We start from the raw sequence: 115,343 nt of genomic DNA, 5'->3' as shown, positions 1-115,343 counted from the left end.
TCTCGTCCTCGGTGTAGCCGGCGAGGCTGATCAGCTCCATGCGGTCCAGCAGCGGACCCGGGATCTGGTCCAGCATGTTGGCGGTCGCGATGAACACCACGCGCGACAGGTCGAAGGGCACGCCCAGGTAATTGTCCCGGAACGTCCCGTTCTGCTCGGGGTCGAGCACCTCCAGCATGGCGGCGGAAGGGTCGCCCTGCACGCCACGGCCCATCTTGTCGATCTCGTCCAGCATCATGACGCAGTTCCGGCTGCCTGCCTTCTTGATGGCCTGGATGATGTTGCCGGGCAGCGCGCCGATATAGGTGCGCCGGTGGCCGCGAATCTCGGCCTCGTCATGCACGCCGCCCAGGCTGACGCGCACGAAGGGACGATTCATCGCCCGGGCGATGGACTGGCCGAGCGAAGTCTTGCCGACGCCGGGCGGGCCGACGAAGCACAGGATCGGAGCCTTGCCCTGCGGGGCGAGCTTGCGCACCGCCAGATATTCGATGATCCGGCTCTTGATCTTCTCCAGGCCGAAATGATCCGCGTCCAGGATGCGGCGCGCCTCCTTGATGTCGATCGGCTTCTCCTCGGGCAGCGCCCAGGGCAGCTCGATCAGCCAGTCGAGATAGGTGCGGACCATGCCGGCTTCGCCGGCGGCTTCCGGCATGCGCTCGTAGCGGCGCAGCTCCTTCTTGGCGTGCGCCTCCGCCTCCGGGGGCATGTTGGCCTTGGCGATCGCCGCCGTCAGCTCGGTGACCTCGGCCGCCTTGCCGTCGCCTTCGCCGAGCTGGCGCTGGATGGTCGCCATCTGCTCGCGCAGGATCGCCTCGCGCTGCCGCTCGTCGAAGGAGGCCTTGGTCTGCTGGCCGATCTCCTTGCTGATGCGCAGCACCTCCAGCCGCTCGGCCAGGTGACGCGACACCTTGTCCATCCGCGCCACGAGATCGATGGTTTCCAGGATGTCCTGCTTCTCCGACGGCTTGATGTCCATGTAGGACGTCGCAAGGTCGGCAAGGGTTGCCGGCGAGGTGGTGCCCTGCAGTGCGGCGATCAGCTCCTGCGGCACTTGCGGCAGCAATTGCGCGGCCTCCAGCGCCTGGCGCTGCAGATTGAGGAAGCGCGCCTCGATCTCGGGCGAGGTGGTGGTCGGCTCCGGGATTTGCAGCACGCGGGCCGCGAGGAACGGCGTGCCCGGCAGATAGTCGAGCACGCGCATGCGCTGCACGCCCTGGCAGACCAGATGGTGGGTGTCGTCCGCACCGGTGATGTAGCGCACGATGTTGGCAGTTGTGCCGACGCGGTACAGCCCGTCGGGGCCGGGATCGTTGGTCTCGGGATCGCGCTGCAGCAGGATGCCGATCGGCCGCTGCTCGCGCACCGCCTGCTGGGCCGCGGCAATCGAGGTCGCGCGGGCGATCGTGATCGGAATGATGACATCCGGAAACAGCACGGTGTTGCGCACCGGGACGATGATCAGCGCGTCGCTCGGAATCGGCGTCGAAGTCGATGCTGGGCTTGAAATGTCTGAGGCAGCCATGTCGAAATCCTTTAGCTCGACTTTCCGAGCCGCAGGCCGACGCAACCATGCGCGGCAAAGCGGCTGATGGTGTAGCGGCCTGTCGGCAGCGCGATGCGGCGCTCGAACCGGCCCTGCGGCAGTTCGAGGCGCAGGATGCGGGCGTTGCGGAGTTCAGGGGGCAGGGTGCGGCGGCCGGAGATCACCAGCGTGCCGCCGTCGAGCGCGGCCTCGACCTCGTCGGGATCGACCCCCGGCAACGCGACCAGGATCAGGATTTCATCCTCGGTCTCGATCACGTCGGTCGGCGGTTCCCAGCTCGGCTCGGTGCTTCCCGCGCGCGGGTGCAAATTGAGGAAGCTCTGGTGCAACCGTTCGGCGCGGGCGAGCGCCTCGATCGCATCCGACAGCATCCAGTTGATCTGATCCTTGGGCCGCATGGGCACTCTCCACGTCGCATTGGGAGGCGAGGTTACCGGTCTTGCCGCCGACCGTAAACCGGCCCCTCGCGCGGTTGATCGAGGGTAAAATTGTCCGAAATCTCGCGAATTGCGGCATGGCTGCGATGCAGCTCGATGTTCTGATCGCTGCCTACAGCCAGCCGGAACGCCTGAACCGCCAGAACAGCGCGCCGCATGCGACCAGCATCAGGCCCATTACGACGAAATAGCTGTACTCCCATTCCAGCTCCGGCATGTGCTTGAAGTTCATGCCGTAGATGCCGGCGAGCGCGGTCGGGATCGCGATGATCGCGAGCCACGAGGCGAGCTTCTTGGACACCGCCGTCTCCTGGGCCTGGCCGACCAGCAGGCTGGCTTCAAATGCAAAGGCGAGCACCTCGCGCAGCGAGTCAATTCGCTCCTGGATCGTGCGCACATGGTCGGTGACGTCGCGGAACAGCGGGCGCATCGTCTCGCGCACCATGGGGAGGTTGTCGCGTTCGAGTCTGCGGCAGACCTCCACGAGCGGCCCGACCGCATTGCGCAGCCGCAGCAGGTCGCGTCGCAGCAGATAAAGCCGCTCGATCTGTGCCCGCGTCATCGCGCTCGCAAGCACCTCCGCTTCCATTGTCTCGACCTCTTCCTGGATCGTCTCGAGAGCCGGCGAGTAATTGTCGACGATGAAATCGAGGATGGCGTAGAGGATGTAGTCCTCGCCGCGGGCGAGCGCCCGCGGGCAGCTCTCGCAGCGTTCGCGCACCGGTGTGTAGGACGTCGAGGCGCCGTGGCGCACCGAGACGATGTATCCCTCGCCGACGAACAAATGCGTTTCGCCGAACGCGATGCTCTCGCCGTCGAGCTGCGCGGTGCGTGCCACGATGAACAGCGCATCGCCATATTGTTCGATCTTCGGCCGCTGATGCGCGTGATCGGCGTCTTCGATCGCGAGGTCGTGCAGCTGGAATTGCCGCTGCAGGCTGCTCAATAGCGTCATGTCGGGTTCGTGCAGGCCGATCCACACAACGTGATTTGGCTTGTTGCGCCAGCTCGCGGCCTCATCGATTGCGATATTGGCGATGCGTCGTCCCTCGACGTAGACGCTTGCCGCGATCACGCCGTCGGAGGAAACAGGCCCGGAGGTTGCGACATTTGGCGATACGAGGTTCATGGTCTCAGCCCTCGGTTATCGAACCCGCTTGACGCTACTTGTCGCCAAAAGGCTAGCACTGAATGCGCGCTGGTCAACACGCAGAGGCGTTGGGTTCCGGCTGGCGCCGGACGGCACAGGCGATCCCATCGCGGGGCTACCCGTCCTTATGCGGCTCCTATGCCGCACCGCGGCGTGCCCTCTCGAATTCCTACGGCCTTCCCCGCATCTTTTGCCGTGATGCGGTGCGCTCGCGCGCGCCGCCAAACGGGAAGGTGGCACATGACCTTGCTCCATTACCACGATGCCCGGCCGCACGGTTCGGCCGGCGCCATGTCCTTGATGCTGCGGCGGACCGTCAGGCGGATCGGCCTCGTCTTCAGGACTGTTCACCGCGCGATCGCCGCCGCCAAGATTCATCGGCTCCGCAATGAGCTGCTGCTGCATCGCGGCCACGAGGATTGGGCGCGGACCAACCTCAACGTCGGCATGCTCGGCGGTGACGCCGAGAGATATCCGCGGGCGCCGGTCGTGCTCGGCGAGAAGTGGGACTACTGAGATGCGCGCAGTTTCGTTCATCGCTGCCCTGCCGCGCCGCGCCGCAGAAGGGCTGCTCGCATTCCTCGCCTGGATCGGCGAGGAGCCGATCAGCGGCTACCGGCCCGAGGCGCATTACATGCGCGGTCCGGGACCTGCGTGGCGGGCCAAGCATCGCGGGCGTTAGAACGAGATGACTTTACCCGGAATCGGCGACGGACTCCGCTTCACCTCGCCCCGCGTGCGGGGAGAGGCGTAGGCGGCCTTCGGCCGCCGTTCTCAAGAACGCCGAAGCGAAGCTTCGGCTATGACGCATCGTCAGATGCGTTCCGGGTGAGGGGGAGCCCCCGCAAACGTAGCTATCACCGTGTAAGCGGAGACGGCCCCTCACCCCAACCCTCTCCCCGCAAGAGCGGGGAAAGGGAGCGCGGTGCCGTCGTAGTCGCTACACAGCCCAATCTCATCACGCTTTAGCAGACCAGTTCACGTCGCTTCACGTCGCGGCGCCAGATGATCGAGCAGGTTCATCGGCAGCGGGAAGACCACGGTGGAGGAGCGCTCGCCGGCAATGTCGTGCAGCGCTGCGAAGTAGCGCAGCTGCATCGCCTGCGGCTCCTGGGCGAGGATCCGGCCGGCCTCGACCAGCTTCTCGGCGGCCTGTTGCTCGCCCATCGCGTTGATCACCTTGGCGCGTCGCAGCCGCTCGGCCTCGGCCTGCTTGGCGATCGCCCGCACCATCGTCTCATTGAGATCGATATCCTTGATCTCGACCCCGGTGACCTTGATGCCCCAGACGTCGGTTTGCCTGTCGAGGGTCTCCTGGATATCGGCGTTCAACTTGTCGCGCTCCGCCAGCATCTCGTCGAGCTCGTGCTTGCCGAGCACCGAGCGCAGCGTGGTCTGCGCAAGCTGGCTGGTCGCAGCCATGTAGTCGCTGACCTTGATGATGGCGCGCTCGGGATCGACGATGCGGAAGTAGAGCACGGCGTTGACCTTGACCGAGACGTTATCGCGGGAAATCACGTCCTGTGGCGGCACCACCTGCACCACCACCCTGAGATCGACCTTCACCAGCTGCTGCACCACCGGAATCAGGATGATGAGCCCCGGACCCTTCACCCCGGTGAAGCGGCCGAGCGTGAAAATGACGCCGCGCTCGTATTCGCGCAGCACGCGCACGGCCTGGGTCAGGAATACGATGATCAGCAGCGCGATCGCCGCATAGGTGAAATAATCAAGCATCATGCTGTACCTCCTTCGCCGGGAGAGGCCGGCGCACGCCGTACCACCAGCGTCAAATCGATGATGTTGGCGACCTCGACCGTGTCTCCCGCGGTGAATGTCTCGGTGCTGCGCGCTTGCCAGCGTTCGCCGTTGGTGAAGACGTGACCTGTGGTCTCCGACCAGTCGAGCACCTCGGCCGATAGCCCGCGCATGGCTTGCGCACCGATCCGCACCGGGCCCTTGCGCGCGCGGCGCAGCGCGCCGAGCACGACGAGAATGAGCCCCGTGAACATCGCGGCGACGATGCCGATGACCGGCCATGACAGCCGGTATCCGGGCGCCTCGATCCGAAACAGCATGGCTGCTCCAAGCACGAAGGCGACAATTCCTCCGAGGCCGATCACGACGGTCGGGTTGAAGGCCTCGATTGCGAGCAGCGCGATCCCGACCAGCATCAGGGCGAAGCCGGCGTAGTTGATCGGCAGCATGTTGAGTGCGTAGAGGCCGAGCAGCAGGCAGATCGTCCCGACAACCCCCGGCGCCACGGCACCGGGCGACATGAACTCGAAGATCAGGCCATAGATGCCGACCATCAGGAGAATGAATGCGATGTTGGGGTCGGTGATGACCGCAAGCGCGCGCGCGATCCAGGTTGGATCGATGGCCTCGATCGCGGCGTCCCTGGTCGCCAGGCGTTGCGTCTTGCCGCCGGGGAGCTCGATCGTCCGGCCATCGACCTGCCTGAGCAGGTCGGCCGGGTCGCGCGCGGTGAGATCGATGACGTTGGCTTGCAGCGCGGCGTTGGCGGAGAGGGTGGCGGCATCGCGCACCGCCTTCTCGGCCCAGTCGGCATTGCGACCGCGCAATTCGGCGAGGCTGCGGATGAAGGCAACGGCATCATTCGTCGCCTTCGCGGTCATGGCATCCTTGGTTTCGGACGGATGGCCGCCGTCCTTCTGGTCCTTGCCGCCCTTGTCCGGGGTGCCGCCCGGCAGCCCCGGTATCGGGCCGCCAATCTGCACCGGCGTCGCGGCGCCGATATTGGTGCCGGGCGCCATGGCCGCGAGATGGGTCGCATAGAGGATATAGGTCCCGGCGCTCGCGGCATGGGCGCCGGATGGCGCAACGTAGCCGACCACGGGAACGGGCGAGGCCAGCACGTCGGCGATGATCTCACGCATGCTGGTGCTGAGACCGCCTGGGGTATTCAAACGCAGGATGACAATTTCGGCGCGACGCTCGGCAGCCTTGGCCAGGCCGTCCTTGACGTAGCTGGCTGCTGCCGGCCCGATGGCCCCGTCGATTGAAATGGTCAGAGCAAGACGGCTGTTGTCCGCGGCCGGACCGGGACGGATGGAGATAATCAGCGCGACCAGGACGGTCGCAACAACGAGGGCCGCCTTGAAGGTGGTGTGCACGGCAAGCACTCCCTTGCCGTGCATATGGGGCGCCGTTTCGGAACCTCAAGTTGGCGTCGTGTCACGGGCACCGTGCGCTGATCGCATTGTGCATTGCGATGGCATATGTCGGGTCGGCAAATCTCAATGCGCGGCTGCGAGGTACTCGTCGGCAAGCTCAGCCATCGCCTGCGAGACCTCGGCCTTTGCCGACCCGTTCAATTGCACGATCGGCAGCCGCGTCGCCGGCTGCATGAATCCCAGAAGCGCCAGCGCGAACTTCAATGCGGCGGGATGCTCGCGCTCCAGCAAGGTCGCAAGCGGCACCAGGCGCTGGTGCAACTCCCGCGCCTGATACAATCGTCCCTCGCGGAAATGCCTGTGAACGGCCACGTATAGATCGGGCGCGACGTTCGTCACGACCGAGATGCAGCCATCGCCACCGGTGGCGAGCCAGGCCAGCGAGGAGGCATCGTCGCCGGTCAGCATCCGGAATGTCGCCGGCAGGCGTGAGCGCAGGCGCGCCAGCCGGGCAACGTCACCGCTGCCGTCGCGTAAACCCACGAAGCGCGGCGATGCGGCGAGCTCGAGCAGCGTCTCGTCGGCAAGGCCATTGACCGTGCGCGACGGAATGTCGTGCAGGATGACAGGCAGCGTAGTGGCCGCGGCGACGGCGCGGAAATGCGCCGCCGTGCCCTGTGGCATCGGCTTGTTGTAGGCGGGCACGACCGACATGACGGCATCGGCGCCGGCCGCCTCCACGGCCCGGGCCAGCGTGACGGCATGACCGGTCGCATTTGATCCGGCGCCGGCGATGATGCGGACCCGCTTGCGCGCGACGTCGGCCGTGATGCGGACGAGCTGCGCGCGTTCCGCAGGCTCCAGCGTCGCGCTTTCACCTGCGGTCTCGCCGACCACCAGCGCGGTGGCACCCGCCGCGATCTGGCGCTCGCACAGCCGGCCGAACGCGTCCGCGTCGATCTCGCCCCGATGGTTGAAGGGGGTCGGAAGATCGGGGATGAAGCCCGACAGCCATCCGGCCAGGTCGGCTTTTGCAGCCGTTTGCCAGGTCATGGGTGGCTCATGCCACGCGGCTTGCGGGGAAGCTCGCGGTCTCGCCGCGCATGTCGAGCTCGATCTCGCGCGGCAGCTCGACGATGGTTTCGGGATGCTGTCCGTTCTCGAACAGCGCATATTTGATCGCCTGGGCGCGGCTGACGAACAGGCCGCCATAGAGGCCGTTCTGCTCCTGAGCGACCCATTGTCCCCGGCGATTGCGGCCGATGAAGACGATGGTCGAGGGCGAGCTGCACGAGGGAGGTTCGACGAGTTTCACGGTGGTGGTCCTTCTTGTTGTTTCTGACGCGTTTTCCTCACGCGAACCGGTATCCGGTTCGTTCGAACACGCTTCAGTCACGGTCACGCGATCAATGTCTGATTTGCCGGATATGAAATCGAGCGCGAAGGACGACCGACTTCATAGGAGCGGCATAGGATTTGTGGGGATGGTCTAGAGGCGCTGGACGATGCCGGTGCCGAGCGCGCACAGCGCGACATAGGCGGTCATCTCGTCCCAGTGGTTGAGGTTTGCGGCAAACGGCATTTCGCGCTTGGCGATCCCGGCAAAGGCGCAGATCACGGCCGACATCCACAACAGCGTGACGAGGCCCTTGCCGAAGCCGGCGCCGGCGAACACGGCAAAGCCGATCATGATGGCAAGCCGGAAGCCGAACCGGACCATGACCTGGACCGACTGCAGCTGCCGCGGCAGTTGTTTGGTGTCCACGGCCGCGCCGCCATCAGCCGATATTGTCGACGAACAGCGGCTCGTACAGCGCCCGCGTGTCGCGACGCACCGTCGGCACGCTGGTTCGGCTATCGGGTGCGGAGATCCGCTGCGCCTCGACGAAGGCGCTGAGGATCGCAAGCGCAAGATCGGTGTGGTGAGTCTCGATCGACTGGTCCAGCCAGTCCGGCAGCTCTCGCTCGCGCGAGAGCGCGCAATGCCACTCGCCCTCGTCATAGGCGATGCGGCGGACCTGCCATTGCGGCAGTTCCAGATCGAGCAGCGCGATCGCGGCGTCGGTCCAGGCGCCTGACTGGATCAGCCGCTCGACCCGGCGGGTCTTGCCGCTCTGTCCGACCGAGGGAAAGCGCCGGCAGGTCTGGCTGATGATGTCGGCCATGAATTCGGCTGTGACCGCATAGGCGTCGCGCAGCCGTTCGCCGAGATCGATGGAGGTGTTTTGGGAAAGCACTGACATGGCGTCATCTCGTCTTGCGCGGCCCGGGGTATTGGCCGCAAGCCAAAAATGGCCGGACCGCCATTTGAAAACGAGATGAGGCGGGGGACGGAGATATAGGGATTCCATAAAGACCAAGCTGTCGTCCTGGCGGAGGACCCATTGCCACCGAATCTGCTTGTGAGATCAGGTTGGGGCCCCAGCCATCGCAAAACTCGGCCCTGTGGTTATGGGTCCTGGCTTTCGCCGGGACGACTGCGGAGAGCGCCTGCCACCTTTATAGGATTCCTATAACGTCCTTATTCGCCACCTCTCGAAAACCTATGCCCCGGATGGCACCTCACGGCCATCCGGCGCGGAGCGCTTATACGGTCGCCCACCGCGCCTCCTCGGACGCATAGGAGTCTCTCATGATGGACATTCTCATGGCGGCGCTTGCGGTCGGCTTCTTTGCGGCCGGCATCGGCTACGCCTACGCCTGCGAACGGCTATAGGGGAGGCGGCGATGATCTTCGATTACTCGCTCGCCGGCCTCGTCTCGCTCGGCCTGCTGTTCTACCTCACTTACGCATTGCTGCGGCCCGAACGCTTCTAGGCGGCCCGCGATGTCAACGCTTTGCACAATTCTGTTAGCCGACGCGGTGCTAACCGGGCTGTTGCTCGGCTTGTTCGCGTCGATGCTGCGCTTCGCTCCCATTCGAAAGGTTTGACGCAATGACCGTCATCGGCTGGATTCAAATTATTCTGTTCTGCGCGATCGTTGCCGCGCTGGTCAAGCCGCTCGGCTGGTACATGACGCGCGTGTTCAACGGCGAGCGCACATTCCTGTCGCCCGTCCTGCGCCCGGTCGAGGCCGGCATCTATTGGATCTCCGGTGTCGATGAGAAGCGCGAGCAGCACTGGATGACCTACACGGTCGCCATGTTGTTGTTTCATGTCGGCGGCTTCCTCATCATCTACGGTCTGATGCGGCTCCAGGCCATGCTGCCATTCAATCCGGCCGGGCAGTCCGCGGTGGCCGAAGACCTGTCGTTCAACACCGCGATTTCCTTCATCACCAACACCAACTGGCAGAACTACGGCGGCGAGAGCACGCTGTCCTATCTGACCCAGATGGTCGGCCTCACGCACCAGAATTTCCTGTCGGCGGCGACCGGCATCGTGCTCGCGGTCGCGCTGATCCGCGGCTTTGCCCGCGCCTCGATGCGCACCGTCGGCAATTTCTGGGTCGATGTGACCCGCTGCACCCTTTATATCCTGCTGCCGATCTGCATCGTCTACACGCTGTTCCTGGTCTGGCAGGGCATGCCGCAGACGCTCGGGGCCTATGTCGAGGCGACCACGCTCGAAGGCGCCAAGCAGACCATCGCGGTCGGCCCGGTCGCTTCGCAGGTCGCGATCAAGATGCTCGGCACCAATGGCGGCGGCTTCTTCAATGCCAACGCCGCGCACCCCTTCGAGAACCCGACCGCGCTGTCGAACTTCGTGCAGATGCTGTCGATCTTCGTGCTTGGTGCCGCGCTGACCAACGTGTTCGGCCGCATGGTCGGCAACCAGCGCCAGGGCTGGGCGATCCTCGCCGTGATGGGCGTGCTGTTCGTTGCCGGCGTCGGCGTCTGCTATTGGGCGGAAGCCAACGGCACCTCGACCATGCATGCGCTGGGCCTGACCGGCGGCAACATGGAAGGCAAGGAGGTCCGCTTCGGCATCGTCGCGTCCTCGCTGTTCGCCGTGATCACCACGGCCGCCTCCTGCGGTGCCGTCAATGCCATGCACGACAGCTTCACCGCGCTCGGCGGCATGATCCCGCTGATCAACATGCAGCTCGGAGAGATCATCGTCGGCGGCGTCGGCGCCGGCATGTACGGCATGCTGCTGTTCGTCATCCTCGCGATCTTCGTCGCGGGCCTGATGGTCGGCCGCACGCCGGAATATGTCGGCAAGAAGATCGAGGCGCGCGAGGTCAAGATGGCGATGCTCGCCATTCTCGTCCTGCCGCTGATGATTCTCGGTTGGACCGCCGTCGGCGTGGTCTATCCGGCGGCGGTCGCCTCCATGGCGAATGCCGGGCCGCACGGCTTCACCGAAGTGCTGTACGCCTTCACCTCGGGGACGGGCAACAACGGCTCGGCCTTCGCGGGCCTCACCGGCAACACCTTCTTCTACAATCTCACGCTCGCCAGCGCGATGTTCGTCGGCCGCTTCTTCATGATCGTGCCGGCGATGGCGATCGCGGGATCGCTCGCGGCGAAGAAATCGATCCCGCCGTCGATGGGCACGTTCCCGACCACCGGAGGCCTGTTCGTCGGTCTCGTCGTCGGCGTCATCCTGATCATGGGCGGCCTGACGTTCTTCCCGGCGCTCGCCCTCGGCCCCATCGTCGAGCACCTCGCGATGAACGCCGGCAACCTGTTCTGATCCAATTGTCCGGAGTGCAACCATGGAAACCACAAGACTGCAAAAGCAGGTGACGGCGTCGACCATGTTCGACCCGAAGATCCTGGTGCCGGCGATCCGCTCGGCCTTCGTCAAGCTCGATCCCCGGCTGATGGCGAAGAACCCGGTCATGTTCGTGGTCGAGATCGTCGCTGCGCTCACCACCGTGATCTTCCTGCGCGATCTCCTGACCGGCGGGGAAAATCTCGGATTCACCTTCCAGATCATCCTCTGGCTGTGGTTCACCGTGCTGTTCGCCAACCTTGCCGAAGCAGTGGCCGAAGGCCGAGGCAAGGCGCAGGCCGAGACGCTGCGCAAGACCCGCACCGAGAGCCAGGCCAAGCTGCTCACCGGCACCGACCGGACCTATCGCATGGTGCCCGGCACCTCGCTGAAGGTCGGCGATCTCGTGCTGGTCGAGGCGGGCGACACGATCCCCTCGGACGGTGAAGTGATCGAGGGCGTCGCCTCCGTCAACGAGGCCGCCATCACCGGCGAATCGGCGCCCGTGATCCGCGAATCCGGCGGCGACCGTTCGGCGGTGACCGGCGGCACGCAAGTGCTGTCGGACTGGATCCGCGTCCGCATCACGGCAGCCCAGGGCTCGACCTTCATCGACCGCATGATCAAGCTGGTCGAGGGCGCCGAGCGGCAGAAGACGCCGAACGAGATCGCGCTCAACATCCTGCTCGCCGGTCTCACCATCATCTTCGTGTTCGCCACCGTGACGATCCCGAGCTATGCGGCCTATGCCGGCGGCTCGATCTCGGTGATCGTGCTGGTTGCGCTGTTCGTGACGCTGATCCCGACCACCATCGGCGCGCTGCTGTCGGCGATCGGCATCGCCGGCATGGACCGCCTGGTCCGCTTCAACGTGCTGGCGATGTCGGGCCGTGCGGTCGAAGCCGCCGGAGACGTCGACACGCTGTTGCTCGACAAGACCGGCACCATCACGCTCGGCAACCGGCAGGCGACCGCGTTCCGCCCCGTGCGCGGTGTGACCGAGCAGGAATTGGCCGACGCCGCCCAACTCGCCTCGCTGGCGGACGAGACGCCGGAAGGTCGCTCCATCGTCGTGCTGGCGAAGGAGAAGTACGGTATCCGCGGCCGCGACATGGCGGAGCTCGGCGCCACCTTCGTTCCGTTCACGGCGCAGACCCGCATGAGCGGTGTCGATGCCGGCGGCTCGTCGGTGCGCAAGGGTGCGGTCGATGCCATCCTCGCCTATGTCGACGGCGGCTCGCCCCGCACCGTCGCCTCGGGCAACACCGTCCGCGCGGTCGCGGCGACGATGAGCGCCGAAGCGCGCGAGATCCAGTCGATCGCCGACGAGATCTCGAAGTCCGGCGGCACGCCGCTCGCGGTGGCCAGGGACGGCCGCCTGCTCGGGATCGTCCAGCTCAAGGACATCGTCAAGGGCGGCATTCGCGAGCGCTTCGCAGAGCTGCGTCGCATGGGCATCCGCACCATCATGATCACCGGCGACAATCCGATGACGGCCGCCGCCATCGCCGCCGAGGCCGGCGTCGACGACTTCCTGGCGCAGGCAACTCCCGAGGACAAGCTCAAGCTGATCCGCGACGAGCAGGCCAAGGGCAAGCTGGTCGCCATGTGCGGCGACGGCACCAACGACGCGCCGGCGCTCGCCCAGGCCGACGTCGGTGTCGCCATGAACACCGGCACCCAGGCCGCCCGCGAGGCCGGCAACATGGTCGACCTCGACTCCAACCCGACCAAGCTCATCGAGGTGGTCGAGATCGGCAAGCAGCTGTTGATGACGCGCGGCGCGCTGACAACGTTCTCGATCGCCAACGACGTGGCCAAGTACTTCGCGATCATCCCGGCGATGTTCCTGGCGTTCTACCCCCAGCTCAACGTGCTCAACGTCATGAACCTGTCGAGCCCGCAGAGCGCCATCCTGTCGGCGATCATCTTCAACGCGTTGATCATCATTGCGCTGATCCCGCTCGCGCTGAAGGGCGTCGCCTATCGCGCGGTCGGTGCCGGTGCGTTGCTCCGGCGCAACCTCTTGATCTACGGCCTGGGCGGAATCGTCATTCCCTTCATCGGCATCAAGGCGATCGACCTCGTGGTCGCCGCCCTGGGCCTGGCTTAAGGAGCCGCAATCATGTTGAGAGAAATCCGCCCCGCCATCCTCGTGCTGGTCCTGCTGACCGCCATCACCGGCCTTGCCTATCCGCTCGCGATGACCGCGATTGCCGGCACGTTGTTTCCCGTGCAGGCGCAGGGCAGCCTCATCGAGAGGGACGGCAAGGTGATCGGCTCCGCCCTGATCGGGCAGGAATTCAAGGACGACAAGTACTTCCATGGCCGTCCCTCGGCGACGCTTGCGCCGGACCCGAATGATTCGACCAAGACGGTGTCGGCCCCCTACAACGCCGCCAATTCGGGCGGCTCCAACCTCGGCCCGACCAGCAAGGCGCTGGCCGACCGGCTCAAGGAAGATGTGGACAAGCTGAAGGCGGAGAATCCGAACGCGGCCGTGCCGGTCGACCTGGTGACGACCTCGGCCAGCGGCCTCGACCCGAACATCTCGCCGGAAGCCGCGCTGTTCCAGGTGCCGCGGGTCGCCAAGGCGCGCAGCATGTCCGAGGACGCGGTGCGCGAGCTGGTGACGCAGAACACGCAGGGCCGCTTCGCCGGCGTGATCGGCGAGCCCCGTGTTAACGTTCTTGCGCTCAACCTGGCGCTCGACGCGGCAAAGCCGAAATAGGGGAGTAGGCTGCCCCTCGCAGGATGACTATATTGCGGTATGGCCAATCAGCGCGACCCTGACAAACGACCCTCGCCGGATGCGCTGCTGGAGGCGGCGCGCCGGGAGACCGATCGATCGGGACGGCTGAAGATCTTCATCGGCGCCGCCCCCGGCGTCGGCAAAACCTACGAGATGCTCTCGAGTGCTCACGCCCGCCTCAAGGCGGGCGTCGACGTCGTGGTCGGCGTCGTCGAAACCCACGGACGGGTCGAGACCGAGACGCTGCTGAAGGGCCTCGAGGTGCTGCCGCGGAAGCGGCTAACCTATCGCGACCAGACGCTCGAGGAGATGGACCTCGACGCATTGATCGCGCGGCGGCCGCAGCTCGCGCTGGTCGACGAGCTTGCCCATACCAATGCACCGGGCAGCCGCCATCCCAAGCGCTATCTCGACGTCGAGGAGCTGCTCTCCCATGGCATCGACGTCTACACCGCCGTCAATATCCAGCACATCGAGAGCCTGAACGACGTCGTTGCCCAGATCACCCATGTCAGGGTCCGTGAGACCGTGCCGGATTCGGTCTTCGACCGCGCCGATGCGATCGAGCTGATCGACCTGACCCCGGACGATCTGATCCAGCGGCTGAAGGAGGGCAAGGTCTATGTGCCCAAGCAGGCCGAGCGGGCGCTGGAGCATTATTTCTCGCCGGGCAATCTCACCGCACTGCGTGAGCTCGCACTGCGGCGCACCGCCGAGCGGGTCGACGAGCAGCTGCTCAACCACATGCAGGCCAATGCCATTGCCGGGCCCTGGGCCGCGGGCGAGCGCATCCTTGTCTGCGTGGGCGAGGATGCACGCGCGGCCGGCCTCGTGCGCTACACCAAGCGGCTGGCCGACCGGCTGCATGCGCCATTCACCGCGATCTCGATCGAGACGCGGCGATCCCTGCAATTGTCCGACGAGGAGCGCGATCGGCTGGCCGATACGTTGCGGCTGGCGGAAGCTCTCGGCGGCGAAGCGCTGACCATTCCCGCCGTCGGCCGCCGTATCGCCGATGACGTCGTCAATTTCGCGCAAGGCAACAACGTCACCCAGATCGTGATCGGCAAGTCGACGCGCTCGCGCTGGTTCGAGATGACGCGCGGCTCCGTCGTGCACGACCTGGTACGCCGCGCCGGCAACATCACCGTCCACGTCATCGCCGGTGACGAGATGCCCGTCGGCAAGGCGGCGGTGCAGACCGCGCAGCGGCAGGAGCCGTTCAATCCGCGGCCCTATCTGATGGCGCTGCTGCTGGCGGCGCTCGGGCTCGGCGCGGCCAAGCTGATCCAGCCGTTCTTCGGCATCGAGAATGTCGACCTCGTCTTCCTCACCGCCGTGGTCGGCGCCGCCGTGCGCTATGGCCTATGGCCGTCGCTGCTGGCGACCGTCGCGGCTTCCCTGTCCTATAATTTCTTCTTCCTGCCGCCGCTCTACACCTTCACGATCACCGACCCGACCAATGTCGCCGCCTTCTTCTTCTTCATGCTGATCGCGCTCCTGGTCTCCAATGTCGCGGCGCGCGTGCGCATCCAGGCCGATACCGCCATCGGCCGGATCAGGATGACCGAGCAGCTCCATGCCTTCAGCCGCAAGCTCGCCGGCACCGCCACGCTCGACGACGTGCTGTGGGCGACCGCCTACCAGATCGCGTTGATGCTGAAGGTGCGTGTGGTGCTGCTGCTGCCGGACGAGGGCCTGCTCACGGTGAAGTCCGGCTATCCGCCCGAAGACGAGCTTGACCAGGCCGATCTTGCCGCCGCCAATTGGGCCTGGAGCAACGATCGCCCCGCCGGCCGCGGCTCGGACACGTTGCCGGGCGCAAAGCGGCTGTTCCTGCCGATGCGAACCGGGCGCGGCCCGATCGGCGTCATCGGCATCGACAACGACCGCACCGGCCCGCTGCTGACGCCGGACCAGCGCCGGCTGCTCGATGCGCTGGTCGACCAGGGCGCGCTCGCGATCGAGCGCGTGCTGCTGGTCGAGGACATGGACCGCGTCAAGCGCACGGTCGAATCCGAGCGGCTGCGCTCGGCGCTGTTGACCTCGATCTCGCATGATCTGAAGACGCCGCTCGCCTCGGTGCTCGGCTCGGCCTCGGCGCTGCGCGACCTCGGCGCCAACCTGAGCGATGCGCAGAAGCGCGACCTGCTCGCCACCGTGATTGACGAATCCGAGCGGCTCAACCGCTTCATTGCCAATCTGCTCGACATGACCAAGCTCGAATCCGGCGCCATCGTGCCCAATACGGCGCTGCACGATCTCAGCGAGATCGTGGGCAGCGCTCTGCGGCGCGCCAGCAAGATCCTGGTGCATCACCGGGTATCGCTGGAGCTCGCCGCCGATCTGCCGATGCTCCAGCTCGATGCCGTGCTGTTCGAGCAGGTGCTGTTCAATCTGCTCGACAATGCCGCAAAATATTCGCCGCCAGAGACCACGATCTCGATTCGCGGCGCGCGCGATCGCGACACCATCGCGCTGCAGATCCTCGACGAAGGCAACGGGATTCCCGCGGCCGAGCTCGAGAGCGTGTTCGACAAGTTCTATCGCGCGCAGAAAGGCGATCACGTCCGTCCCGGCACCGGGCTCGGGCTCGCCATCTCCCGCGGCTTCGTCGAGGCGATGCGCGGCACGATCTCCGCCGCCAATCGCAGCGAGCGGAGCGGCGCGGTCCTCACCATTCGCCTGCCGATCCCCGCCGACACCAACGCGCTGGACACTGCTGCATGAACGCGACTCCGATCAAGGTCCTGGTCATCGACGACGAGCCGCCGATCCGCAAATTGCTGCGGATGGGGCTGACGACGCAAGGCTACGAGATCCTGGAGGCGTCGAACGGCAAGCTGGCGCTGGAGATGCTGGGTGAGGGACCGGCGCTGATCATCCTCGATCTCGGCCTGCCCGACGTTCAGGGGCATGATCTGCTCCGCACCATGCGCGCCCGCAACGAAGGCGTGCCGATCGTGGTGCTGTCGAGCCGCGGCGACGAAGCCGGCAAGGTGCAGGCGCTCGATCTCGGCGCCGACGACTACCTGACCAAGCCGTTCGGCATGGAGGAATTGCTGGCGCGGCTGCGCGCCGCGCTGCGCCACCAGCTTCAGGTCAAGGGCGAGCGCCCTGTGTTCCGCACCGGCGATCTCTCCGTCGATCTGGTCCGTCGCATCGTCAAGGTCGGCGAGCGCGAAGTGAAGCTCTCGCCGAAGGAGTATGACCTGTTGCGCGTGCTGGTTCAGCATGCCGGCAAGGTGCTCACGCATCGCTTCCTGCTGAAGGAGCTGTGGGACGAACTGACCGACGCGCAATATCTGCGTGTCTATGTCCGCCAGCTCCGGCAGAAGATCGAAGCAGATCCGGAACGGCCGCAATACGTGCTGACGGAAACCGGGATCGGGTACCGGCTGCGCGCGGCGGACTAGGCACAAGCGCCGGACGGCTCACAACCCGCGATCTGGAACCATTGCTCGCGGCGAGGATTACTTTCCCTCACCGGGAGAGAAACCATGGCAAGGAAATATTCGCGGAAGGCATCGCGCGATGTCGAGGGCGCGATGAAGAAACGCAAGGCCGGCACGCTGCGCAGCGGCCGTTCCAAGAAGAAGGTGAAGAGCCGCAAGCAGGCAATCGCGATCGGACTGTCGAAGGCGCGCAAGAAGGGCAAGAAGGTCCCGAAGAAGGCGTCCAAGAAGACGGCGAAGAAGCGCAAGACAGCCAAGAAGCGGAAGAGCTCGAAGAAGAAGTAGGGTTAGGCTGCCTGCTTCGTAACGGCCGGGCTTGACCCGGCCATCCACGTCGTTCTGACCAAGTCGATGGATGCCCGGGCAAGCCCGGGCATGACGAGTGAAATTTGCCTCACCCCGCCTTGCGTCGCCGCGCGTTTGACCTGTGCGTTTTCTTGGCGGCGCGGCGATGCGAGGTCAGGCGGCGCGCGGTGGAGCGCGAGCGCCTTGCGCCGCTCTTGCCGCCCTTGAGGCTCTGCTGCAGGGCGTCCATCAGGCTCACCACGTTGCTTGGCTTCTCCTCGCGCTCGGCGGCCTTGATCGGCTTGCCGGCGGCCTTGCGGCGGACCAGGGCCTTCAGTGCGGACTCATACTCGTCCTTGAATTTCGACGGATCGAAATGCGCCGCCTTGGTGCGCAGGATATGGCCGGCGAGCTCGACCATGTCCTTGGTGATCTTCGGGCTCTTGATGTCGTCGAAGAACTGGTCCTCCTCGCGCAGCTCGTATGGGAAACGCAACGTGGTGCCGAGCAGGCCCTTGCCGAGCGGCTCGATCGCCATCACGTGCTCGCGGTTGGTCAGCACGATCTTGGCGAGCGCGACGCGCTCCTCGTCCTTCATGGCGTCGCGGATCACGGCGAAGGCGTCGACCGCGGCCTTGCCGTCGGGCGCGATGTAGTAGGGATGGTTGAGATAGCGCTGGTCGATCTCATCGCGCGGCACGAAGCTCTCGATGTCGATGGTGTGATTGCTCTCGATCTGGACCGCTTCGAGCTCCTCCGGCTCGATCTCGACATATTTGCCCTTGCGCAGCTCGTAGCCGCGGCCCTTCTGGTCGCTCTCGACGACGTCGCCGGTCTCGGAATCGATCATCTGCTGCTTGAGCCGGTTCCCGGTCTCGCGGTTGATCAGGTGAAACCGCGTCTTCTCGGCCGCAGTCGAGGCCGGGTAGAGCGCCACCGGACATGACACCAGCGAGAGCTTGAGCGTGCCTTTCCAGTAGGCGCGAGGAGCGGCCATGATCGCCTCCAAACAGCTTGAGTTTGGAACTTGAACGGATACCGTGGGTTTTGGTTCCTGATGGCCGCACGGAGGCGGCGGCCGTCGTTTGCGCCGAGGTTTGCCGAGGTTTGTTGTGTCGCTGAGAAACCTGTCCACCTATCGCAAGAAGCGCGACTTCGAGAAGACCAGCGAGCCGTCAGGCGACGTCAAGGTCGCACCCAGCAAGCAGCGGCGCTTCGTCATCCAGAAGCACGACGCCAGCCGCCTGCACTACGATCTGCGACTCGAATTCGACGGCGTGTTCAAGTCCTGGGCGGTGACGAAGGGACCCTCGCTCGATCCGCACGACAAGCGGCTGGCAGTCGAGGTGGAAGACCACCCGCTCGATTATGGCGATTTCGAAGGCACGATTCCGGAAGGGCAATATGGCGGCGGCACGGTGATGCTGTGGGACCGCGGCACCTGGGAATCGGATGACCCGGAAGCCGGCTTCAAGAAGGGCGATCTGAAGTTCACCCTGCACGGCGAGAAGCTGCATGGAAGCTGGGTGCTGGTGCGCATGAAGGGCGACCGCTTTGGCGGCAAGCGTACCAACTGGCTCCTGATCAAGCATCGTGACGAATATGCCGTTGACGGCAACGGCGAGGAGGTCCTCGACGAGGACCGTTCGGTCGCTTCCGGACGCTCGATGGCGCAGATCGCGGCCGGCAAGGGCCGGGCGCCCAAGCCGTTCATGCTGGCCAAGGGCAACGGCAAGGCCAAGGCGGACGCGGTTTGGCAGTCCAACCACGGCATGGCTGCGGACGCGCGCGCCAGGACCAAGGCGCCGGCGCCCAAGGACCGGCTGAAAGTGGCGCGGCAGGCGAAACCGAAGCAGGTATCGGAGATGCCCGATTTCGTCGCGCCGCAGCTCTGCGCCGCGGTGGAGTCTCCACCCAATGGCACGGGCTGGTGCCACGAGATCAAGTTCGACGGCTACAGGGTGCAGCTCCGTGTCGAGGGCGGCGAGGCGACGCTGAAGACGCGCAAGGGTCTCGACTGGACCGGCAAGTTCGCCTCGATCGTGAAGGAGGCTTCGAAGCTGCCCGACGCGCTGATCGATGGCGAGATCGTCGCGCTCGACAAGAACGGCACGCCGCATTTTTCGACGCTGCAGGCTGCGCTCTCCGACGGCAAGACGGATCGGCTGATCTTCTACGCCTTCGACCTGCTGTTCGCCGGCATCGAAGACCTGCGCCCGCTGCCGCTCGCCGAGCGCAAGACGCGGCTGAAGCAGTTGCTCGCGGCGCGCAAGGGCAAGAACCTCCTGATCCGCTATGTCGAACATTTCGAGCAGCGCGGCGAGGCGGTGCTCGAATCCGCGCGCAAGCTCGGCCTCGAGGGCATCGTCTCCAAGCGGCTCGACGGTGCCTATCGTTCCGGCCGCTCCGACGACTGGACCAAGGCAAAAATCCGCGCCGGCCACGAGGTGGTGATCGGCGGCTACAAGACCACGAACGGCAAGTTCCGCTCGCTGATGGCGGGCGTGCAGCGCGGCGATCATCTCGCCTTTGTCGGCATGGTCGGCACCGGCTTCGGCGCGGACAAGGTCAAGCGCATCATGCCTGCGCTGAAAGCCATGGCGGCCAAGAGCCCCTTCGGCGGCAAGAATGCGCCGAGGAAGACCCGCGACGTGCACTGGCTGAAGCCGGAGCTCGTCGCCGAGATCGAGTTCGCCGGCTTCACCGCCGACGGCAACATTCGCCAGGCGGCGTTCAAGGGACTGCGGCAGGACAAGCCTGCCGAGGAGGTCGAGGCGGAGCGGCCGGTTGTAACCAAAGTGGTGAAGCCGATGGCCAAGGGCGTGGCGAAGAAGGGCGCCGGGAAGGCGTCCAGCGAGGTGATGGGTGTCGTCATCTCGCACCCGGACAAGGCGCTGTGGCCTGATGCGGGCGATGGCGAGCCGGTGACCAAGCTCGACCTCGCGAACTATTTCGAGGCGGTTGGCGAATGGATGATTTCCTATCTCAAGGGCCGGCCGTGTTCGCTGATCCGCGCGCCGGACGGCATCAAGGGCGAGTGCTTCTTCCAGCGCCATGCGATGGCCGGCACATCAAAATTGCTCAAGCTTGCGAAGGTCTCCGGCGACCGCAAGCCCTACCTTCAGATTGATCGGATCGAGGGGCTCGCCGCCGTGGCGCAGATCGGCGGCGTCGAGCTGCATCCCTGGAATTGCGCGCCTTATGCCTATGACACGCCGGGTCGGCTGGTGTTCGATCTCGATCCCGCGCCCGACGTCGACTTCGCCGGCGTCGTCGAGGCGGCCAAGGAGATGCGGCAGCGCCTTTCCGACATCGGCATGGACAGCTTCTGCAAGACCACGGGCGGCAAGGGCCTGCACGTCGTGGTGCCGCTGCTCCACGGTGCGCGGACAAGGTGAGCTGGAAGGAGGCCAAGGCGTTCGCGCAGGGCGTCTGTCAGTGGATGGCCGACGACGATCCCGAACGCTACCTGATCAACATGTCGAAGAAGCTGCGCAAGGGAAAGATCTTCCTGGATTATCTGCGCAACGACCGCATGTCGACGGCAGTCGCGGTGTTGTCGCCGCGGGCGCGTCCGGGGGCGACGGTGTCGATGCCGCTGACCTGGTCGCAGCTGCGCGGTGATCTCGATCCGAAGAAATTCACGCTGCGCACTGTGCCGGCCTTGCTCGCGAAGACGAAGGCCTGGGATGGCTACGAGGACGCGGCGTCGTCGATCAAGTCGGCGATGAAGACGCTCGGCGCGCAGTAGAAACTGTTGGGCAAGCGCGCCGCTGGCTTGGTTCGTCATACCCCGCGGAAGCGGGGAATCCAGTACGCCGCGGCGTCTCGGTTCAATCGCTACCGTCTCTGGAATACTGGATCGCCCGCCTTCGCGGGCGATGACAGTCATTGATGGGGATCATCGGGCGCAGTGGCGCCGCGCGCTACAATCGTCCCATCAGCAGCAGGATCAGCAGAATGATGATGACGAGCCCGAGGCCGCCGCCGCCATAATAGCCGGTGCCGTAGAATGGCCCGCCGCCGATGCCGCTGAAGCCGCCAAGCAGGGCGATGATCAGAATGATCAGAATGATCGTGCCGATTGACATCTAGCGTCTCCTCAGCCCCGCGGGCCCGTCTCGTTTCTGCCCTTCGGGAAGGAAAACAACCCGTAACTGTGAAGGTTCCGGAGCTGGCGGTGCGATAAACCTGTGTGGTTCTTCCGTTTGCCTTGGAACAGAACTACATCAACGAAATCCACGGAGGAGTGCATCGCAATGTCGGCGCCGCTGATCGTTTCGATACCCCATAGCCTCGGCCGCGACGAGGCGATGCGCCGCTTGAAAACGGGCCTGTCGCGCGCGACGGCGAACCTGCCGGTCATGAGCGTCGAGGAGGAGCGCTGGGACGACAACCGGATGAGCTTTCGCGTCCGGGCGCTGGGGCAGGTCGCGGCCGGGCATGTCGATGTCGAGGATGCCCATGTGCGGGTCGAGGTGACGCTGCCGTGGCTGCTGCAACGGTTCGCCGAGGTCGCGCAGGCGGCGATCCGCAAGCGCGGGCAATTGCTGCTGACCAAGCGCTGACGCAGGACGTCAGGCGTGCGAGCGCGCCTGCTTGGCGGTGCGTTTCGTCCCCGCGACCCTTGTCTTGAGCACGGCAACCGGCAGATTGCCGAACAGTTCCGGGAGCTGAATCCTGGTTGCGCCATCCCTGAGCGCATATCCAGCTGCGTCGATTTCACCCTCAAAAGCTCCGGGGCGCGGCCAGCTGCGGCCGCCCTGCGTGAACGGGGCGAATGATCTTGCCACCGCAACGATGGCCGCCTCGCGGCCATGGCGTCGCGCGAAGGCAATGACGTGATCGCGGTGCGGGCCGCTGACGGCGAGCGGCACGTAGTCGCCGCTGGTGAACACATCGGCCATCTCGCTGCGGAGCCGTAGCAGATGCCGCGTCCATGCGAATTTGAGACGGCCGTCGCGCCAGTTTTGCGCCAGCGCATCCCAATCCGGCATCTCCAGTGCGGCGAGCATTCCTGCCCGTTCGGTAAAGTCGACCGGGCGGCGGTTGTCCGGATCGACCAGCGAAAGATCCCAGCTTTCGGTGCCCTGGTAGAAATCCGGCACGCCCGGCATGGTTGCCTTCAGCGTGATCTGGCTGAGCGAATTCAGCGCGCCGATCAACGCGGTCCGTTGCGCGAGCGTGTCCAGCGCTTGGAGAAATTCGGGTGAGGCCTTGCGATCGAGGATCCGCTCGATGAAGGCTTTCACGCCCGCCTCGTAAGGCTCGTGCGGATTGAGCCAGCTGGTTTCCTGCTTACCCTCGCGCGCCGCCTTCAGCGCGTACGCCTGGATGCGGGCGGCGAGCGACGCATCATCGGGATCCCAGGCACCGAGCAGGGCCTGATACAGCATGTATTCGAACGTCGCCGATGGCGCGCGCATCTCGCCGTCGAGCATCAGATGCGGCGCGTTCAACACCTTCCAGCGCGCCACCGCGCTGGTCCATTCGCCGGGGATTTCCGCAAGCGCCATGATGCGGGCGCGGGCGTCCTCGCCGCGCTTGGTGTCGTGGGTCGCGGTCGCCGTCATGCCGTGCGGCCATTCGCGGGCGCGGGCCTGCATCATGGCGTGGAAGGTCTCGGGCGCGATCGCGCTCGCCGCCGGATCGCCGCCGACCTCGTTCAGCGCAAGCAGCCGGTGGAATTGATAGAACGCGGTGTCCTCCAGCGACTTCGCCATCATCGGCCCGGTGAATTGCTGCACCTTCAGCGCGAAGCGGCGCACGCGCGTGGCGCTGTGCGGGGGACGGCCGGGCTTGAGCAGGTCCATGGTGAGGGCATCGCGCAGGAAGTCGAAGATGCCCTCGTCGGCGGCAAACCACTCCCCGCGGGCGCGCTTGATGGTCTCGCTGATCAGCGTGCGGTCATGCGCGGCTGGTCCCGAGGCGGTGAGATAGGTTCGATAGACCGGAAAGTGCAGCACGTAGAGCTCGAGAGCCTGCCGCAGACTGTCGCCGGAGAAGTCGCGGGTCGAGTAGTGTCCGCTGGCAATGCGCGCGAGCAGCCGCGTCAGCACCGTGAATTCGCTGGTGAGCAGCGTCTCCAGCACGCGCTGCTTGGCCTCGCGCAACACCGGCGTCAGGTTCGGCGACTGGTTGCTGATCTGGCGCCAGATCTCGTTGAGCGGATCGAGGCCGCGACCGTCGACCAGTGCCTGGCTGATCGTGTTCATCCATTCATAGCCGGTGGTGCCGTGAACGCCGCTGAATTTCAGCAGCTTCTCGTCCTCGCCGAGGATCTTCTCGATCACCATGTAGAACGGCCTGGCCTTCGTGCCCTGCGCGGAGCGGACCAGACGGCGCAGCCGCTGGAAATACTGCGCGGGATCGCGCAGGCCGTCGATATGGTCGAGCCGCAGGCCCTGCAGCCGGTCTTCCGCGATCAGCCGCTTGACGAGGCTATGGCTCGCCTCGAAGGTAGCAGCGTCCTCGACCCGGAGGCCGGCCAGCGTGTTGACGTCGAAGAAGCGGCGATAGTTGATGTCGCTGGAGGCGAGCCGCCAGTGCCCGAGCTTGTAGTGCTGGCGCTCCAGCAGATGATGCAGCGTCAGGGTCTGCGCCGGGCGGTCCTTGCCGGCGCGATAGACGGCAAGGCCGCGACCGATGATGTCGGCGGCGCCCGCGATCTCCTTGAGCGCCGCCTTCAGCGCCGGCGCTTCGGCGCGGTTGGGGTGACGCAGCCCCCGGTATTGCGCGGCGAGCTCGAGCATCGCGCGTCCGGTCGGGCTGTCTTCGGCGGCGGCCTCGCGGACGACGGTGCGCAGCACCTCGCCATAGCGCTCCGGCGCGATCGGCAGGCGGTGCTCGAAATACCAGGCCGAGAAGCTGCCCTCGTTCGCGTCATAGCGCAGCTCGATGTCGCCGCGCTCCAGCGCCTGGCCATAGGACGAGCCGAGGATCGGCAACAGCACGCCGCCGCGCGCACGATAGGGCAGCTGGTCCCAATCGATGTCGAAGGAGATCGCGTGCGGCGACACCGGTCCCCATTCCAGCACATCGAGCCACCACGGATTGTCGGCGAAGTGAACGCCGACATGGTTCGGCACGAAATCCAGGATCAGGCCGAGATCATGGCGCTTCAATGCATCGCTCAGCCGCGCAAAGCCCTCCTCGCCGCCGAGCTCCGGATTGAATTTGGTGTGATCGACGACGTCATAGCCGTGGGTCGAGCCCTTGCGCGCCTTCATGAAGGGCGACGCATAGACATGGCTGATGCCGAGCGCCTTCAGATAGGGCGTCACGCCGGCGGCGGCATCGAAGTCGAAATCGGCAGTGAGTTGCAGTCGGTATGTCGCGATCGGGATCGCCGGAGGCATTGTGCTATCCGATGTGCCAGCGCACCGCCCAGCCGGGGAGGTCGCTCGACAACGCGCCGCCCCAGATCGCAGTTCCCTTCGGCTCCGGTCCATCGGGGATGTCACGATCGGACAAATTGGCTGTCAGCCGCAGCGTGCCGCCGTCGCCCATCTGCCAATGCGCCGTCAGCAGGTCGCCCGCCACGATGGCGTCGCCGAAGCGGCACCCTCTGAGCCGGGGAACGATCTCCTGCCGGCGCACGGCGAGCAGGTCGCGCACCAGCGCAAGCCGCGCGCGCGCCGGATCATGGCCGATCGCCGCCCAGTCGAGCACGGCCGACCGCACGGTTTCGTCGGCAAGCGGGTCGGGAATGTCGTCGCCATATTTGGCATAGGCCCAGGCGAACTCCTTGCGCCGTCCGGCGCGGACGGCATTGGCTAGATCGCCCTTGAAATCGCAGAAGAACGGGAAGGGCGTCGTCGCGCCCCATTCCTCGCCCATGAACAGCATCGGCGTGGTCGGCGCGATCAGCGTTACCGCCAGCGCCGCCGCGACCGCCTCCGGCCTGGCAATGCTGACGAGACGATCGCCAAGCGGACGGTTGCCGATCTGGTCGTGGTTCTGCAGGAAATTGACGAAGCAGGTCGGCGACAGCATGCCGCTCGGCTCGCCGCGGGCCTTGCCGCCCCAGAACTCCGAGACTTCGCCCTGGTAGATGTAGCCGGACGACAGCGCGCGTGCGAGGTCCTGCTTCGGCGCCCGGTAGTCGCCATAATAGCCCTGGGTCTCGCCGGTCAGCAGCACGTGCCAGGCGTGATGATAGTCGTCGTTCCACTGGCCGCGGAATTTGCCGTGCGGCGGATCCTCGGCGGCATCGAGCAGGCTTGCAATGTTGTCGCCGTTCTCGAGCACGAGGTTGATGTAGCGGCCGGTCTCGGTGGCGAGCTTGCCGGCGGCGTTGCTGAAGTCATGGAGCACGGAGACTTCGCCGGCTTCGACGATGGTATTGACCGCATCGAACCGCAGGCCGTCGAAGCGATAGTCGCGCAGCCAGCTCACCACGCTGCCGATCGCAAACGCGCGCACCTCGGGCACGCGATAATCGATCGCACTGCCCCACGGCGTGTGCGCATCGGTGAAGAAGGTCGGCGCATAGCGGCCGAGGTAGTTTCCTTCCGGGCCGAAATGATTGTAGACCACGTCGAGAAACACCATCAGCCCGCGCAGATGGGCCTCGTCGATCAGCATCTTCAGGTCTTCGGGCCGGCCATAGGCGCTGTCGGGCGCATACCACAGCACGCCGTCATAGCCCCAGCCGCGGCGTCCGGCGAAATCAGCCAGCGGCATCAATTCGAGCGCGGTGATGCCGGTCGCCGCCAGATGATCGAGCTTGTCGATCATGGCGCGGTAGGTGCCCTCCGGCGTGAAGGTGCCGACATGAGTCTCGATCAGCACCGTCTCTTCCCAGGGACGGCCGCGCCATTCGCGCGCGCGCCATACGAAGGCGTCGTGATCGATCACCTCGCTCGGGCCGAACACGTCCTCGGGCTGGAAGGCCGAAGCAGGATCCGGCACGTCGATCTCGTCGTCGATGCGGAATTTGTAACGCGTGCCGGCGCCCGCGCCCGGGATCTCGGCGATATACCAGCCGGCGGCATCGCGCGTAAGCCGATGCGGTTTGTCGAGCAGGAGGTCGACGCGCTTGGCCTCCGGCGCCCAGAGCCGGAAGCGCGTGCCGTCAGGTGTCAGCTCGGCGCCGAAATGTTGTCTATTCATGTGGAGCCTGCAAATGCCAGCACCGAGCGCGGCGGTGCCCTGGTATCGGCGCCGGATGCGAACTGCTCAGCCGTTTGTTCGGCCTTGGTCGTGTTCAAGACCTGCCGCCAGCTCTTGTATTCCGCCATCCTCGGCATCCTGAACACGATCTCCTGCGGTGCGGCATTGAGCACGATAAAGATCGGCGCCTGTCCTGGTTCCATCGGCCCCAGCACATAGGCGAGGAATCGGCTCTCCGGGAATTTCCAGTCGGATTCCTTCATCTCCTCCGCTGCCGGCGTCAGCCAGAGCACGCCGTAGCTGCCGTCGGTGCGGCGGCCGTCGAGCCAGCGTTGGCAGCGGATCTGGCCGAAGCGCTGGCGCAGCGCAGTGAGGTGGCCGATGAAATCGATGGCGTCGTCGTCGGTGTCGAGGTTGTCCCAGCCGACCCAGCCGACTTCGTTGTCCTGGCAATAGGCGTTGTTGTTGCCGGATTGCGAGTTGCCGACCTCGTCGCCGGCGAGGATCAGCGGAACGCCCTGCGCCAGCATCAGGCAGGCCAGCACGTTCTTCCTGAGCTGGCGGCGCAGCGCGATGATGGCGGGATCGTCGATCGGGCCTTCATGGCCGCAATTGTTGCTGTGATTATCGTTGGAGCCGTCGCGATTGTCCTCGCCATTGGCCTCGTTGTGCTTCTCGTTGTAGCTGAAGAGGTCGGCGAGCGTGAAGCCGTCGTGGACGGTGATGTGGTTGATGCTGGCGCGCGGTCGCCGTCCGTCGTGGTTGAAGAGGTCGGACGATGCGGTCATGCGGCTGGAAATGTCGCCAATCAGGCTGCCTTCGCCGCTCCAGTAGCGGCGCATGGCGCTGCGATAGCGGTCGTTCCATTCCGACCATTGCGAGGGGAATGCGCCGACCTGGTAGCCGCCGAGGCCAAGGTCCCATGGCTCGGCGACGAGCTTGACGGTCGCCAGCACCGGGTCCTGCCGGACCGCGGTCAGGAACGAGCTGCCGCGATCGAAGCCGTTCGGCCCGCGTGCCAGCGTGGTGGCGAGGTCGAAGCGGAAGCCGTCGACGTGGCAGACCTCGACCCAGTAGCGCAGGGAATCCATCACCATCTGCAGCACGCGCGGATGGGTCAGGTTCACCGACGAGCCGCAGCCGGTGAAGTCGTCGTAATAGCGCGGGTTCTCACGGTTGAGCCAGTAGTAGGAGGCGTTGTCGATGCCGCGATAGCACAGCGTCGGGCCGAGATGGTTGCCCTCGGCAGTGTGGTTGTAGACGACGTCGAGCATCACCTCGATGCCGGCATCGTGCAGCCGCGCCACCGTGGTGCGGAAGGAATCCAGTGCATTGTCCTGGGCGTAGCGCGGCTCGGGCGCGAAGAAGGCGATGGTGTTGTAGCCCCAGTAGTTCGCCAGTTTCTTCTCGACCAGGATACGGTCATCAATCAGGCTGTGGATCGGCAGCAGCTCGACCGTGGTGACCCCGAGCTTCTTCAGGTGCTCGATCATCGCCGGCGAGGACAGGCCGCCATAGGTGCCGCGCAAATTCGGCGGCACGTCGTCGCGTTTCTGCGTCAGGCCCTTGACGTGGGCCTCGTAGATGATGGTGTCTTCCCAGGGGATGTTGGGGCGGATCTCGCGGCGGCCCCAGTTGAAGGTCTCGTCGACCACGACGGCCTTCGGCATACCCCGCGCATTGTCGCGCCGGTCGAAGGAGAGGTCCTCGCGCGGGCTCCCGGTGCGGTAGGCGAAATGCGCATCGCTCCAGACCAGCCGCCCGGCAAGCCGCTTGGCATAGGGGTCGAGCACCAGCTTGTTGGCGTTGAAGCGGTGACCTTGCTCGGGCTCGTAAGGGCCGTGCACGCGGTAGCCATAGAGCTGGCCGGGCGAAACGTCGTTGAGATAGCCGTGCCAGACATCCTCGGTCTTCTCAGGCAGTTCGATGCGCTCGAGCTCGCGGCGGCCTTGTGCGTCGAACAGGCAGAGCTCGACCTTCTGCGCGTTGGCGGAGAACAGCGCGAAATTGGTGCCTCTGCCGTCCCAGCTTGCACCGAGCCGTGCGGACGTACCCCCGGTCAGTCGCATCAATCAGCTTTCCGGTACGAGGAAGATCGCAGCCAGCGGCGGAATGGTCAGGCTCAGTTCGGGCGTGGCGTCCTCCGATGCGCGCACCTCGCCGACATTGCCGACATTGGTGCCGCCGTAATGTGCGGAATCCGAGTTGAACACCTCGTGCCACTTGCCCGCGAAGGGCACCCGGACGCGATAGTCGCGGTAGACGCTGGGTGAGAAGTTCGCGATCACGAGGCAGCGTGCGCGCGCATCATTGCCCTTGCGCAGCCAGGCGAACACGTTGCGGTTGGCGTCATCGGTGACCAGCCATTCGAAGCCGGCCTGGTCGCAATCCATCTGGTGCAGCGCCGGCACCGCGCGATAGAGCCGGTTGAGGTCGCGGACCAGGTTCTGGATGCCGCTGTGCTTCGGTTGTTGCAGCAGATGCCAATCGATCGAATAGTCGTGATTCCACTCGCGTTCCTGGCCGAACTCGCAGCCCATGAACAGCAGCTTCTTGCCGGGATGGCCGAACATGAAGCTGTAATAGGCGCGCAAATTGGCGAAGCGCTGCCACTCGTCGCCGGGCATGCGGCCGAGGATGGAGCGCTTGCCGTGCACGACCTCGTCATGCGACAGCGGCAGGATGAAGTTTTCCGAGAACGCGTAGTGCAGGCCGAACAGGATCTCGCCGTGATGGTGCTTGCGGTAGATCGGATCCTTGCTGATGTAGCTCAGCGTGTCGTGCATCCACCCCATGTTCCACTTGTAGCCGAAGCCGAGCCCGCCGAATTCGACCGGGCGCGAGACCTGCGGCCAGGCGGTGGACTCCTCGGCGGCGGTGGTCGCCTGCGGAAAGCGGGTGAACACTTCCGTGTTGAAGCGGCGCAGGAAGTCGATCGCCTCGATGTTCTCTCGGCCGCCATACTGGTTCGGGATCCACGCGCCGGGAGGGCGGCTGTAGTCGAGATAGAGCATGGACGCGACCGCATCGACGCGCAGTCCGTCGATCGCATAGCGCTCCAGCCAGAACAGTGCATTCGACACCAGGAAGTTCGTCACTTCGGTGCGGCCGTAATTGTAGATCAGCGTGCCCCAGTCGAGGTGGCGCCCCTGCAGCGGGTTGGCGTGCTCGTAGAGCGAAGTGCCGTCGAAATGGCCGAGCCCGTGCGGATCGTCCGGGAAATGACCGGGCACCCAGTCGAGCAAGACGCCGATGCCTTCGCGGTGGCAGGCATCGACCAGTGCCGCAAACTCGTCGGGTGTGCCGAAGCGGCTGGTCGGCGCATAGAGGCCGGTCGGCTGGTAGCCCCACGAGCCGTCGAAGGGATGCTCGGATATCGGCAGGAATTCGAGATGGGTGAAGCCCATGTCGCGGGCGTAGGCCGGCAGCTGCTCGGCCAGCTCGCGATAGGTCAGCCATTCATTGTCGTTCTTGCGCCGCCATGAGCCGAGATGGACCTCGTAGATCGACATCGGCGAGCTCAGCGCGTTGACGCGATCCGGCGCCGGGCGCGGATGCGGGATCCTGCGCTCGTCGATCACGATCGAGGCGGTCTTCGGGCGCACCTCGGCGGCGAACGCCAGGGGATCGGACTTCAGCGGCAGATGCTGGCCGTTGCGCCCGATGATCTCGAACTTGTAGTGATCGCCGGTCTTCGCATGCGGGATGAACAGCTCCCAGTAGCCGCTGCCGCGCACCCGCATCGGATGGCGCCGACCGTCCCAGAAGTTGAAGTCGCCGACCACGGACACGCGGCGCGCATTCGGCGCCAGCACCACGAAGCCGATGCCGTCGACGCCGTCGAGCTGCACCGGGTGCGCGCCGAGCTTGTCGTAGAGGCGCTGATGGGTGCCTTCGCCGAGCAGGTAGAGATCAAAATCGGTCAGGATCGGCGGAAAACGGTAGGCGTCCTCGAACTCGACGACGTCGTCACCGAAGCGGGCGCGGAGCTGGTAGCGCGTCGAGCCGTTCGGCAGGGGGCCTGCGAACAGGCCGGCGTCATGGATCCGCGCCAGCTGTGCGGTCTCGCCATGCTCGCCGATCGCCTCGACATTGCTGGCATCGGGCAGGAAGGCGCGCACGACGTTGCGATCACCCTCGGGATGCAGCCCGAGATAGTGGAAGGGATCGGAATGGCGGCCCTCGATGATCGCATAGGCCTCGGCAGGCAGTTTGCTCATGCAACCTCATGCGGCTGTTGCGCCAGGATCCTCAGCAGGCCGGTGAGCGGCACCCGCAGCCAATCCGGCCGGTTGGCCAGCTCATACTCGATCTCATAGAAGGCTTTCTCAAGCAGGAAAAAATTGAGCAGGCGATCGGCCGTCTTGGCGTCGGCGGGCCACAGCCGCTGGCCGGCCACCGTCTCGCGATAGGCCGCCAGCAGGGTATCCGCAGCCTGGTCGCGCCATTCGGCCAAGGCGAGGCTCAACCGGCCGCTCTCATCGGGGGAGACCTTGAGCGTCCGTTCCAGCGCGGCGGTCGCCGCATAGTCGATCGAACGGATCAGGCCGGCGACGTCGCGCGCCGGCGATGCCTTGCGCCGCCGCTCGGCGATGGTGCGGCCCGGTCCGCCGTCGAAATCGATGATGAAGACGTCGTCCTTGACCACCAGCAACTGACCGAGATGCAGGTCGCCGTGATGGCGGATGTTGAAGCCGTCGGTTTCTCGCGGCAGCAGTGCCTTGAGCCGCTCCGGCAGCGTGTCATGCTGGGCCTGCAACTGATCGGCCAGCAGCCGGTCGGCCTCCTTCAGGGAGCCGCGCCGCTGCTTCAGCGTATCGAACACGCGCTCGGCCCGCGCCATGATCTCGTCGGCCCAGCGCTGCAGGTCGTCGGGCTTGGTCGGCTCGGGCGCGAAGTCCGGCAGGTCGCGGTTGCTGGCGAGCGCCAGATGCAGCTCGGCGAGCCGCTTTCCGCTATGCGACATGTGGCGCAGATAGGTGGCCTGGTCGCCGTTCTCCACGGGGTGCTCGCTCACTGTCAGCAGGCGCTGCCGTTCGACCAGGCGGTCGAGGTGTGCGCCTGCGATGGTCCAGAGGTCGCCCTGGTTGACGACCATCGCATGCAGGACGGCGATGGCGCTGCGCTTGTCGCCCTCGATCAGCTCGGCGGTGCCGAGCAAGGCGGGGGTGTTCGGAAAGTTGACCACCTCGGTGAGGAAGCGGCCCATCTCGATCTCCGGATTGATGCCAACCTCGAGCTTGCGGTAGATCTTGGTGACATATTCGTTGTCGACCAGCGCGGTCGAATGCGGCTGGTCGTTCTCGAAGACCCGGATGCGCTCGGGCTGCCGCACCGGCCGGTCGGAGAAGCGGCTGGTCGGCCGGAATTCGAGCTTGAGGCCTTGCTCACCTTCGTCGACCGTGAGGTTTTCCCGCAAATTGCGCAGGAATAGGCCGATGAAGATTTGGTCGGTCGCGACGTCGAGCAGCGTGCCCTCGCGTGCGCCCTGGCGCACGGCAGCGAGCGCCCTGGGGTTGAAGCGCTCGCGGTCGAAGCGCACCCATTCGATCTGCAGCGGCAGAACGTAGCGTGCGGCCGCGTCCCCTTGCCCGGTCTCGAAGAACGCGATCCAGGGCCTGTTGTCGCCGATGTCGCAGAACGGGATCGCGGCGACCAGCATCGGCTGGATCGCGCTCGCGGATCGTTCCGGATACCAGCGCGTGCGGGCGAGATGGCCCGGCAGCACGTCGCGCTCGAACACGCCGCGCTCGCGGGCGAGGGAGACCCAGTTCGAATTCACCGGCACGACCAGCGTTTCGAACTCCGGCACCGCGCGCGGCGTCACCGGCTCGGACTTGTCGCGTTCCAGCAGCTGGAACCAGTAGAAGCCGTAGGGCCCGAGCGTGATCATGTAGGGCAGCTCGCCGATCGCGGGAAAGCGGGTGCGGCCGAGCATCTCCTGCGGGATGCGGTCCTTCCACGGTGACAGGTCGAGCTCGGTCGCCTGTGCGGCGCGCGAGAGATTGGCGACGCAGAGGATCGCTTCGCCCTGGTACTGCCGGACATAGGCGAGCACGGCGCGGTTGGCCGGGCGGATGAAGGTCATGCTGCCGCGGCCGAAGGCGAGCGTCGACTTGCGCACCGAGATCAGCCGTTTGGTGGCGCTGAGCAGCGAGGACAGGCTGCGCGACTGCGCCTCCACGTTCACGGATTCATAGCCGTAGACGGGATCCATGATCAGCGGCGCGTAGAGGCGGGCCGGGTCGCAGCGCGAGAAGCCGCCGTTGCGGTCCGGGCTCCACTGCATCGGCGTGCGCACGCCGTTGCGGTCGCCGAGATAGATGTTGTCGCCCATCCCGATCTCGTCGCCGTAATAGATGATCGGCGTGCCCGGGAACGACAGCAGCAGCGAGTTCATCAGCTCGATCTTGCGGCGGTCGTTGTCCATCAGCGGCGCAAGGCGCCGGCGGATGCCGACATTGATGCGCGCGCGCGGATCGTTGGCGTAGGTGGTCCAGAGATAGTCGCGCTCGACGTCGGTGACCATCTCCAGCGTCAGCTCGTCATGGTTGCGCAGAAACAGCGCCCATTGGCAGCGGCGGGAATATCCGGCGTCTGGCGCAGGATGTCGGTGATCGGGAAGCGGTCCTCCTGTGCGATCGCCATGTAGATGCGCGGCATCAGCGGGAAATGGTAGGCCATGTGGCATTCGTCGCCACGGCCGAAATACTCCTGCACGTCCTCCGGCCATTGATTGGCCTCGGCCAGCAGCAGCTTGCCCTTCGAATACGCGTCGAGCTCCTGGCGCAGGCGCTTGATGATGGTGTGCGTCTCGGGCAGGTTCTCGTTCGAGGTGCCCTCGCGCTCGCAGAGATAGGGAATGGCATCTAACCGGAAGCCGTCGACGCCGGCGTCCAACCAGCGCTTCATGACCTGAATGATGGCGCTCACCACGCGCGGATTGTCGAAGTTGAGGTCCGGCTGGTGCGAGAAGAAGCGGTGCCAGTAGAACGCGCCGGCCTCGGGATCCCAGGTCCAGTTCGACTTCTCCGTGTCGGTGAAGATGATGCGCGTGCCCTGGTATTTCTGGTCGGTGTCGCTCCAGACATACCAGTTGCGGGCGCTGGAGCCCGGATGGCTGCGGCGCGCGCGCTTGAACCATTGGTGCTGGTCCGAGGTGTGGTTGACGACGAGCTCGGTGATGACGCGCAGGCCGCGCTTCTGCGCCTCCTGGATGAAGCGCTTGAAATCCTTCATCGTCCCGAAATCGGGATTGACCGAGCCGTAATCGGCGATGTCGTAGCCGTCGTCGCGGCCGGGCGAGGGGTAGAACGGCAGCAGCCACAGCGCCGTGACGCCGAGCTCCTGGAGATAGGGCAGCTTCTCGGTCAGCCCCGCGAAGTCGCCGATACCGTCATTGTTGCTGTCGGCGAAGGCCTTGACGTGGAGCTGGTAGATGATGGCGTCCTTGTACCAGAGCTCGTCCGCAGTATCGGTTGCGACCTTCTCCTGGGTATTGACGGAGGAGAATACGTTCATGACGGCTCCTTCAGGCGACACAGCGCAGCAGCAACGCGGGATCGCGCGCAGGATCTATACGTAGACGGATGCCTCCCCATTCGAGCGCGTGGCGCTCTCCGGTGACAAGGTCTTCCACTGCCGAGACGGGGCGGCGGGCATCGCCACGGCCGACCATGACGTCGCCGAGCGGCAGCCAGACCTCACGCAGCTCGGCTGACAATGCAATCGCGGCCGCGATCACATTGCCCTGATCGACCGCCTCCTTGATGAAGCCGATCACGCCGCCGTCATCGACACTGATAAAGCGCAAATTGGCGAATTGTTGCAGGGCCGGATTGCCGCGTCTGATCCGGTTGAGAGCCGCGATATAGGGCTTGATGTTCCCCGGCTGCTCCCAGTTGCGTACCCTGATCTCGTACTTCTCGGAGTTGAGATATTCCTCGCGGCCGGGGACCGGCGTGTGTTCGAGCAATTCGAAGCCGCTGTAGATGCCATAGCTGCTTGAAAGCGTCGCGGCGAGCGCGAGACGCGACTTGAACATCCAGGATTCGCCGCTTTGCAGGTGGAAGGGCAGGACGTCCGGTGTGTTGACGAAGAAATTCGGCCGAAAGAAGTCACGCTCGGGATAGGAGGCCAACTCGCCGAGATATTGTTCGAGCTCGAAGCGCTGCGTCCGCCAGGTGAAATAGCTGTAGGACTGTGTGAAGCCGAGCTTGGCGAGGCCCTTCATCAGTTTCGGCCGCGCGAAGGCTTCCGCAAGGAACAGCACGTCCGCGTCGCGCTCCCGCACCTCGCGGATCAGCCACTCCCAGAACGCCAGCGGCTTGGTGTGCGGATTGTCGACCCGGAAGATCCTGACGCCCTGTTCGACCCAGAACAGCACGACGTCGCGCAGCGCGCGCCACAGGGCGCCGGCGTCTTCGGATCCGAAATCCGGGTTGACGACATCCTCCCAGCGCTGCGGGGGATGCTCGGCGGTGCGCATCGATCCGTCCGGGCGCCGCTTGAACCACTCTGGGTGCTCGGTCAGCCAGGGATGATCGGGGGAGCACTGCACGGCGAAATCGAGCGCGACCTCGAGGCCATGCGCCTGGCTTGCCGCCACGAAGGCGCGGAAGTCGTCGAGCGTGCCGAGTTCCGGATGCACGGCGTCGTGGCCGCCCTCGGCTGCGCCGATCGCATAGGGGCTGCCGGGATCGCCCGCCTGCGCGGTCGTGGCATTGTTGCGGCCCTTGCGGTGCTGCCGGCCGATCGGGTGGATCGGCGCGAGCAGGACGACGTCAAAGCCCATCGCGGCGATGTCGGGAAGCCGCGCGATGCAGTCGTTGAAGGTTGCATGCATGCCCGGTGTCTTGCCCTGGCTGCGCGGAAACATCTGGTACCATGCGCCGCTGCGCGCCCGCGGGCGGTCCGCGGTCAGCGCGTAGAGCTGCGATCGCATCAGATCGCGGCGAAACTGGCTGCCGGCCATCGCCTCCCGCAATTCGGGCGCGAGCAGCGCACCTGGTTCGCCGGTCTGCAGAAAGATTTCGCACTGCCTGATGATGACGGCCGCCGCCGCCGGGCTGCCGGCCTGCGCCTGGGTCAGCATGCCCGCGCCCTCGAGCGCGTCCAGCGTGTGATCGCTGCCGTCGCGCGGCTTCTGCTCGAAGCGATGCCGCCAGCTGGCGAATTCATCGGTCCAGGCCTCGATCGCGAAGGCGTAGCGGCCGGGCCGGTCGGGCACGAAAGCGCCGCCCCAGCGGTCATCGCTGTGCGCCGTCATCGGCGCGACCTGCCATTCGCTGTCGCCCTCGCGCCGCCACACCAATGCCGCCGATATCACGTCATGTCCGGCACGGTAGATGTCGGCCCACACCTCGACAGGTTCGCCCACAATGCGCTTGACCGGAAAGCGGCCGCCATCAACCGACGGATAGACATCGGTGATATGAAAAGTGCCATGGGCACTCTCGACAGGCCGGAGGGTTTTGTTCACGGTGATGCCGCCATTAAAAATGCAAATGACGTCCCGGCGCCGGGAAGGAGGCGCGCCAGACCCATATAGAAAGCCGCTCGCCGGGCAATGGTTCCCGGTGGGAACGCCGGATAGGGTAGAGCGTTGAACATCAACTATCCCTTTCCCGTATCTGTACAATTTAGCAACGATCCACCAACCGTTGCGAGCAGGCAGCGTGCCGAATGGACCTTTACGCCAAAGCCCAAACCCTGGGAATCCAGACCGAGTATATCGATGGCAGCGGTCACCGCCGTGTGACAACCCCCGAGGCGCTCACGGCGATCCTCGACGCGCTGCCGCCGCAGGCGCCCCGTCGGATCATCGCCGATCCCGTGGTGGTCAGAGGCGGCCAGGCTGCGCAAACGCAGCTCTCGGAAGCTGCCCGGCTTCCGGTGCAATGGAAGCTTGCGAATGGCGCCGGGGTGCTCGCGCAGGGCGAGGCGCGTGAGCGAAGTGTGACGTGGCCGTCGGGTCTGCCCGAAGGCGTGCACCGGTTGCAGCTGTCCGACGCATCTGGCAGCGAGGAGCTGCCGCTGCTGGTGGCGCCGCAGGGCGCCTTCGGCGGCGAGTTCGACCGCTGCTGGGTGATCGCGGTGCAGCTCTACGGCGTGCGGTCAGCGCGCAACTGGGGCATCGGTGACTTCACCGACCTGCAGCACCTGCTCGAATTGGCCCACCGGCTCGGGGCCGACGGCGTCGGGCTCAATCCGCTGCATGTCCTGTTCGACGACCACCCGGCCGATTGCAGCCCCTATTCGCCGAACAGCCGGCTTTTCCTCAACCCGCTCTATATCGACGTCGAGGCGATTCCCGAATTCCGTGTCGATGCCGAGACCAAGGCCGCGCTGGCACCGCTCCGCAGCCACGACATGGTCGACTATGTCGGCGTCGCGGCGCAGAAATGGCCCGCGCTGCGCGCGGCGTTCTCGGCCTTCAAGGCCAATCCCGGCCTCGGCCGCTGGCAGGACTTCGAGGCCTATCGCAACGAGCAGGGCACGCTGCTGTCGCGCTTCGCCTGCTTCGAGGTGATGCGGCACAAATTCAACACGCCGTGGTGGGAATGGCCGGACGAATGGCGGCAGCCGAGCGATGCAGCTTGTGCCAGATTGCGCCGCTCGCGCGACTCTGCCGCTGAGGTCGAATTCGTCGAATTCGTGCAATGGACCGCGGACCGTCAACTCGGCGCCTGCCAGGCGCTTGCGCACAAGCTCGGCATGCGGGTCGGGCTTTATCTCGATGTTGCCGTCGGCGTGCAGTCCAACGGCTTCGATGCCTGGAACGAGCAGACGGCGATTTCCCGGCATCTCGCCGTCGGCGCGCCGCCCGACGTGCTCAACACCATCGGCCAGGACTGGGGTCTCGCCGGCTTCAACGCCGGGGGTCTTGAACAGCGCTCGTTCGAGCCGTTCAGGCAGATGCTGCGCGCGTCGATGCGCCATGCCGGCGCCATCAGGCTCGATCACGTGCTCGGCCTGAAACGGCTTTATCTGGTGCCACGCGGCTTCAAGCCCGACAACGGCGCCTATGTGCAGATGCCGTTCGAGGCGCTGCTGGCGGCGACCGCGCAGGAGAGCGTGGCGAGCCGCTGCGTCGTGATCGGCGAGGACCTCGGCACTGTACCTCCCGGGTTCCGCGAGCAGATGAACGGCTGGGGCATCTGGTCCTATCTCGTGATGATGTTCGAGACCGACGACCAGGGCGTCTTCCGCAACGCCGACTACTATCTGCCGAATGCGCTGGTGACCTTCAACACCCACGACCTCTCGACCTATGCGGGCTGGCGCTCGTTCAGCGACCTCAAGACCAAGCGTGCGCTCGGGATCGATCCCGGCGAGACCGACGAGGGGCGCTGGCGCGCGCTCGGCCAGCTCGACGACGTGCTGCGCCGGCACGACATCCACGCGAACGATTTCTATTCGGTGGCGAGCTTCCTGGCGCGGACGCGGTCGCGGATGATGGCGGTGTCGATGGAGGACCTGCTCGGCATTGTCGAGCAGCCGAACATTCCCGGCACCGTCTACGAGCATCCGAACTGGAAGCAGCGGCTCCCGGTCTCGATCGAGCATCTCGCGTCGGCAATCGACGTCGACGCCCTCAAGCACGCGACCCGCGAGCGCTCGCACACCTGACAACGCGGAGCGCAGCGCGTGGCCTCTCGTATCGAGGACTATGCGCTGATCGGCGATTGCGAGACCGCGGCGCTGGTCGGGCGCAACGGCTCGATCGACTGGCTGTGCTGGCCTGCCTTCGATTCCGACGCCTGCTTTGCGGCGCTGCTCGGCACGTCGAGGAATGGCCGCTGGCTGCTGGCACCCGCTGGCGAGATCAAGCAGACCTCGCGGCGCTACTGGGACGATACGCTGATCCTGGAGACCCGGTTCGAGGCGGAAGGCGGCACCGTCGCGCTGATCGACTTCATGCCGCCGCGCGGCAAGGCCTCCGATGTGGTCCGCCTCGTTCGCGGCATCAGCGGCCGCGTCAAGATGCACATGGAGCTGGTGATCCGCTTCGGCTTCGGCGTCGATGTCCCCTGGGTGCGAAAGAATCCGGATGGCGACGGACTTCTGGCGATCAGCGGGCAGGACATGACCGTGCTGCGCACGCCGGTCGAAACCCGCGGCAAGGATCTGACCACGTTCGCCGATTTCGAGGTCGGCGAGGGCGACACCGTGCCGTTCGTCCTGACCTATGGACCGTCCTATCACCCGGTGCCGGAGCCGATCGACCCTGAGGCTGCGCTGAAGGACACCGAGGAATATTGGCGGGAATGGTGCAGCCGTTCGACCTATGACGGCAGCTATCAGCGCGCCCTCGTGATGCGCTCGCTGATCACGCTGAAGGCGCTGACCTTCGCCCCGACCGGCGGCATCGTCGCGGCACCCACCACCTCCTTGCCGGAAAAGCTCGGAGGCAGCAGGAACTGGGACTACCGCTTCTGCTGGCTGCGCGACGCCACCTTCACGCTGCTGGCACTGATGAACTCGGGCTACACCGAGGAAGCCTTGGCCTGGCACAATTGGCTGCTGCGCGCAGCCGCGGGTTCGCCGGCGAACATGCAGATCATGTACGGCATCTGGGGGCAGCGGCGGCTCTTGGAATGGGAGGCGGGCTGGCTCGACGGCTACGAGGGCGCCCAGCCCGTGCGGGTCGGCAACGCCGCGCACGCGCAGCTCCAGCTCGACGTCTATGGCGAGTTGATCGATGCCTTTCACCAGTCGCGCATGGCCAAGCTCCAGCTCGACGACGAGACCTGGGCGCTGGAATGCGCCGTGCTCAATCATCTGGCCGAGGTCTGGGACCGGCCCGATCACGGCATCTGGGAGCGGCGCGGCACTCCCAGACACTACGTGTTCTCCAAGGTGATGTGCTGGGTCGCCTTCGACCGCGCCATCAAGAGCGCGGAGCGGTTCGGCTTCAAGGGGCCGCTGGTCAAATGGCGGGTGCTGCGCGAGGCCATCCATCGCGACATCTGCCAACGGGGCTTCGACCCTGAGCTCAACAGTTTCGTCGAGAGCTATGGCTCAAAGCTGCTCGACGCCAGCCTGCTGCTGCTGCCGTCGGTCGGCTTCCTGCCGCCGGGCGACCCGCGCATCCGTGGCACGATCGAAGCGGTCGAGCGGCACCTGATGCGCGACGGCTTCGTGCTGCGGCATGATCCGCGCGAGCTGCCGGCGGACCAGCCCTCGAAGGCGCGTTCCTGGCCTGCAGCCTGTGGCTCGCCGATGCCTATGTGCTGTCAGGCGATCTCGACAAGGCGCAGCGCCTGTTCGACCGCGTGGTCGCGGTCGCCAACGATCTCGGACTGTTGGCCGAGGAGTTCGATTCCGGCGCCGGTCGCCAGACCGGCAACTTCCCGCAGGCGCTGACCCACATCGCGCTGATCAACACGGCGCAAAATCTCAGCGCTGCCAGGGCCGACGCCGAGAAGCCTGCGGTGCAGCGTTCGACTTAAGCGCGATGAAGTGAAATTGAACCTGCGGCCACGGCGATGCTGCCTCCCTCTCTCCTGCTTGCAGGCCGCCGCAGCCGCGTGCGGCCAAAATATCGAAAACAACCCCATGCAAAGGAGCCGGCGGCTGCCGGCGTGCGACAAGGCCGCTTGACACGTCGGGCAACTCAGGGGTACATTTCCAATATTCCGAAATCGTGCAAGCGCCGCACATTGGCGTGGCTCACGACATGTAAAGCACTCAAGGCTGATGACCTAACTTCACAATCATCTGCGGATGACGTTCACTCAGGGCCTTCAACGCAAGTAAACTCTTCCGCTCCTCTTCCCGGTCGTATGTAAAGCTGCCAGGTTCGACACCGTGCTCCCAGCCCCAGCGGGTATGGCAAGCGTCGCCGGTGAGGAGCACTGGACCGGACGGAGTGCGAGCAAGATACGAGACATGGCCAGCAGTATGTCCGGGGGTCAGGATTGCAAACAACGAACCGTCACCGAAGACGTCGATTACGCCTTCGAACTTCCCATCCGGATCCCCAGTGAACTGAAACTCTTGAATCGCGGGTCTGCCTTCAAAGAAGACATCTTCCATCCCCTCGACAAAGAAGTTCTCGATCTTCTTCTCCGCAGCTTCTCCGGGACCTGTGTAAAACGGCACATCTTTTGGGATGTCTGACATCCCGGAGATGTGATCGAGATGAAGATGGGTCATGAGCACCCCTTTGAGGGGAGCCGCTTCCGATTTGATGGCCGATAAGGTGTCTTCCCGGACTTGCATCTTGTCGAGCTTGGCGAAGTTACGCACAACCCATCCAACTCCCAAGCTCTTGGGGTCCTCGACAAACCGCTTCGAAACGCCGGTATCGACCATATAGAATCCCTGCGTCGGATGCCGCACGAGATGTGTGTAGATCTGGATCGGCTCCTCGTGATCTTTGAGGCCCGCTTGAATGGCTTGGGGGTCCTTCAGGTTGATCAGCCCGGATAGATCGGCGACCCAATCTGCGCTGGCGATTGTCTTGACCTCGATCGGTCCCGGCTTGTCTATCAACGCCTCCATAACCGATGATCTGACCGGCTTACCGAGGCTGGCAGACGTCGATGGATGGGACGTCTGTGCGCACGCGGAAAGCGCGATGACGGCAAGCGAACCAATGAAACACTGTCCTATTTTACGGAGCATGATCTTCCTCTTTCTGCTGCCGCTTTTTGCCGTGGACAGTGAGAATAGCAATTGTCTAAATTCCTATATGGCCATACAGAAATGAATGGCCGGACACGAGCCAGGGAGAGCGAATTTGGACCTTCAATGGGACGACTTGCGGATCTTTCTCGCCGTAGCCGACGCCGGGAGTTTGAGCGCAGCGGCGCGTCGCCTCAAGGCGAGCCAACCCACTTTGAGTCGGCGGATTGCAGAGATGGAATACTCGCTCGGCGAGCCGCTTTTCGTCCGCAAGAACCAGGGCATCACCTTGACGAAAGCCGGGGCAAGGCTGCTTCCGGCAGCCCAAGGCATGGCGCAATGGGCGACTGAAGCTACTCGCGCACTCGATGCGAAGAACTCGCCCGTGAGCGGCCGCGTGCGCATCACGGCGGCTCCATCGTTCGCCTTTGATTTCCTGGCTCCAATGGCGGAAAAGCTCAAGAGAGGACATCCACAGATCACTCTCGAAGTTCTCGCCAGCACTGAACGGCTGAACCTCTCGCGCGGCGAAGCAGATATCGCGCTCAGGAGATATCCTTCGGATGACCCCGATCTCGTCACGGTCGACGAAGTTGTCGTTCCGATCGGCGCCTACGCGAGCAGGGACTACGCACGGAGACTGCCTGCGAAATATGATTTGCGTGACCTCGATTGGATCTCATGGGCCGGAGCACTCGAGATGGTGAGCCCCAATCCGGAGTTCGCTGCCAGGATTCCGAATTTTCGTCCCGCCTTTGCGTCTGACGATTACAGCGTGCAGGTCGCGGCCTGCCAAGCCGGTGTCGGCGCGATGATCCTTCTGAAGACCTCCCATCGGCTCAAACGACCAGGCGAACTCGTAGAGCTGGAGCTCGTGCTTCCAACCTCGCTACGCGCGGAACTCACGATCATCTGCCACAAGCGCATGGCGGATCTGCCCAAGGTCAGAACCGTCTTGGACCTGCTTCGCCAAGAGTTTGCTGATCTGAGAAAGCGCCAAGGCGCGCAGAAGCTCCGAATGGCGACACCAATAATCCCAAAGAAAGCCAGGAAATAGGAAGGCTCACCCTAAACGTTCGGGCGAGAGATTCAGGAAGGAGTGGCTACGATATGCCGGCCGGACCAGGTTTGCAGGAAACTTGTTCAGTGTGACGCGATCGGATGTAGCGGACTGTAACGGCGATCACGCTGCGGCCCGCGCTCGATCACGGGTGGGGCGATCGTCCGAATGTTTCAGCGAAGCTGCAACACCGTGTCCATCGCGCGCGCGAAACCGTCGTGCTCGTTGGTCTCGGTGACATGGGTGGCGCGCGCCTTCACGTCATCGCTGGCATTGCCCATCGCGATGGAGACGCCGCTTCTGGCAAACATCGGCAGATCGTTCTGCATGTCGCCGATCGTGGCGACATGCTCCAGCGGCACGCCGAGGCGCTTTGCCATGGCCTCGACGAAGGTGCCCTTGTCGAACCCGGGCGGGGTGATGTCGAGATAGTAGGTCTGCGAGCGCACCGCGGTGGCATCACGGCCGACCAACTGCTGCATCTCCGCCTCGCAGCGTTGCAGCAGGGCCGCATCCGAGCTCGCGCCGACGATCTTGCAGGCCTGATCGAGATAGGGCGCAAAATCACCGACGATAGTCGGATCATGCTTGATCGTGTGCTGCTCGTGCGCGGTGTATTCGCCGTCAGGATTCCGCGTCAGCCAGCGGTCATTGGTGAACAGCCAGATGTCGACGTCGCGCTCGCGCAGCATGTCGATGCAGCGTTTTGCGACTGTGGCCGGGATCAAATGCTGCTCGAGGGGCTTGAGCTGCGGATCGACGATCGAAGAGCCGTTGAAGGCGCCGATCGGCTGCGTGATCGCGAGCGGCGCAACCAGAAAGCCCATCCCGATCGTCGGCCGGCTGGAGACGATGGTGAAGCCGATTCCGGCCTCGTGCAGCCTGCGCACCGCCGCCCTAGCGCCGTCGGTCAAGGTCTTGTCCTTGGTGAGCAGCGTACCGTCGACATCGGATACGACAAGGGCGATGCGGGTCATGGGCGGTCCAGCTTCAGTTGAGTGACGATGTCTTCGACAATGGTTTCGACCGGACGGTCGATCGCAACCGTGATCGGGCGTTCCTCCAGGGTCGGTGGCTCCAGCGTCTTGAACTGGCTGGCGAGCAGCCCCGGCGGCATGAAATGGCCCTTGCGCGCGCCGAGCCGCGTGGCGATCAGCTCCTGCGAGCCGTCGAGGAAGACGATGCGGATATCGTCGCGGCCATGCACCAGGATGTCGCGATAGGCACGCTTCAGCGCGGAGCAGGCGATGACGGCGCGTTCGCGGACGCCGCAGGTGCGGTCTATCTCGTCGGCGATCGCGCGCAGCCAGGGCCAGCGATCCTCGTCGGTGAGCGGCTGGCCGGAATGCATCTTGGCGACATTGCTTGGCGGATGAAAACTGTCGCCGTCCTCGAAGCGCCAGCCGATCCTGATCGCCAGGCGGTCAGCGATGGTGCTCTTGCCCGAACCCGACACGCCCATCACGATCAATGCACAAGGTGCTTCAGCGCGGCCCACGAATTTCCTCCGGAAGCGCGGCCTGGTCGACCAGCCAGACGGTCTCGCCCAGCGATCGCGCGCGGTTTGCCGGCAGGTTCTCGCCTGCGAAGAGGCGCGTCAAGATCGCGCGCTTGTTCTCGCCCGCCACCTCGAACAGCATCTCGCGGCACGAGGCGAGGGCGGGCAGGGTCAGCGAGACGCGCGGCACGAACGGCTCGACATTGGCCTTGGGCACGCCGACCACCCAGCGCCGGGTTTCCTCGACCGCGGGATAACCGGGAAACAGCGAGGCGGTATGGCCGTCGGGTCCGATGCCCATCAGCACCAGGTCGAACAGCGGCCGCTTCGGATCGAGCTGTTCGGCGCCGTAGAATGCCATCAGCTCATTCTCGTACAGCGCCGCGCTGACGTCGGGATCCCTGAGATCGGCGGTGTCGGTCGCGATCGGATGGACATTGGCGGCCGGCGCGCAGCGGTCGAGGAAGGCCTGGCGCGCCATGCTCATGTTGTGCAGCTTGTTGTTGCGCGGCACCAGGCGCTCGTCGCCGATGAACCAGTCGATGCGGTCCCACGGAATCCTCTGGCGATAGTCGGGCGTCGCCAGCAGCTGATAGAGCGCCTTGGGGCTGGAGCCGCCGGTGAGGCACACCGCGATCCGGCCAGGGTTCTCAGCGATCCGGGCGATCACCCGCTCGGCGGCCGCCTGCGCCAGTGCCGCCGGATCGGCGACCGTGATGATCTGGCGCTCGCGGCTCGCGGTCATGTCAGCCCAGCTTCCGCCAGCTGCGGCCGTCGCGCGTCAGCAGCGCGTTGGCGGCCTCCGGGCCTTCGCTGCCGGCTTTGTAGGGTTGCAGGCCGCGGCCGCCGGCGCTTGTCCAGGCGTCCAGGAACGGCTGCACCGCCTGCCAGCCGGCCTCGACGCCGTCGGCGCGCTGGAACAGGATATTGTCGCCGATCATGCAGTCGTAGATCAGCGTCTCGTAGCCGGTCGAGGGATCGACGCGGAAGTAGTCGCCGTAGCGGAACTTCATCTCGACGCCGTCGATGGTGATGCTTGGCCCCGGAATCTTGGCGTTGAACTGCAGCTCGATGGTCTCGGTCGGCGCGGTGGAGATGACGAGGTAGTTCTGCGACAGCCGATCGACCGCCGTGTCGCGGAACATCGCGAGCGGCGCCTGCTTGAACTTGATCGCGACTTCCGTGCGCTTGTGCGCCAGCGCCTTGCCCGTGCGCAGATAGAACGGCACGCCGGCCCAGCGCCAATTGTCGATCATCAGCTTGAGCGCGACATAGGTCTCGGTGGTGCTGCCGGGCTTGACGTCGGGCGTCTTGAGAAAGTCCTCGATCTCGGTATCGCCGATCCGGCCGGCGCGATACTGGCCGCGCACCGAATTGTGCAGCGCCTCCTGTTCGCTCTGGGTCTGGATCGCGGTGAGCACCTCGGCCTTCTCCGAGCGGACCGAATGGGCATCGAAGCGCGTCGGCGGCTCCATCGCGACGAGGGACATCAGCTGGAACAGATGGTTCGGCACCATGTCGCGCAATGCACCGGTGGCGTCATAGAAGCCGCCGCGATGGCCGACGCCGAGCTTTTCCTCCACCGTGATCTGGATGTGGTCGATGTGATTGCGATTCCAGATCGGCTCGAACATGCCGTTGGCGAAGCGCAGCACCAGGATGTTCTGCACCGTCTCCTTGCCGAGATAGTGATCGATCCGGTAGATCTGGTGTTCGTCCATGATCTTCAGGAGCTCGGCGTTGAGCGCGCGGGCCGAGGCGAGATCGGTGCCGAACGGCTTCTCGATCACCAGCCGCCGCCAGGCGCCGTTCTCCTTCAGCATGCCGGTGCGCCCGAGCTGCTGGCTGATCGGCAGGAACGCTCGCGGCGGGGTCGCGAGATAGAACAGCCGGTTGCCTCCGGTGCCGCGCGCCGTCTCGAGCTTGTCGAGCCGTTCGTTCATGGCATCGAAGGAGGGCGGATCGCCCGGATCGGCCTCGATCGAGGTGACGCATTCGAACAGCCGCGTGACGACCGCCTCATCGAGCGGCCGGGTCGCGAATTTGCGCAGCCCCTGCATCAGGCTGTCCTTCATCTGGTCGCTCGACATGCCCTTGCGGGCGATGCCGACGACGCAGAATTTGTCCGGCAGCAGATTGCCGGCAGCGAGATTGTAGAGCGCCGGGATGACCAGCCGGTGCGTCAGATCACCGGTGGCGCCGAAAATGATGAAGGAGCAAGGGTCGGGTTTCTTCTGCACGTGACCTTCCGCGGTTCTCTTCGAGCTTTTATGCCTTTTTCGGCGGCTCCTTGTGGCCGCCGAACCCTGCACGCATCGCAGAGAGAATTTTTTCGGCGAATGTGTGTTCCTTGCGGGAACGGAAACGTGTGTAGAGCGCCGCGGTCAAGACTTCGGCCGGCACCGCCTCGTCGATCGCAGCATTCACAGTCCAGCGGCCTTCGCCGGAATCCTCGACGAAGCCTGAATATTTGTCGAGCGTGTGGTTCTGCGCCAGCGCTGACGCGGTCAGGTCGAGCAGCCAGGACGGAATCACGCTGCCGCGCCGCCACACTTCGGCGATGTCGGCGAGATCGAAATCGTAGCGGTGATCCGCCGGCAAGGCCTCGATATTGGCATTCTTGAGAATGTCGAAGCCTTCGGCATAGGCCTGCATCAGGCCGTATTCGATGCCGTTGTGGATCATCTTGACGAAGTGGCCGGCGCCGACGGGGCCGGCATGGATGTAGCCCAGCTCGATGCGGGGATCGCGGCCCTCGCGTCCCTCGGTGCGCGGAATGTCGCCGGCGCCGGGCGCGAGCGCGGCGAAGATCGGATCGAGCCGGTCGACCACCTGCTTCTCGCCGCCGATCATCATGCAGTAACCGCGGTCGAGCCCCCAGACGCCGCCGGAGGTGCCGACGTCGACATAGTGGATGCCGCGCGCCTTCAATGCCTTGCCGCGGCGGACGTCGTCCTGCCAGAAGGTGTTGCCGCCGTCGATGATGACGTCGCCCTCCTGCATCAGCTTCGACAGCGCCTCGATGGTGGCTTCGGTGATCTTGCCGGCCGGCAGCATCACCCAGGCGGTGCGCGGCGCCTCCAGCTTGAGGACGAAATCCTCCAGCGACGAGGACCCGGTCGCTTTGTCGGCGACGAGCGCCGCGACGGCCTTCGGATCCTTGTCGTAGACCACGGTGGTGTGGCCCTGGGTCATCAGGCGGCGAACGATGTTGCCGCCCATCCGGCCGAGGCCGATCATGCCGAGTTGCATGCCTCGCCTCCGTCAGTTCAGTGCAGCCGAGATCGCGGCATCGAGCGCCGCGAGCCCGGAGCTGAGATCGCCCTTCAGGTGCACACGCAGCGCACGCCGGCCGCGCTCGGTGAGCACGTCGAAATCGCCGCGTGCCTGCGCCGCCTTGATGACGCCAAAGCTGGCCTTCTGCCCCGGCACCGGCAGATCCCTGGCATCGTCCGCCGTGATCTGGAGGAACACGCCGCTGTCGGGGCCACCCTTGTAGGCCTGCCCGGTGGAGTGCAGGAAGCGCGGTCCGAACTCGGCGCAGGTCGCAAGGTGTCTTGCGTCGCGTACCTTCAGCCGCATCGCCTGCATGGCGTCGATGGTGTCGCCGTCGCGCTCGATATAGGCGAGCAGGGCGACATAGTCGCCGCGGCCGGAGCGCGAGAGGTGCGCCTTGATCCAGGAGTTGAGATCGCCGTTCGCACCGGCCTTGCGCAGCTCTTCGGCGTTCTGGGCGTCGGTGTAGAGATCGACCCCGTCCGCCGACACCACCGGCTGCTCTTCCGGCAGCGCGCCGGTCTTCTCGAACGCGGCGGTGAGCTCGCGGGTCTTGATCTTGGCCGCTTCCACGTCCGGCTGGTCGAACGGATTGATGCCGAGGATCGCGCCGGCGACCGCCGTCGCCATCTCGAAGCGGAAGAACTCCTGGCCGAGATGCTCGATCGACTTCATGACGATGCGCACGACGGGATGGCCGGCGGCCTCGAGCGCCGCGAGTTTGGCCTCATGCGCGGCGTCGTTCTCGCTATCGGTGCGCAGATCGATGAAGAACCGGTCGTTGCCATAGACGCTGGGATCGCCGAGCGGCTCACCCTCGATCGGGATCAGGCCCTTGCCTTCCTTGCCGGTGGACTCCGCGATGAGCTGCTCGGCCCAGGCGCCGAAATCGGCGATCTTCTTCGACGCCAGGATCGTCACCTTGTCGCGGCCCTCGAGGCCTGCGAGGCCCATGGCGAGGCCAAGCTGCACGCCCGGGTTCTCAGCTGGCGGCACGTCGGCACCGCAGGAGCGCACCATGGCGAGCGTATGACCGAGCAGGCTGCGGACGTCGATGCCGGCAGCCGCCGCCGGCACGAGGCCGAAGGGCGATAGCACCGAATAGCGGCCGCCGATCGAGGGCTCGCCATGGAAGATGCGGGCATAGCTCAGCTTCTTCGCCGCCTTCTCCAGCGACGAGCCGGGATCGGTGACCGCGATGAAGCGATGGCCGGTCTTGTCCTTGCCGATCGCGTTCGCCACCCGATCGAAGAAATAGTCCTTCATCGCGTTCGGCTCTGTGGTGCCGCCGGATTTGCTGGAGACGATGAACACGGTGTTGGCGATGTCGATCTTCGCCTCCATCGCCCGCACCTGCGCCGGATCGGTGGAATCCAGCACATGCAGCTTCGGGAAGCCGGGCCGGTGCGGGAAGGTCTCGGCCAGCACCTCGGGCCCCAGGCTCGATCCGCCCATGCCGAGCACGACGGCATCGGAGAATTTCTGGCCCTTCACGCGGCCGGCATAGTCCTCGTAATCGGCAATGTCGGCCTTGGCCGCGCTGTCGAGCCAGCCCAGCCATTTGTCCTCGTCCGCACCGGTCCAGACCGACTTGTCCTTGTGCCAGAGCCTTCGGATCCGGGCGGAGGCGCGCCATTCCTCGGTGCTCTTCTCGACCGCCTTCTCGATGGTGGCGCCGAGCGCGAGCTTCTGGCGGTCGATGCCGCCGCCGAGCGAGGTCGCGCGCTTGTGCGCGACGGCGCCGTAGAGCTTGTCGGCGGCATCCGCGAACAGCTTGACGCCGTCCTTGACCAGCTCCTCGGTGATCGCCTCGAGCGAGATGCCGGAGCGCTCCAGCTCCTCCAGCACGCGCCTTGCGTCCTCGACGTTCTCTTCCAGGCTGTCGCGCGGCTTGCCATGGTCGCGGAACGCATCCAGTGTCGCCGGCGGCACGGTGTTGATGGTGTTGGGACCGATCAGCTCCTCGACATAGAGGACGTCGCTGTAGTCCTTGTTCTTGGTGCCGGTGGAGGCCCACAGCATGCGCTGCGGCTTGGCGCCCTTGGCGGCGAGCTTCTCCCAGCGGGGACCCGAGAAGAGGCGCTTGTAGTCCTGATAGGCGAGCTTGGCATTGGCGATCGCGACCTTGCCCTTGAGCGCGGCGAGCCGTTCCTTCTCGGATGGATCGTTGGCGCGCGCGATCTTCTCGTCGAGCTGCTTGTCGACCACCGAGTCGATGCGGCTGACGAAGAAGCTTGCCACGCTCGCGACATGCGAGGGGTCACCGCCCTTGCCGACGTATTTCTCCAGGCCCTTGAGATAGGCCTCGGCGACCTGGCGATAGACCTTCTGGGAGAACAGCAGCGTGATGTTGATGCTGATGCCGTCGCCGATCAGCTGCTCGATCGCCGGCAGGCCCTCCGGCGTTGCCGGCACCTTCACCATCAGGTTCTTGCGACCGACGTCCTTCCAGAGCCGTTCGGCTTCCGCGATCGTGCCCTTGGTGTCCATCGCGAGATAGGGCGAGACTTCCAGGCTGACATAGCCGTCGCCGCCCTTGAGGCGGTCATAGACCGGGCGGAGCACATCGGCGGCGTTCTGGATGTCCTCGACCGCGACGGCCTCGAACAGGTCGGCCACGTTCCGGTCGCCGCGCTTCAGCGCCTTGCCGATCGGGGCATCGTATTCGTCGGAGCTGCCGATCGCCTTCTCGAAGATCGACGGATTGGAGGTGACGCCCTTGACGCCGTCGGTGTCGATCAGCCGCTTCAGGTCACCCTTGGCGATGAAGCCACGGGCCAGGAAGTCCAGCCAGACCGCTTGTCCGTGCTTTTCCAGTTCTTTGACGGGATTCATGGGTGTCTGTTCTCGTTCGATCGAGGGTCGATTTTTGGGTTCCCGGGCAGCTTTCGGGGGCGGAGGGGGATTGTCAACATGGCGGGAGCCCCGGGCGGAATATCAGCATTTCCAAGGGATAACGCCACTCACAACAGTTCGATCCCCTCGGACGCAGGTGCGAGCAGACCCCCATCTCAGCACATTTTTATGACGTGTTGCGGCGCAGGACCGCGCGTCAGGGGCGCAGGTAGAGGTAACCCTGGGATTGCAGCTCGGCGAGGCGGACCACCCCGCCGCGCTCGGCGGCGACGAAGCCGGGGAGCAAGTCGGCGAGGCCGATGTTCTGCGATTTCATGGTGTTGCCGCAGGCGGCGAACTCGATCCCATCCCTGGTGAACCGCGCGACATGTTTTGACAGCTCGGATTGGCGGCTGCTGAATGAAACGCCTTCAGCGCCCGGCCGCACCACCAGCGCAATCGTCACATTGCCGGGGCCGCCGACGCCGTCGAGATGGTTCTGGATGTTGCCGATCACGAAATTGACCTTGTCGAGGTCATCGAGGTGATAGACCACCTTCAGCTTTTGCGGCGGTGCTTCGGCGGCGGCGCCGGCCCGGGACGCCGCCAAGACGGCGCCGATCGCTGAAAGCGTGCCCCAGAGGATGCTGCGTCGGTGCATGGCGTCTCTCGCGCAATTATTGTTGATCCAGTGTTGTCCCTTTGGGCAAACCTGTCATTTGTGGCGGAGCGCAGCGAGTTCCTTGCGGTCGGTCACAAGTTCGGCGTATTCGCTCAAGGCCGGGCGATCGACGCGAAAGGTCTTGTCGTCGGCGCCGGCGAACAGCGCTTCGCCCGCATCGTCGTCGGGCTTGTTGCGATTCCACACCATGATGCGGCCAAGGCGCGCAATCGCGGATTTATTGTCCTTGGACAACGCCACGGTGATACCGCCGCCCTCGCAATCCACGCCGCATTCGAAGCGTATTTCGTGGCCGGATTCGGCCGCGATGGCATGATTGCAGTAGCCGCTGGAGTCGAAATTGCCAGGGCGGTGGCGATACGCGACGCCGAGCCGGAATGAATAGTTGGTGGCCTTGTCGTCTTCCGCTGACACCAGAAGCGTCATCGCGCTGACCTTCTGCTTCGGATGCTGCGCCAGATGATTTGCATCGTAGCGCCGCACAAAGCAGGCATAGGCTTTCACGCCGGGCGGGCCAGCGAACATCCTGTTGTCGAAGGCGGCCGCCGCGGCCTTGCCGACGCCTTCCTGCGCCTGAACGGTTAACGGCGCGCCGGCATGGGCGGCGGCTGCGAGTGCGACAACAAGGAGCGCCTGCTTCATGACCGGCTCGGGAATAGCCAGCGCCTCCAAGGTGTCATCTTTAAAGCGCGGCAATGGTGCCGCGCGGAACTGCGCGGGCTCGTTGCCTTAGTCGCGGCGACACGGAGGCACGTTCAACGGCGGCTGAACGTTTGTTCATGCGAGTCTGTGTCGCGTGCATCTTGACGCCACGACTGAACGGTCACACTTTTTCAGGGAAGCCAACGTTCATCGCCGGACGGGGAAGTTGCCCTGCTCGGATGTCCGCTTCGGAGGCCTGGGCCCCGGTAAACCACGGATGTGGCGAAGGGGTTACAGCCACCAAAAACAAGGGGATATTGATGAACCATTAAGCTTCCTGCCTGTTGATAAGGCAGAGGCTGCACGCGCCGTGCATTGCCGAACTGAGTCGGTCGAGTGTCCAATGGACCCAGCGTGCCGACGCTGATTCGATCCTAGGACGCTCTTGTTACGACTCGTGTCAGTCGTGCGGCGATACATATCGTGGGGAGAGGGATCATGTACAACGATTCTTTATTCAACGCTTTCGCTCGGTCGTTCGAGGCGAGAAGCCAGCACGACATGTCGATGGCGGAATATCTGGAATCGTGTCGAAGCGATCCCATGCGATATGCAAATGCGGCCGAGCGGTTATTAGCGGCGATCGGTGAGCCCCAGACGATTGACACGGCCAAGGACCCACGCCTTGGCCGTATTTTTTTGAACCGCACGATCCGCACCTATCCGGCCTTCGCCGGCTTCTACGGCATGGAGGAAACGATCGAGCGCATCGTCGGTTTCTTCCGTCATGCGGCGCAGGGCCTGGAGGAGCGCAAGCAGATCCTTTATCTGCTCGGCCCGGTCGGCGGCGGCAAGTCCTCGCTCGCCGAGCGGCTGAAGTCGCTGATGGAAGTGCATCCGATCTACGTGCTCAAGGCCGGCGACGAACTCTCGCCCGTGTTCGAAAGCCCGCTCAGCCTGTTCGATCCCGATCAGCTCGGCCCGATGCTGGAAGAGAAGTACGGCATTCCGCGCCGTCGTCTCACCGGCCTGATGAGCCCGTGGTGCTACAAGCGGCTCGAGGCCTTCGGCGGCGACATTTCCCAGTTCCGGGTCGCAAAAATCCAGCCGTCGCGGCTGCGTCAGGTCGCGATCGCCAAGACCGAGCCCGGTGACGAGAACAACCAGGACATCTCCTCGCTGGTCGGCAAGGTCGACATCCGCAAGCTCGAGACCTACGCCCAGAACGATCCCGACGCCTACAGCTATTCCGGCGGCCTCAACCGCGCCAACCAGGGCGTGCTCGAGTTCGTCGAGATGTTCAAGGCGCCGATCAAGATGCTGCACCCGCTGCTGACCGCAACGCAGGAAGGCAACTACATCGGCACCGAGAACATCGGCGCGATCCCGTTCACCGGCGTGATCCTGGCGCACTCCAACGAAGCGGAGTGGGCGAGCTTCAAGGCCAACAAGAACAACGAAGCCTTCATCGACCGCATCTGCGTCATCAAGGTGCCGTACTGCCTGCGCGTCACCGAGGAGCAGAAGATCTACGAGAAGCTGATCCAGGGCTCCGAGCTCGCGGCTGCGCCCTGCGCACCCTCGACCCTGGAGACGCTGGCGCGGTTCTCGGTGATGTCGCGGCTGCGCAAGCATGAAAACTCCACGATCTACGCCAAGATGCGGGTCTATGACGGTGAAAGCCTGAAGGAATCCGATCCGAAGGCGCGCAGCGTCCAGGAATATCGCGATGCCGCCGGCGTCGATGAGGGCATGGACGGCGTCTCCACCCGCTTCGCCTTCAAGATCCTGGCCGCGACCTTCAACCACGACACTACCGAAGTCGGTGCCGACGCGGTGCATCTGATGTATGTGCTCGAGCAGGCGATCCGCCGCGAGCAGCTGCCCGAGGAGGTCGAGAAGCGCTATCTCGAATTCATCAAGGCGGATCTGGCACCGCGTTATGCCGAGTTCATCGGTAACGAGATCCAGAAGGCCTATCTCGAATCCTACTCGGATTATGGCCAGAACCTGTTCGATCGCTACGTCGACTATGCCGACGCCTGGATCGAGGACCAGGACTTCAAGGATCCCGACACCGGCCAGCTGCTCGATCGCGAGCTTTTGAACCAGGAGCTGACGAAAATCGAGAAGCCGGCGGGGATCGCCAACCCCAAGGACTTCCGCAACGAGGTCGTCAAATTCTCGTTACGGTCGCGGGCCCAGAACGGCGGCAAGAATCCGACCTGGACCTCCTATGAGAAGATTCGCGATGTGATCGAAAAGCGGATATTCTCCCAGGTCGAGGACCTGCTTCCGGTCATCTCCTTCGGGTCGAAGAAGGACGGCGAGACGGAGAAGAAGCACGGCGAGTTCGTGGCACGCATGGTGGAGCGCGGCTACACCGAGCGTCAGGTTCGCCGTCTCGTCGAATGGTACATGCGCGTGAAGCAGGCCGGTTAATGCGCGATCCGGAAAGCCGGCACCGGCTTTCCGTTTCGTCTCGTCCTGTCCAATAAAATGCGATGCGACTGTCATGATCGCATCCGGTGAGGCAGATGCAACGTGGTCATGCATATCGTCGATCGGCGGTTGAATCCGGGTAGCAAGAGCCTGGAGAACCGCCAGCGCTTCCTGCGGCGCGCCAAGGCGCTGGTGCAGGGCGCCGTCAAGAAGACCTCGCAGGAACGCGACATCAAGGACGTCCTGGAGGGTGGTGAGGTCACGATTCCGCTCGACGGCATGCACGAGCCGCGCTTCCGCCGTGAAGGCGGAACGCGGGACATGGTCCTGCCCGGCAACAAGAAGTTCGTCGAAGGCGACTATCTGCAGCGCTCCGGCCAGGGCAGTGCCAAGGACTCCGGTCCCGGCGAAGGCGACAGCGAGGACGCCTTCCGCTTCGTGCTCAGCCGGGACGAGTTCGTCGATCTCTTCCTCGACGACCTCGAGCTTCCGGATCTCGCCAAGCGCAAGATCGCGCAGACCGAGAGCGAGGGCATCCAGCGCGCCGGCTACACCATGTCGGGCTCGCCCGCCAACATCTCGGTAAGCCGGACGGTGAACCGGGCGCTTGCGCGGCGCGTGGCACTGCGCCGGCCGCGCAAGGACGACATCGAGGCGCTCGAGGCGGAGCTTGCGGAATGCGACGACGATGCGAGGCGCCGCGAGCTGCTGGCGCTGCTGGAAAGGCTGAAGGCGAAGTCCAAGCGCATTCCCTTCATCGATCCGCTCGACATCCGCTACCGGCGCTTCGAGACGGTGCCGAAGCCCGTCGCGCAGGCCGTGATGTTCTGCCTGATGGACGTCTCCGGCTCGATGTCCGAGCACATGAAGGATCTGGCAAAGCGCTTCTACATGCTGCTCTACGTGTTCCTGAAGCGCCGCTACAAGCATGTCGAGATCGTCTTCATCCGCCACACCGACCGCGCCGAGGAGGTGGACGAGCAGACCTTCTTCTACGGCCCGGCTTCGGGCGGCACGCTGGTCTCCAGCGCGCTCGTCGCGATGAACGATATCGTCCGCACCCGCTTCCGTCCGGCCGACTGGAACATCTACGCCGCCCAGGCCTCGGACGGCGACAACATGACCTCGGACAGCGCGCTGACCGGTCACCTGCTGACCGAGAAGATCCTGCCGGTCTGCCAGTTCTTTGCCTATCTCGAGGTCGGGGAAGCCGCCAACTACACCTTCGACATGCCGGACTCCTCGCTCTGGACGCTCTATGAGCGTCTGCGCAACGAGGGCGCGCCGCTGTCGATGCGCAAGGTGAGCGAGCGCGGCGAGATCTTCCCGGTGTTCCAGGACCTGTTCAAGCGCCGCAGCAAGCAGGAAAGGGTGTAGCGTGATGGGTTCTTCCGGGGAACGATTGTTCGAAGGCGCCGATTGGGATTTCCACACCTTGCAGCGCGTCCACGACGCCTGCGAGAAAATCGCGCGCACCGATCTCGGGCTCGACGTCTATCCGAACCAGATCGAGGTCATCACGGCCGAGCAGATGCTGGACGCCTATTCCTCGGTCGGCATGCCCTTGTTCTACAAGCACTGGTCGTTCGGCAAGCACTTTGCTTTCCATGAGGCGTCCTATCGCAAGGGCCTGATGGGGCTCGCCTATGAGATCGTGATCAACTCCTCGCCCTGCATCTCCTATCTGATGGAGGAGAACACGGCGACGATGCAGACGCTGGTGATCGCGCACGCGGCCTTCGGCCACAACCATTTCTTCAAGAACAATTATCTGTTCAAGCAGTGGACCGATGCCGACGGCATCCTGGATTATCTCGACTTCGCCAAGAACTACGTCATGCAGTGCGAGGACCGCTACGGCCGCATCGAGGTCGAGCGCACGCTCGATGCCGCGCACGCGCTGATGTCGCACGGCATCGACCGCTATCCCGGCAAGAAGAAGCTCGATCTGCGCGCCGAGGAGAAGCGGGCAGGCGAGCGCCGGCAGCACGAGGAAAGCGTGTTCAACGATTTGTGGCGGACGGTGCCGAACACCAAGGCCAAGAGCAAGGCTACGCTCACGGCCGAGCGCCGCCGCGCGCTGCTCGGCCTGCCGCAGGAGAACCTGCTCTATTTCCTGGAGAAGAGCGCGCCGCGGCTGGCGCCCTGGCAGCGCGAGCTCTTGCGCATCGTCCGCCACATCGCGCAATATTTCTATCCGCAGAGCCAGACCAAGGTGATGAACGAGGGGACGGCGACCTACGTCCACTATCGCATCATGACCAGGCTGCACGAGCAGGGCCGCATCACCGACGGCAACTTCCTCGAATTCCTGGGATCGCACACCAACGTGGTGTTCCAGCCCGAGTTCGACGACCCGCGCTTCTCGGGCTTCAACCCCTATGCGCTCGGTTTTGCCGTGATGCAGGACATCGAGCGCATCGTCACCAGGCCGGAAGACGAGGACCGCGAATGGTTCCCGGACATCGCCGGCAAGGGCGACGTCATGGGCGTGCTGCGCGACGTCTGGGCCAATTACCGCGACGAGAGCTTCATCAATCAGTTCCTCAGCCCGGCGCTGATCCGGCGCTTCCGCATGTTCCACCTGCACGACGACCCCGCGGAAAGCCAGGGGATCAAGGTCGATGCCATCCATGACGAGCGCGGTTTCCGCCGCGTCCGCCGCGAGCTGGCGCGGCAGCACGATGTCGGCTTCATCGACGCCAACATCGAGGTGGTCGACGTCGATCTCGACGGCGATCGTCGCCTGATGCTGCGCCACACCACCGTGAAGGGCGCGCAGCTCAACGAGACCGACGCGCGGCGCGTGCTGCAACACCTCGCCGATCTGTGGTCCTACGACGTCGCGCTGACCGAGATCGACGGCACCGACAAGGTGCTGAAGGAATACGTCGTCAGCCCGCGCGCGGCTGCGGTCGCGGCCTGAGGATCACGCTCTCGCTGACATGAGCGCGGCGCGCACCGCCGCGCGGAATGCGAGTCTTGCTCGGTGAACCTTCATGTCTATCGAAGGCTCACATCATGAACATCACGGCAACATTCCGACTTTGAAAGCGCATGGCGTTCTATGCGCGAACGCGATTGCCGGCATGCGGAAATCTCGCGGGACGTTCTTGGTGATTGCCTGCCCGGACGCGATGGATAATGTGCACCGCGTCAAGAAAACCAAGAAAAGGATATGCTCTTGTCAACTCGCTCCCGCCTGGCGGGCTTTCTCGCCTTCACCGCCCTCACGGCCTCGTTGATCTCGCCGTCCGTGGCAGCCGACACCGCGATCAAAATAGGAAACACCGCGCCCTATAGCGGCCCGGCGTCGGCCTACGGCACCATCGCGCGTGCCGAAGCCGCGTATTTCCAGATGCTCAACGATCAGGGCGGCATCAACGGCCGCAAGATCGACTTCGAGAGTCTCGACGACGCCTATTCGCCGTCGAAGACCGTCGAGCAGACCCGCAAGCTCGTCGAACAGGATGAGGTGCTCGCGGTCTTCAGCGCGGTCGGCACCGCGCCGAACATCTCGGTGCAGAAGTACCTCAACATCAAGCGCGTGCCGCAGCTGTTCGTGTCCTCCGGCGCGACGCGCTGGAACGATCCAAAGCAGTTCCCGTGGACGGTCGGTTTCAATCCGACCTACGAGCTCGAAGGCCGGCTCTACGCAAAATACATCCTGAAGACCAAGCCGGATGCGAAGATCGCCGTCATCACGCCGAACGAGGACGCCGGCAAGGACTATCTGAGGGGGTTCAAGGACGGGCTCGGCGAGCATGTCGGCCAGATCGTCGCCGAGACCACGTATCTCACGACCGATCCCACCATCGATTCCCAGATGGTGACGATGCGCGAGTCCGGTGCGGACGTCTTCTTCGCGGAGGCGACGCCGAAATTTGCGGCCCAGGCGCTGCGCAAGGCGGCCAGCATGGGCTGGAAGCCGCTGACGATCCTGCCGACCGTCTCCAATTCCGTCTCCGCGGTGCTTGAACCGGCCGGTCTCGAGAACGTCATCGGCGTCGTGACCGGGCTCTATCTGAAGGATCCGACCGATCCGCGCTGGGCCAACGATCCCGCGCAGAAGGAGTTTGCGGACTGGATGAAGAAGTACCAGCCGAATGCGAGCCCCGGCGACCTCTTCAACGTGCAGGGCTACACGGTGGCGCAGGTCATGACGGCGGTGCTGAAGAACTGCAACGGCGACTACAGCCGTGCCAACATCATCAAGCAGGCGACCAATCTGAAGGCGCTCGAGCTGCCGATGCTGTTGCCCGGCATCAAGGTGCAGACCGAGCCCGACAATGTGACGCCGATCCGGCAAATCCAGATGGCGCGGTTCGACGGCAAGTCCTGGGCGCTGTTCGGCGACGTCTTGAGCGACAAGTAGCCGTCACCAACTCCGCTGTCGTCCCTGCGAAAGCGGGGACCCATACGCCGCGGCTTTTGTTGTGAACGGGATTCGTCGTTCCAGCGCAGCTCGACATTTTATATCGGTGGTTATGGGTCCCTGCTCCCGTGCGCAATTGCGCACTAGGCAGGGACGACGCAAAGTTTGTTGCCCGTCCTTCACGCCATATTTGTAACAGCAAGTCGGCGACGTCTTGAGCAACAAGGTGCCGTCACCAGCTCCGCTGTCGTCCCTGCGAAAGCAGGGACCCATACGCCGCGGCTTCTGTTGTGAACGGGACTCGTCATTCCAGCGTAGCCCGACGATCTGAATCCGTGGTTATGGGTCCCTGCTTTCGCAGGGACGACATGGAGTGTGCTGCCACTGATCACCGCAGGCTGGCGTTGATCTTGTCCAGCACCGCCGAGCCCGGGCACAGCGAGTCCGCCTCCAGGCTGTTGAGCGGGGTCTCGACCGTGTTGAGATGCTCGTGCAGGTCGTCTGCGTCGGGATCGACATAGAGCAGGCCGGTGACGATCTGGCCCTTGGCGGCGTGCTTCTGCAGGAAGGTCATCGCCCCCAGGCGGTCATGCGGATCGTAGTCGGCATCGATCTTGCGCAGCGCAATCCTGCTGCCGTCGTGCTGCTCGACCACCTGCACCGTGCCCGGCGCGTAATCGACGGCGATCGGATCGCGGCCGACCAGCACGTCGAGCCGGTTCACCGCGTCGTTGTGCTCCCGGACATAGTCGAAGCTCTTGGTCGAGCCGGCGTGATTGTTGAAGGCGATGCAGGGGCTGATGACGTCGATGAAGGACGCGCCCTTGTGGCGGATCGCGGCTGCGATCAGCGGCACCAGCTGGGTCTTGTCGCCCGAGAACGAGCGCGCGACGAAGGTGGCGCCGAGCTGCAGGGCGATCGCGACGAGGTCGATGGCGTTGTCGGTATTGGTGACGCCCTTCTTGCTCTTCGAGCCGCGGTCGGCGGTCGCCGAGAACTGGCCCTTGGTCAGGCCGTAGACGCCGTTGTTCTCGACGATATAGGTCATGTTGACGGCGCGCCGGATCGAATGCGCGAACTGGCCGAAACCGATCGAGGCGGAATCGCCGTCGCCGGAGACGCCGAGATAGATCAGGTCGCGGTTGGCGAGGTTCGCGCCGGTCAGCACGCTGGGCATACGGCCGTGCACGGAGTTGAAGCCGTGCGAATTGCCGAGGAAATAGTCCGGGGTCTTCGACGAGCAGCCGATGCCGGAGATCTTCGCCACCCGATGCGGCTCGATCGAGAGCTCGTAGCAGGCCTCGATGATCGAGGCCGTGATTGAATCGTGGCCGCAGCCGGCGCACAGCGTCGAGATCTTGCCCTCGTAGTCGCGATGCGTGTAGCCGAGCTCGTTCTTCTTGAGGCCCGGATGATGGAATTTCGGCTTTGCGATGTAGGTCATGCGAGCACCCGTAGTCCCAGCCTCGTCATGGCCGGGCTTGTCCCGGCCAACCACGTCTTGGCCGGAGAGAAGAAAGGCGTGGATGCCCGGGACGAGCCCGGGCATGACGGCGGACAGATCAGGTGATCGATCATGTCACGGCCTTGCGGAGAGGGGTCACCTTGAGGTGATCCTGGTGGTCGCCAATGGCTTTTGCGATGAAGCGGGCGGTAATCGGCGTGCCGTCGTAATGCACGATCGGCACGAGCCGCACCGGGTCGATACCGTTCTCGTTGACGATGAGCTGGCGCAGCTGGCTGTCGCGGTTCTGCTCGACCACGTAGACGAAATCGTGCTCGGCGAGGAAGCTCGCGACGCTCGAATGGAACGGGAAGGCGCGGATGCGAAGGCGGTCCAGCTGATGCCCGCGGGCTTCGAGCAACCCGATCGCCTCGTCCATCGCCGGCGAGGTCGAGCCGAAATAGATCACGCCGTACTTGGTCGGCCGTTCCGCATTGGCCTGCAGCGGCCGCGGCACCAGATCCTGTGCGGTCTCGAACTTGCGCACCAGGCGCTGCATGTTGTCGGCGTAGACCGTGCCTTCCTCGGAGTAACGCGCATAGCGATCACGCGAGGTGCCGCGGGTGAAGTAGGAGCCCTTGGTCGGATGCGTGCCGGGATAGGTGCGGTAGGGAATGCCGTCACCATCGACGTCGAGATAGCGGCCGAAGTCGCGGCCCTCCTCCAGCAGCTGTGCGGTCATGATCTTGCCGCGGTCGTACCGCCGGGCGTCGTCCCATTTCAGCGGACGGCAGAGCCGGTGGTTCATGCCGATGTCGAGATCGAGCATCAGGAAGATCGTGGTCTGAAGCCGTTCGGCGAGGTCGAACGCCGCGGCCGCGAACTCGAACGCCTCGGCGGGATCTTCCGGGAACAGCAGCACATGCTTGGTGTCGCCGTGCGAGGCATAGGCGCAGGCGATGATGTCGCATTGCTGGGTGCGGGTCGGCATGCCCGTGGAGGGGCCGGCACGCTGGATGTTCATGATCACGGCCGGGATCTCGGCGAAATAGGAGAGGCCGATGAACTCCGTCATCAGCGAGATGCCGGGACCTGAGGTCGCGGTGAAGGCCCGGGCGCCGTTCCAGGACGCGCCGATGACGATGCCGATCGAAGCCAGCTCGTCCTCGCCCTGCACGATCGCGTATTTCGCCTTGCCCGTCTCCGGATCGTGCCGGTACTTCTTGCAATGGGCCGTGAACGCCTCCGCCACCGACGAGGACGGCGTGATCGGGTACCACGCGCACACCGTGGCGCCGCCATAGACCGCGCCGAGCGCGGCGGCGCTGTTGCCTTCGATGAAGATGCGGTCGCCGACCTTGTCGGATTTCTTCACTCTGAGCCCGATCGGGCATTTCAGGTTCTGCAGCGCCCAGTCGCGCCCGAGATGCAGCGCGTGGACGTTGGAGGAGAGCAGCTTCTCCTTGCCCTTGTACTGCTCGCCGATCAGCTGCTCGATCAGCTTCGGGTCCATGTCGAGCAGCGCACTGAGGCTGCCGAGATAGATGATGTTCTTGAACAGCTGGCGCTGGCGCGGATCGGTGTAGGTCGAGTTGGTGATCGCTGTCAGCGGCACGCCGATCACGGTGATGTCGTCGCGGAATCTGGTCGACGGCATCGGCTTGGTGGAATCGTAGAACAGATAGCCGCCGGGCTCGATGCCGGCGACGTCCTTGTCCCAGGTCTGCGGGTTCATCGCCACCATCATGTCGACGCCGCCGCGGGCGCCGAGATGGCCGGCTTCCGTCACCCGCACCTCGTACCAGGTCGGCAGGCCCTGGATGTTGGAGGGGAAGATGTTGCGCGGGGACACCGGAACGCCATGGCGCAGGATCGCGCGGGCGAACATCTCGTTGGCGCTGGCCGAGCCCGAGCCGTTGACGTTGGCGAAGCGGACGACGAAGTCGTTTACGCTGCTGATCGGCTTTTTGTCGGACATGTCGAACCTGCGTAGGTCATCTCGATTAAATATTTCTGCATGTCCCAGGCGCCGGTGGGACAGCGCTCGGCACATAGCCCGCAATGCAGGCAGACGTCCTCGTCCTTGACCATCACCCGCCCGGTCTTGAGGTCGGAGGAGACGTAGAGGTCCTGGTCGGGATGCAGCGAGGGCGCCTTCAGGCGCTGGCGCAGATCATCCTCCTCGCCGTTATCAGTGAAGGTGATGCAATCCATCGGGCAGATGTCGACGCAGGCATCGCATTCGATGCAGAGCGAGGTCGAGAACACGGTCTGCACGTCGCAGTTCAGGCAGCGATGCGCCTCGCCGAGCGCGAGCTTGACGTCGTAGCCGAGCTCGACCTCGGCGCGGATGTCCTTGAGCGCGACGACCTTGTCGCGATGCGGCACCTTGTAGCGCTTGTCGACGGAGATGTCGTTGTCATAGCTCCATTCGTGGATGCCCATCTTCTGTGAGGAGACATGCACCTCCGGCAGCGGACGCTCGCTGATATCCTCACCCGACAGCATCTTGTGGATCGACAGCGCAGCATCATGGCCGTGCGCGACCGCCCAGATGATGTTCTTCGGGCCGAACGCGGCATCGCCGCCGAAGAACACCTTCGGGTTGGTCGAGACGAAGGTGTTCGGATCGACTTTCGGCATGTGCCATTTGTCGAACTCGATGCCGCAATCCTGCTCGATCCAGGGGAAGGCGTTCTCCTGGCCGACCGCGACCAGCACGTCGTCGCAGGGAATGGTCTGATCGGGGTCGCCCGAAGGCACGAGGTTACGGCGGCCTTTGGCGTCATATTCGGCTTTGACGTGCTGGAAGGTGACGCCGATGAGCTTGCCGGCGACCTGCTTGAATGCCACCGGCACCATGTAGTTGAGGATCGGAATATCCTCGTGGATCGCGTCCTCCTTCTCCCACGGCGAGGCCTTCATCTCCTCGAAGCCGGAGCGCACGATCACCGTGACTTTCTCGCCGCCGAGGCGGCGCGCGGTTCGGCAGCAATCCATCGCGGTGTTGCCGCCGCCGAGCACGATCACGCGCTTGCCGATCTTGTCGATATGGCCGAACGACACGTTGGCCAGCCATTCGATGCCGATATGGATGTTGCCGGCGGCTTCCTTCCGGCCGGGAATGTCGAGCTCGCGGCCGCGCGGCGCGCCGGAGCCGACGAAGATCGCATCATATTTCTCCGCAAGCAGCGCCTTCATGCTGTCGATGCGGTGGCCGCCTTTGAAGTCGACGCCGAGACCCAGGATGTAGCCGGTCTCCTCGTCGATCACGGAGTTGGGCAGGCGGAATTTCGGGATCTGCGTGCGCATCATGCCGCCGGCTTCCGGATCGGCATCGAACACCGTGCAATGATAGCCGAGCGGCGCGAGATCGCGCGCCACCGTCAGCGAAGCGGGACCGCCACCCACCAGCGCGACACGCTTGCCGTTCTTCGGCGCGGGCCGCGGCAGGCGCTGCCTGATGTCGTCCTTGAAGTCCGCGGCGACCCGCTTGAGGCGGCAGATCGCCACAGGAGTCTCCTCGACGCGTCCGCGGCGGCACGCGGGCTCGCACGGACGGTCGCAGGTGCGTCCCAGAATGCCGGGAAACACGTTCGACTTCCAATTGATCATGTAGGCGTCGCTGTAGCGGCCTTGTGCGATCAGTCGGATGTATTCGGGAACGGGGGTGTGCGCAGGACAGGCCCATTGGCAATCGACCACTTTGTGAAAGTAGTCGGGGGCCGCGATATCGGTCGGTTTCATTCCTACCTTTGACCCGCGCGAAAATGCCAGACCCGCGCGGCCTTATCGTTGACGACGAACGCTCACGTGGCGTTGTTCTGGTTTTTGAATTGGATCATAGGCTTATCTTATTAGAGCCGTTCCAGAGAAGGCAAAGGCTAAATTGTCCGATCATCAGCTTTCGCGCGGCTGATGCGCGTGTAGCGTTAATCTCGATTGCGTTATGTGGCGGTGCAGCATGATCTGCACCGCCACACTTGCTTGAGAGAATGTTTTTCGGGATAGCGTTCCGCACGTTTCCGGATCAGGCTTACTCGCGCGGCAGGTCGCTCTTCGCGATATCCCACAACAGCTTGTAGACGCCGCTGGTGACCACGAGCGGCTTCAAGGCTGCATTGCCGGTGATACCTGCGGCCGCTGCGGGGACCGCGCCGACGTCGGTGGCGTCGATCAGCACGAACCAGTCGCCCGCGCCGGGATCGGGTTTCTCCGCATCCGGCGTGAGCGGCTTCGACAGGTCAGGGTCGTTCTCCAGAAGGTGCATCGAGATGATGCCGTCGCGCGAAGCTGGATCGAGTTGCTCCCGCAATGCAGCGCGAAGTTTGTCCGCGCCTTCGGCGGGCGGGCGCAGGCGGATGATACCGAGCGCTGCACCTCTGCCGACGCCGCGGCTGATCGTGATGCGCGCGACCCCGCGGATCATGTTCTGAAAGCGCGCGATATTGGCCTTCGACCAGTCGGTCTGGTTGGCGAGCGCCTTGCGATAGGCCGGGCTCTCGAGCACATCGAAGGTCGCGGTCGAGTAGAGGCTGAGATATTTCGGCTTGCCGTCATGGGCGACGTAGCGGCGGGCTTCCAGGAAGCCGTCGATGGCGACCCGTTCCTCGAGATGCTCGCGGTCGTACCAGCGATTGAATTCAGCTTCGTGCAAGCTGTCGATATCCATCGAGGTCAGCAGCATGCCTTGTCCGGCGATTGGCATCGAGTGCTCCTTTTTTGTTTTGCCTGTTTTATCCGCGCAATATCGCCCGATCGCGTGGAGCAGGGAAGCCGGTTCCCGGCAGCGCAGACCAAGGATTGCCACAATTGCTGCAATCCTGTTCAGCACCGGTTCACAGAGGTAGCATTTCATTCGTTACGCCAACTCTCGAGAAGAAAAGGGACGACCACCATGGCACGCATTCTGTGGGCATTGATCGTCGGTCTGGTGTCGCTCGCCTCGCTTCCCGTGCATGCGCAGGATCAGGAAAAGCGTCTCGCACTTGTCGTCGGCAACGGCGCCTATGAGGCCGGCGCGTTGCAGACCGCCGCCAACGATGCCGGCCTGATCGCGCAAACGCTCCAGGCGGCGGGCTTCGACGTGGTCGGCGCGCGCGATCTCGACGGCGACACGCTGCGCAAATCGTTCCGCGATTTCATCCAGAAGGTGCAGGAGGCGGGGCCCAATGCCGTCGCCTTCGTCTATCTCGCCGGCTACGGCGTGCAGCTTGCCGGCGAGAATTATTTCATCCCGGTCGATTCCAACATCACCCGCGACACCGACGTGCCGGTCGAGGCGATCCGCATCTCCGACTACAGCCATCAACTCTCGGCGCTGCCGATCAAGGCCGGCGTGATCGTGCTCGATGCGGCGCGCAGCAATCCCTTCGCCAAGGACGGCCAGCCGCTGGCCGGCGGTCTTGCGCTGGTCGATCCCGATCCGAAGATGCTGATCGGCTTCAATTCGGCGCCCGGCACCGTTGCCCCTGACGGTGCGCCGCCCTACGGGCCTTACGCGCAAGCGCTGGCGGAAATGATCCGCACCGGCGGCCTGCCGCTGCCCGAGGTGTTCGACCGCGTGCGCTTGCGCGTCAACGAGATGACCAAGGGCGCCGAGATCCCGTGGGATGCACACAAGGTCGACGCGCCCTTCATGTTCTTCGAGCGCAAGCCGGACGCGCCGCCGCAGCAGGTCGATGCCGGGCTGCGCACCAAGCCGATCCGCGATTTCCCGGCGCAGGATGCCTACGCCGCGGCGCTGGAGCGCGACACGCTGCAGGGCTACGAGGATTACCTGCAGGCCTATCCGGACGATCCGCTGGCCAGGCGCGTGCGCGCGATCGTGGCGGCGCGCCGCGAGGCGATCACCTGGCGGCGGACCTATCGCGCCGATACGCCGGATGCCTATTGGTCGTATCTGCGCCGCTATCCGCGCGGGCCGCATGCCTACGACGCCCGGCGCCGGCTCGCCTATCTGTCGGCCGCGCTCGAGCCGCCGCCGCAGTTCACGGCGCTGGACTACGACGTGCCGCCACCGCCGCCGGAGGAGGTCATCTATGTCGACCGTCCGGTGCTGTATTTCAGCGATCCCGATTTCGGCTTCGCGCCGCCACCGCCGCCGCCGGTCTATTATCTGCCGCCGCCGCCGCCGGATTTCGTGGTGCTGGCGCCACCGCCGCCGCCGATCGGCCTGTACGTGCTGCCGACGCCGATGTTCGTGGCGATGCCGGCCTATGTCGCCGCTCCGGCCTATGTCGCGCCGCCGCAGAACAACATCGTGTTCAACAACATCCACAACACCACTGTCATCAACACGGTCATCAACAATCCCAACCCGACGCCGGCGCAGCTCCATGCGGCCGGGGTGACGGCGGCGATGGGCGGCGCGCCGGTGACGGCGGCACCGCGACTGCCGGCCGCGGCGATGCAGCGCGCCAATCTGCCGGGCGCTCCGCAAGGCGTGACGCCCGCGCAAGGTGCGGCGATGGGAGCTCCGCGCGCGGCACCAAATGCTGCCGCGGCACCGAACGCCGCTGCCACTCCGAATGCCGCCGCCGCACCGAATGCGATGGGCGCGCCGGGCACACCGGGTGCGCATACCCTGCCGGGCGCGAAAAATGGACCGCCGCTGCCGCAGTCGGCAACCGCACCGGCCAATGCCATGCAGCATGGCGCTGTGCCGCCGGGAGCCGCACAACCCGGCGCCGCGCAACCGGGGACAAAGCCGAATACGGTGGTGCCGGGCAAGCCGGCGGCTGCCATGGCGCCTGCCAATGCGCAGCCTGCTCCTCCGGCCAAGCCCGGTGTCGCCCCGGCGACAAACGCGCCCGCCTCACCCGCGGCCGCTGGCAAGCCAGGAGCGCGACCGCTTCCGCATGCGGCGACCGCTCCGACCGCAAACGTGAAGCCCTCGACGGCGCCGTCGCCGGCGAACCGCGCGATGTCGACACGGCCGACCCCGGCCGCGCGCCCGGCACCCGCGCGCGCGGCAGTGTCGCCGGCGCCGGTCTCGCGGCCCGCGCCGGCGCATGCGGCAGCTCCGCCGGTCCATGCCGTAGCTCCGCCAGTCCGGGCTGCGGCTCCGCCGCCGCGGCCGGTTGCCCCGCCACCTCGTGCTGCGGCTTTGCCGCCGCGTCCGGCCCCGGCACCGGCTCCGCGCGCCGCGCCGCCGCCACGGCCGGCGATGCAGGTGCAACACGCAGCGCCGCCACCGCGGATGGCGGCGCCGCCAAGGCCCGCGGCCGCGCCACGGGCAGCGCCGGCATGTCCTCCCGGCAAGTGCAAACATTGAGGGAAGCAAGGGAGCCGGTCGAGTTCTTCACCGGCTCTTGATGTCGAGGGTGTTCCGGCGGCGGGTCTAAAGCGCGATGCGATGAGGATGAATCGTCATTGCGCCTTAGGTCGTTGTTGAAGCATGATCTTTTCGGAAAACCGCTGCGCACCTTTCCGGATCATGCTTTAGCGCTTGGCCGCCAGATCCGCGATCGCCTTCATCACGGCGTTGCGGATGCCGGGATCGTAAAGGATATGGCCCGCGCCATCGATGATGCGGACCTCGCTGCCCGGCCAGCGCGCGGCGAGCGCGTGCGATGTCGCGGGCGGGCACAACAGATCGTAACGACCCTGCACCAGGATGCCGGGAATGCCGGCGAGCCTGCCGGCCTCGTCCATCAATTGACGCGGCCGCATGAAGCAATTGTTGGCGAAGTAATGCGCCTCCATGAACGGCGTCGAGGGCAGGGCGCCCGAGGCCTTGAGGTCGAGCCGCGTCTGCTTCGGCGTGTGCTCCGACAACGCGCGTTCGGTGTCGTGCCAGGCGCGCGCGGCCGGCGCGTGCACGGCGGCGTCCGGATCGAGGATGCGGCGATAATAGGCCGCAAGCGGCGATGCGCGCTCGCTCTCGGGCAGGACGTTGAGGAAGTCCTCGTGGAGGGCGGGATAGAAGCGCGGCAGGGCGCGCAGGAAAACGTCGTCCAGCTCCTCGGCTGTGCCGAGAAACGTCGCGCGCAGCACCAGCCCGCTGACCCTGTCAGGATGGGCCTGCGCATAGGCCAGCGCCAGCGTCGCGCCCCAGGAGCCGCCGACCAGCATCCAGCGTGTGAAGCCGAATTTCTCGCGGATCTTCTCCATATCCGCGATCAGGTGCTGCGTCGTGTTGTTGTCGCGGCCTCCCTTGGGCCTGCTGCGGCCGCAGCCGCGCTGGTCGAACAATACGGCGCAGAAGCGATCAGGGTCGAACAGTCGGCGATGGTCGGGCTGGCAGCCGCTGCCGGGCCCGCCATGCAGATAGACCGCAGGGATTCCGTCAGCGCGGCCGACGCTCTCGACATGGAGCTCGTGGCCGTCGCCGACATCGAGCATCTCGGAGGTCAGCGGCGCAAAGGGATCAGCACGCCTCGCGGCCTTGCCGACGTCGGCGTCAGGCGCCATTGCGCTTGTCCTGGGATTCGTTCCGGGGGTCGTCCGTCTCCAGCGTGCCGCCGGCGAAGTTGCGATACAGGAAGCGGTTCTGCGTGCCGGCGGATTCCCGCTCGGCCTGCTTGAAGATGGTCTCGTGCAGTGGCGACAGCGCGCAGGCCGGATCGGTATTGGCCGCATCGCCCGTCAGCGCGAAGGCCTGGCAGCGGCAGCCGCCGAAATCGATCTCGCGGAACTCGCAAGATTTGCACGGCTCCTTCATCCAGCCGGTGCCGCGATAGCGGTTGAAGGCCTCCGAGTTCTGCCAGATCCAGGCGATCGAATGGTTGGAGCGCACGGATTCGAAGTCGAGCCCGGTGATGCTCTCGGCGGCGTGGCAGGGCAGCACCTTGCCGGCGGGCGAGATGTTGAAGAACTGCCGGCCCCAGCCGCCCATGCATTTCTTCGGCCGCAGCGCGTAATAGTCCGGCACGACGTAGTCGATCGTGAGCGTGCCCTTCAGGCGCACCTGGGCTTCCTCGACGATGCGGCTGGTCTCCTCGATCTGCTCGATCGTCGGCATCAGTGCGGCGCGATTCTTCAGCGCCCAGCCGTAATATTGCACATTGGCGACCTCGAGTCGGTCGGCGTCGAGGTCGAGCGCCATCTGGACGATGTCAGGGAGCTGATGCAGGTTCTGCCGATGCATCACCGCGTTCACGGTGAGCGGCAGATCGAGCTCGCGCGTCCATTTCGCCACTTGGAGCTTCTTTTTGTGCGCATCCTTCAGCCCTGCCACGCGGTCGGCGACGCCGGGTTCATTGCCCTGGAAGCTGATCTGCACATGGCTGAGGCCGGCGTCGGCCAGCGCCGAAAGCTTGTCCCTGGTCAGCAGCACCGCCGAGGTGATCAGGTTGGTGTAGAGGCCGGCGTCGCTGGCGTGCTTCACCAGCTCGACGAGGTCCTTGCGCGCGGTTGGCTCGCCGCCGGAGAAATGCACCTGGAGCACGCCGATCTCGGCGAGCTCGCTCAAGACCTTCTTCCATTCCCCGGTGGTCAGCTCCTTGGCCGAGCGGTCGAGCTCGACCGGGTTGGAGCAATAGGGGCATTGCAGCGGGCAGCGATGGGTGATCTCGAGCAGCACCGCGAGCGGGATGCCGAAGGTCTCCGCTGCCGAGCGCGTTTGTTCGAGCACCGCGAGCCCGTCGGTTGGGCCTGCTGTCGTCGTCTTGTTGTCGGCGAGCGTGTCACTCATGCTGTGCTCTCGCGCGCTTCGGTGAGAAAACCCTTGTCGGCCAGATCCTGCAGCATCGCGATCACGTCGGTCGCGATCGCCTCGCGTGGGGCGGCGTATTTTTCCGCGAGTTGGTCCACCATCTCGGCGACACTGCGCACGCCGTCACACAGCTGCAGTACCTCGACCGCGATGTCGTCCGGCGCCAGCACGCGCTCCGGCGCCAGGATAACCCAGACCTGCCGCGTCTCGTCGAATTTCAGCTTGGTATGGCGCGGCAGTTTCGGCCGGCTGGTCTCGCTGACATTGATGTTGCGGCTGGCCATGATCGTGTCTCTAACCTGTCTTGGGCACGAATGCGCCCGGCGGAATGTGGCCCTCGACATAGGCGTGCTGGAGCGCGTCCAGCTGCACCCACAGCACGTTGGTCTTGAAGATCAGCGCATTGCAGACGGAGGCGCGCTCCTCCGGCGTCCTCGCATGCGTCTTGACATAGTCCAGCGCGAAATTGGCATCGCGCGGCGCCTGGGTCAGGCGGCGCTTGAAGTAGCTCATGATATCGGGGTTGACGAAATCGTAGTGCTCCAGCATGCCGGCGATGCGCTCTTCATGAAGGTTCGGAGCGAACAGCTCGGTCAGCGAGGAGGCGATCGCCTCCAGCGGGCTCTTCTCGCGGCAATAGTGGACGTAGGCTTCGACGGCGAAGCGCGTCGCCGGCAGGATGCCTTCGGTGGATTCCACGTAGGCCGTATCGAGCCCGAGCCCTTCGGTCAGCTTCAGCCAGCGCTCGATGCCGCCCTCGCTGCCGACATCGCCATCATGGTCCTCGATGCGGTGGCGCCATTCCAGGCGGGTGGCGCGGTCGCGGAAGCGCGAGATCACCACCGCGTCCTTGATCGGAATCGTGCTCTGGTAATAGTAGCGGTTGAGCGCCCAGGCCTGCACCTGGCCCTTGTTCAGCTTGCCGCCATGCAGCAGCTTATGGAACGGATGCAGGCTGTGATAGCGCGTCGCCCCGATATGGCGCAGCGTCGCCTCGAGCTCATCGGCGCTAGTGAGCCTGATGTCCCTGCCGATCGAGAGCGCGGTCATTCCAGTGGTAGGCACGACATTCACAGCACGATCTCCGTTCCATCCGCGGGTATCTGCCAGCCCGCCTGCTCGGCGGCCTTGCGCTCGGGCGAGCCGGGCAGCAGCGCCGGATTCGAGTTATTGATATGCAGAAACACTTTTCGTCCGATGTCGAGCCCGGCGAGGCTGGCGATCGCACCCTGATCGCCCGACATCGCGATATGGCCCATGCCCTGGCCGGTCTTGTTGCCAAGGCCCGCCGCGATCAGTTCGTCGTCGCGCCACACCGTGCCGTCGAAAAACACCAGCGGGGCGCCCCTGAGCCGGGATTTCAGGTCGTCAGTCACCCGTGCGCAGGCGGCCAGGAAATAGAAATATTTGCCGCTGCGCCTGTCCGCAATACGCAGGCCGAGCGTATCGCCGACGCCGTCGGCGCCCGCCGGATGCGCCTTGCCCTCGAGATACCATGCGCCCTTGCCGGGAACCTCAAACGGCAGCACCTCGAGCCCGGACGGCGATCCGTCGGGCAGGGCCGGTTCGAAGGCCTGGTCGACCGCGATCGGCCGACGGTCGACGTTCTTGTCACTGAGCACGTTGAAGATGCTGTTCGAGCGCAGGATCGCAAGCACCCGCTCATGCGCGTAGATCGTGAACGGCGATCCCTCACGCATCGACAGCAGCCCTGCGACCGCGTCGATCTCGCCATTGGTGAGGATGACGCCCGCGATCGGACTATGGCGCAGTGCGCCAGGCCTCGGATGCAGCTGCGACGTGGCAATCAGCTGCTGGCGCAGATCCGGGGAGGCATTGACCAGGAACCAGTGCACGCCATCGCCGCTGACGGCGATCGAGGCTTGCGTGCTCTGCAGTTCGGGATGGTTGCTTCGCGCCGTCCTGCAGACGGCACAGCCACAGTTCCACTGCGGAACGCCGCCACCCGCTGCGGCACCCAGGACGACGACACGAAGCATGATCCGTCCCCTGGAGAAGCTTGGCCTGGAGAAGTTTGTTGGACCCAGAAACGTTACGAGGTGGACCCCGGATTTGAAACACACTCCCTTGTTCGGGAGCGCGTTACGCCCGGATGTCCACCTGCGCTAAAACGCTAAACGTGTAGAGGGCGCTGCCGCTTACTTGCGGGTGGCGCTCACATACATGTTGATTTCCATGCCGCAGGGCACTTCGACGATCTTCGGGGCTTTCCAGGCCATTTCGGCTCTCCTTGTTGCAACCGGACGAACTTTCCGCCCTGCAGGCTAAATTACTGTGGTTGGAAAAGTTCGCCAGTTAAATTTTCTGTAAGGTGCCGCCTCGAAGGGGCATGCTGCACTGCGGCAAGAAAATCCCGCCCACTCACAAATTTGTGCGCGCGTTTCCCGTCAAAAGCCCGTGGCATCAGACCTTTTTCCTGTTGTTCGCCACACGGTGAATGGTGATGTTGGCTTAAGTAAGCAGGGGCCCCGCGGTCCTCCGAAGGTCCTGGTGACGATCCTGTGCTTCCCGGTGACGGGAGGCGACTAACCGAGCCGAGTTCAGCCGATGCCACGCTACTTCTTCAACACCCGTATCGGCGACGAGCTGATCTCCGATCCCGACGGCGAAATCCTGCGGGATCCGGATCGTGCGTGGGAAATGGCGCGTGCGATGATTCGCGAATTGCTCAAGACCGAGGGCGCCGACGGCGCGCTGCTCAGCGCCGTGATCGAGGTGACCGACGACGAGGGCGAGGTCGTGCTGGAGTTTCCATTCACGGAGGCGATTCTCGATCGCCCGGACCGCTCGATGACAAGGCACTGACGCGCGCTGGCCCGCAGCGCGGCCACAACCATGCGTTGGCCGATGCCAGCATGCTTCCGATTGCAATTGTCCGGACAAATTCACAAGACTATGAACGGAAAGCCGAACGGCGCCGGGCGACGTCAATGGCGCAATTAACAACGGCTTCCACCCAGGGGAGATCTTCATGAAAAAACACTCGTTCGCACCGCGCAGCTTGCTGCTCGCGGGGGCCATGCTCGGGGCGTTCACGCTCTCTGCTGCGGCGCAGCAGGCCGCGCCGGCGGCAGGTGCCGCCCCCGCCGCCCAGCCGCTGCCGCCTGGCTCGCCCTTGATCGGGCGTCCGGACAATGAAGCCGCCGCCAAGCTCGCGCCGGTGGCGCCGCCGCCGCTGCCGTCCGCGCCCGACAAGCTGCCGCTCGCCAAGCTCAAGGCGCCGGCCGGCTTCAATGTCGAGGTCTATGCGGCCGGCATGGCCAATGCGCGCTCGCTGGCGCTTGGCGACAAGGGCACGGTGTTCGTCGGCAGCCGGCTCGTCGACAAGGTTTATGCGATCGTCAACAAGGACGGCAAGCGCTCGGTCAAGGTGATCGCCTCCGGCCTCTATCGTCCGAACGGCGTCGCCTTCAAGGACGGCACGCTCTACATCGCCGAGCTCTCGAAGGTCTCCAAGATCGACAAGATCGAGGACAATCTGGACAACCCGCCGAAGCCCACCGTCATTTACGACAAGCTGCCGAAGGACGAGGCGCATGGCTGGAAGTTCATCGCCGTCGGTCCCGACAACAAGCTTTATGTTCCGGTCGGACAGCCCGGCAACAATGTGCTGCATGACGCCGACCACGGCCAGATCCGCCGCATGAATCTCGATGGCTCCAGCGCCGAGGTCTACGCGCTCGGCGTGCGCAACACGGTCGGCTTCGACTGGAATCCCGAGAACAAGCAGATGTACTTCACCGACAATGGCCGCGACTGGCTGTCGGAGACGGTGCCGGAAGACGAGCTTAACCGCATCACCAAGGCGGGCGAGGATTTCGGCGCGCCGTACTGCTACCAGGGCAACATCATCGACCAGGAGCTCGGCTGGGGCAAGAACTGCAAGAACTACACCGCTCCGGTCGGCCTGATGGGCCCGCATACCGCTTCGCTCGGCATGCGCTTCTACACCGGCAGCATGTTCCCGAAGAGCTACAAGAACGTGATCTTCGTCGCGCGTCACGGCTCCTGGAACAAGTCGCAGAAGCAGGGCGGTGACGTGGTCGCCGTCAGGCTTAACAAGGACGGCACCGTGAAGTCGATGGAGCCGTTCCTGACCGGCTTCCTCGAGGACAACAAGTATGTCGGCCGCCCGGTCGACGTGATGCTGCTGAAGGATGGCTCGCTGCTGGTCTCCGACGACTGGAACGGCGCGGTCTATCGCGTCAGCTACGGCAAGCCGAAGGTCGCCAATCAGTAACAACCACCAACGTCATTCCGGGGCGATGCGCAGCATCGAACTCAGGGTGCGCAGTTGCGCACCTGAGAATCTCGAGATTCCGGGTCTGGTCCTCGCGCACCAGCCCGGAATGACGGAATTGCCGGGAGCAACCGATGCGCAAGACGATCATTCCAGGGCTCCTGGCTGCATTCACTGTTTTCTCAGCAAATGCCGAGACCATCCAGGAGCGCGCCGCGGCGTGCTTTGCCTGCCATGGCGAGCATGGCACGTCGGAAACCGAGAACACGCCGTCGCTCGGCGGCCAGACGGCGCCCTATGCGCTGATCCAGCTCTTCATGTTCCGCGAGAAGCTGCGGGTGTTCGAGCCGATGAACGAGATGGCGAAGCCGCTGACCGACGACGATTTGCGCAGCTTCTCGGATTTCATCGCGACCTTGCCGAAGCCCACGCCGCCTGCTGATGCCAGCGATCCGGCGCGGATGGCGCGGGGCCAGGCGCTGGCGCAGCAGAACCGCTGCAATAGCTGCCACAACACCGATTTCTCCGGCAAGGAGAATGTCCCGCGCATCGCCAACCAGCGCGAGGACTACCTCGCCAAGACGCTGGCCGAATACAAGGACAACAGCCGCCACGGCTATGATGCCACCATGGCCGACGTGATGCAGACGGTGACCAAGGAGCAGATCGGCGACCTTGCCTATTACATCGCGCATGTCCGCTGAAACATCAGGCGGCGGACCGCTGGCCATGTTCTCCGCGCGGCGCTAAAACGCAGCGTCACACGGAGTTGCACATGCAGGATATTTGGCGTCTGTCGGCGGCCGAGCTCGCCAGCCTCATCAAATCGAAGAAGGTGTCGGCGAAGGAGGCGGCGGAGGCCGGGCTCGCCCGGCTCGACGCGGTCAACCCGAAGCTCAACGCGGTGGTCGATCACCGGCCGGACGACGTGCTGGCGCAGGCGGCCAAGATCGATGCGGCCATTGCGCGCGGCGAGGCGGTCGGGCCGCTCGCCGGCGTGCCCGTCACCATCAAGGCCAATGTCGACCAGGAAGGCTTTGCCACCACCAACGGCCTGAAGCTCCAGCGCGACGTCATCGCGCGCGAGGACAATCCGGTGGTTGCCAATTTCCGCAAGGCCGGCGCCGTCCTGCTCGGCCGCACCAATTGCCCGGCCTTCTCCTACCGCTGGTTCACCACCAATCTCATTCATGGCGATACCAAGAACCCCCGCGACGCCGCGCTGACGCCGGGCGGCTCCTCCGGCGGCGCCGGCTCGGCGGTCGCGGCCGGCATCGGCCACATCGCCCACGGCACCGACATCGCCGGCTCGATCCGCTATCCCGCCTATGCCTGCGGCGTGCACGGCCTGCGTCCGACGCTCGGCCGCATCCCCGCCTTCAACCCGGCGCTGCCGGAGCGCCCGATCGGGCCGCAGATCATGGCGGTCTCGGGACCGCTGGCGCGCACCGTCAACGACATCGGGATTTCGCTCGAGGCGATGTCGGCCCCGGACTATCGCGACCCCTGGTATGCGCCGGTGCCGCTCGAAGGCCCGCCGCGCGAGAAGCGCGTTGCGATGTGCCTCAATCCGGACGGTCTTAATCCGGTGCCGGAAGTGGTCGCCGCGGTGGCCGACGCCGGCAAGCGCTTGCAGAAGGCCGGCTGGATCGTCGAGGAAATTGCAAACACGCCGTCCTTGCGCGAGGCGGCCGAGATCCAGACCCGGCTCTGGCTCGGCGACGGCTACGAGGCCCAGCTCGCCTTCGCCGAGCGCGAGGGCGATCCCGGCGCGCTGGCCTGCCTGCGCGGCAACCGCGCCAGGGTGCATCCGTTCGACCTGTCGCAGGCGCTGACCCGCCGCGCCACCCTGACGCGCGAATGGTTCGCCTTCTTCGAACAATATGCGGTGCTGCTGACGCCGGTCTCCGGCGAGCTGCCGTTCCCGGATCATCTCGACCGCAAGGACGACGAATCCTTCAAGCGGGTCTGGGAGGCGCAGCTGCCGCAGATCGCCATTCCCTTCATGGGCCTGCCGGGCCTCGTGGTCTCCACCGGGCTCGTCGGCCGGATCCCGGTCGGCGTGCAACTGGTGGCCGGACGCTACCGCGAGGATCTCTGCCTTGCCGCGGGCGAGGCGGTCGAGGCCGGCGGCACGCCGTCGGCTGCGATCGATCCGGTCGGTTGAGATGGCAACCGTCTACGATTTCACCGCCAAGTCGCTCGCCGGCGACGACGTGCCGTTGCAGCGGTTCGAGGGCCAGGTGCTCTTGATCGTGAACACGGCGAGCGCGTGCGGGTTCACGCCGCAATATAAGGGCCTGCAGGAGCTGCACGCGGGGCTCTCGCCGCGCGGCTTCTCCGTGCTCGGCTTTCCCTGCAACCAGTTCGGGGCGCAGGAGCCGGGCGATGCGAAGCAGATCGCCGCGTTCTGCGAGACCAACTACGCTGTGACGTTTCCGATGTTCGCCAAGATCGACGTCAATGGCTCAGGTGCGCATCCATTGTACGAACATCTGAAACGTGAGAAGTCGGGCCTGCTCGGGCCGGCGATCAAATGGAACTTCACCAAGTTCCTGGTCGATCGCGCCGGCAAGGTCGTGGCGCGGCATGCGCCGACTGCCCGGCCCGAAGGATTGAGGAAGGATATCGAGGCGCTGCTATGAGCGACGACAACGACTCCAACGACGAATTTCCGGACCGCCTTTCGGTCGACCCGAACAGCCCCTATTACAATGCGGACATTCTAGCGCGCGACGTCGGCATCCGCTTCAAGGGCATCGAGAAGACCAACGTCGAGGAGTACTGCATCAGCGAAGGATGGGTCCGCGTCACCGCCGGCAACGCCAAGGACCGCCACGGCAATCCGCTGACCATCAAGGTGCATGGGCCGGTGGAGCCGTATTTCAGGGACAAGACGAAGTCCTGAAGCTGCTTCCTCTGCCGTCATTGCGAGCGAAGCAATCCACGTCTCCGCTCGTTGAGAAATGGATTGCTTCGTCGCTTCGCTCCTCGCAATGACGAGGAGAGGACGCCTAACTTAGAAAGCCCCCCATGTCCGTCCGCATCGTCGACGTCAGCGAGATCACGAAACCGATCTCGTCCCCGATCCGCAACGCCTATATCGACTTCACGAAGATGACGACGAGTCTCGTCGCCGTCGTCACTGATGTCGTGCGCGACGGCAAGCGCGTCGTCGGCTACGGCTTCAACTCGAACGGCCGCTACGGGCAGGGTGGCCTGATCCGCGAGCGGTTCGCCGCGCGCATCCTCGAAGCCGATACGAAGTCGCTGCTGGATGCGGCCGGCGACAATCTCGACCCCGACAAGGTCTGGGGCGCGATGATGACCAACGAGAAGCCGGGCGGACATGGCGAGCGCTCGGTCGCGGTCGGCACCATCGACATGGCGGTGTGGGACGCGGTGGCGAAGATCGCAGGCAAGCCGCTGTTTCGCCTGCTCGCCGAACGTCACGGCCTGACCGCCGATCCGCGCGTCTTCGTGTATGCCGCCGGCGGCTACTACTATCCCGGCAAGGATCTCTCGATGCTGCGCGGCGAGATGCGCGGCTATCTCGACCGCGGCTACAACGTCGTGAAGATGAAGATCGGCGGCGCGTCCATCGAGGAAGACCGCACCCGCATCGAGGCGGTGCTGAAGGAGATCGGCAACGACGCGCAGCTCGCCGTCGACGCCAACGGCCGCTTCAACCTGGAGACCGGCATTGCCTACGCCAAGATGCTGCGCGACTACCCCCTGTTCTGGTACGAGGAGGCCGGCGATCCCCTCGACTACGCGCTGCAGGCCGCGCTCGCCGAATTCTATCCGGGCCCGATGGCGACAGGTGAAAACCTGTTCAGCCACCAGGATGCCCGCAACCTGATCCGCTACGGCGGCATGCGTCCCGACCGCGACTGGCTGCAATTCGACTGCGCGCTGTCCTACGGCCTGTGCGAATACCAGCGCACGCTCGAGGTGCTGAAGACCCACGGCTGGTCGCCCAGTCGCTGCATCCCCCATGGCGGCCACCAGATGTCGCTCAACATCGCAGCCGGCCTTGGTCTCGGCGGCAATGAAAGCTATCCCGACCTGTTCCAGCCCTATGGCGGCTTCCCGGACGGCGTCCGCGTCGAGAACGGCCACATCACCATGCCGGAGCTGCCAGGCATCGGCTTCGAAGGCAAGTCGGATCTCTACAAGGAGATGAGAGCGCTGGCGGAGTAAGTCCGGCCCGCGACTGGCGATCCGCCGGGCGCGGGGTGGCCTGAGTTCGTTCGCAAAAATTCGTGAGCGGCGCTCAAGAAATTATTGAACGTTGCTCATTTCCGGATATACTCATGAGGACAGGGCGTCTTTCTCCCGGATGATCAGGGGGTAGGCGCGAAAACCGGCCGTGAGGATAGCTGCATGCCATATTCAGCCAAGGATCTCCGGGACGCCGCAAATGCCGGGGTGATCAGCCCGGCCGATCTGGAACGGTTGCTCGCTTTCCTGGCGAGCAGCGCCGGGCAGGGTCCGGCGGGCGATGCAAGTCCCGCCGCCAAATTCGATGCCGCGCATGTGCTCTGGTACGCTGGCGCGCTCATCGTGATCGGTGCCATGGGCTTGTTCTCGACCCTGGCCTTCACCCAGATGGGCGGTCGCGCGCTGACGGCCTGCGCGATCGCCTATGCGGTCGGGTTCAGCGTGGCGGGTCACCACCTCTGGCACGACAAGAATCTGCGGGTTCCCGGCGGCCTGCTGATCGCGATCGCGGTCTCGATGGCGCCGCTCGCGGTCTACGGAATCCAGGACGAGCTTGGCTGGTGGGGCAAGTTCGGCAAGCCGGGAACCGTGCAGGACTTCTACGTCTGGGTGAAGGGCAGCTGGATCTTCATGGAGATCGCGACCGTCGCCGCCGGCGTCGTGGCGTTGCGCTACTACCGCTTCGCTTTCATCGTCGCGATCATCTCGGTCGCGCTGTGGTTCATGTCGATGGACCTGGCGCCGTGGTTCAGCGGCATGGCTCACGCAGATTTCGAGATGCGCCGCAGGGTGTCGATCTGGTTCGGACTCGCCGTGCTCGCGGTGGCCTGGATCGTGGACTATCGCAGCCGCAACGGCGACTTTGCGTTCTGGCTGCATTTGTTCGGCCTGATGGCGTTCTGGGGCGGAATTAGCGCGTCCGAAGGTTCAACCGAATTGAGCAAGGCAGTGTACTGCCTGCTCAATGTCGGCCTGATCGTGATCGCCGTGATCTTGATGCGGCGCGCCTATGCGGTGTTCGGCGCGTTCGGCATCTGCCTCTATCTCGGCCATCTCGCCGACGTCGTCTTCAAGGACTCGCTGTGGTTTCCGTTCTCGCTGTCGCTGATCGGGATTGCCGTGATCGCCGCAGGCCTGCTCTACCATCGCAACCAGCGTGCGATCACCGGCTGGATCGACGCGCATCTGCCGGCGGGGTTGCGGCCGCGGTCTGCAACCGCATGACCGCGACGTCCTGATCGTTTTAGAACCGCTACAATCTGGAATCGCTACAAGAAGTGCGGCGCGCAAGCGCCGCTCTTCTTTTCCAGGCGCAAATCCGGAAGCCAACAGAAACCATTCGCATCCTTGACTTTTCCAACCCTGCGCTCGCCGCGAGGTGTATCCGCGTCCATTCGTCGCGATTTTATTCCGTCGTCACGCAAAAATTTTCTCAGCTCCGACGTCTGGACGCACAGCGCCTCACCTCACTAGAGGACGGCGCATCGCCTTCAGCGAAGGCGAGAGTTGCTTGGGGACGACGTCATGACATCAAGATCAAAAGCCAATCGTCGCACTGTCTCGCGCGCGAAGCTTGCGCTGCTCACGGCGAGCTATCTCGCGCTGAGCGTTCCGCTCGCAACATCTGCCGCACAGGCGCAATCGGCGCCGCCGCAGGCCGGCGCCTCGTCGCTGCCGCCGGTGACAGTCACCCCGCCGGCCACGCAACGCCGCCGCAGCGCGCCGTCGACATCGCGTAACACCGCCGCAGCACGAGGCCGCCGCACCCAGACGGCACGGCGGATCGCGCCGGTGGCAAAACCCTTCGCGGAATCGCAGGACGCCCGCACCGGCACGTCAGGCTATTTCGCCAACAGCACGTCGGTGGCGACCAGGACCAACACCGCAATCGTCAACATCCCGCAATCGCTCAACGTGATCACGCGGGAGCTGATCCGCGACCAGAACTATCAGGGCCTCACCGACGTCACCCGCTATGTCCCCGGCGTTGCCGTGCATCAGGGCGAGGGCAATCGCGACGAGCTCGTGATCCGCGGCGTCGATTCCAGCGCCAACTTCTTCGTCAACGGCTTTCGCGACGACGTGCAGTATTTCCGCGACATGTACAACGCCCAGAGCATCGAGGTGCTGAAGGGGCCGAGCGCGCTGACCTTCGGCCGCGGCGCCGGCGGCGGCCTGCTCAACCGCACGCTGAAGGAAGCCGACGGCAACCGCGTCTACGAGGCGACGGCGCAAACCGGCTCATGGGGCGATCGCCGCGTCAGCCTCGACGCCGGGCAGGCGATCAACGACAACGTCGCAGCGCGGCTCAACGTGTTCTACGAGGGAGCCGACGCCTTCCGCGATTTCAACCATCTCGAGCGCTACGGCATCAATCCGACGGTAACGCTGAAGCCCGACGACAACACCAAAATCAAACTGAGCTACGAGTACTTTCACGACGAGCGTACCGCCGACCGCGGCAATCCCTCGCAGGGTCTGCCGGGTGGCGCGACCCGCTTCAACCCGACCACGCCGTTCGCGCCGAACGGCGACTTCTCGACCTTCTTCGGCAGCCCAAGCCTGAACACCGCGCAGGCGACGGTGCAGACCGGCATGGCGATCATCGAGCACGATTTCGAGAACGGGCTGACGGTGCGCAACGGCACCTTCGCCGCCGACTACCAGAAATTCTATCAGAACGTCTATCCGACCGGCGGCCCGCTCGCGGGCGCGGTCAATCCTGCTGACACGGCGGTCAATCTCGGCGCCTACCAGCACACGACGAACCGCGACAACGTCTTCAACCAGACCGATTTCACCTACAAGACCTGGACCGGGCCGCTGTTCCACACGGTCGGCTTCGGCGCCGAGTTCGGCCGGCAGACCGGCGTCGACATCCGCAACACCGGCGTGTTCCCGAACGGCACCAACACCATCGTGCAGAACCCGTTCGCGCCGACCTATTTCGGTCCGGTGACGTTCCTTCACCACTTCACCGGCACCAATACCGACGGCGTCACCACGCCCGATTCGAACAGCCGCTACGCGCTGAACATCCAGTCCGGCTATCTCAGGGACACCATCGAGATTTCGCGCGCCGTGCAGATCATCGCCGGCGCGCGGTTCGATCGCTACGACATGTCGGCCACCGACATGAACACCAGCATCAATCGCAATCGCGTCGACAATCTGGTCTCGCCGCAGGGCGCCCTGATCATCAAGCCGATCGATTCGATGTCGGTCTATACCGCCTACAGCGTCTCCTTCCTGCCGGCCTCGGGCGACCAGTTCAGCGCGCTGAACGACGGCACGCTGATCCTGCAGCCGCAGCGCTTCGAGAATGTCGAGCTCGGCATGAAGTGGAACATCAACCCGAAGCTGTTGTTCTCGACCGCGGTGTACAATCTGAACCGCACCAACCAGCCGATCGCCGACGGCAACAATCCCGGCTTCTTCTTCCCCTCCGGCAGCACGCTCACGCGAGGCGTCGAGGCGAGCCTGACCGGCTATGTCACCGCGCAATGGCAATCGTCGCTGGCCTATGCCTACACCGACGCGAAGATCACCGGCGCGACCTCGGCGACCGTCGTGCCCGGCAACCGCGTCCAGCTGGTGCCGTACAATCAGTTTGCCTGGTGGAACAAGTATCAGTTCACGCCGATGTGGGCCGCCGCGCTCGGCGTGATCTATTTCGGCGATTCCTTCGCCTCGTCCGACGACACGGTGCGGCTGCCGAGCTTCGTGCGCTTCGATGCGGCGATCTATGCCAAGATCGACGAGACCTGGAGCGCCCAGCTCAACGTCGAGAACATTTTCGACAAGGGCTATTGGGCGTCGGCTGACGGCAACAACAATATCTCGCCGGGACAGGGCCGGACGGTAAGGCTGATGGCGCGGGCGAGGTTCTAGGCGGCGAGAGCGTCGACGACGTGCGGTCATTGCGAGGAGCGAAGCGACGAAGCAATCCATTTCTCCGCATGTGTGGAGAGATGGATTGCTTCGCGGAGCCGTCATCCGGCGGCGCTTTGCGCCGGCCGGGTGGCTCGCAATGACCGGGATGGAGTTCGGCTTGCCTAGCCCAGCCGCATATCCAGCAGCCGCCGGCCCTCGCTCTTCAGCAGCTTCTTCACGGCGCTCGACGCAACCACCTCGCCGTCGTTGGCGTAGGCCTCGTGGTTCTTCTCGATGTCGTCGAGGCGGTAGAGGTAGTTGACCATGATGCCCGCCGATTCGCGGATGCCCTTCGGCGAGAGGTCTCCGAGCCAGTTGATGCGCTCGAGCCTTGCGCCGTTGCCGAGATGGAAGCGCGCGACGGAATCGATCAGCCGGCCCTTCGGCGTGCGTGCCTTGAGGAAATAATGCGCCGCGAGCGGCTCCAGCACGCTGCGCAGCTGGGTCGCGAGCTCGGCGTTCTCGAACCAGTCGGGCTTGCCGAGGCTTTCCAGCAGCTGGCGGTCCTCCTCGGTGAGCTGCACGTCGTCGGCCTGCTTGACCCACTGCATGAAGCCCGGCACCGGCGACAGTGTCACGAAGGTGTCGAGCTTCGGCAATTCGCGGCGCAGCTCTTCCACCACCTGCTTGATCAGGAAGCTGCCGAAGGAGATGCCGCCGAGGCCGCGCTGGGTATTGGAGATCGAATAGAACACGGCGGTGCGCGCGCGCTCGATCGGCAGGTACTGGCGGTCGACCGCGAGCAGCGGCGCGATGGCGCCCGGGATGGTCTCGGTCAGCGCCACCTCGACGAAGATCAGGGGCTCGTCGACCATCGCCGGATGGAAGAACGCGTAGCAGCGGCGATCGACCGGATCGATGCGGCGGCGCAGATCGTCCCAGTCGCTGATCTCATGCACGGCTTCGTAGCGGATGATCTTTTCGAGGATGTTGGCCGGGGTCGACCAGTCGATCCTGCGCAGCACGAGAAACCCCCTGTTGAACCAGGACGAGAGCAGATGCACCACGTCGCGATCGAGCGCGGCGAGGTCCTTGTTGCCCTTCATCAATGAAAGCAGATCCGACCGGATCGACACCAGCTCGCCGGTGCCGCCCGGCGCGCGATTGAGCCGGCGGATCAATTCCTGGCGGCGCGGCTCGGAGGCGAAATGCAGGTCGCTGGCGTCGTCGCCATTGGCTTTGGCGCGCCAGCTTTCGATCGCCTGCGCAAGCTTGGCGTGATCGGGGCCGAAATCGCGGGCCAGCGTCTGGAAGAACGACAGCCGCCCGGCGGCATCGAGATGGTGGTAGCTGTCGAGCACCTCACGCGCCATCGCGGTGCCGGAGGCTTCGCCCCGGCCCGACAGCAGCGCATCGCACAATTCCAGCAGTTCGGACGCATCCTGCTTGTCGTCGGCCGGGCTGGCGCGGCCGAGCAGGACGCGGCCGCGTTCGGAAATCGTCGAGAGCAGGTCTGAGAAGAAGGCATTGGCCATGAGCAGGTCGTATCCAGCAGGTCGTATCAAGTGAAGCCGGACCTTACACGGGATTTAAGGTCCGGAGCACTGCAATCAAGCGCAGGGATCGTACGGAAATATGTCGCAGCGCGACAGCGGTATAATTCGTCATCGCTGCGCCCGGTGACAAACCCCGTTCACGTTTTCTCCGCGAACGCGGTCGGTGTCTTGCCGGTAACCTGGCGGAACGCGTGGGAGAATGCCGGCACGCTGGCATAGCCGAGCTGGGTGGCGAGCTGCTTCACCGACACGGTCGCGCTGCTCGACAGGCGCTGGATCGCGGAGGCGATGCGGGCGCGCTGGCACCAGCTCTTGAAGCTCAGCTGCGTCTCGCTCGAGAACAGCCGCGACAGCGTGCGGGCGGAGGTTCCGACCTCGCGCGCCAGCGTGTCGATATCATGGTCCTTGGTCGGATCGGCCAGCACGATGTCGGCGGCGCGCCGGCAGCGCGGCTCCTGCGGCAGCGGGATGAAGGTCGCGGAGTCCTCGGCCTGGTGCAGCTCAAGCATCACGAGGCGGATCAACAGATCGGTGCGCTCGCGTCCGCATGAGGCGTCGAACAGCGCGAGGATCGCCTGGTTCAGCAGCGGCGACACCCTCACCACGAATTCCCTGGTTAATCCCTCATAGCGCTTCTCGCGCTTGAGCCAGGGCAGGTCGAAATACAGCGTGCGCATCTCGATGTCGGCGAGCAGGTCGATGGCATGTTGAAGCCCGGCCGGCACCCAGACCGCGCGGTCCGGCGGCACCAGCCAGCGTCCCCCCGGCGTCGTCACCTGCATCGTGCCCTTGGCCGCATAGATCAGCTGCGCCTCGCGGTGCAGGTGCGGTTCGATCCGGACGCCCTTGCGATAGCTGCGCGCCACCAGATGCACGCCGTCCCCGGTGACGCGCCGGTCCTGGTGGAGGGCTCTTATTGGCGGCTCAGCGATAGTCATTGGCGACATCCCGTCAGGACAAGCACCTATAACCTATTTTCGAGCAATTGAAGAATCGCGTGAGAGACGTGCCGATGAACAGTCCTAGCAACAGCCCAAGCCGGGTCATCAGTTTCGTCAACGCAGGCCATTTCATCGACCATTATTCGATGCTGATCTTCGCCGCCGCTGTCATCATCATGGGCCCGGCGCTCGGCATGACCTATTCGGAGCTCCTGCCTTACGCGACGCCGGGCTTCGTCGCCTTCGGAGCGGGCTCGCTGCTGACCGGCTGGCTCGGGGACCGCTGGAGCCGCCGCCACATGATGCTGATCTTCTTCGTCGGCATCGGCGCCTCCATGATCGCGGTCGGCTTCGTGCAGACGCAGGTCGAGCTCGGCGCGGCGCTGCTCGCGATCGGCATCTTCGCCTCGATCTATCACCCCGTCGGCACCGCCATGATCGTGTCCTATGCCGACCGGCTCGGCCGCGAGATGGGCATCAACGGTGTCTGGGGCAATCTCGGCGTTGCCTCCTCGGCCCTGGTCACCGGCGTGATCGGCCAATATCTCGGCTGGCGCTTTGCGTTCATCGTTCCCGGCGTGGTCACGGTCCTGATCGGCATCGGCTTCGCGATGAGCGTCGTGCACGAGGATCGCAAGGGTTCCAGGCAGGCGGCGGCCCAGGCGCGAGTCGCCAGGCAGGACATGTGGCGCGTGATCCTGGCGCTGCTGATCGTCGTGATCGCGATCTCCACGACCTTCAACGCCGTCACCGTCGCGCTGCCGAAGCTGTTCGCCGAGCGGCTCGCGGACCTGACCAGGAGCCCGGCGCTGCTCGGCGTCATCGCCGCCTGCGTCTACGTGTTCGGCGCGATGACGCAGTACACGATCGGCCGGCTGCTCGACCGCTATTCGCTGAAGACCGTGGCGCTGCCGCTGTCCTTCATGCTGGCGCCGTTCCTGTATCTGGCCGCCAGCCTGAACAACCTGCCGCTCATCCTGGTGTCGATCGGCATCGTCATGGGCGCGTTCGGACAGGTCACGGTCAACGACGCCATGGTCGGCAAGTACACCACCGAGGAGTGGCGCTCGCGCGCCTACGCGGTGCGCTATTTCGTCGGCTTCACCGCGGCCGGCGCCTCCGTCGGCCTGGTCGCCTGGCTCTACGAGCAGGGCGGCTTCGTCACCATGCTGCACGCCTTCGCCGCGCTCTGCCTGCTCGCGATCGCGGCCGCGATCATCCTGCCGCGCGAGATCCGCACCCCGGCCACGCAGGCGGGCTGATACGGGACGTTTGCGCCGTCTGCCGTCGAGGCGATGCGCGCGCCGACCCGCGGTGCGCCGCTCGGGCACCGCCGGCAAACCGTGACCTGGTCACGGTTCGTCAACTTTGTTCCAACTCGAAGGTGTGGTAAGGTCCAAGTGGGCCTCGGGGACGACGGCGCCGGTTGCGCCTCGAGCACGCAATTTTCTTTGGAGCAGCCGGAGCGCCATGGGAGAAATTCGCGACTTCAAGTCAGGCCGGTCACAGCCCGACAATACACAGCCTCCCGGCGATTCAATGCCGCGGCGCCTCGCGGCGATCGTAGCGGGCGATATCGCCGGCTACAGCCGGTTGATGCAGCTCGATGAGGAAGGCACGCATACGCGCGTCAAGCGGACCCTGCGCGATCTGATCGAGCCCACGATTGCCGAGCACCACGGCAAGCTGGTCAAGACCACCGGCGACGGCTTTATCGCGATGTTCGACAGTCCGGTCGAGGCCGTCCGTTGCAGCATCGTGATCCAGCAGAACATGATCGGCCGCAACGCGGCGATCGCGAGAGATCAGTGGATCGAGTACCGGATCGGGGTCAACCTCGGCGACGTCATCATCGAGCCCGACGATATCTATGGCGACGGCGTCAACGTGGCCTCGCGCCTGGAAGGAATCGCGGCGCCGGGTGACGTCTTTATCTCCGGCGCGATCTACGAACAGATCAAGCACAAGGTCGTGTGCGGCTATGAGTCGCTCGGCGACCGCAAGGTCAAGAACATCACCGATCCCGTGCGCGTCTATCGGGTGCTGCCGGATGCAGCCGCGTACCAACGGACGCGCAGGCGCCGTGAGTCCATCCTGCTCACGCTGCTCGGACTGGCGATCGCGATCATCGCGGGGGGCGTGCTGTGGTATCTGCTCGCGCAACCGCGCGGCAAGCCGGCCGACGTGGCACAGGCGCCTCCGTCACCGACGGCATCGCCTGCCGTCCAGCCGCCGGCACCAAGCCCGGCTCCGACCCAAACCGCAAGTCCAACCCCGGCGGCACCGACGCAGCAAGCGTCGCCTCAACCCGCGCCCTCGGCGAGCCCCACCCCGGATCTGCCGGAGCCCGAACTGGTCTCGCTTCAAGCTGGCAGCTTCTCGATGGGAAGCAATGACGATCCTTCGGAGCGGCCGATCCGCCGGGTGACGGTCAGGCCCTTTGCCATGGGCAAATATCCGGTCACGGTCCGCGAATGGAACGCCTGCGCGGCGGCCAAGGCCTGTGGCTTCACGGCCAGCGGCAAGGACGACGTTCCGGTCACCAATGTGAGCTGGAGCGATGCGAAGCAATATGTGACTTGGCTCGCCGAGCGCACCAAGAAGCCCTACCGGCTGCCGAGCGAAGCCGAGTGGGAATATGCGGCGCGCGGCGGAACGCAATCGAAGTACTGGTGGGGCGACCAGATGCAATCGGGCCACGCCGGATGCAAGGATTGCGGCGGCGGCAGTTCGGCCGAGCAGCCGGTCAAGGTCGGCAGCTACAAGCCGAATCCGTTCGGCCTCTACGACATGGGCGGCGGGGTCGATCAATGGGTCGAGGATTGCTGGCACAGGAATTACCAGGGCGCGCCGACCGACGGTGCGGTCTGGTCCGGCGGCGACTGCGCCTCCCATGTCATCCGCTCCGGCTCGTGGAAGAATGACGCACGCTATGTGCGTCCGGCCAATCGCGATAATTACGACACCAATGTCCGTTATCCGACCCACGGTTTCCGGGTCGCACTGTCTCCCTGAGCGGTCATCCCTGATCGCCAGGCTTCATGGAGGGGCTATGAAAAGTGCAGGCTTGATCATGCTCGCCGCGGCGCTGACGCTGTTCGTGGCTCCGGCCGACGCGCAGAACAAGCCGGCCGGCAAGGACACCAAGCTGTATTTCATCTGGCCACGCGACGGCGCTAAGCTAAAAAGCCCGTTCTGGTGCCGCTTTGGCCTGCGCAACATGGGCGTGACGCATGCCGGCGACGACTACCAGAACAGCGGCCATCACCATCTTCTGATCGACGTGAATGAGCCGTTGAACCCGAATGAGCCGATTCCGTCGGACAAGTCTCATCTGCACTTCGGTGCGGGCCAGACCGAGACGCAGCTCGATCTGGCGCCCGGCAAGCATACCTTGCAGTTGGTGCTTGGCGACGCCAAGCACTATCCATTCAGCCCGCCGGTCGTCTCCGAAAAAATCACCATCCGGGTCAGATAGGCCGATACGGATGGCTCCCTTGCGAGAACCGGCGCTTGCGCAAGGCTGCGTCGTGCGGTTTGTTGCGCGCCTGCCGGACAGCAAGATTCGGCATGGAGGAAGTCTGATGTCGTCTCGACTGCTGCGTCTGGCCGGCCTCGTCCTGGGAGTGATTGTCATGGCCACATCAGCGGATGCCGACGCCTTGAAGGATCAGATCGCGCCGACCGGAAAGCTCCGGGTCGCGATCGCCATCAGCCCGGCCGGCGGCGCGTTCTGGTCGACCAAGACCGAGAACGGCTATGCGGGCGTTCCCGTCGATCTCGGCCGCGAGATGGCGGCGCAACTCGGCATCCCGGTCGAATATGTCGTGCATCAGAATTCCGGCCAGATCACCGACGCGGCGGCCAGGAACACCTGGGACATCACCTTCCTGCCCAAGGATCCCGAGCGCGAGACCAGGATGACGTTCGGGCCGATCTACGAGGTTGCCGACGCCACCTATATCGTCAAACCCGGCTCGACGATCACGAATTTCGCCACGCTCGACCAGGACGGCGTCAAGGTGGCTGCCGTCAATGCCACCACGACGATGCGCGGCGCGATCGCCCATCTCAAGCACGCCAAGGTCACGGGCTATCAGACCTATGACGAGATCTTCAATCTGCTGAAGAGCGGCGAGATCGACGCGTTCGCATTGTCGCGCGATCAGCTCAACGCGATGGCGAAGAAGATCCCGGGCACGCGCGTGCTGGACGAGACCTTCAAGCAGACCGTCACCGCGGTCGCGGTGCCGCTCAACCATCCGCTCGCCGCGGCCTTCGCCACCAGGTTCATGACGGAGGCGATCGCCAACGGTACGCTGCGCAAGGCCTATGACGCTAACGGCCTGAAGGACACGCCAGTCCGCACCGAGGTGAAGTAGCGGCGCATCGGCAGGCTGACACGCGGTCGCGCCGGGCCCGCGGCCGGGCTCCGCATTTTTCGTGGGCGACATCTGTGCAGGCTGCATAAATCCGCGCCATCGCGCCGGCCGGTTCCTCTGTAGATCAGCTAAGTCATTGCATTAACGGCAATTTCGGGCCCGGCGCCGGCGGCTCCGGTTGGCATATGCATTGCTTTTGGTTGGATCAGTCAATGACGACTGCCGTCCTCCGGATTGCCGAGGCCAATGCTGGCCGCGGCGAGGGGATCAAGGCGCCCGGCCCGGGCGTCTCGAGCAATCGTTGAACCCCCCATCTCCCGGACGAACGAGCATTTCAACCAACCCGCGTCGCTTCCGGCAGGCAACCGGCGCGGCCGAATTGCGCAAGGGGATTTTACGAATGGCGTATCTCGCGCCTTCAGAATTCGTCACCAAGATGGTGGATGCGGGCGAGTCCAAGATCTTCATGTCCACCCGGGATACCATCATCCGCGCCTACATGGCCGGCGCGATCCTGGCACTGGCGGCCTGGTTCGCCGTCACCATCAACGTCAACACCGGCCAGCCGCTGATCGGCGCGCTGCTCTTTCCGGTCGGTTTTTCCATGCTCTATCTTTTGGGCTTTGACCTTCTGACCGGCGTCTTCGTGCTCGCGCCGCTGGCCCTGATCGACAAGCGCCCGGGCGTCACTCTCGGCGGCGTGCTGCGCAATTGGGGCCTCGTGTTCGTCGGCAACTTCGCCGGTGCCTTCACGGTTGCCTTCATGATGGCTTTCGTCACGACCTTCGGCTTCACCCAGGAGCCCGACAAAGTCGGCATGACCATCGGCAATATCGGCGAAGGGCGCACGCTGGGCTATGCCGCGCACGGCGCAGCAGGCATGGCGACGCTGTTCTTGCGCGGCATGCTCTGCAACTGGATGGTCTCGACCGGCGTCGTCGGCGCCATGATCTCGACCTCGGTCCCGGGCAAGGTCATCGCGATGTGGATGCCGATCCTGGTGTTCTTCTACATGGTGTTCGAGCATTCCGTCGTGAACATGTTCCTGTTCCCGTCCGGGCTGCTGCTCGGCGCGAAGTTCTCGATCATGGATTATCTGATCTGGAACGAGATCCCGACCGTGCTCGGCAACCTCGTCGGCGGCCTCGCCTTCACCGGCATGACGCTCTACACCACGCATGTGAAGACGGCGCCGAAGCGCCAGCGCCTCGCGGCTTGATCGTGGCCGGCTGGAGCATGATCCGGAAAAGTGTGAAGCGGCTTTCCGAGAAGATCATGCTCAGACAAGAAGCCAAAGCGCGATGACGATTCAACATAATCTCGTCGCGCTTTGGTTGGGCTCTCCTGTCCCGGAGGGGCCCATTCGCTTTGGGACGGTCGATGCCGCGCGCGCTGAAAATATCGGTCGGGCAATTCTCTGATCAGGGCCGCAAGGACACCAATCAGGACTTCCACGGCGCCTTGATCCCCGACGAGCCGCTGCTCGGCCTGAAGGGCATCGCGGTGGTGCTTGCCGACGGCATCTCCTCGAGCAGCGTCGGCCGCATCGCCGCCGAATCCGCGGTCAAGAGCTTCCTGACCGACTACTACTGCACCTCGGAATCCTGGTCGGTGAAGACCTCGGCGCAGCGGGTGCTGGAGGCGACCAATTCGTGGCTGCACGCGCAGACAAGGCGCAGCCAGAATCCCTACGACAAGGACAAGGGTTACGTCTGCACGCTGAGCGCCCTGGTCGTCCGGTCGACCACGGCGCATCTGTTCCACGTCGGCGACTCCAGGATCTATCGCGTCGCCGGCAACAGCCTCGAACAACTGACCAACGACCACCGCGTCGTGATCTCCTCGGAGCAGACCTATCTCGGCCGCGCGCTCGGCATCAACCCGCAGCTCGAGATCGACTATCAGGCGCTCCCGCTGGAGCGCGGTGATATCTTCCTGCTGGTGACCGACGGAATCTACGAGCATGTCCCGGCGCGGCAGCTCGCGAAGACGATCAAAGACGGTGCCGCGTCTCTCGATGCTGCGGCGAAATCGATCGTCGAGCAGGCCTATGAGAACGGCAGCCCGGACAATCTCACCGTGCAGATCGTCCGGATCGACGAATTGCCTGACGGCGATGCCAGCGAGGTGTTCGGCCAGCCGACCGAGCTGCCGCTGCCGCCGCTGCTCGATGCAAGAATGCTATTCGACGGCTATCGTATCGTGCGCGAGTTGCACGCATCGCACCGCAGCCACATCTATCTCGCGGTCGACGAGGACAGCGCCACCACAGTCACGATCAAAATCCCCTCGATCGACCTGCGCGACGATCCAGCCTATCTGAAGCGTTTCATGATGGAAGAATGGGTCGCCCGGCGGATCGACAGCCCGCATGTGCTGAAGCCGTGGCTGCCGCAGCGCAAGCGCAATTTCCTTTATGTCGCGATGGAATATATCGATGGCCAGACCCTGACGCAGTGGATCACGGACAATCCAGCGCCGGCGCTGGAGACGGTACGCGGTATCACCGAGCAAATCGCAAAAGGGCTGCGCGCCTTCCACCGCAAGGAGATGCTGCACCAGGACGTCAGGCCCGACAACATCATGATCGACAGGACCGGCACGGTGAAGATCATCGATTTCGGCTCGACGCGGATCGCTGGCGTCGCCGCGGCGGCGCCGGCGGGTGTCGAGGACATCCTGGGCACCCAGCAATACACCGCGCCGGAATATTTCCTCGGCGAGGGTGGCACCGCGCGCTCCGACCTGTTCTCGCTCGGTGTCGTCACCTACCAGATGCTGACGGGACGCTTGCCCTATGGCGCGCAGATCGCGCGGGCCCGGACACGATCCGACTTCAACCGGCTGGTCTATCGTTCGGCCGCGCATGGCGGGCGCGAGATCCCGGGCTGGGTCGACGGCGCGCTGGAGCGCGCCGTGCATGCCAACCCGCTCAAGCGCTATGAGAGCTTTTCGGAGTTCCTGTTCGACCTGCGCAATCCCAACGCAAAATATCTGACGACGTCATCGACCCCGCTGATCGAGCGCAACCCGGTGCTGTTCTGGAAGTCGACCACGCTGCTGCTGGCGCTGGTCGTGGTGCTGCTGCTCGCCTACGGCGCGCATCACTTGCGGTAGCGGCGCCAAATCCGCCAGCCTATCCCCGTCATCCCCGCGCAAAGGCTTCGCCTTTGTCGCTGGAGGCGCGAGCCTTGCGGCGCACTTGCGCCGCTGGGCGAGCCTCGAAGGATGAATCGGCCACTGGCGGGGCCGTGCATCCTTCGAGACGGCCGCGTTGCGGCCTCCTCAGCGCGTCCTGACTTACAAGGATGACGGGTTAGAGGGCCGACTTCAGTGCGTCCCACCCGCCGCAATCGGATCGAGGCCGCTCTTCACCAGCGCGTCGTGCGCATCCGGCGAGGCGAGGAAGCTGATCAGCGCCTTGCCGGCCTCACGCTCCTTTGCAACCGTCGCGATCCCGGCGGAAAACACCGTTATCTTCTGCAACGGCTCCGGCAGCGGTCCGACGATGTCGATGCCGGCAACCGGCTTCAGCTCGGATATCTGCTGCAGGCCGATCTCGGCCTCGCCCTTGGCAACGATCTCGCCGACCGGGGTCGCCGGGATCATCCGCGCCTTGTCTTTCATCTGATCGGCGATGCCGAGCTTTGCGAACATCTCGGTCGAGACATAGACGCCGCTGGCGCTGTCGGAATAGGCGACCGATTTCGCCGCCAGCAGCGCTTGCTTGACGGTGTCGGCCGAACCGATGTCCGGCCTCGGTGCGCCTGATTTCACCGCGATGCCGATCGGCGACTTCACGAGGTCGACGCGGCTGTCGGGCACCACTTTGCCCTGCTTGATGAGATCGCCGAGCGCATAGCCGACCATGATCAGCACGTCGGCCGGCTCGCCGCGCTCCAGCCGCACCGGAATGGCGTTGGTCGTGGTGCCCATCGACGGCCCGAAGGCGGTCACCACCTTGTGCCCGGTCTTGCGTTCGAACTCCGGCACCAGCGCCTTATAGGCCGCCGTCAGCCCGCCCGAGATCATGACATGGACTTCGGCGGCGGATACGGCTGAGGTGAAGGCGAGGGCGCCGATCACGGCAAGCGTGAGGGCACGGAAGGCGGCAGGCGCGCGCATGGAGTTTCTCCCTGGACGATTCTTCGGAAGCGGGTCGTCGTGGCCGGGGAGACTACTGCGCGAAGGCAGGCATGGCTAGCCGCAGCGTCTTTGCGAGGCGTGCAACGATGCAGATGGAGCATTGTCGGGAGGCGAGATTTCGTAGCCCGGATGAAGCGGAGCGAAATCCGGGAGCGGCTTCTCCGCGGAAACACTCTCCCGGATTGCGCTTCGCTTCATCCAGGCTAAGGGGAATCGCTCACGAATTGACGTGCACGAAATCGCGCAGCAGCGGGTAGATCTCGTTGTTCCAGCGCTTGCCGGAGAACACGCCGTAATGGCCGACGCCGGCCTGCATGTGGTGGACGCGCCGATAGGCGCGCACGCCGGTGCAGAGGTCCTGGGCGGCGAGGGTCTGGCCGATCGAGCAGATGTCGTCCTTCTCGCCCTCGACCGTCATCAGGCCCATGCGGCTGACGGCCTTGGTGTTCACCGGGCGGCCGCGATGCATCAGCTTGCCCTGCGGCAGGAGGTGCTCCTGGAACACGTCGCGCACGGTCTCGATGTAGAATTCCGCAGGAAGATCCATCACCGCGAAATATTCGTCGTAGAACGTCTTGATCGTCGCGGCCTTCTCCTTCTCGCCCTTGGCGATGTGGTTGGCGAGGTCGAGATGCTGCTTGATGTGACGCTCGAGATTCATCGAGACGAAGGCCGTGAGCTGCACGAAGCCCGGATAGACCTTGCGCAAGGCGCCGCGGCATTGCACCGGCACGTAGTTGATCAGGTTCTGCTCGAACCACTCGATCGGCTTGCTCTTGGCGAACTCGTTGACCCTGGTCGGCTGGATGCGGGTGTCGATCGGACCTGCCATCAGCGTCAGCGTCGCCGGGCGCGAGGGGTGATTGTCCTCGCACATGATCGCGGCGGCCGCGAGCGCCGAGACGGACGGCTGGCAGATCGCCACCATGTGCGGGCGCGGCCCGAGCTGTCCGAGGAAGTCGATGAGATGATCGGTGTAGTCGTCGAGCCCGAAGCGGCCCTCGCTGCGCGGGATGTCGCGCGGATTGTGCCAGTCGGTGATGTAGACGTCGTGGTCCTGCAGCAGCGTCTTCACGGTGCCGCGCAGCAGCGTGGCGAAATGGCCGGACATCGGCGCCACCAGCAGCATGCGCGGCTGCTCGGCCACGCCGTGTTTCTTGAAGTGCAGCAGCGAGCCGAACGGCGTCGCGTAGGCGATCTCCTCGGTCACGTCTAACTCCCTGTTGCCGACGGTCACGCTGCCGATGCCGTAGTCGGGGCGGGCATAGCTCAGGCTGGAGCGCGAGATCAGTTCGAGCGCGGCCGCGAGCCGGCCGAACGTCCGGTCGGACGCGCCGCGCGGCACCAGATTGAGATAGCGCAACGCCGCTGCGGCGCCGGTCCGCCACGGCGCCGTGAGGTCCATGTGGTTCTGATAGGCCTGGTACAGCATTGACATCATACGCATCCACCCGTGGCCCGGCTTGCCATGCAATATCGACGCCAGAGGCGGGCCGGCCGCCCGGCAAATTGGCACGTGGCTTGCTGCAAAAGCTGATGGCTCCGGGTGCGCGGCGGCTGAACCGGCGCGCGAAGTCCGGGAGCTGAGGACGCGTTCAGGCGTGAGGGACAGATATGGCGAAAGCGACACTCACCATCAGCAGCAAGAATTACTCCTCCTGGTCGCTGCGCGGCTGGCTGCTGGCGAAATTCGCCGGGCTCGAGTTCGAGGAGGTGGTCACCGCGCCCGACGACCCGTCGGCCCGCGCCGAGCTGCTGCTGCTGTCGTCCTCGATCCTGGTGCCCTGCCTGCGCCACGACGGTGCGACGGTCTGGGATACGCTGGCGATCGCCGAATATCTCGCCGAGCTGATGCCGGACGCCGGCCTGTTGCCGGCCGACCGCATCCAGCGCGCCCATTGCCGCTCGATCTCAGGCGAAATCCATTCCGGCTTCACCACGCTGCGCGCCTCGCTGCCGGTCAACCTGAAGGGACACTTTCCCGGCTTCAAGATCTGGTCGCGGGCGCAGGCCGACATCGACCGCGTCTCATCTGGCGCGACTGCCTGGAGAAATCGGGCGGCCCCTTCCTGTTCGGCGCGCAGCGCACCATGGCGGATGCGATGTACGCCCCGGTGGTGACGCGCTTTGTGACCTATGACGTCAAGCTTGAGCCGCGCTTGCGGTGTATGGCAGCACCATCATGGCCATGCCGGAGATGCAGGAATGGATCGCTGCGGCGCGGGAGGAGCCAGCCGAGATCGAGGAGCTCGAGGTCGAATATTAGGCAACGCCCGGCCCGGCCTGCCTGCATCGGCGGCTCAAGCACGAGGCAAACCTTGCTCAATGGGCGTGCCGTCGGCGTCGGGCACCGGCCATGCGCGACGGACGCGCGCGACAGCCACTGAGGCGCAAATTCGTGCCTCGCTCCAAATGCTTCCGCGGCGATGTCAGCGCATGGCGAGACGGTTCGCCGCGGCCCAACCCGGCTGGCAAGGATTTCGCATGGCAATGACCGAGCTGTGACCGCGACGATGCGACGCTGCCGAAAATTTGGACGCCGAGCCGCGCCGCGATCTCGCGAACACGAGAACCGTGGAGGCTTGAAATGAACCAGCACGCCGTCGTCAGCAAATTCTCCCACGTCAAACCCGGTGACACCGAGTTCAAGGGCGGAGGTCTGCGCGACTTCTTCCTGTATCGCGATCTCGGCATCGCCGATGCCACCGGCGGGCAGGTAATCTGCCATCTGGTCAAGGCCAATCCCGACATGCCGCCGGAGCAGGGCACCGGCTGGCACAAGCATCTGTGCGATTTTCAGATCGTCATCATGACCAAGGGCTGGGCGCGCTTCATGTACGAGGACAAGGAGACGCTGGTCGAGGCCGGCGACGTTATCCATCAGCGTCCCGGCATCACCCACTACCTGTTCGATTACTCGAAGGACATGGAATACCTTGAGATCGTCAGCCCCGCCGATTTCAAGACCGTGGACGTGCCGCCGGCGACCGAAACGGTGCCGCCGATCACGCCGTGGAAATGATCGCCAGGAGGACAGAGAGGAGGGATCGCAATGTCGTCTGCGGAGGAGTTAACCTTTGTTATCGGCCGCTGGCTGCGGCCGATCGTCATGCTTCTGTATGTGGTGCGCAGCCTCGGGCTGATGACCACATCTAGCCGTGAACAACGCGGTACGCTGATCGATCAGTGATTCGGACGCGGTTCGTTCCACCCGCGTTCCAAATCTTAAGACACGGTGCGCGCGCGTCGCGTTTTGAAACAGCGCGCGCCGATGCCGGCCTCAGGCCATGCCCGCCTGCTTCTCGCGCGGCATCCGCCAGGCGATGACATTGGCTTCCAGCGCGCCGCCCGTCGTGTCGTTGCGCCACTGGCCGTTGACGAAGCGGCAGGCGAACGGCAGCTGATACGTTCCGCTATGATCCTCACAAAGTACTTCCACGCGCTGTTCCGGCGCAGGTTCGCCATTGCCATCGAATTGCGCCAACCGTTTTTCGCGCGTTGCCATGCGATCTGTCTCCACTGCCCAAGGTCGAGCCAAAAGGGATCGAACCAAACAAGTTCCGAAGGCCCCCGTCCCCACGAGTAGTCCCGTAATGGGTGAAGCACACCGCTTGAATGCGGTTTCAGTGTGGTATGTCTGCCTTGCTTTCAGCGTCGCAAGCACAAAACTGTGAATGACGCATTTGCCTGGAGACGCCGATGACCGCTCGTTTTGTTCTCGCCCTGCTGGCGCCGCTTGCACTCGGCGTCGTCGGAGTCGCGCACGCGCAGGACGTGCCCGGGATCGAGATCTGCACCGTCGAGAAGACCATGGAGCGGCGCACCAGCTGCCTGCAGAGCAATGTCGATTTCCTGCAGAAGACGATCGCCAAGCTCGCCCTTGATCATCAGCAGAAGCTGGATGCCGCCAATCGCCAGATCGTGAGCTTGCAGAGTTCGGTCGCGAACTTGCAGAAGCTCGTCACCGATCTGCAAACAGCGCAGGTCAAGCTGACCGAGGACCTGAAGAGGAAAGCCGACGCGCCGCCGGCGAAGGATGCCGCGCCCGCCGCGAAGGACGGGACGAAGTAGCCCGCAGCCGTCATTGCGAGCCAACGGGTCGCGCGACCGCGCGCCCGATGACAGGCTCAGCGAAGCAATCTATCTCTCAGCTTGCCGAGATGTGGATTGCTTCGTCGCTTCGCGGGTTCCTCGCAATGACGCGTAGGAAGGACGCTCGACTCACGCCACCCGATACTGCTCCATCACGTCGCGATCCGGCTCGTAGCCGAGGCCGGGGCCCTGCGGCACGGCGACATGGCCGTTGGGGTCGACGTCGATGCGATCGCCCCACAGACAGGCGGGACGCTTCATGAAGAACACCTCGATCAGCCCCGCGTCGCGGATCGCCATCAGATGCAGCGTGGCGAGGAAGCCCGGCCCGAAATAGGGCGAGTGCGGAATCACCTGGACGCCGAACTCGTCGGCGAGGACGGCCACCTTCAGGAATTCCGTGATGCCGCCGACCTTGATGACCGAGGGCTGGGCGTGGCTGACCGCGCCCGCTTCGATCATCTGGCGAAATTGATATTCGGTGCAGGCATTCTCGCCGGCGGCGACGTCGAGCCCGCCCTTGCTGCGGACGTCGGCAAGCGTGGCGAAGTCTTCCGGCGGCCAGACCGGCTCCTCCAGGAACAGCGGCGCGGCCTGCTTGCAGTCGCGCGCGAACTGGATCGCCGCGGGCCCGTCCAGCGGACAGTTCATGTCGACCATCAGCGGAATGGCTGGTCCGATCGCCTCGCGCGCGGCGAACACTGCAGGGGCCGTGGTCTCGTGCAGCTTGATCGCGGCATAGCCGAGCGCGAGCGCCTTCCTGCATTCGGCGGCGATGTGCGCCGGATTGCCGATCCGCATCAGGCTCGCATAGGCCGGGATCGCACTCCGCTTCGCGCCGCCGATCAATTGATGCAGCGGCACGCCCTTCACCTTGCCGGCGAGGTCCCACAATGCGATATCGAGCCCGGAGATCGCGAACATGGTGATGCCGTAGCGGCCGAACAGATGCAGATTGCGCTGGATCTGTTCCATCACCGCGGGAATGCCGGCAGCATCGGGCACCTTCAGCCCGCGGGCCTGCGGCGCGATCATCTCGGCTACCGCCGTGCAGCTCGTCATGGGGCAGACATAGGCGAAGGCGTCGCCCCAGCCGGTCAGCCCGGAATCGGTCGTGACCTCGACGAGGACCATGTCGAGCGCGGAAATCGCGGAAGCACCCTGGCGGAAGCTTGCGACACCGGCGTCATAGGGGATGCGGATATGGTGCGCCCGCACATCGGTGATTTTCATTGTTGTTGTCCTTCCGATCGCAGGATGTGCCTGGAGCTCGTGGTGGCCGGACACGTGAGCCTGAAGAACGGCGTCGCTTCGGCTGGTCTGGGTTCCGGCCATCGCAAGTCCGGTTTGTAACGAGTCTTGCTCGCGACAAGTCTTGCTCGTGAATCGTGTCGAAGGCGTGGATGCCCGGCGCACGGCCGGGCATCACGAACCGCGAAGTTGTGGAGGAAAGCCCTCAACTGCTCTTCTCGCCGCTCATGATGGGGCCGAACCGCTCCCAGCTCTCGCCCTTGAAGCGCATCATCTGCAGCTGCTCGATCGGCGCATAGTCGTCCGGCCCGGTCTTGATCTTGGTGCCGGGCAGATAGATGCCGATCTCGATGTTGAGGCTGGCCGCCTGCTTCATCAGATTCTCGCGGGTAAGATTGTCGCCGCACTGCCGCAGCACCTGCTCGAGCCCCTTGGCGACACCATAGCCGAATACGGTCGCGGCGTCGTCGAGGTCGCCTTCGGGATACCACTTGGTCATGAAGGCGCGCCACTCGGTCATCGCCGGATCGTTCTTCCACTCGGTATCCTTGGGGTCCTTGAGATACGCCGTGGACAGCACGCCCTGGCTCGCTTCATAGCCGGCCGGCTTCATCACGCCGCCGATCGAGCCGGAGACGTTGGTCAGGAACTGCACCGGATGCCAGTCGAGCTCGGCGGCTTTCTTGATCGCCTGCGCCGCGAATTTCGGCGTTGCAATGTTGACGAAGATGTCGGGATTGGCGCCCTTGATCTGCACGATCTGCGAGTCCACCGTCGGTGACGAAGTCTCGTAGGAGGATTCGACGACGATCAGCTTCTTGGCCTGGTCGCCGAGCCCGTCGTGCAGGCCGTTCAGATAGTCCTTGCCGAAATCGTCGTTCTGGTAGAGCACGCCGATGGTCTTGCCCGGATAGTTCTGCAGAATGTACTTGGCATAGATGCGCGCTTCGACCTGGTAGCTCGGCTGCCAGCCCATGGTCCACGGGAAGTTCTTCGGATCATTCCACTTCGCCGCGCCGGTCGAGACGAACAGCTGCGGCACCTTCTTGGCGTTCATGTATTTCTGGATCGCGGTGTTGCCCGGCGTGCCCAGCGGATTGAAGATCAGGAGCACCTCGTCGCTCTCGACCAGCTTGCGGGTCTGCTCGACCGTCTTCGGCGGCGAGTAAGCATCGTCCAGCGTGATGAACTTGACCTTGCGGCCGTTGATGCCGCCTTCGCTGTTGAGCTTGTTGAAATAGGCGGCTTCGGTCTTGCCGATCGTGGCGTAGGCCGACGCCGGACCGGAATAGGGCATGATGTTGCCGACCTTGATCTCGGTGTCGGTTGCGCCCGGATCGTATTTCTTCTGCGCGTTGGCGGCGCTGGCGACGGCGATCGTCAAAAGTCCCGCAAGCACCGCGGATTTGACGCAGTTGGCATAGCTCAAGCGTTGGTGGTGCATCATTGTCCTCCCTGACATGCTGGCCGCGGCTCTTGCAGTCTTGATTATCGGGCAGCTTGATGAGCCGTCGGATCGATGCGTCGGCGAGTATGCACGATTGCAACATTGTTGCCAGCGGCGGCTTTGCGGGTAAATTTCCGTGGAGCGGAACCACAGTTTCGCCGCCCGGGCAGCAAGGACTGTCAAATGCCGCGCGCGGCAGCCGTGCATGATGCCCGAGCTTTGCAGGAAAGCCGTCATCCATGAATCCAGCCCAGAAGGCGCTCTGGTACATCGAAAGCCATCTCGGCGCGCCCCTGACGCTCGACGAGATTGCCGCCGTGGCTGGCGTCTCGCGCTTCCATCTGGTGCGTGCGTTCGCGGAGGCGACCGGGTTCTCGGTGATGCGTTATGTGCGGGCCCGTCGGCTCAGCGAGGCCGCGCGCGAGCTCGCGGCCGGTGCGCCCGATATTCTCAGCCTCGCGCTGGATGCGGATTACGGCTCCCACGAAGCATTCACCCGCGCGTTTCGCGACCATTTCGGCGTCACGCCCGAGACGGTGCGCGCGACAACGTGCCTGACGACGCTCAATCTCCAGGAGCCGATCACCATGATCTCGACAGCTCTCGACCACATCGATCCGCCGCGCATTGCCACCGGCAAGGCGTTCCTCGTCGCCGGCATCGGCGAGCGTTACAATCACGGCAATGGCAGCGATGCCGGCATTCCGAACCAGTGGCAGAGCTTCCACCAGCAATGCGCGCACATCCCCCGCCAGGTCGGCAACGTCGCCTACGGCGTCTGCTGCAACGGCGATGACGCCGGCAATTTCGACTATATCGCCGGGGTCGAGGTCGCCGATTTCTCCGACCTGCCGCGCGAGTTCGCGCGCGTCCGGATTCCCGAGCAGAAATACGTCGTGTTCACACACGCCGACCACATCTCGACGATCCGGCGCACCGTGAACACGATCTGGAATCAGTGGTTGCCGGCATCCGGTCTCAAAGCCGCGGACGCGCCGAACTTCGAGCGCTACGACGAGACGTTCGATCCTGCAACCGGCAATGGCGGTTTCGAGATCTGGTTGCCGGTGAAGGAGTAGCGGGCGCCGCTGCAGCAAACCCTGGTGTCGCCCCTGCAGAGACCCATGACCACCGATGCTTGTTATTTGCGTGATGCTGGAATGACGAGTCCCCCTACAACTCTCGCCGCGGAGTATGGGTCCCTGCTTTCGCAGGGACGACACCGTCGATCGTGCCGACGTTGTTGGGTGAGCCATACACCTGAGTTGCCCGGGCCAACAAACTCGATGTCGTCCTGGCGAATGCCAGGACCCACTACCCCAAATGGCAATTGCTGCGCGACGCCGGGGCCGTGATCTCTTTCACAATCAAATTCGGTGGCTATGGGTCCCCTGAGTTCGCAAACGAAGTGCAACACTTCCTTGAGGAGGTGTTGCCATGGGGCGGACTTACAAGCAGCTCTCTCTGGACGACCGATGCGAGATTGCCTGCCTATCGGCCAATGGCAGCTCGGTCCGGCAAATCGCGGCAGCTCTGGATCGCTCGCCATCAACGGTCTCTCGGGAACTGAGGCGCAATCGGGGGAGCCAGGTCGGCTACAAGCCAAACTATGCCCAGCACCAGATGCGAGCGCGGCGCTGGACGGGCGGACGCCTCGAACGGGAGCCCGGCCTGCGCCGCGCGGTGTTGGAACGCCTTCGCCGGGGCTGGTCGCCCGAGCAGGTCGCCGGCCGGCTGGCCCGCGAGTCCGGGCGCAAGGTGATCTCGCACGAGACCATCTACCGCTTCATCTATGCCCAACTCAGGCGCACCACGGATTTCAACTGGCGGCGCTATCTGCCGCGCGCCAAGAGCAAGCGCGGCCGCCGCGGCAAGAGGGGCGGCAGCCCCGCAAGCTTCATCGAAGGCCGTGTTTCCTTGGCAAATCGGCCGATCGAAGTGGCCGACCGCAGCGTGCCCGGACACTGGGAGGCCGACCTGATGATGTTCTCGAAATACGGTCAGGCCGTGCTGACCGTGCACGAGCGCACCTCGCGTCTGCTGCTCGGCATCCGCCTTGCCAGCAAGGTCGCGCGCGGTGTCGCCCGCCATCTCGTGGGCTTCTTCGCGACCCTGCCACAGGAGCTGCGCCAGACCGTGACCTTCGACAACGGCACCGAGTTCGCCGGTCACCTGGCGCTGCACCGCCTCTCGATCGAGACCTTCTTCTGCGATCCCCACGCCCCCTGGCAGAAGGGCGGCATCGAGAACGCTATCGGCAGGATGCGCCGCTTTATTCCCCGCAAGACCGATCTCGTAACCCTCTCGACCGCCAGATTCCGCCAGTTCATCGCCGCCTACAACAACACCCCGCGCAAATGCCTTGACTACCGCACGCCTGCCGAGGCCTTTGCTCAAGTGTTGCACTTCGAATGTGAATCTACCTCCTGGCTTCCGCCAGGACGACAAATATTTTGCGACGGGCGGCGCAATAAACTGGGTGTCGTCCCTGCGAAAGCAGGGACCCATAACCACCGATGCTGCTTATTGTGCGATGTTGGAACGACGAGTTCCCGTCACAACTTCGGCCGCAGAGTATGGGTCCCGGCTTTCGCAGGGACGACATCGTTTTGTTGCTCGCGAGTGCCTAGATCAATGCGACCGCGCCAGGCAGAACGCCACGACCTGCTCCAGCGCGCTCTTCATCGGCGAGGACGGGAACAGCGCGAGCGCGTCGACGGCCATGGCGCCGTAGTGCTGGGCGCGGCTCAGCGTATCCTCGAGCGCGCGGTGCTTGTTCATCAGGCCGATGGCGTGGTCGAGATCGCCGTCGCCGATCTCGCCGCGCTCCAGCGCGCGGATCCAGAAGGCGCGCTCGGTGTCGTTGCCGCGGCGGAAGGCCAGCACGACCGGCAGCGTGATCTTGCCCTCGCGGAAATCGTCGCCGGTGTTCTTGCCGAGCTTGGCGCTCTTGCCGCCATAGTCGAGCACGTCGTCGACGAGCTGGAAGGCGATGCCGAGATTCATGCCGACCGAGCGGCAGGCGGTCTGCTCCGCCTTCGGCCGGTTGGCGATGACGGGGCCGACCTCGCAGGCGGCGGCGAACAATTCGGCGGTCTTGCCGCGGATCACGGCGAGATATTCGTCCTCGGTGGTCGCGGTGTTCTTGGCGGCGGCCAGCTGCATCACCTCGCCCTCGGCGATGGTGGCGGCGGCCGCGGAGAGGATGTCGAGCGCGCGGAGCGATCCGACCTCGACCATCATGCGGAAGGCCTGGCCGAGCAGGAAGTCGCCGACCAGCACGCTCGCCTCGTTGCCCCAGAGCATGCGCGCCGACAGCTTGCCGCGGCGCATCTCGCTCTCGTCGACGACGTCGTCGTGGAGCAGGGTGGCGGTATGCATGAACTCGACCGAGGCCGCGAGCTTGATATGGCCGTCGCCGGTATAGCCGGCGAGGTTTGCCATGGCGAGCGTCAGCATCGGGCGCAGGCGTTTGCCTCCGGAGGAGATCAGGTGGTTGGCGACCTCGGGGATCATGGTCACCTCGGAGCCGGTCCGCGACAGAATCGTGGCGTTGACGCGCTCCATGTCAGGGGCGACAAGGCCCACCAGCCCGTCGATCGAAGCATTGGACGGGCTTTCGAAGGGTACAATAACCGCCACGCTGGTCTCCAATTTTGCCGAATACGCACTATGCTCAGCTATAACAATAGAAACTGCGCGGTGCAGCGGCAAGGCCATCAAGTTATTGACATGTGGCGCAAGTGCCGCACAGGCGGGGCGACAGGAGAGCGTATTTTGCGCGAACTGGTTCGGACCAATGACATGGTGCTGGTGTCGGCGATCGGCGCGCTGCTCGACGGTGCCAACATCCATCATCTGGTGCTGGACCAGAACATGAGCATCATCGAGGGCTCGCTCGGCATATTGCCGCGGCGGATCCTGGTCCATGAGGACGACAACCACGAGGCCCGCCAGCTCCTGACCGATGCCGGCCTCGGCCACGAATTGCGGGCCGATGACTAGAGCGTTTTCGAGCGAAGTGGGCCCCGGTTCGCGTGAAGAAAACGCGTCAAAAAACAAGTCTCCGGCCGCCGGGATCACCGAAGACGGATTTCTCGGTGGCCAGTTGCGCCTGCGGCAACCCCGCAGCGGCCACCGCGCCGGCCATGACGCGATCCTGCTCGCCGCGGCGACGCCGGCTCGATCGGGCGACCGCGTCGTCGATCTCGGCTCCGGCGTCGGCGCGGCCGGGCTGGCGGTGGCGCGGCGGGTGGGGGGATCGATCTCGTCCTGGTCGAAATCGACCCGGTCCTGGCCGAGCTTGCGCGGAATAATGCCGGCACCAACGCGATCATGGCGCAGGTGATCGTGCTTGATGTCGAAGCCGGCGCCGCAGCCTTCGATGATGCCGGCCTCGGGTCGGATAGCGCCGACGTCGTGCTGATGAACCCGCCGTTCAACGATCCGTCGCGGCACCGCGCCTCGCCGGACGGTGTGCGCGAGCGCGCCCATGTCGCGACCGCGACCACCCTGGCCGGCTGGGTTCACGCGGCGCGGCGAATTCTCAAGTCGAACGGGCAGCTTGCGCTGATCTGGCGGGCTGACGGCATTGCCGAGGTGCTGGCCGCGCTGGACCGCGGCTTCGGCAGTGTCGAGATATTGCCGGTTCACGGCGACGTGACGTCGCCGGCTATCCGAATCCTGGTGCGGGCAACCAAGGGCGGCCGGGCACCGACGCGGCTGCATGCCGCGCTGCTGCTCAACGAAGAGTCAGGCGTGCCCAATAAATGGGTGCAGGAGATTCTGGCCGGGAAGGGGGAATTGCCGCTGGCGCGGCGCTAAAAAGATCATGCTCGAACAAGAAGCCAAGGCGCGATGGCATTGCGCTTTAGCGGGCAGGCATGCTGCCCACGTCGCCAGAGGCACTAAATCACTGCGAAGCCGTTTCCGACTGGCGGTCCGGCGTGGACGTGAAGTGGATCGCCGCCAGGAGTGTACCGATCAGCAAAATCAGCAGATAGATTTTCATAATTCCCTCTCCGCCCGCGCATTGCAGCCCCAATGACAAAATGCAAAACGCGTTCCACGGATTCCAATGACAGTGGCGTGATAAAAAGTGGTTAATTCGAGGTAACGGCATGAGTGAACAAATAAGTGATCACGCTGGACGTTCGGGACTGCTCGAACGCGTGCAGGCAATGTTGCCGGCGCGCTTCAGGCGCGGCGCGGCCGTCGTGCCGGTGGTGCGGCTGGCAGGCGTGATCGGCGCGGTGACGCCGCTGCGGCCCGGCATGACACTCTCCGGCGTCGCCAAGATGCTGGAGCGCGCCTTTGGCACGCGGAATGCCAAGGCCGTGGCGCTGGTGATCAATTCTCCCGGCGGCTCGCCGGTGCAGTCGCGTCAGATCTACTTGCGCATCAAGCAGCTCGCGGCGGAGAAGAAGCTGCCGGTGCTCGTGTTCGTCGAGGACGTCGCGGCATCCGGTGGCTACATGATCGCCTGCGCCGGCGACGAGATCATCTGCGATCCGTCCTCGATTCTCGGCTCGATCGGCGTGGTCGGCGGCAGTTTTGGCCTGGAGGGGCTGATCAAGAAGATCGGCGTCGAGCGCCGGCTGTATACGGCGGGCAGCCACAAGGCGATGCTCGACCCGTTCCTTCCCGAAAACCCCGATGACGTCGCCAAGCTGAAGGCGATCCAGCGCGAGATCCACCAGATCTTCATCTCGCTGGTCAAGGACAGCCGCGGCAGCCGCCTCAAGGGCGCCGACGACGTGCTGTTCACCGGTGAATACTGGGCCGGCGATAGCGCGATTGGTCTCGGGCTCGCCGACGGCATCGGCGACATCCGCTCCACGCTGCGGGCCCGCTACGGCGACAAGGTGCTGACCCCGGTGATTGCGCCGGCCAGCGGCTTGCTGTCCGGCCTGCTCGGCCGGCGGGCGCCGGGGGCGGGATCGCTGGCGGCGCTGGATGGACTGGCCGCGCTGCCGGACGAGGTGATCTCGGCGCTGGAAACCCGTGCGATTTGGGCCAGATTCGGGCTGTGAACACAGGGATGTGAGCGCGCCATTTAGCCCCAAAACCACGATTGCGGCGCAGGCCGCCTTGCGCGAGAATGCCTGCCATTGGGGGCCTGATAGACGTGAACGACGAGGATCGACCGATGCCGCCGTTCGTCGCTTTCGCGGGCGTCTTGGGCGGGCTTGCCGTGGTCCGCTGGGCCTACAAGACCGCTGTCCGGATCAACCAGGAGCTCGAAGAGGCGCGATTGTCCCGCGTGGCCGAGGCCACCCGCGCGGGCGAAATCAAGACCTTGCGCCGCGACCCCGTGACCGGAGCCTATCGCCCGGGCTAGATATCACCCCGTCATTCCGGGGCTATGCGAAGCATAGAACCTCAGATGCGCAATTGCGCATCGGGGAATCTCGAGATTCCGGGTTCGCCTCTCCGAGGCGCCCCGGAATGACGTGCAGCAATCCTCCATCGCCTTGATTCCATGGGCTGCCGCCGATACGGTCCCGCGCGCCTCACACCCCCTCGCGAGACCAATTCCAACGATGGACGCCCTGCCTGACCATATGCGCCCGGAACGCTCGTTCCAGGGCTTCATCCTCGCGCTCCAGCGGTTCTGGGCCGAGCAGGGCTGCGTGATCCTGCAGCCCTACGACATGGAGATGGGCGCGGGCACCTTCCATCCGGCGACCACCCTGCGCGCGCTCGGGCCAAAGCCCTGGAATGCGGCCTATGTGCAGCCCTCGCGCCGGCCCAAGGATGGCCGTTACGGCGAGAACCCGAACCGGCTGCAGCACTACTACCAGTTCCAGGTGATCATGAAGCCGTCGCCGCCGAATCTTCAGGATCTGTACCTGAAGTCGCTCGCCGCGATCGGCATCGATTCTGCCGTGCACGACATCCGCTTCGTCGAGGACGATTGGGAGAGCCCGACGCTGGGCGCCTGGGGTTTGGGCTGGGAGTGCTGGTGCGACGGCATGGAGGTCAGTCAGTTCACTTATTTCCAGCAGGTCGCGGGCTTCGAATGCGCGCCGGTCGCGGGCGAGCTCACCTATGGCCTCGAGCGCCTCGCGATGTATGTGCAGGGCGTCGACCGCGTCTACGACCTCAACTTCAACGGCCGCGAGGGTGACGCCAAGGTCACCTATGGCGATGTCTTCCTGCAAGCCGAGCAGGAATATTCGCGGCACAATTTCGAACATGCCGACACCGCGATGCTGTTCGAGCAGTTCAAGATGGCGGAAGCGGCCTGCCGGAAATATCTCGACGCCGGCTGGCGCGAAGGCGGCAATCGGAAGCAGCATCTGATGGCACTGCCGGCCTACGACCAGTGCATCAAGGCCAGTCACGTCTTCAACCTCTTGGACGCGCGCGGCGTGATCTCGGTGACGGAACGCCAGAGCTACATTCTGCGCGTACGCGAATTGGCAAAAGCCTGCGGCGAGGCCTGGATCCACACTGAAGCGGGCGGAGCGGCCTGATGCCCGATCTTTTGCTTGAACTGTTCTCGGAAGAGATTCCCGCGCGCATGCAGGCCAAGGCCGCCGACGATCTGCGACGCATGGTCACCGACAAGCTCGTCGCCGAAGGTCTCGTCTACGAGGGCGCGAAAGCCTTCGCGACGCCGCGCCGCCTCGCTCTCACCGTGCACGGTATCCCTGCGCGCCAGCCCGATTTGAAGGACGAGCGCCGCGGCCCGCGCGTCGGTGGCCCCGAGCCCGCTATCCAGGGCTTCCTGAAGGCCACCGGTCTCGCCTCGATCAGCGAGGCAAAGATCCAGCACGACCCCAAGGGCGATTTCTACATCGGATTGATCGAGAAGCCCGGTCGCGCCGCGATCGACGTGCTCGCGGAAATCCTGCCCGTGATCATCCGCACCTTCCCCTGGCCGAAATCGATGCGCTGGGGCGCGCGTTCCGGAAAACCCGGCTCGCTCAACTGGGTGCGCCCGCTGCATGCGATCACCGCGACGTTCGGGCTCGAGACCGAAGAGCCCGATGTCGTGAAATTCTCGGTGGACGGTATCGAGGCCGGCCAGACTACCTATGGCCATCGCTTCATGGCGCCGGGTGCGATCTCCGTGCGCCGCTTCGAGGATTACGAGGCCAAGCTGAAGGCGGCCAAGGTGATCCTCGATCCGCAGGCGCGCAAGGACATCATCGTCGAGGACGCCAAGCAGTTGGCCTTCGCGCAGGGCTTCGAGCTGGTCGAGGACCAGAACCTGCTCGACGAGGTTGCCGGCCTCGTCGAATGGCCGGTCGTGCTGATGGGCTCGTTCGAGCCGGAGTTCCTGGCGACGCCGGCGGAGGTGATCCGCGCCACCATCCGCAACAACCAGAAGTGCTTCGTGGTGCGCGACCCCAAAACGGGCAAGCTCGCCAACAAGTTCATCCTGGTCGCCAACATCGAGGCCACCGACGGCGGCAAGACCATCATCGCCGGCAACGAGCGCGTGATCCGCGCGCGGCTGAGCGATGCGAAGTTCTTCTACGAGACGGACCTGAAGACCAAGCTCGAGGACCGGCTGCCGAAGTTCGAGCAGATCGTGTTCCACGAGAAGCTCGGCACCCAGGCCGAACGCATCAAGCGCATCGAGCGCCTTGCCGCGGAGATCGCGCCGCTGGTCGGCGCCGACGTCGCCAAGACCACGCGTGCTGCGCATCTGGCCAAGGCGGATCTGCTGACCGAAGTCGTCGGCGAATTCCCGGAGGTGCAGGGCCTGATGGGCAAGTACTACGCGCTGGCCCAGGGCGAGGACGCTTCCGTCGCCGCCGCCTGCGAGGAGCACTATAAGCCGCAGGGTCCGGCCGATCGCGTGCCGACCGATCTGGTGAGCGTCGCGGTGGCGCTCGCCGATAAAATCGATACGCTCGTCGGCTTCTGGGCCATCGACGAAAAGCCGACAGGCAGCAAGGACCCGTATGCGCTGCGTCGCGCGGCGTTGGGCGCGATCCGGCTGATCGTCGAGAACACGCTGCGCCTGCCGATCCTGAAGACGGCCAAATCCGCGTTGCTCGGATTGTCGGTCAAGGCCGATGCCGAAACGCTGCCGAACGAGCTGCTCGCCTTCTTCGCCGACCGCCTCAAGGTCCAGCTCCGCGAGCAGGGCGCGCGTCACGATCTTGTCGACGCCGTGTTCGCGCTCGGTGGCCAGGACGACCTGCTCATGATCGTCCGCCGCGTCGAGGCGCTCGGAAAATTCCTCGAGTCCGACGACGGCAAGAACCTGCTCGCCGGCACCAAGCGCGCCAGCAACATCCTCTCGATCGAGGAGAAGAAGGACAAGCGTAGCTTCGACGGTGCGCCGGACGCCGCGCTCTACAGCCTCGACGAGGAGAAGGCGCTGGCGAAAGCGATCGATCAGGTGAAGAGCGAGGCCTCCGCCGCCGTCGCCAAGGAAGACTTCGCCGGCGCGATGAGCGCGATGGCGAAGCTTCGTCCGCCGGTCGATGCGTTCTTCGACAAGGTTCGCGTCAACGACGACGATGCGAAGGTGCGCGAGAACCGCCTGAAGCTTCTGAACGAGATCCGCAGCGCCACGCGGGCGGTGGCGGATTTCTCCAGGATCGAAGGCTGATCGATGGACCGCGCGACGCTCGCCGCTTACGACAAGGATGCGGCGGCGTTTGCGCAGGACTGGCACGACCAGCCGGCCCCTCGCGATCTGCAGGAGATCGTCGCGCAATTCTTCATCAAGGGCGGCTCGACCGCCGATATCGGCTGCGGCAGCGGTCGCGAGGTGGCGTGGCTGAATGCCCACGGCTTTCCGGCTGAAGGCTTTGACGCCTCCGAGGGCCTGCTCGCGGAAGCCCGCGCCCGCTATCCGGCCTTGCGTTTTGCGCACGCTGAGCTGCCGGCATTGTCCGGTCTGGCCTCCGGCAGCTTTGACAACGTCTTGTGCGAGACCGTGATCATGCATCTCGATCGCGCGCTGATTGCGCCGTCGGTGCGCCGCATGCTCGAACTCGTGAAGCCCGGCGGCGTCCTCTATCTGAGCTGGCGCGTCACCGCGGGCGACGATGCGCGCGATGCGCACGGCCGGCTCTACGCGGCGTTCGATGCGTCGCTGGTGCTGGCCGAACTGGCGGCGGCCGAATTGCTGCTCGACGCCGAGGTCGTCAGTGCCTCGTCCGGCAAGGTCATTCACCGCCTCATCGCGCGACGGCGCGACTGATCGGGCTCCTGAAATATTTCGACACAATTTGCAATTTGTTAACCATGCCCTGCGAAGGTCCTGACGAAGCAACCATTTCTTAAGACATCGCCCCCCGCGCCAATGCAGGGACCGCCCGATGACCTCGATCGGCACCACGCCCAATCCCTACGCCCAATATGGTTCGGCCTATGCGCGGGCCGCAGCGACGCCCTCGCTGGCGGCGACGTTGTCGGGCGACGGCACCCCCGGCGATCTGTCGGCATCCTCGACGTCCAACGCCGCAACCAACCTCACGCTGTCGGACGCCGCCCGCGCGCAGCTCGCCAAGGCGCCGCTGCCGGATTTTGCAAGCGTCACCAGCGATGCGCGCATCACGCTCGACCGGCTCTACACGGTCGCCGGCGTCAAGGCGCCGATCGTCGACGGCGAGACCACGATCGATCTGTCGACGCTGGACCGTCGCTCGCTGTTTGCGATCTCGACCAATAATGGCGGCAAGTTCACCCCGGATGAGCAGGCGGTTGCCGCCACCGAGCTGAAGCAGCGCTTCGACAAGGCGATGGAGCCGTCGCTTGCGACCACGCGCCTGACCGGCGACTACAGCGTCAGCTACAAGGCCGCGCTCGATTATCTCGATGGTGCGAGCGATGAGGAGAAGGCCACCGCAACCTGGGCCAGCCAGCGCGCCGCGGTGCTGAAGGGCTATCAGGCGACGCAGCAGGATCCGAACACGGCGCCATCGGGAATTTCCGGCGATCCGATCGCGGCCGCACTGGCGGGGACAGCGCCTCCAACAAAGAGCACCACGCGCGACTTCAGCAGCATCGCCGGCGACGTGCGCGCCTTCCTTGATCGGCAGAAGAGCGAGGCGGCGAAGAGCGGCAAGGAGCTGGTCTACGATGTCAGACGCAAGACCGGACAGCTCGCCGACCTGTCCTCGCTCGACAACCGCTCGCTGTCGGCAATCTCGCTGAACCAGGACAAGAAGTTCTCCACCGAGGAGATCTTCGCGGCCAAGCAGGAACTCAGCACGCGGACGCGTCTCGCCGTGCTCGACGCGCTGAAGCAGAGCCAGACCGCCGGCGATCCGCGCCAGTTCAGCCTCGGCATCCTCAAGCAATATTCTTCGATGAGCGCGGAGGAGCGCCAGGCGGCCAACTGGACGCAGGATTTCCAGGACGCCGCGATCAAGAGCTACAAGTCGACCTCGACGTTGCTCTCGATCCTCAAGTCGTAACCCGGCACGGCATCAGAACGGAAGAGCCCCGCCCGGAGGGGAGGCCGGACGGGGCTTTCTGGTCCGGTCGATCCTCGCGCACATCCGCTTGCGCGGCGCCCGGACTGTCGTTCAGGCGATCGTGCTGACGTTGATCTAGTCGACCACCTGAACGATCCGTCGCGAACGCGGCTCGACCAGAACGGTCTCACCGTTCACGACGGTGTAACGATAGGGCGTCGCGCCGAACCGCTGCGGCACGTCGTAATAGGTCACGCCGGCGTCCGGCAGCACGGTGCCGACCACGACGCGATCCGGAATTGTGTAGTTCGGTACACGCTCGCGCACGATGTACTCGCGGAATGCCGGACGCTGTTCGACCGCGATGCCTCCGTCATCATCGACCGCGACGGACGGACCACCGCGGACGATGCCGACGGTCTGGGCCTGTGCGGCAACAGCCGGCACCGTGATCGCGGCAGCAACCGCTGCAACGGCAAGTAATCTGTTTCGCATGGCTCGCTCCATTTTTTCACGCAGCACGCCGGCCTTCGCCGGCGCGCATGCCGAGCCAATGCATGTGCTGTGGTGATGTTCCGGGAAATCGCCGCCATATACGCGGCAATTTGGAGCAATTTTCGTGAGTTGCGGGAACTCGTCGGCGTAACCTGCGTCTTGATGTGGGAACTCCCCTCAGCGGATAAACTGCCGCTCGATTCGCTCCTCCAAAAACGCCGGAGAACACTTCAATGACCATCACCGCTGGGCATCTGCCTGCTATCGTAGCCCTGATCGCAGGCGTCCTGATCCTCATCATGCCGCGGCTGCTGAACTACATCGTCGCGATCTATCTGATCTTTGTCGGGCTCGTGGGGATGGGTCTGCTGCGCTGGCTGCACCTCTAGCGGGAAAGCGGGGTTTCGCGGCTTGCGCGGAACCCCTCAAAATGGTGTAAGGCGCGCATCTTCGACCCCTCTTTTCGGATTGTTGTCTGACATGGCCAAAGCCGTCGCGAAGTCCAAGAAAACTGCCGAGAAAACAGCAGCGAAATCAAAGCCCTCCGCCGCAGCCCGCAAGGCCGCCCCGGCGCGCAAGGCGCTGAAGAAGAGCGCCCCGAAGGCGGCGCCGAAAGCCGCCCCCAAATCGGCTGCAAAGCCGGCCGCAAAGCCCGCCGGCAAGGCGCCGGCGAAGGCCGTTGCGAAGAAGGCGGCCCCGGCTGCGATCAAGGCAGGCAAGTGGGTCTATACGTTCGGTGACGGCAAGGCCGAGGGCCGCTCGGAGATGCGCGACCTGCTCGGCGGCAAGGGCGCCAACCTCGCCGAAATGGCCAATCTCGGCCTGCCGGTGCCTCCCGGCTTCACCATCCCGACCTCGGTCTGCACCTATTTCTACGCACACGACAAGACCTACCCGAAGGAATTGCAGTCGCAGGTTGAGAAGGCGCTCGACTATGTCGGCAAGTTGACCGGCAAGATCTTCGGCGACGCCAAGAACCCGCTGCTCGTCTCCGTGCGCTCCGGCGCGCGCGCCTCGATGCCGGGCATGATGGACACCGTGCTCAATCTCGGCCTCAACGACCAGACCGTGGAAGCGCTGGCCGAATTGTCAGGCGACCGCCGCTTCGCCTTTGACAGCTATCGCCGCTTCATCACCATGTATTCCGACGTGGTGCTCGGCTTCGAGCACCATCACTTCGAGGAAATCCTCGATACCTTCAAGGACACGCAGGGCTACACGCTCGACACGGACCTGTCCGCCGACGACTGGGTCGAACTGGTCGGCAAGTACAAGGACGCAGTCGCGCGCGAGACCGGCAAGGACTTCCCGCAGGAACCGCACGACCAGCTCTGGGGCGCGATCGGCGCGGTGTTTTCCTCCTGGATGAACGCGCGCGCGGTGACCTACCGCAAGCTGCACGACATTCCGGAATCCTGGGGCACCGCGGTCAACGTGCAGGCCATGGTGTTCGGCAACATGGGCGAGACCTCGGCGACCGGCGTTGCCTTCACCCGCAACCCCTCGACCGGCGAGAGCAAGCTCTACGGCGAGTTCCTGATCAACGCGCAGGGCGAGGACGTGGTGGCGGGCATCCGCACGCCGCAGGACATCACCGAGGAGGCGCGGAAGGAGTCGGGCTCCGACAAGGCATCGATGGAATCGGCGATGCCGGAGGCCTTCAAGGAACTGACGCGGATCTACACGCTGCTCGAGAAGCACTACCGCGACATGCAGGACATGGAGTTCACGGTCGAGCAGGGCAAGCTCTGGATGCTCCAGACCCGCGGCGGCAAGCGCACCGCGAAAGCGGCGCTGCGCATCGCAGTCGAGCTCGCCAATGAAGGCCTGATCTCGAAGAAGGAAGCGGTGATGCGGATCGATCCGGCCTCGCTCGATCAGCTCTTGCACCCGGCCATCGATCCCGACGCCAAGCGCGACGTGATCGCGACCGGCCTGCCGGCCTCGCCCGGCGCGGCCTCCGGCGAGATCGTGTTCTCCTCGGATGAAGCGGCCAAGCTTCAGGCCGACGGACGCAAGGTGATCCTGGTTCGCATCGAGACCAGCCCGGAAGACATCCATGGCATGCACGCCGCCGAAGGCATTTTGACCACCCGCGGCGGCATGACCTCGCATGCGGCGGTCGTCGCGCGCGGCATGGGCAAGCCCTGCGTCTCCGGCTGCGGCACCATCCGTGTCGATTACGGCCGTGGCACCATGAGCATCGGCTCGCGTACCTTCAAGACGGGCGACGTCATCACCATCGACGGCTCGCTCGGTCAGGTGCTCGCCGGCCGTATGCCGATGATCGAGCCGGAGCTGTCCGGCGAGTTCGGCACGCTGATGAACTGGGCCGACCAGGTCCGCAAGATCGGCGTGCGCGTCAATGGCGATACGCCGGACGATGCGCGCACCGCGATCAAGTTCGGCGCGGAAGGCATCGGCCTCTGCCGCACCGAGCACATGTTCTTCGAGGAGACGCGCATCCGCACGGTGCGCGAGATGATTCTCTCCGAGGATGAGCAGTCGCGTCGCGCCGCGCTCGCGAAACTGCTGCCGATGCAGCGCGCCGACTTCGTCGAGTTGTTCGAGATCATGAAGGGCCTGCCCGTCACGATCCGCCTGCTCGATCCGCCGCTGCACGAGTTCCTGCCGCACACCCACGCCGAGGTCGAGGAAGTGGCGCGCGCCATGAATACCGATCCGCGGCGCCTGGCCGACCGCGCGCGCGAGCTGTCGGAGTTCAACCCGATGCTCGGCTTCCGCGGCTGCCGCATCGCGATCGCCTATCCCGAGATCGCCGAGATGCAGGCGCGTGCGATCTTCGAGGCCGCGGTCGAGGCCGAAAAGCGCACCGGCAAGGCCGTCGGCCTCGAGGTGATGGTGCCGCTGATCGCGACCAAGATGGAGCTCGACCTCGTCAAGGCGCGGATCGATGCGACAGCCAACGCGGTGATGAAGGAAACCGGCGTCAAGCTGAGCTATCAGGTCGGCACCATGATCGAGTTGCCGCGCGCCTGCCTGCTTGCGGCCGAGATCGCCGAGAGCGCCGAATTCTTCTCGTTCGGCACCAACGATCTCACCCAGACCACCTACGGCATCAGCCGCGACGATGCGGCGAGCTTTCTCGGGACCTACGTGTCCAAGGGCATCCTCCCGATCGATCCCTTCATCTCCCTGGATCAGGAAGGCGTCGGCGAACTCGTCAAGATCGGCGTCGCACGCGGCCGCAAGACGCGCCCGAAGCTCAAGGTCGGCATCTGTGGCGAGCACGGCGGCGATCCCGCCTCCGTCGCCTTCTGTCACCACATCGGTCTCAACTACGTCTCCTGCTCGCCCTACCGCGTGCCGATCGCCCGCCTCGCAGCCGCGCAAGCGGCGCTCGGCAAGGCCGTCGCCAGCCAGGCATGAGCGATTGCGTCGTTCAGAGAGTGCAATGGCCGGGACCAAGTCCCGGCCATTTTTGTTTGTTGCGTGCGCGCAGTTCGTAGGATGGGTGGGGCAAAGCGATACCCATCAATTGCCTCCGCGTGGAGAGATGATGGGTATCGCCGCGCTCCACCCATCCTACGCGCCGGAGTCCTACGGCGCGTGCAACACTCTATTCACCATCTCCGTTGACCTGTTGTTTACGACTTTCACGCGCCGCGCGTTTACCAAGGCGCGCAATGCAACCTGCGAAACATGCGCGATCGCTTGAGTGTAGCGCGCGAGCAACGCCGATTAACTCCGCGGCAACCTAAACGGTTTAGCAACGAGAAAGGTCGAATTGCGCGGATGTACCGCGTTCGATTGCACTCAGTAAGCGTTGCGTGAGCGTACGATGTTTGTGTCGCGTAACCAGCCGAAGAGCGCACGTCTTGCGCTCTTCGGTCTCGGTCTCTGCATCTTCGCATTGATGCCGAGAGAGACCGGCTATCAGGACATTGCCTCCCTGCTGGCGCGCCAGCCCGGCGTCGCCGAGCGGTGGCAGAAGCGCGTCTTCGCCTCCGCCGTCGGCTCCATCCAGGTCGCGACCTACAGCTTCGGCCGTCCGATCGGCACGTCCGCGCCGCAAGCCCCGCAAATCCTGCTCGCGAGACTGGACAGTTCGAACCTCGATATCACCGGAACGGTGACGCGCAATCCGATCACCGCCCCGCCGCCGCGCTATCAGGCATCCGATTTTCCCAAGGTCGATCGCACCCTGAAGGGCGATCGCCTCGTCGTCCGGCGGCCCGATCAGG

At 64.7% G+C, this 115,343-nt stretch carries 91 protein-coding genes and 6 pseudogenes (2 of these 97 cut by a window edge); 52 read left to right on the top strand and 45 right to left on the bottom strand.

The features are described 5' to 3' along the window. From lon to corA, 3 genes are all read right to left on the bottom strand, one after another. Window positions 1-1,525, bottom strand: partial view of an endopeptidase La gene (gene lon, locus RX327_RS29600; protein WP_317247925.1) — the 5' portion only. Its footprint begins 854 nt before the window's first position; only the first 1,525 of its 2,379 coding nucleotides appear in the window; it begins with the start codon at window positions 1,523-1,525; its stop codon lies beyond the left edge, outside the window. Between the two features lie 11 nt (window positions 1,526-1,536). Beyond that, entirely contained in the window at window positions 1,537-1,944 is a 408-nt protein-coding gene (locus RX327_RS29595; protein ID WP_028332710.1) for an Hsp20/alpha crystallin family protein, read from the bottom strand. A gap of 151 nt (window positions 1,945-2,095) precedes the next feature. Beyond that, entirely contained in the window at window positions 2,096-3,112 is a 1,017-nt protein-coding gene (corA, locus tag RX327_RS29590) for a magnesium/cobalt transporter CorA (RefSeq protein ID WP_317247924.1), read from the bottom strand. A 261-nt stretch (window positions 3,113-3,373) separates the two neighbouring features. Between corA and RX327_RS29585 the strand changes: the two genes are divergently transcribed. Then, a complete protein-coding gene (locus RX327_RS29585) occupies window positions 3,374-3,649 on the top strand; it encodes a hypothetical protein (RefSeq protein WP_317247923.1) in 276 nt (91 codons plus the stop codon). A 1-nt stretch (window position 3,650) separates the two neighbouring features. Further along, window positions 3,651-3,815: a hypothetical protein gene (locus tag RX327_RS29580; RefSeq protein WP_157345484.1), complete on the top strand. Its 165-nt coding sequence runs from the start codon at window positions 3,651-3,653 to the stop codon at window positions 3,813-3,815. A gap of 296 nt (window positions 3,816-4,111) precedes the next feature. Here the strand turns inward: RX327_RS29580 and RX327_RS29575 are convergent, their stop codons facing one another. From RX327_RS29575 to RX327_RS29550, 6 genes are all read right to left on the bottom strand, one after another. Further along, window positions 4,112-4,873, bottom strand: coding sequence for a slipin family protein (locus tag RX327_RS29575; RefSeq protein WP_028332707.1), 762 nt, complete (start codon window positions 4,871-4,873; stop codon window positions 4,112-4,114). After that, the gene (locus RX327_RS29570; RefSeq protein WP_038377250.1) at window positions 4,870-6,294 is read right to left on the bottom strand and encodes an NfeD family protein; all 1,425 of its coding nucleotides are present in this window, start codon (window positions 6,292-6,294) and stop codon (window positions 4,870-4,872) included. The genes RX327_RS29575 and RX327_RS29570 overlap by 4 nt, the downstream gene beginning before the upstream one ends. Before the next feature lie 99 nt (window positions 6,295-6,393). Then, window positions 6,394-7,323, bottom strand: coding sequence for a 4-hydroxy-tetrahydrodipicolinate synthase (gene dapA / locus RX327_RS29565; RefSeq protein WP_317247922.1), 930 nt, complete (start codon window positions 7,321-7,323; stop codon window positions 6,394-6,396). Between the two features lie 7 nt (window positions 7,324-7,330). After that, entirely contained in the window at window positions 7,331-7,585 is a 255-nt protein-coding gene (locus tag RX327_RS29560) for a hypothetical protein (RefSeq protein ID WP_317247921.1), read from the bottom strand. Between the two features lie 174 nt (window positions 7,586-7,759). Further along, the gene (locus RX327_RS29555) at window positions 7,760-8,035 is read right to left on the bottom strand and encodes a hypothetical protein (protein WP_028332704.1); all 276 of its coding nucleotides are present in this window, start codon (window positions 8,033-8,035) and stop codon (window positions 7,760-7,762) included. 13 nt (window positions 8,036-8,048) lie between these two features. Then, window positions 8,049-8,513 carry a hypothetical protein gene (locus tag RX327_RS29550; RefSeq protein WP_317247920.1) on the bottom strand — a complete coding sequence of 155 codons (465 nt, stop codon included), beginning with the start codon at window positions 8,511-8,513 and terminating at the stop codon, window positions 8,049-8,051. Window positions 8,514-8,997: 484 nt separating this feature from the next. Between RX327_RS29550 and RX327_RS29545 the strand changes: the two genes are divergently transcribed. From RX327_RS29545 to RX327_RS29515, 7 genes are all read left to right on the top strand, one after another. Further along, window positions 8,998-9,087 carry a K(+)-transporting ATPase subunit F gene (locus tag RX327_RS29545; RefSeq protein WP_016846764.1) on the top strand — a complete coding sequence of 30 codons (90 nt, stop codon included), beginning with the start codon at window positions 8,998-9,000 and terminating at the stop codon, window positions 9,085-9,087. A gap of 119 nt (window positions 9,088-9,206) precedes the next feature. Beyond that, window positions 9,207-10,910 carry a potassium-transporting ATPase subunit KdpA gene (gene kdpA / locus RX327_RS29540; RefSeq protein ID WP_317247918.1) on the top strand — a complete coding sequence of 568 codons (1,704 nt, stop codon included), beginning with the start codon at window positions 9,207-9,209 and terminating at the stop codon, window positions 10,908-10,910. Window positions 10,911-10,932: 22 nt separating this feature from the next. Continuing rightward, complete coding sequence (gene kdpB / locus RX327_RS29535) at window positions 10,933-13,044, top strand: potassium-transporting ATPase subunit KdpB (protein ID WP_317247917.1); 2,112 nt, start codon at window positions 10,933-10,935, stop codon at window positions 13,042-13,044. Between the two features lie 12 nt (window positions 13,045-13,056). Then, window positions 13,057-13,662 carry a K(+)-transporting ATPase subunit C gene (locus RX327_RS29530; RefSeq protein ID WP_317247916.1) on the top strand — a complete coding sequence of 202 codons (606 nt, stop codon included), beginning with the start codon at window positions 13,057-13,059 and terminating at the stop codon, window positions 13,660-13,662. A 39-nt stretch (window positions 13,663-13,701) separates the two neighbouring features. Then, complete coding sequence (locus RX327_RS29525; protein WP_317247915.1) at window positions 13,702-16,413, top strand: sensor histidine kinase KdpD; 2,712 nt, start codon at window positions 13,702-13,704, stop codon at window positions 16,411-16,413. After that, window positions 16,410-17,099: a response regulator transcription factor gene (locus tag RX327_RS29520; protein ID WP_317247914.1), complete on the top strand. Its 690-nt coding sequence runs from the start codon at window positions 16,410-16,412 to the stop codon at window positions 17,097-17,099. The genes RX327_RS29525 and RX327_RS29520 overlap by 4 nt, the downstream gene beginning before the upstream one ends. 84 nt (window positions 17,100-17,183) lie before the next feature. After that, entirely contained in the window at window positions 17,184-17,423 is a 240-nt protein-coding gene (locus tag RX327_RS29515) for a DUF6496 domain-containing protein (protein ID WP_317247913.1), read from the top strand. A gap of 109 nt (window positions 17,424-17,532) precedes the next feature. Here the strand turns inward: RX327_RS29515 and RX327_RS29510 are convergent, their stop codons facing one another. Continuing rightward, window positions 17,533-18,420 (bottom strand): Ku protein, encoded by an 888-nt coding sequence (locus RX327_RS29510; RefSeq protein ID WP_317247912.1) that lies wholly within the window; start codon window positions 18,418-18,420, stop codon window positions 17,533-17,535. 115 nt (window positions 18,421-18,535) lie between these two features. On the opposite strand from RX327_RS29510, the pseudogene ligD reads away from it, so the two are divergent. Further along, window positions 18,536-21,174 (top strand): annotated as a pseudogene (gene ligD / locus RX327_RS29505) (DNA ligase D). 175 nt (window positions 21,175-21,349) lie between these two features. On the opposite strand, the gene RX327_RS29500 reads toward ligD, so the two are convergent. Next, complete coding sequence (locus tag RX327_RS29500; RefSeq protein ID WP_317247911.1) at window positions 21,350-21,514, bottom strand: DUF3309 family protein; 165 nt, start codon at window positions 21,512-21,514, stop codon at window positions 21,350-21,352. 168 nt (window positions 21,515-21,682) lie between these two features. Here RX327_RS29500 and RX327_RS29495 point away from each other — a divergent pair, with 168 nt between their 5' ends. Further along, window positions 21,683-21,991 (top strand): polyhydroxyalkanoic acid system family protein, encoded by a 309-nt coding sequence (locus RX327_RS29495; RefSeq protein ID WP_028332694.1) that lies wholly within the window; start codon window positions 21,683-21,685, stop codon window positions 21,989-21,991. Window positions 21,992-22,000: 9 nt separating this feature from the next. Here the strand turns inward: RX327_RS29495 and treY are convergent, their stop codons facing one another. The 6 genes and pseudogenes from treY to RX327_RS29465 all read right to left on the bottom strand — a co-directional run bounded on the left by treY (window position 22,001) and on the right by RX327_RS29465 (window position 36,018). Then, on the bottom strand, window positions 22,001-24,781 hold the full coding sequence (treY, locus tag RX327_RS29490; RefSeq protein WP_317247910.1) for a malto-oligosyltrehalose synthase: 2,781 nt from the start codon (window positions 24,779-24,781) through the stop codon (window positions 22,001-22,003). 4 nt (window positions 24,782-24,785) lie between these two features. After that, window positions 24,786-26,537 carry a malto-oligosyltrehalose trehalohydrolase gene (gene treZ / locus RX327_RS29485; protein ID WP_317247909.1) on the bottom strand — a complete coding sequence of 584 codons (1,752 nt, stop codon included), beginning with the start codon at window positions 26,535-26,537 and terminating at the stop codon, window positions 24,786-24,788. Next, complete coding sequence (gene glgX, locus RX327_RS29480; protein WP_317247908.1) at window positions 26,534-28,606, bottom strand: glycogen debranching protein GlgX; 2,073 nt, start codon at window positions 28,604-28,606, stop codon at window positions 26,534-26,536. Before glgX ends, treZ begins: the two co-directional genes overlap by 4 nt. Before the next feature lie 3 nt (window positions 28,607-28,609). After that, a complete protein-coding gene (gene glgB, locus RX327_RS29475; RefSeq protein WP_317247907.1) occupies window positions 28,610-30,757 on the bottom strand; it encodes a 1,4-alpha-glucan branching protein GlgB in 2,148 nt (715 codons plus the stop codon). Further along, window positions 30,754-34,058, bottom strand: a pseudogene (treS, locus tag RX327_RS29470) (maltose alpha-D-glucosyltransferase). The gene glgB and the pseudogene treS overlap by 4 nt, the downstream one beginning before the upstream one ends. 10 nt (window positions 34,059-34,068) lie before the next feature. Beyond that, window positions 34,069-36,018 (bottom strand): alpha-1,4-glucan--maltose-1-phosphate maltosyltransferase, encoded by a 1,950-nt coding sequence (locus tag RX327_RS29465; RefSeq protein ID WP_050383259.1) that lies wholly within the window; start codon window positions 36,016-36,018, stop codon window positions 34,069-34,071. Window positions 36,019-36,221: 203 nt separating this feature from the next. Between RX327_RS29465 and malQ the strand changes: the two genes are divergently transcribed. Then, complete coding sequence (malQ, locus tag RX327_RS29460; protein ID WP_317247906.1) at window positions 36,222-38,168, top strand: 4-alpha-glucanotransferase; 1,947 nt, start codon at window positions 36,222-36,224, stop codon at window positions 38,166-38,168. 18 nt (window positions 38,169-38,186) lie between these two features. Further along, window positions 38,187-39,991 (top strand): annotated as a pseudogene (locus RX327_RS29455) (glycoside hydrolase family 15 protein). A gap of 238 nt (window positions 39,992-40,229) precedes the next feature. Here the strand turns inward: RX327_RS29455 and RX327_RS29450 are convergent. Then, complete coding sequence (locus tag RX327_RS29450; protein WP_050383278.1) at window positions 40,230-41,168, bottom strand: MBL fold metallo-hydrolase; 939 nt, start codon at window positions 41,166-41,168, stop codon at window positions 40,230-40,232. An 85-nt stretch (window positions 41,169-41,253) separates the two neighbouring features. Between RX327_RS29450 and RX327_RS29445 the strand changes: the two genes are divergently transcribed. Continuing rightward, window positions 41,254-42,225: a LysR family transcriptional regulator gene (locus RX327_RS29445; RefSeq protein ID WP_050383255.1), complete on the top strand. Its 972-nt coding sequence runs from the start codon at window positions 41,254-41,256 to the stop codon at window positions 42,223-42,225. Between the two features lie 176 nt (window positions 42,226-42,401). On the opposite strand, the gene RX327_RS29440 is transcribed toward RX327_RS29445, so the two are convergent. The 8 genes from RX327_RS29440 to RX327_RS29405 form a co-directional block, all read right to left on the bottom strand. Further along, window positions 42,402-43,205 carry a Cof-type HAD-IIB family hydrolase gene (locus RX327_RS29440; protein ID WP_317247904.1) on the bottom strand — a complete coding sequence of 268 codons (804 nt, stop codon included), beginning with the start codon at window positions 43,203-43,205 and terminating at the stop codon, window positions 42,402-42,404. Further along, a complete protein-coding gene (locus tag RX327_RS29435; protein WP_317247903.1) occupies window positions 43,202-43,726 on the bottom strand; it encodes a gluconokinase in 525 nt (174 codons plus the stop codon). Before RX327_RS29435 ends, RX327_RS29440 begins: the two co-directional genes overlap by 4 nt. Beyond that, complete coding sequence (gene pgl, locus RX327_RS29430) at window positions 43,713-44,471, bottom strand: 6-phosphogluconolactonase (RefSeq protein WP_317247902.1); 759 nt, start codon at window positions 44,469-44,471, stop codon at window positions 43,713-43,715. Before pgl ends, RX327_RS29435 begins: the two co-directional genes overlap by 14 nt. 1 nt (window position 44,472) lies before the next feature. After that, entirely contained in the window at window positions 44,473-45,966 is a 1,494-nt protein-coding gene (gene zwf, locus RX327_RS29425; protein ID WP_317247901.1) for a glucose-6-phosphate dehydrogenase, read from the bottom strand. A 28-nt stretch (window positions 45,967-45,994) separates the two neighbouring features. Next, entirely contained in the window at window positions 45,995-46,978 is a 984-nt protein-coding gene (gene gnd / locus RX327_RS29420) for a phosphogluconate dehydrogenase (NAD(+)-dependent, decarboxylating) (RefSeq protein ID WP_317247900.1), read from the bottom strand. Window positions 46,979-46,990: 12 nt separating this feature from the next. Continuing rightward, entirely contained in the window at window positions 46,991-49,837 is a 2,847-nt protein-coding gene (locus RX327_RS29415; RefSeq protein ID WP_317247899.1) for a bifunctional transaldolase/phosoglucose isomerase, read from the bottom strand. A gap of 217 nt (window positions 49,838-50,054) precedes the next feature. Next, window positions 50,055-50,498, bottom strand: coding sequence for a DsrE family protein (locus RX327_RS29410; RefSeq protein WP_050383247.1), 444 nt, complete (start codon window positions 50,496-50,498; stop codon window positions 50,055-50,057). A gap of 54 nt (window positions 50,499-50,552) precedes the next feature. Then, window positions 50,553-51,161: a hypothetical protein gene (locus tag RX327_RS29405; RefSeq protein ID WP_050383277.1), complete on the bottom strand. Its 609-nt coding sequence runs from the start codon at window positions 51,159-51,161 to the stop codon at window positions 50,553-50,555. A gap of 498 nt (window positions 51,162-51,659) precedes the next feature. Between RX327_RS29405 and RX327_RS29400 the strand changes: the two genes are divergently transcribed. The 4 genes from RX327_RS29400 to RX327_RS29385 all read left to right on the top strand — a co-directional run bounded on the left by RX327_RS29400 (window position 51,660) and on the right by RX327_RS29385 (window position 57,978). Then, a complete protein-coding gene (locus tag RX327_RS29400; protein ID WP_317247898.1) occupies window positions 51,660-53,603 on the top strand; it encodes a PrkA family serine protein kinase in 1,944 nt (647 codons plus the stop codon). Window positions 53,604-53,711: 108 nt separating this feature from the next. Then, the gene (locus tag RX327_RS29395) at window positions 53,712-54,980 is read left to right on the top strand and encodes a YeaH/YhbH family protein (RefSeq protein WP_317251349.1); all 1,269 of its coding nucleotides are present in this window, start codon (window positions 53,712-53,714) and stop codon (window positions 54,978-54,980) included. Between the two features lie 4 nt (window positions 54,981-54,984). Further along, window positions 54,985-56,529, top strand: coding sequence for a SpoVR family protein (locus RX327_RS29390; RefSeq protein WP_317247897.1), 1,545 nt, complete (start codon window positions 54,985-54,987; stop codon window positions 56,527-56,529). Window positions 56,530-56,781: 252 nt separating this feature from the next. Continuing rightward, on the top strand, window positions 56,782-57,978 hold the full coding sequence (locus tag RX327_RS29385) for an ABC transporter substrate-binding protein (RefSeq protein ID WP_167350382.1): 1,197 nt from the start codon (window positions 56,782-56,784) through the stop codon (window positions 57,976-57,978). Between the two features lie 388 nt (window positions 57,979-58,366). On the opposite strand, the gene RX327_RS29380 is transcribed toward RX327_RS29385, so the two are convergent. The 4 genes from RX327_RS29380 to RX327_RS29365 form a co-directional block, all read right to left on the bottom strand. Beyond that, window positions 58,367-59,422 carry a 2-oxoacid:ferredoxin oxidoreductase subunit beta gene (locus tag RX327_RS29380; RefSeq protein WP_317247896.1) on the bottom strand — a complete coding sequence of 352 codons (1,056 nt, stop codon included), beginning with the start codon at window positions 59,420-59,422 and terminating at the stop codon, window positions 58,367-58,369. 130 nt (window positions 59,423-59,552) lie between these two features. Beyond that, window positions 59,553-61,400 (bottom strand): 2-oxoacid:acceptor oxidoreductase subunit alpha, encoded by a 1,848-nt coding sequence (locus tag RX327_RS29375; protein ID WP_317247895.1) that lies wholly within the window; start codon window positions 61,398-61,400, stop codon window positions 59,553-59,555. Beyond that, complete coding sequence (locus RX327_RS29370) at window positions 61,370-63,169, bottom strand: FAD-dependent oxidoreductase (protein ID WP_317247894.1); 1,800 nt, start codon at window positions 63,167-63,169, stop codon at window positions 61,370-61,372. The genes RX327_RS29375 and RX327_RS29370 overlap by 31 nt, the downstream gene beginning before the upstream one ends. Window positions 63,170-63,458: 289 nt before the next feature. Continuing rightward, the gene (locus RX327_RS29365; protein ID WP_050383242.1) at window positions 63,459-64,130 is read right to left on the bottom strand and encodes a DUF4286 family protein; all 672 of its coding nucleotides are present in this window, start codon (window positions 64,128-64,130) and stop codon (window positions 63,459-63,461) included. Between the two features lie 189 nt (window positions 64,131-64,319). Here RX327_RS29365 and RX327_RS29360 point away from each other — a divergent pair, with 189 nt between their 5' ends. Beyond that, window positions 64,320-66,698 (top strand): caspase family protein, encoded by a 2,379-nt coding sequence (locus RX327_RS29360; RefSeq protein ID WP_317247893.1) that lies wholly within the window; start codon window positions 64,320-64,322, stop codon window positions 66,696-66,698. Window positions 66,699-66,865: 167 nt separating this feature from the next. Here the strand turns inward: RX327_RS29360 and pip are convergent, their stop codons facing one another. The 6 genes from pip to pqqA all read right to left on the bottom strand — a co-directional run bounded on the left by pip (window position 66,866) and on the right by pqqA (window position 71,320). Continuing rightward, window positions 66,866-67,837 carry a prolyl aminopeptidase gene (gene pip / locus RX327_RS29355; protein WP_317247892.1) on the bottom strand — a complete coding sequence of 324 codons (972 nt, stop codon included), beginning with the start codon at window positions 67,835-67,837 and terminating at the stop codon, window positions 66,866-66,868. Then, the gene (pqqE, locus tag RX327_RS29350) at window positions 67,827-69,059 is read right to left on the bottom strand and encodes a pyrroloquinoline quinone biosynthesis protein PqqE (RefSeq protein ID WP_317247891.1); all 1,233 of its coding nucleotides are present in this window, start codon (window positions 69,057-69,059) and stop codon (window positions 67,827-67,829) included. The genes pip and pqqE overlap by 11 nt, the downstream gene beginning before the upstream one ends. Then, the gene (gene pqqD, locus RX327_RS29345; RefSeq protein ID WP_028332665.1) at window positions 69,056-69,364 is read right to left on the bottom strand and encodes a pyrroloquinoline quinone biosynthesis peptide chaperone PqqD; all 309 of its coding nucleotides are present in this window, start codon (window positions 69,362-69,364) and stop codon (window positions 69,056-69,058) included. Before pqqD ends, pqqE begins: the two co-directional genes overlap by 4 nt. Window positions 69,365-69,374: 10 nt before the next feature. Continuing rightward, the gene (gene pqqC / locus RX327_RS29340; protein WP_317251348.1) at window positions 69,375-70,130 is read right to left on the bottom strand and encodes a pyrroloquinoline-quinone synthase PqqC; all 756 of its coding nucleotides are present in this window, start codon (window positions 70,128-70,130) and stop codon (window positions 69,375-69,377) included. A gap of 20 nt (window positions 70,131-70,150) precedes the next feature. After that, window positions 70,151-71,080 carry a pyrroloquinoline quinone biosynthesis protein PqqB gene (gene pqqB, locus RX327_RS29335; RefSeq protein ID WP_317247890.1) on the bottom strand — a complete coding sequence of 310 codons (930 nt, stop codon included), beginning with the start codon at window positions 71,078-71,080 and terminating at the stop codon, window positions 70,151-70,153. 159 nt (window positions 71,081-71,239) lie between these two features. Further along, the gene (gene pqqA / locus RX327_RS29330) at window positions 71,240-71,320 is read right to left on the bottom strand and encodes a pyrroloquinoline quinone precursor peptide PqqA (protein ID WP_007595659.1); all 81 of its coding nucleotides are present in this window, start codon (window positions 71,318-71,320) and stop codon (window positions 71,240-71,242) included. A gap of 328 nt (window positions 71,321-71,648) precedes the next feature. Between pqqA and RX327_RS29325 the strand changes: the two genes are divergently transcribed. From RX327_RS29325 to RX327_RS29285, 9 genes are all read left to right on the top strand, one after another. Continuing rightward, window positions 71,649-71,906: a DUF6894 family protein gene (locus tag RX327_RS29325; protein ID WP_028332662.1), complete on the top strand. Its 258-nt coding sequence runs from the start codon at window positions 71,649-71,651 to the stop codon at window positions 71,904-71,906. 166 nt (window positions 71,907-72,072) lie between these two features. Further along, window positions 72,073-73,341, top strand: coding sequence for a PQQ-dependent sugar dehydrogenase (locus RX327_RS29320; protein ID WP_317247889.1), 1,269 nt, complete (start codon window positions 72,073-72,075; stop codon window positions 73,339-73,341). 134 nt (window positions 73,342-73,475) lie between these two features. Continuing rightward, window positions 73,476-74,045, top strand: a complete 570-nt coding sequence (locus tag RX327_RS29315) for a c-type cytochrome (RefSeq protein WP_050383235.1) — start codon at window positions 73,476-73,478, stop codon at window positions 74,043-74,045. A gap of 71 nt (window positions 74,046-74,116) precedes the next feature. After that, complete coding sequence (locus RX327_RS29310) at window positions 74,117-75,508, top strand: amidase family protein (protein ID WP_317247888.1); 1,392 nt, start codon at window positions 74,117-74,119, stop codon at window positions 75,506-75,508. A 1-nt stretch (window position 75,509) separates the two neighbouring features. Further along, complete coding sequence (locus RX327_RS29305) at window positions 75,510-75,986, top strand: glutathione peroxidase (RefSeq protein WP_317247887.1); 477 nt, start codon at window positions 75,510-75,512, stop codon at window positions 75,984-75,986. After that, a complete protein-coding gene (locus RX327_RS29300; protein WP_317247886.1) occupies window positions 75,983-76,249 on the top strand; it encodes a DUF3297 family protein in 267 nt (88 codons plus the stop codon). The genes RX327_RS29305 and RX327_RS29300 overlap by 4 nt, the downstream gene beginning before the upstream one ends. Window positions 76,250-76,374: 125 nt before the next feature. Then, complete coding sequence (tarD, locus tag RX327_RS29295; protein WP_317247885.1) at window positions 76,375-77,544, top strand: D(-)-tartrate dehydratase; 1,170 nt, start codon at window positions 76,375-76,377, stop codon at window positions 77,542-77,544. Between the two features lie 183 nt (window positions 77,545-77,727). Then, window positions 77,728-78,789: a hypothetical protein gene (locus tag RX327_RS29290; protein ID WP_028332655.1), complete on the top strand. Its 1,062-nt coding sequence runs from the start codon at window positions 77,728-77,730 to the stop codon at window positions 78,787-78,789. A gap of 300 nt (window positions 78,790-79,089) precedes the next feature. Beyond that, the gene (locus RX327_RS29285) at window positions 79,090-81,456 is read left to right on the top strand and encodes a TonB-dependent receptor (protein ID WP_050383275.1); all 2,367 of its coding nucleotides are present in this window, start codon (window positions 79,090-79,092) and stop codon (window positions 81,454-81,456) included. Window positions 81,457-81,620: 164 nt separating this feature from the next. Here RX327_RS29285 and RX327_RS29280 read toward each other — a convergent pair whose 3' ends face one another. Then, entirely contained in the window at window positions 81,621-82,973 is a 1,353-nt protein-coding gene (locus RX327_RS29280; RefSeq protein ID WP_317247884.1) for a malonyl-CoA decarboxylase, read from the bottom strand. A 158-nt stretch (window positions 82,974-83,131) separates the two neighbouring features. Continuing rightward, on the bottom strand, window positions 83,132-83,932 hold the full coding sequence (locus tag RX327_RS29275) for a helix-turn-helix transcriptional regulator (protein WP_317247883.1): 801 nt from the start codon (window positions 83,930-83,932) through the stop codon (window positions 83,132-83,134). A 74-nt stretch (window positions 83,933-84,006) separates the two neighbouring features. On the opposite strand from RX327_RS29275, the gene RX327_RS29270 reads away from it, so the two are divergent. The 6 genes from RX327_RS29270 to RX327_RS29245 all read left to right on the top strand — a co-directional run bounded on the left by RX327_RS29270 (window position 84,007) and on the right by RX327_RS29245 (window position 91,434). Beyond that, the gene (locus RX327_RS29270) at window positions 84,007-85,197 is read left to right on the top strand and encodes an MFS transporter (RefSeq protein WP_317247882.1); all 1,191 of its coding nucleotides are present in this window, start codon (window positions 84,007-84,009) and stop codon (window positions 85,195-85,197) included. Between the two features lie 208 nt (window positions 85,198-85,405). After that, window positions 85,406-86,950, top strand: a complete 1,545-nt coding sequence (locus RX327_RS29265; protein ID WP_317247881.1) for an SUMF1/EgtB/PvdO family nonheme iron enzyme — start codon at window positions 85,406-85,408, stop codon at window positions 86,948-86,950. A 58-nt stretch (window positions 86,951-87,008) separates the two neighbouring features. Further along, entirely contained in the window at window positions 87,009-87,413 is a 405-nt protein-coding gene (locus tag RX327_RS29260; RefSeq protein ID WP_410712201.1) for a DUF4399 domain-containing protein, read from the top strand. Between the two features lie 157 nt (window positions 87,414-87,570). Continuing rightward, on the top strand, window positions 87,571-88,317 hold the full coding sequence (locus RX327_RS29255; RefSeq protein WP_082190471.1) for a transporter substrate-binding domain-containing protein: 747 nt from the start codon (window positions 87,571-87,573) through the stop codon (window positions 88,315-88,317). Window positions 88,318-88,717: 400 nt separating this feature from the next. Further along, window positions 88,718-89,536 carry a formate/nitrite transporter family protein gene (locus RX327_RS29250; protein ID WP_317247879.1) on the top strand — a complete coding sequence of 273 codons (819 nt, stop codon included), beginning with the start codon at window positions 88,718-88,720 and terminating at the stop codon, window positions 89,534-89,536. A gap of 161 nt (window positions 89,537-89,697) precedes the next feature. Next, window positions 89,698-91,434 carry a bifunctional protein-serine/threonine kinase/phosphatase gene (locus RX327_RS29245; protein ID WP_317247878.1) on the top strand — a complete coding sequence of 579 codons (1,737 nt, stop codon included), beginning with the start codon at window positions 89,698-89,700 and terminating at the stop codon, window positions 91,432-91,434. A 213-nt stretch (window positions 91,435-91,647) separates the two neighbouring features. Here RX327_RS29245 and RX327_RS29240 read toward each other — a convergent pair whose 3' ends face one another. Beyond that, the gene (locus RX327_RS29240; protein ID WP_050383225.1) at window positions 91,648-92,442 is read right to left on the bottom strand and encodes an extracellular solute-binding protein; all 795 of its coding nucleotides are present in this window, start codon (window positions 92,440-92,442) and stop codon (window positions 91,648-91,650) included. Window positions 92,443-92,680: 238 nt separating this feature from the next. Continuing rightward, window positions 92,681-93,904, bottom strand: a complete 1,224-nt coding sequence (locus tag RX327_RS29235) for a polyhydroxyalkanoate depolymerase (protein ID WP_317247877.1) — start codon at window positions 93,902-93,904, stop codon at window positions 92,681-92,683. Window positions 93,905-94,077: 173 nt separating this feature from the next. On the opposite strand from RX327_RS29235, the pseudogene RX327_RS29230 reads away from it, so the two are divergent. From RX327_RS29230 to RX327_RS29220, 3 genes and pseudogenes are all read left to right on the top strand, one after another. Continuing rightward, window positions 94,078-94,729 (top strand): annotated as a pseudogene (locus RX327_RS29230) (glutathione S-transferase family protein). Window positions 94,730-95,050: 321 nt separating this feature from the next. Then, a complete protein-coding gene (locus RX327_RS29225) occupies window positions 95,051-95,485 on the top strand; it encodes a cupin domain-containing protein (protein WP_021080031.1) in 435 nt (144 codons plus the stop codon). 30 nt (window positions 95,486-95,515) lie between these two features. Continuing rightward, the gene (locus RX327_RS29220) at window positions 95,516-95,653 is read left to right on the top strand and encodes a hypothetical protein (RefSeq protein WP_167350381.1); all 138 of its coding nucleotides are present in this window, start codon (window positions 95,516-95,518) and stop codon (window positions 95,651-95,653) included. Between the two features lie 90 nt (window positions 95,654-95,743). Here the strand turns inward: RX327_RS29220 and RX327_RS29215 are convergent, their stop codons facing one another. After that, window positions 95,744-95,968, bottom strand: coding sequence for a hypothetical protein (locus RX327_RS29215; protein ID WP_028332642.1), 225 nt, complete (start codon window positions 95,966-95,968; stop codon window positions 95,744-95,746). Window positions 95,969-96,162: 194 nt separating this feature from the next. Here RX327_RS29215 and RX327_RS29210 point away from each other — a divergent pair, with 194 nt between their 5' ends. Further along, window positions 96,163-96,534, top strand: coding sequence for a hypothetical protein (locus tag RX327_RS29210; protein WP_317247876.1), 372 nt, complete (start codon window positions 96,163-96,165; stop codon window positions 96,532-96,534). A 150-nt stretch (window positions 96,535-96,684) separates the two neighbouring features. Here the strand turns inward: RX327_RS29210 and RX327_RS29205 are convergent, their stop codons facing one another. Both RX327_RS29205 and RX327_RS29200 read right to left on the bottom strand, forming a co-directional pair. After that, entirely contained in the window at window positions 96,685-97,788 is a 1,104-nt protein-coding gene (locus tag RX327_RS29205; RefSeq protein ID WP_317247875.1) for a mandelate racemase/muconate lactonizing enzyme family protein, read from the bottom strand. 223 nt (window positions 97,789-98,011) lie between these two features. Further along, the gene (locus RX327_RS29200) at window positions 98,012-99,253 is read right to left on the bottom strand and encodes an ABC transporter substrate-binding protein (RefSeq protein ID WP_317247874.1); all 1,242 of its coding nucleotides are present in this window, start codon (window positions 99,251-99,253) and stop codon (window positions 98,012-98,014) included. Between the two features lie 239 nt (window positions 99,254-99,492). On the opposite strand from RX327_RS29200, the gene RX327_RS29195 reads away from it, so the two are divergent. Then, window positions 99,493-100,332, top strand: a complete 840-nt coding sequence (locus tag RX327_RS29195) for an AraC family transcriptional regulator (protein WP_317247873.1) — start codon at window positions 99,493-99,495, stop codon at window positions 100,330-100,332. 358 nt (window positions 100,333-100,690) lie between these two features. After that, a pseudogene (locus RX327_RS29190) lies at window positions 100,691-101,551 on the top strand (IS30 family transposase); the annotation flags it as partial. A 333-nt stretch (window positions 101,552-101,884) separates the two neighbouring features. On the opposite strand, the gene RX327_RS29185 reads toward RX327_RS29190, so the two are convergent. Further along, window positions 101,885-102,895, bottom strand: coding sequence for a polyprenyl synthetase family protein (locus RX327_RS29185; RefSeq protein WP_317247872.1), 1,011 nt, complete (start codon window positions 102,893-102,895; stop codon window positions 101,885-101,887). Window positions 102,896-103,030: 135 nt separating this feature from the next. Here RX327_RS29185 and RX327_RS29180 point away from each other — a divergent pair, with 135 nt between their 5' ends. From RX327_RS29180 to RX327_RS29145, 8 genes and pseudogenes are all read left to right on the top strand, one after another. Beyond that, window positions 103,031-103,258, top strand: coding sequence for a DUF2007 domain-containing protein (locus RX327_RS29180; RefSeq protein ID WP_317251347.1), 228 nt, complete (start codon window positions 103,031-103,033; stop codon window positions 103,256-103,258). Window positions 103,259-103,274: 16 nt separating this feature from the next. After that, window positions 103,275-104,077, top strand: a pseudogene (locus RX327_RS29175) (tRNA1(Val) (adenine(37)-N6)-methyltransferase). Between the two features lie 296 nt (window positions 104,078-104,373). Further along, on the top strand, window positions 104,374-105,285 hold the full coding sequence (locus tag RX327_RS29170; protein ID WP_317247871.1) for a S49 family peptidase: 912 nt from the start codon (window positions 104,374-104,376) through the stop codon (window positions 105,283-105,285). A gap of 116 nt (window positions 105,286-105,401) precedes the next feature. Next, entirely contained in the window at window positions 105,402-105,593 is a 192-nt protein-coding gene (locus RX327_RS29165; protein WP_317247870.1) for a hypothetical protein, read from the top strand. A 202-nt stretch (window positions 105,594-105,795) separates the two neighbouring features. Beyond that, complete coding sequence (locus RX327_RS29160; protein ID WP_317247869.1) at window positions 105,796-106,731, top strand: glycine--tRNA ligase subunit alpha; 936 nt, start codon at window positions 105,796-105,798, stop codon at window positions 106,729-106,731. Next, complete coding sequence (gene glyS / locus RX327_RS29155) at window positions 106,731-108,827, top strand: glycine--tRNA ligase subunit beta (RefSeq protein ID WP_317247868.1); 2,097 nt, start codon at window positions 106,731-106,733, stop codon at window positions 108,825-108,827. The genes RX327_RS29160 and glyS overlap by 1 nt, the downstream gene beginning before the upstream one ends. A 3-nt stretch (window positions 108,828-108,830) precedes the next feature. Then, entirely contained in the window at window positions 108,831-109,424 is a 594-nt protein-coding gene (locus RX327_RS29150; RefSeq protein ID WP_050384983.1) for a class I SAM-dependent methyltransferase, read from the top strand. A gap of 118 nt (window positions 109,425-109,542) precedes the next feature. Continuing rightward, on the top strand, window positions 109,543-110,643 hold the full coding sequence (locus RX327_RS29145) for a hypothetical protein (RefSeq protein WP_050384984.1): 1,101 nt from the start codon (window positions 109,543-109,545) through the stop codon (window positions 110,641-110,643). Window positions 110,644-110,778: 135 nt separating this feature from the next. Here the strand turns inward: RX327_RS29145 and RX327_RS29140 are convergent, their stop codons facing one another. Further along, window positions 110,779-111,138 (bottom strand): DUF1236 domain-containing protein, encoded by a 360-nt coding sequence (locus RX327_RS29140; RefSeq protein WP_028332631.1) that lies wholly within the window; start codon window positions 111,136-111,138, stop codon window positions 110,779-110,781. A gap of 233 nt (window positions 111,139-111,371) precedes the next feature. On the opposite strand from RX327_RS29140, the gene RX327_RS29135 reads away from it, so the two are divergent. The 4 genes from RX327_RS29135 to RX327_RS29120 all read left to right on the top strand — a co-directional run. Next, on the top strand, window positions 111,372-111,527 hold the full coding sequence (locus RX327_RS29135) for a DUF3096 domain-containing protein (protein WP_016844375.1): 156 nt from the start codon (window positions 111,372-111,374) through the stop codon (window positions 111,525-111,527). A gap of 91 nt (window positions 111,528-111,618) precedes the next feature. After that, window positions 111,619-114,528, top strand: a complete 2,910-nt coding sequence (gene ppdK / locus RX327_RS29130; protein ID WP_317247867.1) for a pyruvate, phosphate dikinase — start codon at window positions 111,619-111,621, stop codon at window positions 114,526-114,528. Between the two features lie 25 nt (window positions 114,529-114,553). After that, window positions 114,554-114,817: a hypothetical protein gene (locus RX327_RS29125; RefSeq protein WP_050384985.1), complete on the top strand. Its 264-nt coding sequence runs from the start codon at window positions 114,554-114,556 to the stop codon at window positions 114,815-114,817. 123 nt (window positions 114,818-114,940) lie between these two features. Continuing rightward, a protein-coding gene (locus tag RX327_RS29120) for a cell wall hydrolase (RefSeq protein WP_317247866.1) crosses the window boundary here: on the top strand, window positions 114,941-115,343 show its start. It continues 1,073 nt past the right edge of the window; 403 of the gene's 1,476 nt are visible here — the first part of the coding sequence; it begins with the start codon at window positions 114,941-114,943; its stop codon lies off the right edge, out of view.

It is taken from the genome of Bradyrhizobium sp. BEA-2-5 (assembly GCF_032918025.1).
Classification (GTDB): Bacteria; Pseudomonadota; Alphaproteobacteria; order Rhizobiales; family Xanthobacteraceae; genus Bradyrhizobium; species Bradyrhizobium pachyrhizi.
Note: the sequence above shows the minus strand (reverse complement) of the source record. Positions and strands in the feature narration are given on the sequence as shown.

Coding starts and splice junctions, on each gene's coding strand:
- RX327_RS29150 (WP_050384983.1), top strand. CDS start 108,831: ATGGACCGCGCGACGCTCGCCGCTTACGACAAGGATGCGGCGGCGTTT.
- RX327_RS29125 (WP_050384985.1), top strand. CDS start 114,554: ATGGCCGGGACCAAGTCCCGGCCATTTTTGTTTGTTGCGTGCGCGCAG.
- RX327_RS29325 (WP_028332662.1), top strand. CDS start 71,649: ATGCCACGCTACTTCTTCAACACCCGTATCGGCGACGAGCTGATCTCC.
- RX327_RS29250 (WP_317247879.1), top strand. CDS start 88,718: ATGGCGTATCTCGCGCCTTCAGAATTCGTCACCAAGATGGTGGATGCG.
- RX327_RS29510 (WP_317247912.1), bottom strand. CDS start 18,420: ATGGCCGCTCCTCGCGCCTACTGGAAAGGCACGCTCAAGCTCTCGCTG.
- RX327_RS29140 (WP_028332631.1), bottom strand. CDS start 111,138: ATGCGAAACAGATTACTTGCCGTTGCAGCGGTTGCTGCCGCGATCACG.
- pgl (WP_317247902.1), bottom strand. CDS start 44,471: ATGACCGCGAGCCGCGAGCGCCAGATCATCACGGTCGCCGATCCGGCG.
- RX327_RS29550 (WP_317247920.1), bottom strand. CDS start 8,513: ATGTCAGTGCTTTCCCAAAACACCTCCATCGATCTCGGCGAACGGCTG.
- glgX (WP_317247908.1), bottom strand. CDS start 28,606: ATGCGACTGACCGGGGGTACGTCCGCACGGCTCGGTGCAAGCTGGGAC.
- RX327_RS29525 (WP_317247915.1), top strand. CDS start 13,702: ATGGCCAATCAGCGCGACCCTGACAAACGACCCTCGCCGGATGCGCTG.
- RX327_RS29210 (WP_317247876.1), top strand. CDS start 96,163: ATGACCGCTCGTTTTGTTCTCGCCCTGCTGGCGCCGCTTGCACTCGGC.
- malQ (WP_317247906.1), top strand. CDS start 36,222: ATGGACCTTTACGCCAAAGCCCAAACCCTGGGAATCCAGACCGAGTAT.
- RX327_RS29160 (WP_317247869.1), top strand. CDS start 105,796: ATGGACGCCCTGCCTGACCATATGCGCCCGGAACGCTCGTTCCAGGGC.
- RX327_RS29385 (WP_167350382.1), top strand. CDS start 56,782: ATGCTCTTGTCAACTCGCTCCCGCCTGGCGGGCTTTCTCGCCTTCACC.
- RX327_RS29245 (WP_317247878.1), top strand. CDS start 89,698: ATGCCGCGCGCGCTGAAAATATCGGTCGGGCAATTCTCTGATCAGGGC.
- RX327_RS29515 (WP_317247913.1), top strand. CDS start 17,184: ATGGCAAGGAAATATTCGCGGAAGGCATCGCGCGATGTCGAGGGCGCG.
- RX327_RS29270 (WP_317247882.1), top strand. CDS start 84,007: ATGAACAGTCCTAGCAACAGCCCAAGCCGGGTCATCAGTTTCGTCAAC.
- RX327_RS29275 (WP_317247883.1), bottom strand. CDS start 83,932: ATGACTATCGCTGAGCCGCCAATAAGAGCCCTCCACCAGGACCGGCGC.
- RX327_RS29410 (WP_050383247.1), bottom strand. CDS start 50,498: ATGCACCGACGCAGCATCCTCTGGGGCACGCTTTCAGCGATCGGCGCC.
- RX327_RS29360 (WP_317247893.1), top strand. CDS start 64,320: ATGGCACGCATTCTGTGGGCATTGATCGTCGGTCTGGTGTCGCTCGCC.
- pqqD (WP_028332665.1), bottom strand. CDS start 69,364: ATGGCCAGCCGCAACATCAATGTCAGCGAGACCAGCCGGCCGAAACTG.
- RX327_RS29405 (WP_050383277.1), bottom strand. CDS start 51,161: ATGAAGCAGGCGCTCCTTGTTGTCGCACTCGCAGCCGCCGCCCATGCC.
- gnd (WP_317247900.1), bottom strand. CDS start 46,978: ATGCAACTCGGCATGATCGGCCTCGGCCGGATGGGCGGCAACATCGTT.
- RX327_RS29545 (WP_016846764.1), top strand. CDS start 8,998: ATGATCTTCGATTACTCGCTCGCCGGCCTCGTCTCGCTCGGCCTGCTG.
- RX327_RS29320 (WP_317247889.1), top strand. CDS start 72,073: ATGAAAAAACACTCGTTCGCACCGCGCAGCTTGCTGCTCGCGGGGGCC.
- dapA (WP_317247922.1), bottom strand. CDS start 7,323: ATGACCTGGCAAACGGCTGCAAAAGCCGACCTGGCCGGATGGCTGTCG.
- treZ (WP_317247909.1), bottom strand. CDS start 26,537: ATGAATAGACAACATTTCGGCGCCGAGCTGACACCTGACGGCACGCGC.
- RX327_RS29240 (WP_050383225.1), bottom strand. CDS start 92,442: ATGCGCGCGCCTGCCGCCTTCCGTGCCCTCACGCTTGCCGTGATCGGC.
- RX327_RS29570 (WP_038377250.1), bottom strand. CDS start 6,294: ATGCACGGCAAGGGAGTGCTTGCCGTGCACACCACCTTCAAGGCGGCC.
- RX327_RS29310 (WP_317247888.1), top strand. CDS start 74,117: ATGCAGGATATTTGGCGTCTGTCGGCGGCCGAGCTCGCCAGCCTCATC.
- RX327_RS29415 (WP_317247899.1), bottom strand. CDS start 49,837: ATGAATCCCGTCAAAGAACTGGAAAAGCACGGACAAGCGGTCTGGCTG.
- RX327_RS29520 (WP_317247914.1), top strand. CDS start 16,410: ATGAACGCGACTCCGATCAAGGTCCTGGTCATCGACGACGAGCCGCCG.
- RX327_RS29440 (WP_317247904.1), bottom strand. CDS start 43,205: ATGACCCGCATCGCCCTTGTCGTATCCGATGTCGACGGTACGCTGCTC.
- RX327_RS29235 (WP_317247877.1), bottom strand. CDS start 93,904: ATGATGTCAATGCTGTACCAGGCCTATCAGAACCACATGGACCTCACG.
- RX327_RS29305 (WP_317247887.1), top strand. CDS start 75,510: ATGGCAACCGTCTACGATTTCACCGCCAAGTCGCTCGCCGGCGACGAC.
- RX327_RS29500 (WP_317247911.1), bottom strand. CDS start 21,514: ATGTCAATCGGCACGATCATTCTGATCATTCTGATCATCGCCCTGCTT.
- RX327_RS29285 (WP_050383275.1), top strand. CDS start 79,090: ATGACATCAAGATCAAAAGCCAATCGTCGCACTGTCTCGCGCGCGAAG.
- RX327_RS29290 (WP_028332655.1), top strand. CDS start 77,728: ATGCCATATTCAGCCAAGGATCTCCGGGACGCCGCAAATGCCGGGGTG.
- RX327_RS29195 (WP_317247873.1), top strand. CDS start 99,493: ATGAATCCAGCCCAGAAGGCGCTCTGGTACATCGAAAGCCATCTCGGC.
- RX327_RS29580 (WP_157345484.1), top strand. CDS start 3,651: ATGCGCGCAGTTTCGTTCATCGCTGCCCTGCCGCGCCGCGCCGCAGAA.
- RX327_RS29260 (WP_410712201.1), top strand. CDS start 87,009: ATGCTCGCCGCGGCGCTGACGCTGTTCGTGGCTCCGGCCGACGCGCAG.
- RX327_RS29495 (WP_028332694.1), top strand. CDS start 21,683: ATGTCGGCGCCGCTGATCGTTTCGATACCCCATAGCCTCGGCCGCGAC.
- RX327_RS29370 (WP_317247894.1), bottom strand. CDS start 63,169: ATGAAACCGACCGATATCGCGGCCCCCGACTACTTTCACAAAGTGGTC.
- kdpA (WP_317247918.1), top strand. CDS start 9,207: ATGACCGTCATCGGCTGGATTCAAATTATTCTGTTCTGCGCGATCGTT.
- RX327_RS29265 (WP_317247881.1), top strand. CDS start 85,406: ATGGGAGAAATTCGCGACTTCAAGTCAGGCCGGTCACAGCCCGACAAT.
- glgB (WP_317247907.1), bottom strand. CDS start 30,757: ATGAGCAAACTGCCTGCCGAGGCCTATGCGATCATCGAGGGCCGCCAT.
- pqqA (WP_007595659.1), bottom strand. CDS start 71,320: ATGGCCTGGAAAGCCCCGAAGATCGTCGAAGTGCCCTGCGGCATGGAA.
- RX327_RS29575 (WP_028332707.1), bottom strand. CDS start 4,873: ATGATGCTTGATTATTTCACCTATGCGGCGATCGCGCTGCTGATCATC.
- RX327_RS29215 (WP_028332642.1), bottom strand. CDS start 95,968: ATGGCAACGCGCGAAAAACGGTTGGCGCAATTCGATGGCAATGGCGAA.
- RX327_RS29300 (WP_317247886.1), top strand. CDS start 75,983: ATGAGCGACGACAACGACTCCAACGACGAATTTCCGGACCGCCTTTCG.
- RX327_RS29375 (WP_317247895.1), bottom strand. CDS start 61,400: ATGTCCGACAAAAAGCCGATCAGCAGCGTAAACGACTTCGTCGTCCGC.
- pip (WP_317247892.1), bottom strand. CDS start 67,837: ATGGCGCCTGACGCCGACGTCGGCAAGGCCGCGAGGCGTGCTGATCCC.
- pqqC (WP_317251348.1), bottom strand. CDS start 70,130: ATGACCGCGCTCTCGATCGGCAGGGACATCAGGCTCACTAGCGCCGAT.
- RX327_RS29165 (WP_317247870.1), top strand. CDS start 105,402: ATGCCGCCGTTCGTCGCTTTCGCGGGCGTCTTGGGCGGGCTTGCCGTG.
- glyS (WP_317247868.1), top strand. CDS start 106,731: ATGCCCGATCTTTTGCTTGAACTGTTCTCGGAAGAGATTCCCGCGCGC.
- RX327_RS29390 (WP_317247897.1), top strand. CDS start 54,985: ATGGGTTCTTCCGGGGAACGATTGTTCGAAGGCGCCGATTGGGATTTC.
- RX327_RS29445 (WP_050383255.1), top strand. CDS start 41,254: ATGGCCGGACACGAGCCAGGGAGAGCGAATTTGGACCTTCAATGGGAC.
- RX327_RS29255 (WP_082190471.1), top strand. CDS start 87,571: ATGGCCACATCAGCGGATGCCGACGCCTTGAAGGATCAGATCGCGCCG.
- RX327_RS29365 (WP_050383242.1), bottom strand. CDS start 64,130: ATGCCAATCGCCGGACAAGGCATGCTGCTGACCTCGATGGATATCGAC.
- RX327_RS29395 (WP_317251349.1), top strand. CDS start 53,712: ATGCATATCGTCGATCGGCGGTTGAATCCGGGTAGCAAGAGCCTGGAG.
- RX327_RS29170 (WP_317247871.1), top strand. CDS start 104,374: ATGAGTGAACAAATAAGTGATCACGCTGGACGTTCGGGACTGCTCGAA.
- RX327_RS29400 (WP_317247898.1), top strand. CDS start 51,660: ATGTACAACGATTCTTTATTCAACGCTTTCGCTCGGTCGTTCGAGGCG.
- RX327_RS29595 (WP_028332710.1), bottom strand. CDS start 1,944: ATGCGGCCCAAGGATCAGATCAACTGGATGCTGTCGGATGCGATCGAG.
- RX327_RS29380 (WP_317247896.1), bottom strand. CDS start 59,422: ATGACCTACATCGCAAAGCCGAAATTCCATCATCCGGGCCTCAAGAAG.
- RX327_RS29585 (WP_317247923.1), top strand. CDS start 3,374: ATGACCTTGCTCCATTACCACGATGCCCGGCCGCACGGTTCGGCCGGC.
- RX327_RS29220 (WP_167350381.1), top strand. CDS start 95,516: ATGTCGTCTGCGGAGGAGTTAACCTTTGTTATCGGCCGCTGGCTGCGG.
- pqqB (WP_317247890.1), bottom strand. CDS start 71,080: ATGCTTCGTGTCGTCGTCCTGGGTGCCGCAGCGGGTGGCGGCGTTCCG.
- RX327_RS29145 (WP_050384984.1), top strand. CDS start 109,543: ATGACCTCGATCGGCACCACGCCCAATCCCTACGCCCAATATGGTTCG.
- RX327_RS29205 (WP_317247875.1), bottom strand. CDS start 97,788: ATGAAAATCACCGATGTGCGGGCGCACCATATCCGCATCCCCTATGAC.
- RX327_RS29135 (WP_016844375.1), top strand. CDS start 111,372: ATGACCATCACCGCTGGGCATCTGCCTGCTATCGTAGCCCTGATCGCA.
- RX327_RS29280 (WP_317247884.1), bottom strand. CDS start 82,973: ATGGCCAATGCCTTCTTCTCAGACCTGCTCTCGACGATTTCCGAACGC.
- tarD (WP_317247885.1), top strand. CDS start 76,375: ATGTCCGTCCGCATCGTCGACGTCAGCGAGATCACGAAACCGATCTCG.
- RX327_RS29225 (WP_021080031.1), top strand. CDS start 95,051: ATGAACCAGCACGCCGTCGTCAGCAAATTCTCCCACGTCAAACCCGGT.
- ppdK (WP_317247867.1), top strand. CDS start 111,619: ATGGCCAAAGCCGTCGCGAAGTCCAAGAAAACTGCCGAGAAAACAGCA.
- RX327_RS29530 (WP_317247916.1), top strand. CDS start 13,057: ATGTTGAGAGAAATCCGCCCCGCCATCCTCGTGCTGGTCCTGCTGACC.
- corA (WP_317247924.1), bottom strand. CDS start 3,112: ATGAACCTCGTATCGCCAAATGTCGCAACCTCCGGGCCTGTTTCCTCC.
- RX327_RS29315 (WP_050383235.1), top strand. CDS start 73,476: ATGCGCAAGACGATCATTCCAGGGCTCCTGGCTGCATTCACTGTTTTC.
- RX327_RS29200 (WP_317247874.1), bottom strand. CDS start 99,253: ATGATGCACCACCAACGCTTGAGCTATGCCAACTGCGTCAAATCCGCG.
- RX327_RS29450 (WP_050383278.1), bottom strand. CDS start 41,168: ATGCTCCGTAAAATAGGACAGTGTTTCATTGGTTCGCTTGCCGTCATC.
- pqqE (WP_317247891.1), bottom strand. CDS start 69,059: ATGAGTGACACGCTCGCCGACAACAAGACGACGACAGCAGGCCCAACC.
- treY (WP_317247910.1), bottom strand. CDS start 24,781: ATGCCTCCGGCGATCCCGATCGCGACATACCGACTGCAACTCACTGCC.
- kdpB (WP_317247917.1), top strand. CDS start 10,933: ATGGAAACCACAAGACTGCAAAAGCAGGTGACGGCGTCGACCATGTTC.